At 70.8% G+C, this 115,343-nt stretch carries 92 protein-coding genes and 2 tRNA genes (1 of these 94 running past the window's edge); 43 read left to right on the top strand and 51 right to left on the bottom strand.

Annotation, left to right across the window (positions count from 1 at the left end; translation table 11 throughout):
* Positions 1–1,634, bottom strand: partial view of an aconitate hydratase gene (locus tag NMN56_RS13570; protein ID WP_274041178.1) — the 5' portion only. Its footprint begins 388 nt before the window's first position; 1,634 of the gene's 2,022 nt are visible here — the first part of the coding sequence; the start codon lies at positions 1,632–1,634; the stop codon falls past the left edge of the window.
* 344 nt (positions 1,635–1,978) lie between these two features.
* Here NMN56_RS13570 and NMN56_RS13565 point away from each other — a divergent pair, with 344 nt between their 5' ends.
* From NMN56_RS13565 to NMN56_RS13550, 4 genes are all read left to right on the top strand, one after another.
* Positions 1,979–2,410, top strand: coding sequence for a DUF2267 domain-containing protein (locus tag NMN56_RS13565; protein ID WP_274041177.1), 432 nt, complete (start codon positions 1,979–1,981; stop codon positions 2,408–2,410).
* A gap of 220 nt (positions 2,411–2,630) precedes the next feature.
* Positions 2,631–2,834, top strand: a complete 204-nt coding sequence (locus tag NMN56_RS13560; RefSeq protein WP_274041176.1) for a hypothetical protein — start codon at positions 2,631–2,633, stop codon at positions 2,832–2,834.
* Between the two features lie 343 nt (positions 2,835–3,177).
* A complete protein-coding gene (locus NMN56_RS13555) occupies positions 3,178–3,597 on the top strand; it encodes a MerR family transcriptional regulator (protein ID WP_274041175.1) in 420 nt (139 codons plus the stop codon).
* Between the two features lie 313 nt (positions 3,598–3,910).
* Positions 3,911–5,377, top strand: a complete 1,467-nt coding sequence (locus tag NMN56_RS13550) for an FG-GAP-like repeat-containing protein (protein WP_274041174.1) — start codon at positions 3,911–3,913, stop codon at positions 5,375–5,377.
* A 131-nt stretch (positions 5,378–5,508) separates the two neighbouring features.
* On the opposite strand, the gene NMN56_RS13545 is transcribed toward NMN56_RS13550, so the two are convergent.
* Together NMN56_RS13545 and NMN56_RS13540 are read right to left on the bottom strand one after the other, a co-directional pair.
* Positions 5,509–6,594, bottom strand: a complete 1,086-nt coding sequence (locus tag NMN56_RS13545) for a TolB-like translocation protein (RefSeq protein WP_274041173.1) — start codon at positions 6,592–6,594, stop codon at positions 5,509–5,511.
* 326 nt (positions 6,595–6,920) lie between these two features.
* Positions 6,921–6,994 (bottom strand) — tRNA-Pro (locus NMN56_RS13540).
* Between the two features lie 224 nt (positions 6,995–7,218).
* On the opposite strand from NMN56_RS13540, the gene NMN56_RS13535 reads away from it, so the two are divergent.
* Together NMN56_RS13535 and NMN56_RS13530 are read left to right on the top strand one after the other, a co-directional pair.
* On the top strand, positions 7,219–8,664 hold the full coding sequence (locus NMN56_RS13535) for an FAD-dependent oxidoreductase (protein ID WP_274041172.1): 1,446 nt from the start codon (positions 7,219–7,221) through the stop codon (positions 8,662–8,664).
* A gap of 470 nt (positions 8,665–9,134) precedes the next feature.
* Positions 9,135–10,235: a glycosyltransferase family 2 protein gene (locus tag NMN56_RS13530; protein WP_274041171.1), complete on the top strand. Its 1,101-nt coding sequence runs from the start codon at positions 9,135–9,137 to the stop codon at positions 10,233–10,235.
* Positions 10,236–10,270: 35 nt separating this feature from the next.
* Here the strand turns inward: NMN56_RS13530 and NMN56_RS13525 are convergent, their stop codons facing one another.
* The gene (locus tag NMN56_RS13525; protein WP_430542566.1) at positions 10,271–11,740 is read right to left on the bottom strand and encodes a lipase maturation factor family protein; all 1,470 of its coding nucleotides are present in this window, start codon (positions 11,738–11,740) and stop codon (positions 10,271–10,273) included.
* A gap of 101 nt (positions 11,741–11,841) precedes the next feature.
* Here NMN56_RS13525 and NMN56_RS13520 point away from each other — a divergent pair, with 101 nt between their 5' ends.
* The 4 genes from NMN56_RS13520 to NMN56_RS13505 all read left to right on the top strand — a co-directional run bounded on the left by NMN56_RS13520 (position 11,842) and on the right by NMN56_RS13505 (position 17,910).
* Positions 11,842–14,421, top strand: a complete 2,580-nt coding sequence (locus NMN56_RS13520; protein ID WP_274041170.1) for an excinuclease ABC subunit UvrA — start codon at positions 11,842–11,844, stop codon at positions 14,419–14,421.
* Positions 14,422–14,541: 120 nt separating this feature from the next.
* Positions 14,542–15,963 (top strand): FAD-dependent monooxygenase, encoded by a 1,422-nt coding sequence (locus NMN56_RS13515; protein ID WP_274041169.1) that lies wholly within the window; start codon positions 14,542–14,544, stop codon positions 15,961–15,963.
* A gap of 196 nt (positions 15,964–16,159) precedes the next feature.
* Positions 16,160–16,825, top strand: a complete 666-nt coding sequence (locus NMN56_RS13510; protein ID WP_274041168.1) for a response regulator — start codon at positions 16,160–16,162, stop codon at positions 16,823–16,825.
* A gap of 80 nt (positions 16,826–16,905) precedes the next feature.
* Positions 16,906–17,910, top strand: coding sequence for an MsnO8 family LLM class oxidoreductase (locus NMN56_RS13505; RefSeq protein WP_430542560.1), 1,005 nt, complete (start codon positions 16,906–16,908; stop codon positions 17,908–17,910).
* A 12-nt stretch (positions 17,911–17,922) separates the two neighbouring features.
* On the opposite strand, the gene NMN56_RS13500 is transcribed toward NMN56_RS13505, so the two are convergent.
* Complete coding sequence (locus NMN56_RS13500; RefSeq protein ID WP_274041167.1) at positions 17,923–19,395, bottom strand: acyl-CoA synthetase; 1,473 nt, start codon at positions 19,393–19,395, stop codon at positions 17,923–17,925.
* A gap of 197 nt (positions 19,396–19,592) precedes the next feature.
* On the opposite strand from NMN56_RS13500, the gene NMN56_RS13495 reads away from it, so the two are divergent.
* A complete protein-coding gene (locus tag NMN56_RS13495) occupies positions 19,593–20,480 on the top strand; it encodes a heparin lyase I family protein (protein ID WP_274041166.1) in 888 nt (295 codons plus the stop codon).
* A 202-nt stretch (positions 20,481–20,682) separates the two neighbouring features.
* Positions 20,683–21,771 carry a glycoside hydrolase family 5 protein gene (locus tag NMN56_RS13490; protein WP_274041165.1) on the top strand — a complete coding sequence of 363 codons (1,089 nt, stop codon included), beginning with the start codon at positions 20,683–20,685 and terminating at the stop codon, positions 21,769–21,771.
* A gap of 158 nt (positions 21,772–21,929) precedes the next feature.
* On the opposite strand, the gene NMN56_RS13485 is transcribed toward NMN56_RS13490, so the two are convergent.
* The 9 genes from NMN56_RS13485 to xylB all read right to left on the bottom strand — a co-directional run bounded on the left by NMN56_RS13485 (position 21,930) and on the right by xylB (position 37,018).
* Entirely contained in the window at positions 21,930–23,888 is a 1,959-nt protein-coding gene (locus NMN56_RS13485; protein WP_274041164.1) for an alpha-L-fucosidase, read from the bottom strand.
* A 107-nt stretch (positions 23,889–23,995) separates the two neighbouring features.
* The gene (locus NMN56_RS13480) at positions 23,996–26,359 is read right to left on the bottom strand and encodes a glycosyl hydrolase family 95 catalytic domain-containing protein (protein WP_347178591.1); all 2,364 of its coding nucleotides are present in this window, start codon (positions 26,357–26,359) and stop codon (positions 23,996–23,998) included.
* Positions 26,356–28,209: a hypothetical protein gene (locus NMN56_RS13475; protein ID WP_274041163.1), complete on the bottom strand. Its 1,854-nt coding sequence runs from the start codon at positions 28,207–28,209 to the stop codon at positions 26,356–26,358. The genes NMN56_RS13480 and NMN56_RS13475 overlap by 4 nt, the downstream gene beginning before the upstream one ends.
* Complete coding sequence (locus NMN56_RS13470) at positions 28,206–30,563, bottom strand: glycosyl hydrolase family 95 catalytic domain-containing protein (protein WP_274041162.1); 2,358 nt, start codon at positions 30,561–30,563, stop codon at positions 28,206–28,208. Before NMN56_RS13470 ends, NMN56_RS13475 begins: the two co-directional genes overlap by 4 nt.
* 205 nt (positions 30,564–30,768) lie before the next feature.
* On the bottom strand, positions 30,769–31,539 hold the full coding sequence (locus tag NMN56_RS13465; RefSeq protein ID WP_274041161.1) for a bestrophin-like domain: 771 nt from the start codon (positions 31,537–31,539) through the stop codon (positions 30,769–30,771).
* A gap of 422 nt (positions 31,540–31,961) precedes the next feature.
* A complete protein-coding gene (locus tag NMN56_RS13460) occupies positions 31,962–32,279 on the bottom strand; it encodes a hypothetical protein (protein ID WP_274041160.1) in 318 nt (105 codons plus the stop codon).
* Between the two features lie 961 nt (positions 32,280–33,240).
* A complete protein-coding gene (locus tag NMN56_RS13455) occupies positions 33,241–33,906 on the bottom strand; it encodes an N-acetylmuramoyl-L-alanine amidase (RefSeq protein WP_274041159.1) in 666 nt (221 codons plus the stop codon).
* A 172-nt stretch (positions 33,907–34,078) separates the two neighbouring features.
* Complete coding sequence (locus tag NMN56_RS13450; RefSeq protein WP_274041158.1) at positions 34,079–35,320, bottom strand: ROK family protein; 1,242 nt, start codon at positions 35,318–35,320, stop codon at positions 34,079–34,081.
* Positions 35,321–35,521: 201 nt separating this feature from the next.
* Entirely contained in the window at positions 35,522–37,018 is a 1,497-nt protein-coding gene (gene xylB / locus NMN56_RS13445) for a xylulokinase (protein WP_274041157.1), read from the bottom strand.
* Between the two features lie 120 nt (positions 37,019–37,138).
* Here xylB and xylA point away from each other — a divergent pair, with 120 nt between their 5' ends.
* Positions 37,139–38,305 (top strand): xylose isomerase, encoded by a 1,167-nt coding sequence (gene xylA / locus NMN56_RS13440; protein WP_274041156.1) that lies wholly within the window; start codon positions 37,139–37,141, stop codon positions 38,303–38,305.
* 131 nt (positions 38,306–38,436) lie between these two features.
* On the opposite strand, the gene NMN56_RS13435 is transcribed toward xylA, so the two are convergent.
* The 5 genes from NMN56_RS13435 to NMN56_RS13415 all read right to left on the bottom strand — a co-directional run bounded on the left by NMN56_RS13435 (position 38,437) and on the right by NMN56_RS13415 (position 42,817).
* Positions 38,437–39,471 carry a sigma-70 family RNA polymerase sigma factor gene (locus tag NMN56_RS13435; RefSeq protein ID WP_274041155.1) on the bottom strand — a complete coding sequence of 345 codons (1,035 nt, stop codon included), beginning with the start codon at positions 39,469–39,471 and terminating at the stop codon, positions 38,437–38,439.
* Between the two features lie 303 nt (positions 39,472–39,774).
* Positions 39,775–40,533 carry an amino acid ABC transporter ATP-binding protein gene (locus NMN56_RS13430; protein WP_274041527.1) on the bottom strand — a complete coding sequence of 253 codons (759 nt, stop codon included), beginning with the start codon at positions 40,531–40,533 and terminating at the stop codon, positions 39,775–39,777.
* 106 nt (positions 40,534–40,639) lie between these two features.
* Complete coding sequence (locus NMN56_RS13425) at positions 40,640–41,419, bottom strand: amino acid ABC transporter permease (RefSeq protein ID WP_274041154.1); 780 nt, start codon at positions 41,417–41,419, stop codon at positions 40,640–40,642.
* Positions 41,419–42,234: a basic amino acid ABC transporter substrate-binding protein gene (locus tag NMN56_RS13420; RefSeq protein WP_274041153.1), complete on the bottom strand. Its 816-nt coding sequence runs from the start codon at positions 42,232–42,234 to the stop codon at positions 41,419–41,421. The genes NMN56_RS13425 and NMN56_RS13420 overlap by 1 nt, the downstream gene beginning before the upstream one ends.
* An 85-nt stretch (positions 42,235–42,319) precedes the next feature.
* A complete protein-coding gene (locus NMN56_RS13415; RefSeq protein ID WP_274041152.1) occupies positions 42,320–42,817 on the bottom strand; it encodes an ATP-binding protein in 498 nt (165 codons plus the stop codon).
* A gap of 137 nt (positions 42,818–42,954) precedes the next feature.
* On the opposite strand from NMN56_RS13415, the gene NMN56_RS13410 reads away from it, so the two are divergent.
* From NMN56_RS13410 to NMN56_RS13400, 3 genes are all read left to right on the top strand, one after another.
* The gene (locus tag NMN56_RS13410; protein ID WP_274041151.1) at positions 42,955–43,827 is read left to right on the top strand and encodes a helix-turn-helix domain-containing protein; all 873 of its coding nucleotides are present in this window, start codon (positions 42,955–42,957) and stop codon (positions 43,825–43,827) included.
* A 3-nt stretch (positions 43,828–43,830) separates the two neighbouring features.
* Positions 43,831–44,067 carry a DUF397 domain-containing protein gene (locus NMN56_RS13405; protein WP_274041150.1) on the top strand — a complete coding sequence of 79 codons (237 nt, stop codon included), beginning with the start codon at positions 43,831–43,833 and terminating at the stop codon, positions 44,065–44,067.
* Between the two features lie 87 nt (positions 44,068–44,154).
* On the top strand, positions 44,155–44,976 hold the full coding sequence (locus tag NMN56_RS13400; RefSeq protein WP_430542565.1) for an SAM-dependent methyltransferase: 822 nt from the start codon (positions 44,155–44,157) through the stop codon (positions 44,974–44,976).
* Between the two features lie 111 nt (positions 44,977–45,087).
* Here NMN56_RS13400 and NMN56_RS13395 read toward each other — a convergent pair whose 3' ends face one another.
* Positions 45,088–48,120 (bottom strand): glycoside hydrolase family 2 TIM barrel-domain containing protein, encoded by a 3,033-nt coding sequence (locus NMN56_RS13395; RefSeq protein ID WP_274041148.1) that lies wholly within the window; start codon positions 48,118–48,120, stop codon positions 45,088–45,090.
* Between the two features lie 136 nt (positions 48,121–48,256).
* Here NMN56_RS13395 and NMN56_RS13390 point away from each other — a divergent pair, with 136 nt between their 5' ends.
* Positions 48,257–49,078: a hypothetical protein gene (locus NMN56_RS13390; protein WP_274041147.1), complete on the top strand. Its 822-nt coding sequence runs from the start codon at positions 48,257–48,259 to the stop codon at positions 49,076–49,078.
* Between the two features lie 293 nt (positions 49,079–49,371).
* Positions 49,372–50,175 (top strand): SGNH/GDSL hydrolase family protein, encoded by an 804-nt coding sequence (locus tag NMN56_RS13385; RefSeq protein ID WP_274041526.1) that lies wholly within the window; start codon positions 49,372–49,374, stop codon positions 50,173–50,175.
* 58 nt (positions 50,176–50,233) lie between these two features.
* Here NMN56_RS13385 and NMN56_RS13380 read toward each other — a convergent pair whose 3' ends face one another.
* Positions 50,234–51,622, bottom strand: coding sequence for an SWIM zinc finger family protein (locus NMN56_RS13380; RefSeq protein ID WP_274041146.1), 1,389 nt, complete (start codon positions 51,620–51,622; stop codon positions 50,234–50,236).
* On the bottom strand, positions 51,619–54,648 hold the full coding sequence (locus NMN56_RS13375; RefSeq protein ID WP_430542559.1) for a DEAD/DEAH box helicase: 3,030 nt from the start codon (positions 54,646–54,648) through the stop codon (positions 51,619–51,621). The genes NMN56_RS13380 and NMN56_RS13375 overlap by 4 nt, the downstream gene beginning before the upstream one ends.
* An 89-nt stretch (positions 54,649–54,737) precedes the next feature.
* On the opposite strand from NMN56_RS13375, the gene NMN56_RS13370 reads away from it, so the two are divergent.
* A complete protein-coding gene (locus NMN56_RS13370; RefSeq protein WP_274041144.1) occupies positions 54,738–54,920 on the top strand; it encodes a hypothetical protein in 183 nt (60 codons plus the stop codon).
* A gap of 34 nt (positions 54,921–54,954) precedes the next feature.
* Here NMN56_RS13370 and NMN56_RS13365 read toward each other — a convergent pair whose 3' ends face one another.
* Positions 54,955–55,758 (bottom strand): hypothetical protein, encoded by an 804-nt coding sequence (locus NMN56_RS13365; protein ID WP_274041142.1) that lies wholly within the window; start codon positions 55,756–55,758, stop codon positions 54,955–54,957.
* Between the two features lie 89 nt (positions 55,759–55,847).
* Between NMN56_RS13365 and NMN56_RS13360 the strand changes: the two genes are divergently transcribed.
* A complete protein-coding gene (locus NMN56_RS13360; RefSeq protein ID WP_274041141.1) occupies positions 55,848–56,780 on the top strand; it encodes an oxygenase MpaB family protein in 933 nt (310 codons plus the stop codon).
* Here NMN56_RS13360 and NMN56_RS13355 read toward each other — a convergent pair.
* On the bottom strand, positions 56,777–57,406 hold the full coding sequence (locus NMN56_RS13355) for a class I SAM-dependent methyltransferase (RefSeq protein ID WP_280842686.1): 630 nt from the start codon (positions 57,404–57,406) through the stop codon (positions 56,777–56,779). The two genes, NMN56_RS13360 and NMN56_RS13355, sit on opposite strands and share 4 nt — an antisense overlap.
* 254 nt (positions 57,407–57,660) lie before the next feature.
* Here NMN56_RS13355 and NMN56_RS13345 point away from each other — a divergent pair, with 254 nt between their 5' ends.
* The 3 genes from NMN56_RS13345 (at position 57,661) to NMN56_RS13335 (ending at position 59,517) form a co-directional block, all read left to right on the top strand.
* Positions 57,661–57,966 carry a hypothetical protein gene (locus NMN56_RS13345; RefSeq protein WP_274041139.1) on the top strand — a complete coding sequence of 102 codons (306 nt, stop codon included), beginning with the start codon at positions 57,661–57,663 and terminating at the stop codon, positions 57,964–57,966.
* Between the two features lie 92 nt (positions 57,967–58,058).
* Complete coding sequence (locus tag NMN56_RS13340; protein WP_274041138.1) at positions 58,059–58,451, top strand: roadblock/LC7 domain-containing protein; 393 nt, start codon at positions 58,059–58,061, stop codon at positions 58,449–58,451.
* Between the two features lie 133 nt (positions 58,452–58,584).
* The gene (locus NMN56_RS13335; RefSeq protein ID WP_274041137.1) at positions 58,585–59,517 is read left to right on the top strand and encodes a DUF6397 family protein; all 933 of its coding nucleotides are present in this window, start codon (positions 58,585–58,587) and stop codon (positions 59,515–59,517) included.
* A gap of 67 nt (positions 59,518–59,584) precedes the next feature.
* Here NMN56_RS13335 and tesB read toward each other — a convergent pair whose 3' ends face one another.
* Complete coding sequence (gene tesB / locus NMN56_RS13330; protein WP_274041136.1) at positions 59,585–60,505, bottom strand: acyl-CoA thioesterase II; 921 nt, start codon at positions 60,503–60,505, stop codon at positions 59,585–59,587.
* A 52-nt stretch (positions 60,506–60,557) separates the two neighbouring features.
* Positions 60,558–63,086 (bottom strand): DEAD/DEAH box helicase, encoded by a 2,529-nt coding sequence (locus NMN56_RS13325; RefSeq protein WP_274041135.1) that lies wholly within the window; start codon positions 63,084–63,086, stop codon positions 60,558–60,560.
* Between the two features lie 142 nt (positions 63,087–63,228).
* Between NMN56_RS13325 and NMN56_RS13320 the strand changes: the two genes are divergently transcribed.
* A complete protein-coding gene (locus NMN56_RS13320; RefSeq protein ID WP_274041134.1) occupies positions 63,229–64,026 on the top strand; it encodes a metal-dependent hydrolase in 798 nt (265 codons plus the stop codon).
* A 380-nt stretch (positions 64,027–64,406) separates the two neighbouring features.
* Here the strand turns inward: NMN56_RS13320 and NMN56_RS13315 are convergent, their stop codons facing one another.
* Positions 64,407–66,272 (bottom strand): ABC transporter ATP-binding protein, encoded by a 1,866-nt coding sequence (locus NMN56_RS13315; RefSeq protein WP_274041133.1) that lies wholly within the window; start codon positions 66,270–66,272, stop codon positions 64,407–64,409.
* Positions 66,269–68,416 (bottom strand): ABC transporter transmembrane domain-containing protein, encoded by a 2,148-nt coding sequence (locus NMN56_RS13310; protein ID WP_274041132.1) that lies wholly within the window; start codon positions 68,414–68,416, stop codon positions 66,269–66,271. The genes NMN56_RS13315 and NMN56_RS13310 overlap by 4 nt, the downstream gene beginning before the upstream one ends.
* A gap of 270 nt (positions 68,417–68,686) precedes the next feature.
* On the opposite strand from NMN56_RS13310, the gene NMN56_RS13305 reads away from it, so the two are divergent.
* Positions 68,687–69,382, top strand: coding sequence for a L,D-transpeptidase family protein (locus NMN56_RS13305; RefSeq protein ID WP_280842685.1), 696 nt, complete (start codon positions 68,687–68,689; stop codon positions 69,380–69,382).
* Positions 69,383–69,579: 197 nt separating this feature from the next.
* On the opposite strand, the gene NMN56_RS13300 is transcribed toward NMN56_RS13305, so the two are convergent.
* The gene (locus NMN56_RS13300; protein ID WP_274041130.1) at positions 69,580–70,986 is read right to left on the bottom strand and encodes a Gfo/Idh/MocA family protein; all 1,407 of its coding nucleotides are present in this window, start codon (positions 70,984–70,986) and stop codon (positions 69,580–69,582) included.
* A gap of 295 nt (positions 70,987–71,281) precedes the next feature.
* On the opposite strand from NMN56_RS13300, the gene NMN56_RS13295 reads away from it, so the two are divergent.
* Positions 71,282–72,646, top strand: a complete 1,365-nt coding sequence (locus NMN56_RS13295) for an alpha-amylase (protein WP_274041129.1) — start codon at positions 71,282–71,284, stop codon at positions 72,644–72,646.
* 215 nt (positions 72,647–72,861) lie between these two features.
* Here the strand turns inward: NMN56_RS13295 and NMN56_RS13290 are convergent, their stop codons facing one another.
* Positions 72,862–75,834 (bottom strand): FAD-binding and (Fe-S)-binding domain-containing protein, encoded by a 2,973-nt coding sequence (locus NMN56_RS13290; protein ID WP_274041128.1) that lies wholly within the window; start codon positions 75,832–75,834, stop codon positions 72,862–72,864.
* Positions 75,835–75,948: 114 nt separating this feature from the next.
* Positions 75,949–76,398 carry a MarR family winged helix-turn-helix transcriptional regulator gene (locus tag NMN56_RS13285; RefSeq protein WP_274041127.1) on the bottom strand — a complete coding sequence of 150 codons (450 nt, stop codon included), beginning with the start codon at positions 76,396–76,398 and terminating at the stop codon, positions 75,949–75,951.
* 115 nt (positions 76,399–76,513) lie between these two features.
* Here NMN56_RS13285 and NMN56_RS13280 point away from each other — a divergent pair, with 115 nt between their 5' ends.
* On the top strand, positions 76,514–78,331 hold the full coding sequence (locus tag NMN56_RS13280; RefSeq protein WP_274041126.1) for an ABC transporter ATP-binding protein: 1,818 nt from the start codon (positions 76,514–76,516) through the stop codon (positions 78,329–78,331).
* A 274-nt stretch (positions 78,332–78,605) separates the two neighbouring features.
* Positions 78,606–79,301: a nuclease-related domain-containing protein gene (locus NMN56_RS13275; RefSeq protein ID WP_274041125.1), complete on the top strand. Its 696-nt coding sequence runs from the start codon at positions 78,606–78,608 to the stop codon at positions 79,299–79,301.
* Between the two features lie 110 nt (positions 79,302–79,411).
* Here the strand turns inward: NMN56_RS13275 and NMN56_RS13270 are convergent, their stop codons facing one another.
* Both NMN56_RS13270 and NMN56_RS13265 read right to left on the bottom strand, forming a co-directional pair.
* The gene (locus tag NMN56_RS13270) at positions 79,412–79,783 is read right to left on the bottom strand and encodes a VOC family protein (RefSeq protein ID WP_274041124.1); all 372 of its coding nucleotides are present in this window, start codon (positions 79,781–79,783) and stop codon (positions 79,412–79,414) included.
* A 122-nt stretch (positions 79,784–79,905) separates the two neighbouring features.
* Positions 79,906–81,207 carry an exo-beta-N-acetylmuramidase NamZ family protein gene (locus tag NMN56_RS13265; RefSeq protein WP_274041123.1) on the bottom strand — a complete coding sequence of 434 codons (1,302 nt, stop codon included), beginning with the start codon at positions 81,205–81,207 and terminating at the stop codon, positions 79,906–79,908.
* A 122-nt stretch (positions 81,208–81,329) separates the two neighbouring features.
* Here NMN56_RS13265 and NMN56_RS13260 point away from each other — a divergent pair, with 122 nt between their 5' ends.
* Positions 81,330–81,842, top strand: a complete 513-nt coding sequence (locus NMN56_RS13260; protein ID WP_274041122.1) for an O-acetyl-ADP-ribose deacetylase — start codon at positions 81,330–81,332, stop codon at positions 81,840–81,842.
* A 113-nt stretch (positions 81,843–81,955) separates the two neighbouring features.
* Here the strand turns inward: NMN56_RS13260 and NMN56_RS13255 are convergent, their stop codons facing one another.
* Together NMN56_RS13255 and NMN56_RS13250 are read right to left on the bottom strand one after the other, a co-directional pair.
* Positions 81,956–83,134: a questin oxidase family protein gene (locus NMN56_RS13255; protein WP_274041121.1), complete on the bottom strand. Its 1,179-nt coding sequence runs from the start codon at positions 83,132–83,134 to the stop codon at positions 81,956–81,958.
* 71 nt (positions 83,135–83,205) lie between these two features.
* Positions 83,206–84,009, bottom strand: coding sequence for an ABC transporter ATP-binding protein (locus NMN56_RS13250; protein WP_274041120.1), 804 nt, complete (start codon positions 84,007–84,009; stop codon positions 83,206–83,208).
* A 369-nt stretch (positions 84,010–84,378) separates the two neighbouring features.
* Between NMN56_RS13250 and NMN56_RS13245 the strand changes: the two genes are divergently transcribed.
* Entirely contained in the window at positions 84,379–85,455 is a 1,077-nt protein-coding gene (locus tag NMN56_RS13245; RefSeq protein ID WP_347178590.1) for a LysR family transcriptional regulator, read from the top strand.
* 203 nt (positions 85,456–85,658) lie between these two features.
* On the opposite strand, the gene NMN56_RS13240 is transcribed toward NMN56_RS13245, so the two are convergent.
* From NMN56_RS13240 to NMN56_RS13225, 4 genes are all read right to left on the bottom strand, one after another.
* On the bottom strand, positions 85,659–86,522 hold the full coding sequence (locus NMN56_RS13240) for a lamin tail domain-containing protein (protein WP_274041118.1): 864 nt from the start codon (positions 86,520–86,522) through the stop codon (positions 85,659–85,661).
* 747 nt (positions 86,523–87,269) lie between these two features.
* The gene (locus NMN56_RS13235) at positions 87,270–87,764 is read right to left on the bottom strand and encodes a hypothetical protein (protein WP_274041116.1); all 495 of its coding nucleotides are present in this window, start codon (positions 87,762–87,764) and stop codon (positions 87,270–87,272) included.
* Positions 87,698–88,462 carry an MFS transporter gene (locus NMN56_RS13230; protein WP_274041115.1) on the bottom strand — a complete coding sequence of 255 codons (765 nt, stop codon included), beginning with the start codon at positions 88,460–88,462 and terminating at the stop codon, positions 87,698–87,700. The genes NMN56_RS13235 and NMN56_RS13230 overlap by 67 nt, the downstream gene beginning before the upstream one ends.
* A 576-nt stretch (positions 88,463–89,038) precedes the next feature.
* A complete protein-coding gene (locus NMN56_RS13225) occupies positions 89,039–89,671 on the bottom strand; it encodes a TetR/AcrR family transcriptional regulator (RefSeq protein ID WP_274041114.1) in 633 nt (210 codons plus the stop codon).
* Between the two features lie 147 nt (positions 89,672–89,818).
* Here NMN56_RS13225 and NMN56_RS13220 point away from each other — a divergent pair, with 147 nt between their 5' ends.
* The gene (locus NMN56_RS13220) at positions 89,819–90,553 is read left to right on the top strand and encodes an SDR family NAD(P)-dependent oxidoreductase (protein ID WP_274041113.1); all 735 of its coding nucleotides are present in this window, start codon (positions 89,819–89,821) and stop codon (positions 90,551–90,553) included.
* 61 nt (positions 90,554–90,614) lie between these two features.
* On the opposite strand, the gene NMN56_RS13215 is transcribed toward NMN56_RS13220, so the two are convergent.
* The 6 genes from NMN56_RS13215 to NMN56_RS13190 all read right to left on the bottom strand — a co-directional run bounded on the left by NMN56_RS13215 (position 90,615) and on the right by NMN56_RS13190 (position 96,168).
* On the bottom strand, positions 90,615–92,045 hold the full coding sequence (locus NMN56_RS13215; RefSeq protein ID WP_274041112.1) for an amidase: 1,431 nt from the start codon (positions 92,043–92,045) through the stop codon (positions 90,615–90,617).
* A gap of 172 nt (positions 92,046–92,217) precedes the next feature.
* Positions 92,218–92,916 carry a type 1 glutamine amidotransferase domain-containing protein gene (locus NMN56_RS13210; protein ID WP_274041111.1) on the bottom strand — a complete coding sequence of 233 codons (699 nt, stop codon included), beginning with the start codon at positions 92,914–92,916 and terminating at the stop codon, positions 92,218–92,220.
* 92 nt (positions 92,917–93,008) lie between these two features.
* Positions 93,009–93,596, bottom strand: coding sequence for a TetR/AcrR family transcriptional regulator (locus NMN56_RS13205; RefSeq protein ID WP_274041110.1), 588 nt, complete (start codon positions 93,594–93,596; stop codon positions 93,009–93,011).
* An 83-nt stretch (positions 93,597–93,679) separates the two neighbouring features.
* Positions 93,680–94,516, bottom strand: a complete 837-nt coding sequence (locus NMN56_RS13200) for an alpha/beta fold hydrolase (protein ID WP_274041109.1) — start codon at positions 94,514–94,516, stop codon at positions 93,680–93,682.
* A gap of 812 nt (positions 94,517–95,328) precedes the next feature.
* Positions 95,329–95,499, bottom strand: coding sequence for a hypothetical protein (locus tag NMN56_RS13195; RefSeq protein WP_274041108.1), 171 nt, complete (start codon positions 95,497–95,499; stop codon positions 95,329–95,331).
* Between the two features lie 462 nt (positions 95,500–95,961).
* Entirely contained in the window at positions 95,962–96,168 is a 207-nt protein-coding gene (locus tag NMN56_RS13190) for a hypothetical protein (RefSeq protein WP_274041107.1), read from the bottom strand.
* Between the two features lie 690 nt (positions 96,169–96,858).
* On the opposite strand from NMN56_RS13190, the gene NMN56_RS13185 reads away from it, so the two are divergent.
* The 6 genes from NMN56_RS13185 (at position 96,859) to NMN56_RS13160 (ending at position 102,572) form a co-directional block, all read left to right on the top strand.
* Entirely contained in the window at positions 96,859–97,530 is a 672-nt protein-coding gene (locus tag NMN56_RS13185) for an enoyl-CoA hydratase-related protein (protein WP_274041524.1), read from the top strand.
* A 310-nt stretch (positions 97,531–97,840) separates the two neighbouring features.
* Positions 97,841–98,044 carry a lasso RiPP family leader peptide-containing protein gene (locus NMN56_RS13180; protein ID WP_274041106.1) on the top strand — a complete coding sequence of 68 codons (204 nt, stop codon included), beginning with the start codon at positions 97,841–97,843 and terminating at the stop codon, positions 98,042–98,044.
* Positions 98,045–98,099: 55 nt separating this feature from the next.
* Complete coding sequence (locus tag NMN56_RS13175) at positions 98,100–99,980, top strand: asparagine synthase-related protein (protein WP_274041105.1); 1,881 nt, start codon at positions 98,100–98,102, stop codon at positions 99,978–99,980.
* Between the two features lie 14 nt (positions 99,981–99,994).
* Positions 99,995–100,336: a lasso peptide biosynthesis PqqD family chaperone gene (locus tag NMN56_RS13170; protein WP_274041104.1), complete on the top strand. Its 342-nt coding sequence runs from the start codon at positions 99,995–99,997 to the stop codon at positions 100,334–100,336.
* A complete protein-coding gene (locus tag NMN56_RS13165) occupies positions 100,333–100,764 on the top strand; it encodes a lasso peptide biosynthesis B2 protein (protein WP_274041103.1) in 432 nt (143 codons plus the stop codon). The genes NMN56_RS13170 and NMN56_RS13165 overlap by 4 nt, the downstream gene beginning before the upstream one ends.
* Before the next feature lie 65 nt (positions 100,765–100,829).
* On the top strand, positions 100,830–102,572 hold the full coding sequence (locus tag NMN56_RS13160; protein WP_274041102.1) for an ABC transporter ATP-binding protein: 1,743 nt from the start codon (positions 100,830–100,832) through the stop codon (positions 102,570–102,572).
* A 66-nt stretch (positions 102,573–102,638) separates the two neighbouring features.
* Here the strand turns inward: NMN56_RS13160 and NMN56_RS13155 are convergent, their stop codons facing one another.
* Entirely contained in the window at positions 102,639–102,872 is a 234-nt protein-coding gene (locus NMN56_RS13155; RefSeq protein ID WP_274041101.1) for a TetR/AcrR family transcriptional regulator, read from the bottom strand.
* Here NMN56_RS13155 and NMN56_RS13150 point away from each other — a divergent pair.
* Positions 102,861–103,559 (top strand): prolyl oligopeptidase family serine peptidase, encoded by a 699-nt coding sequence (locus NMN56_RS13150; RefSeq protein ID WP_274041100.1) that lies wholly within the window; start codon positions 102,861–102,863, stop codon positions 103,557–103,559. The genes NMN56_RS13155 and NMN56_RS13150 overlap by 12 nt on opposite strands.
* Positions 103,560–103,683: 124 nt before the next feature.
* Here the strand turns inward: NMN56_RS13150 and NMN56_RS13145 are convergent, their stop codons facing one another.
* Entirely contained in the window at positions 103,684–104,061 is a 378-nt protein-coding gene (locus NMN56_RS13145; protein ID WP_280842684.1) for a cupin domain-containing protein, read from the bottom strand.
* A 59-nt stretch (positions 104,062–104,120) separates the two neighbouring features.
* Between NMN56_RS13145 and NMN56_RS13140 the strand changes: the two genes are divergently transcribed.
* Together NMN56_RS13140 and NMN56_RS13135 are read left to right on the top strand one after the other, a co-directional pair.
* On the top strand, positions 104,121–104,591 hold the full coding sequence (locus NMN56_RS13140) for a MarR family winged helix-turn-helix transcriptional regulator (RefSeq protein ID WP_274041523.1): 471 nt from the start codon (positions 104,121–104,123) through the stop codon (positions 104,589–104,591).
* A 276-nt stretch (positions 104,592–104,867) separates the two neighbouring features.
* Positions 104,868–105,677 carry an SAM-dependent methyltransferase gene (locus NMN56_RS13135; protein ID WP_274041098.1) on the top strand — a complete coding sequence of 270 codons (810 nt, stop codon included), beginning with the start codon at positions 104,868–104,870 and terminating at the stop codon, positions 105,675–105,677.
* 330 nt (positions 105,678–106,007) lie between these two features.
* On the opposite strand, the gene NMN56_RS13130 is transcribed toward NMN56_RS13135, so the two are convergent.
* The 4 genes from NMN56_RS13130 to NMN56_RS13115 form a co-directional block, all read right to left on the bottom strand.
* Positions 106,008–108,344: a hypothetical protein gene (locus NMN56_RS13130; RefSeq protein ID WP_274041097.1), complete on the bottom strand. Its 2,337-nt coding sequence runs from the start codon at positions 108,342–108,344 to the stop codon at positions 106,008–106,010.
* Positions 108,345–108,347: 3 nt separating this feature from the next.
* Positions 108,348–108,419, bottom strand: a tRNA-Pro gene (locus NMN56_RS13125).
* Between the two features lie 337 nt (positions 108,420–108,756).
* Positions 108,757–109,971 carry an SGNH/GDSL hydrolase family protein gene (locus NMN56_RS13120; RefSeq protein ID WP_274041096.1) on the bottom strand — a complete coding sequence of 405 codons (1,215 nt, stop codon included), beginning with the start codon at positions 109,969–109,971 and terminating at the stop codon, positions 108,757–108,759.
* Between the two features lie 569 nt (positions 109,972–110,540).
* Entirely contained in the window at positions 110,541–111,695 is a 1,155-nt protein-coding gene (locus NMN56_RS13115; RefSeq protein ID WP_274041095.1) for an FAD-dependent oxidoreductase, read from the bottom strand.
* Between the two features lie 127 nt (positions 111,696–111,822).
* On the opposite strand from NMN56_RS13115, the gene NMN56_RS13110 reads away from it, so the two are divergent.
* From NMN56_RS13110 to NMN56_RS13100, 3 genes are all read left to right on the top strand, one after another.
* Entirely contained in the window at positions 111,823–112,521 is a 699-nt protein-coding gene (locus NMN56_RS13110; RefSeq protein WP_274041094.1) for a TetR/AcrR family transcriptional regulator, read from the top strand.
* A gap of 141 nt (positions 112,522–112,662) precedes the next feature.
* Positions 112,663–114,201 carry an FAD-dependent oxidoreductase gene (locus tag NMN56_RS13105; RefSeq protein ID WP_274041093.1) on the top strand — a complete coding sequence of 513 codons (1,539 nt, stop codon included), beginning with the start codon at positions 112,663–112,665 and terminating at the stop codon, positions 114,199–114,201.
* A gap of 299 nt (positions 114,202–114,500) precedes the next feature.
* A complete protein-coding gene (locus NMN56_RS13100) occupies positions 114,501–115,220 on the top strand; it encodes an SDR family oxidoreductase (protein WP_274041092.1) in 720 nt (239 codons plus the stop codon).
* Positions 115,221–115,343 lie beyond the last annotated feature (123 nt).

The raw sequence follows: 115,343 nt of genomic DNA, 5'->3' as shown, positions 1-115,343 counted from the left end.
CCCTGCCCGTAGTTGTGGCCGCCGACGACGAAGTGCGGCCCTTCGGTCTCCCGCGCCCGCCGCGGGTACTCCGGGTCGATGCGGGTGAACGTGAAGTCCGCCAGCTTCGGGATGTTCGACCTGTACGGCAGGGCACGCGCGCCGGCCGGTGAGATCTCGTCCGTCGACACGTCGTCACCGGTGCGCAGCAGCACCGGCCCCTCCAGCGTGTCAGGCAGCGGGTCGAGCCGGGGCAGCGCGGAGACGTTGGGGCCGCGGTCCAGCTCGACGGAGGCCGCCTCCTCGGGCGGCAGCGGGCCCTCCAGCATCGACACGTTGACGCTCGCCCGCTCCGGCAGCCGCAGCACCGGGGGTTCGGCATCGGCGTCCGCCGCCCAGTCGCGGGGGTCGGTGATGACCCCGGTCAGCGCGGAGGCGGTGGCGGTCTCCGGCGAGCAGAGCCACACCGCGTCGTCCTCCGTGCCCGACCGCCCGGGGAAGTTCCGCGGGAAGGTGCGCAGCGAGTTCCGTCCGGCGGCGGGAGCCTGGCCCATTCCGATGCATCCCAGGCAGCCGCTCTGGTGCAGCCTGGCACCCGCACCGATCAGGTCGAAGGTGCCGCCCGAGCGGGTGAGGTCCTGAAGGATCTCCCGCGAGGTCGGGTTGACGTCGAAGCTCACGCCCTCGGCGGTGCTGCGTCCGCGCACCATGGCCGCCGCGACGGCGAAGTCGCGCAGCCCAGGATTGGCGGACGAGCCGATCACCGCCTGGTGGACGGGAGCGCCGGCGGCCTCCCGTACGGTGACCACGTTGCCCGGCGAGGAGGGACGCGCGATCAGCGGCTCCAGGGAGCCGAGGTCGATCTCCTCCTCCACGTCGTACGCGGCGTCAGGTTCCGGGGCCAGCGCGACGAAGTCCTCCTCCCGGTCCTCGGCACGCAGGAAGTCGCGTACGGCGTCGTCGGCCGGGAACACGCTTGCGGTGGCGCCGAGTTCGGCCCCCATGTTCGCGATCACGTGCCGGTCCATCGCCGTGAGCGACTCCAGTCCCGGGCCGTGGTACTCAAGGATCCGGTTCACACCGCCCTTCACCCCGTGCCGCCGCAGCAGCTCCAGGATCACGTCCTTGGCACTCACCCACGCGGGCAGCCGGCCCGTCAGACGTACGCCCCAGATGTCCGGCATCCGCAGATACAGCGGCCGGCCCGCCATCGCCATCGCCACCTCAAGGCCGCCCACGCCGATCGCGAGCATGCCCAGCGAACCTGCGGCGCAGGTGTGCGAGTCGGAACCGGCGAGCGTCTTGCCCGGTACGCCGAAGCGCTGCATGTGCGTGGGGTGTGAGACGCCGTTGCCCGGCTTGGAGTACCAGACCCCGTACCGGCGGGCCGCCGACCGCAGGAAGTCGTGGTCCTCGGCGTTGCGCTCATCGGCCTGCAGGATGTTGTGGTCGACGTACTGCACGCTGACCTCGGTCCGTACGCGGTCCAGCCCGAGTCCCTCCAGCTCCTGCATCACCAGCGTGCCGGTGGCGTCCTGGGTGAGGGTCTGGTCGACCCGCAGCCCGATCTCCTCGCCCGCCTCGGGCCGCCCTTCCACCAGGTGCGCCTCGATCAGCTGCCGTGCCAGGCTTCCCTGTTTCCGCTTCCCGGTCATGCTGCTCCTCTCGACTGCCTCACCCTGCGCCTTCTCGGGCGGCGCCGAGCTGATGCCGACCGCGTGTTCCGGCAGCTTTCCCCACCCGGCCCAGGGGGTTCCCGGCTACCCGCCGAGGCCCTGGGCTGCACATGTCCCGGGCTGCACATGTCCCGGGCTGTACATGTCCTGGGCTGTGCATCCCGGGGACGCACCTGTCCCCGGGATGCACATGGGGCCGGCCGGTGCAGACTGGGAAGGGCCCCGGGCCGTCCCGGTGCCGTTCCCGTACGCGCCCGGCCGGCCCGGCCGACAGGCCGTCACCTGGACCTGTACGGAGACTTGAGCGGAGAGGCGGGTGCGCAGTGCGCTACACGGAGATTCTCGACCTGGTGCGGGACGAGGCGGGGCTGAGCGACCGGCAGTCGGCCGACGCGGTACTGAAGGCCACCTTGCGGACGCTCGCCGAGCGGATGCCGGACGCCACCGCCGAACACTTCGCGGCACAACTGCCCGATGAGGCCGCGGAGGAGATGGACAGGTCGACCCATCACACGGCCGACACCGAGGAGCGCGAGCGCGGCGAGAAGTTCGACCTGACGACCTTCGCAGGGCGTGTGGCATGGCGTTCACGGACCGACGAGGAGACGGCGCTCCGCCATGCAGCCGCGGTCTTCGAGGTACTCGACGACGCCGTGGCGCCCGAACTGATGGTCAAGCTCAGGGACGTACTCCCGGCCGACGTCGTCGAACTGCTGCCGATCGCCCGCGCGGAGCCGCCCGGGGAGGGAACGTAGGAGGGAACGCGGGGCGGAGTGCGGGGGACAGAGGACGCTGGGGACTGTGAAGCGGCAGGGCTGGAACGCAGGACGGTGAACAGCGGCGCACCGTGCCAGGACGCTGTTCAGGACGCGTCGGGACGCGTCAGCGCGTGCGGACCGTAACGGTATAAATCAGCGCTGAACGGCCCGTTTCGGACCTGATGCCCCGGGAACCCGGACCCGCGAGGTGATCGCCATGCCGGAACCCGGAAGCAAGAGCTACGACATCCAGCGCGCCCGCCGGCGCAAGGAGGCCAAGGACGACCTCGGCGAGTCCGGCCGGAGCGCCAACGAAGAGGCGAAGCAGGAACTCGAAGAGGATCCGCAGTGGAGGCCCTCCGGCCCCCGCACCGAGCGCGGCCGGGGCCCCAAGGGCGAGCGCGGCGAATCCGGAGGGTGACACAGGACCGGCCCCGCGCAGGCCGCCGACCACCTGCGCGCCCGGTGAGACCCCCGGGCGAGGGATGACCCTCGCGCACGGTGCAGGGGCCCGTGGCCTTCACGGCCGCGGGCCCCAGCAGCGCGACAGCGCTCGCGCGGCCAGGGGGAAGAAGGCGTCGAGCGCTGCGGCGAATCCGGTGGGCCGGAGAGCCGGGCGAGCCGGTGAATCCGGCGAAGGCGGCCTTGCGGCCGGCGGCGGTGAGTGGTTCACGGCTCTCGATGGCCAGGCGCCGGCGCATCCCGTACGCTGAAACCTGACGCGGACGTGAGATGTCGAGCCGAAGAGGGAAGTAGTTTCTGCCATGCGTATCGGAGAACTCGCCAGGCGCTCGGAAGTGAGCGTCCGTGCCCTGCGCTACTACGAGGAGCAGCAGCTTCTGGAGTCGGCACGGACATCCGGAGGCCAGCGGGACTACCCCGAAGGGGCCGTGGAGCGCGTGCGGCTCATCCAGCAGCTCTACGCCGCCGGCCTGCCGAGCAAGACCATCGTCGACCTCCTGCCCTGCGTCAGCACAGGGCTGGCGACCCAGGCCATGCTCAACCAGCTCAAGACCGAGCGCGACCGCATCGCGACACGTATCGACGAGCTGGGCCAGGCGAAGACCAAGCTCGACCGCGTGATCGGACAGGTCAAAGCGGCAGGCGTGGTCACCGAGGACCCGAGTGTGGTCACAGAGGGCGCCAGCACCGCGGAGGCGAGTACGGCCGCGGTCGGCGGTTGACCGTGCGGCGCCTGCCCCTGTAGGCCCACGCCGTGCACGCGTGCAACGGGACGGTACGGGTGCACAAGACGGCACGCGCGCACAGGACAACGGGCGCACAGGACAACGGACGGCGTGCTCCTGCCACCGTTCCTCGCAGCGGCACGTGAGGGCGCCTCGGGGCCACTGTTCGGGCCCGGTGGCGCTCGCGACGTCAGGAGCCTCGGGCACCAGGAACCCGGTGCCGATCATTGGCGAACGCCGTACAACCAGCTCCCCCCTTCGACGGTCACACCAGGCAACCGCGCGTCCCGTCGACCGAGTGGGAGCCCCTGTGCCACACAGCCGCCGCATCCTGACGTACGCCATCGCAGCCGCCGCGGCCACCGCCGGGTTCGTGCTCCCGTCCGGTGCCGCCGCTGCCGCACCCCGTACTGCCACAAGTGACTTCAACGGCGACGGCTACGCGGACCTCGCCGTCGGCGTCCCGGGCGGGACCGTCGGCGGCCAGGCCAAGGCCGGGTACGTGAACATCGTCCGGGGCGGTCCGAGGGGGGTCGGCGCTCACGGAAGCATCCGTGTCACCCAGGCCACTCCCGAGGTTCCCGGCACCCCGGAGGCAGGTGACCGCTTCGGCGCATCCGTGGCCCTGACCGACCTCAACGGCGACGGCATCGCGGAACTGCTCGTAGGTGTCCCCGGCGAGGACGTCACCGACCGCGGTGCGGACGCGGGCATGGTCATCGCCGTAGGCGGCTCGAAGAACGGGCCGGGACCGGCATCGACGGTCCTGACCGGGCCGTCGCCGTCGGCCGCCTACGGCCAGTCGGTCGCGGCGGCCGACCTGACGGGCGACGGCAACAAGGAGATCGTGATCGGCGGCAAGGACAAGGTCGTCGCTCGTGTCGCCCAGGGCGAAGACAGCATGGTCACCACCGTCGTCGCCGCCCCGATGGGAGGCCGTGCCCCCGTCCTGGCCACGGGCGACTTCGACAGCGACGGCCTGGCGGACCTGGCCGTGGCGTACTGGACAGCGGGCGACCCCAATACGCAGTCCCACGTGCGCCTGTGGAAGTGGGACGCCGACGGGTCAGCGATGGCCAACTTCTGGAACACGGACAACGCGGGCGTGACCGCTCTGGCCGCGGGCGACTTCGACGGCGACGGCCACGACGACCTGGCGCTCGGCGAATGCCGTGAGATCGCCGACGAGAACATCGACGACCCGTGCGGCCCCGAAGCACTCGCCAAGGGCGGCAGCATCCACACCCACTACGGAAGCCCGGCGCCAGGTTCGTTCGGCAGCCGCGCCCAGACCCTCAACCAGGACACGGCGGGCGTCCCGGGGGTGGCCGAGGCCGGGGACCGCTTCGGTTCCGCGCTCGCTGTCGCCGACATCAACCGTGACGGCCGCGACGACCTGGTCGCGGGCGCGTCCGGTGAGGCCATCGGAAGCAAAGCGGGGGCCGGCGCCGCCTGGCTGCTCCGCGGCGGCGCCCGGGGCCTGCTCGACGCGGGCGGCGCTGCCACGTCCGTCGCCTGGAACCAGGACACGCAGAGCGTCCCGGGCGTCGCCGAGGCGGGCGACACCTTCGGCGCCGCGGTCGCCACGGGCGACTACAACGCCGACGGTGTACCGGATGTCACGGTCGGGTCCCCCGGAGAGAACGCCTCCCTGGGCGCCGTATGGCTCCTCCCCAAGGGCTCGGCCGGCGGCTCGGCGGCCTTCTCCCCCCGCACGCTCGGCCTCCCGTACCTCTCCACGGCCCAGAAGTACGGCAAGCCGCTGAGCAGCCGCTGAGCCACCGCGCCGACGGTGCGCCCACCCCGGCCGCCGCCTCTCTGCCCGACCGGGAGAGCGCGGTGGCGGGGTGGCGGGGGCGGTCGGGGTTGCCGGGTGGTCGGCAGTCGGATGGTCGGCGGCCGGGGCGATCAGTAGAACCGGCGGACGAAGATGTCCGACTTGGCGTTGGTGTCGCCGGGCACGATGTCGTCGGCCGCCGACTGGAAGACCACGTCGCGCCCGTCGGCGCTGACCGCGTCGATACCGGCCGAGGCGGGCTGGTTCGCGACGGTCTCGTCGGTGCCCGTCCGCAGGTCACGCAGCGTGAGTGACGGTCCGTTCGCGTCGTGCGGTGCGTACAGCAGATAGCGGCCGGTGGGATCGATGGCCACGCCCCGCACGTCCGGTACCAGTTGGGCGGCGCCCGAGCTCACGTCGTGGACGTAGGTGTCGGGGCCCGAGAGGTAGACGACCTTGCTGCCGTTCTCACTGAGCTGGACGATCGCCGCCTCCTTGGACGGGCCCTCGATCGGGCCGGAGGTGGTGCCGCCGGTCCGGTCCCGCACGAAGACGTCCTTCGCCTTGCCGTCCTGGTAGGCGAGATAGCGGGCGTCGCCGCTGATGGACGGCCGGGACGGGTCGGTGTGGTCGAAGGCGGCGACGGTCTCGGTGGTGTTGGTGTCCCAGTCCTCGACCTGGACGCGCTGCCCGTACGTCTGTTGTCTGTAGGAGAGGCTGGCATGGGCGGCGGACTGGCCGTCCGCGCTCAGCGACGGCTGGTTGCAGGTGAAGAGCGCGCAGTTGCCTGATGCCGACCTTCCGGTGCTCACCTGGTAATGGCCGATCCGTACGTTGTTCATCCACTGATGCGGATAGGCGACGTACTCCCCATCGCCACTGATCACCGGAGGCTGGACCGGGGCCAGATACCCCAGCCGCGTGGTCTGGCTCGTCCGCTGGTCGCGGAGGTACACCTTGTCGCCCGCCGTCGGGGCGTCGGAGGTGAGGTTCTTCGCCGACGACGAGTAGACGATGCGGCGGCCGTTGGGCGTGATCGAGGCGCCGGCGGAGTTGTCGTCGGCCTGGGCGCCGTCCGCCGCGACACTGATCCTCTCGACACCGGCTCCGCTGTCGGCCACGGGCCCCGTCGCGGCCGTGGGCGCCGCCGAGGCGGCTCCGGGCAGCACCACCGTGACCGCGCAGACCACAACCGCAGCACTCAGGGCGGTCCGCACCCGTCTGATGCTGCTCCGGTTCGCGTTTCCCCTCATTTTCCCCCCAGGTAGGACACGGCCCCTCATCCGGTTCCCCACCGGGAGACCGGAATCATGCAACCGCGAGGACCCTGTGGGGTCAATGCGTCATACGGCGTATGGAGAGGCCGGGCAGGGACATCGGGCGGCGAGCAGGGGCACCGGGGAGACGACGGGGTGTCCGGCGAGTTCGGTGGAGTGGATGGTGCGGCGGGCCGGGCGGGTGCGACCGCAGAGGCTCGCGGACACCACGGGAAAGAGCCGCTTCAGCAAAAGCTGAAACGGCTCCTGACCTGCATTCTTTCCAGTCGGGACGGCGGGATTTGAACCCACGACCCCTTGACCCCCAGTCAAGTGCGCTACCAAACTGCGCCACGTCCCGGTGCCCGTCGGCTTTGGGGCTTTTGTGTCCCCTCGCCGCTCGCGCACAAAGAACAATACAGCACCTCAGGGAGTGCTCGCGCCCCCCTCCGCCGCCTGGGGTGCGACCTCGCCGGCAGGGTTTGGCGCAGGTGGGGGAGGGAACCCCGGCGGTCCTGTGGCGTACGGAGTTCGGAGTGCAGGCGGGGCCCGCGGCCCCGCCGCTCCCGGGAGGAGGAGTCGGCTGTGAGCCGGTCGCGCATCGTGATCGTCGGAGCGGGATTCGCCGGATACCAGGCGGCCCGTACCCTCTCGCGCCAGTTCCGTGGCGCGGCGGAGATCGTGCTGGTCAACCCCAACGACTACTTCCTCTACATGCCGCTGCTCCCCGAGGTCTCCTCGGGGATCCTGGAGCCCCGCCGCGTCTCCGTGTCCCTCGCGGGGACCCTGCCGCGGGTACGGCTCGTACTCGGCGAGGTCGACGGTGTGGACTTCGACAGGCGGCACATCCACTACGTGAACCCCGAGGGCCAGGGCGGCGAACTGCGCTACGACCGGCTCCTGTTGACCGTCGGCAGCGTGAACAAGCTCCTTCCGATCCCGGGAGTGGCCGAACACGCACACGGATTCCGGGGCATGCCGGAGGCCCTGTATCTGCGCGATCACGTGACGCGGCAGGTCGCGCTGGCCGCGTCGACCGACGACCCGGCGGAGGCGGAGGCGCGCTGCACCTTCGTCGTCGTCGGCGCCGGCTACACCGGCACCGAGGTCGCCGCACACGGAAAGCTGTTCACCGACTCGCTGGCCAGGCAGCACAACAGGCCCCCGCTCGGCGTGCCCGGCCTCCGCGACGACCGCCGTCCCCGCTGGATGCTCCTCGACATCGCGCCGCGGGTGCTCCCCGAACTGGACGAGCGGCTCTCCAGGACAGCGCACAGGGTGCTGCGTAAACGAGGGGTCGACGTACGTACGGAGATGTCCGTGAAGGAGGCGACCAAGGACGGAGTGCTGCTGGACGACGGAGAGTTCATCCCCACCCACTCGCTGATCTGGTGCGTGGGAGTGCGGCCCGACCCGCTCGTCGAGGACATCGGCCTGGAGACCGCGCGCGGCCGGCTCGTCGTCGACGAGTACCTGCGCGTGCCAGGACAACCGGACGTGATGGCCTGCGGCGACGCAGCCGCCGTACCGGACCTGACGCGGCCGGGCGAGTTCACGCCCATGACGGCGCAGCACGCGGTACGGCAGGGCAAGGTCGCGGCCCGCAACCTCGCGGCTTCCTACGGCTACGGCGCCCCGCGCGCCTACAAGCACCGTGACCTGGGCTTCATGGTCGACCTCGGCGGCGTCCAGGGCGCCGCGAACCCGCTGCACGTGCCGCTCTCGGGCCCCTTCGCCAATCTGGTGACGCGGGGCTACCACCTGGCCGCGATGCCGGGAAACCGTATCCGTGTGCTCGCCGACTGGGCCCTGGACGGCTTGCTGCCGAGGCAGGCGGTACAGCTGGGGCTCGTGAGGTCGTGGTCGGTGCCGCTGGAGTCCTCGTCACCGGAGACCGCCCGGGTCCCGGAGCCGGAGCCGCAGGCTGAGCCGGATTCGAAGTCCGAGCCGAAGTCCGAGCCGGATTCGAAGTCGAAGTCCGAGCCGGAATCGGCAGCGGCTTCGGAGCCGGCGTCCGAACCCGAGCGGTGACCGGTGAGCGATGGCCGCGTGACCGCGTGGTCGGGTGACCGGGTGACCAGTAGCGGTGACCGGGCGAGTGGTGAGCAGGGGAGAGGTGGGCGGGGGAGCGGTCGGTTGCGGGCGAGCGCCGAGGGCCCGAGGGCTGAGGGCTGGGGAGGGCCACCGAAGGGTGACGGAGTTGTCCACAACTCCCGCGTAATCCACAGAAAGTAAGACCTCGAAACACACCGTCACCGACCCCGGCTACCTTTCTCTCATCGGGCCCGGCGAAGACCAAGACCACCGGGCCTGACCGAACCGCACGAGGCGGACAACGCGACGCAGAGAAGGGACAGCCGCATGCACGGGGGACTGCCGGTCATCGGTATCAGCATGCTCGTCTACGCAAGTGTGGGAGCCGGCCTCCTGCTCAGAGGCGCACTGGTCAGGTGCCTGCCGGGTCACCGTGCGCAGTGCGGGCGACGGGGGAGGGGACGGACATGCGCGGCGTGACCGTGATCGTCCCGGCGCACAACGAGGAAGCGGGACTCCCCGCGACCCTGGAGTCCGTACGGGCCCAGACCGTGCCTCCGCGACAAGTGATCGTCGTGGACGACGCCTCCGACGACCGCACGGGCGACATCGCCCGTCACCACGGCGCCGAGGTCCTGCGCCCACCCGCCAATCTCGGCAGCAAGGCCAAGGCGCAGAACCACGCGCTTCCACACTGCAGCGCCGAACTGGTCCTGGCCGTCGACGCGGACACCGTCCTGGCCCCTGACTACATCGAACGCATGCTGCCCGCCTTCGACGATCCGAAGGTCGTCGTGGCCGCGGGAAACGTCCAGACACGCTTCACCCGCACCGTCTGGGAGCGCGGCAGGTCGGTGGAATACCTCTTCGGTTTTCACTGGCACAGGCCGATCCAGCAGGGCACCGACAGCCCCATGGTGTGCTCCGGATGCTGCTCCGTCTTCCGGCGGGAGGAGCTGCTCGCAGCGGGCGGATTTCCACAGCGCACCATCGTCGAGGACATGGATTACACCTGGTCACAGCAGGTTGCCGGGCGCCGCGCGCGGTATGTGGGCGACGCCGTCGCCTGGGCTGCCGACCCCGAGACGCTGCTCTATCTGCGCAAGCAGGTATGGCGTTGGATGGCCGGCTTCTGCCAGAACGTGCGGCTGCATGCGCGAGACCTCGTCGTCCGCAAACCGATACTCGCGCTGTGGGTGTTCCTCGCGATGGCCGAGATCCTTCTCGCGCCGCTGTGGTGGAGCGCGCCGCTGGTTCTCACCTTGGGGCTCGAACGCCCTGTCCTGCCGACCCTCGCCTGGTGGGTGGGTGCGGAACTGGCGCTCACCGTACCGCCGTTGGTGTACGCGGCACGCAGACGGGGCCTCTCCCTCCGCAGGGTGCTCGGCGACATCCCCTGCGTGTACCCGACCAAGCTCGTCAACCTCTGGTACGCGTGGAAAGCGGTCCTCGTGGAGCTGGTACTCGTACCGCTGCGTCTCTCGCGCGGACTGACCGTCTACGAGAAGGGGCGCGGCCCGGCACCGTCGCCCGTCCGGGGCGCCAAGACGATGGGCGCTCCCGCATAGCAGGCCGGGCGCCGGTCAGGGGAGCCCCCGCTGTCCTACGTGCCGGCGCCCGGCCGCCGTACCGCCCCGTCGCCGTCGCCCGCCACACGCACCGGCGGCAGGAACTCCCGTACCAGCGTGCGGTGCCACCACGCGCCCGTCTCCCGCCGCTCCTCCCTCGTGGTGAAGCGGTACCGGTACAGCAGCGCACGGATGTGGGTCGGTGGCGCGTCGGGGAAGGGGTTGTGGCGCAGCAAACGCAGGGTGGCGCGGTCGTTTTCCAGCAGCCGCTCGATGAACGGCTCGAACCAGCCGCGCGTATAGGCGGGCGAGAGCGCCGCGAACCACATCTGCCAGTCCAGACGGAGGTGATACGGAGCGAACTGGCGCGGGAGCCGCCGCACATCTGTCGGCTTTCCCTTGAACTCGTACTCCCGCCACACCGTGTCAGCGGTGACCCGTTCCTCGTCCGTGCCCTCCAGGACGATCTCCTGCCGGATCCGGGTCACGCTGCCGAACGCCCCGTAGGTGTTGACCAGATGGAGGGGGTCGAAGGAGCGGTTCATGGTCTGGCCCCGGCTGAGCATGTTGCGGACAGGCCAGTAGCTGAGCGTCAGAACCAGCACCGTCACCACGCACACGAGCACCGCGTACCAGGTCGGTGTGGCCGGGTAGGAGGGCGTTCCGGTCAGCGGCGAACTGTCCACGGCGGCAAGGGCGATGACGATGGTCAGCCAGTTGAGCCAGGCGAAGTTGCCCGACAGCACCAGCCAGAGCTGGGTGACGATGACGAGGCCCGCCGCGACCGTGGCGACGGGCTGAGGGAGGAGGAGCGCGAAGGGCACCACGAGCTGCGCCACATGGTTGGCCCCGACCTCGACCCGGTGCAGGCGCTTCGGCAACCGGTGGAAGTGCCAACTCAGCGGACCCGGCATCGGCTGTGTCTCGTGGTGGTAGTAGAGGCAGGTCAGCTCGCGCCAGCAGCGGTCCCCGCGCCACTTGATGAGGCCGGCGCCGAACTCCACACGGAACGTGAGCCAGCGCAGCAGCCACATCACCAGCACGGGAGGCGCCACCTCCGCGTTGCCCAGGAAGATCGCGAGGAAGCCTGCCTCCAGCAGCAGCGACTCCCACCCGAAGCTGTAGAAGACCTGACCCGCGTTCACGAACGAGAGGTAGAGGAGCCACAGCAGTGCCCACATCGCCATCGCCGCCCACAGCGGTACCGCGTCAGCGGCCCCCACCAGGATGGCTGCGGCCAGCACCGCCCCTGCCCACGCGCAGCCCGTGGTGAACGCGTCGCCGCAGCGCCAGTGGAACAGCCCCGGCGCGACCCGGAACGGGACACGCCGCAGGAACGTCCGCACCGGCAGCAGCCCACGGTCACCGAGCAGCGCCCGGAACTGGAACGCGGCGGACAGGAACGCGACGAGATAGATGCCGGCCAGTGCACGTTGCAGCACAAGTCGGCTCAGCCCGTAACCGGGCGCCGAGAACCAGGGCGTGAACCACTCCATGGCGGCCATGGGTACCACCACGAGGCCATGCTCACGCGCACTGGTGCCGTAGCGGGGGCTGAGACAGGACCCGTGAGGCACTGCCAGGAGGGCTGGCCGATCATGGAGGGATGAGCGACGACGGTTACGTACGGGTGCGGGGTGCCCGGGAGCACAATTTGCGGGGTATCGACGTGGACATTCCGCGGGACGCGCTGGTGGCGTTCACCGGGGTGTCCGGTTCGGGCAAGTCCTCGCTCGCCTTCGGGACGCTGTACGCGGAGGCGCAGCGACGGTACTTCGAGTCGGTGGCCCCGTACGCCAGGCGGCTGATCCACCAGGTGGGGGCGCCCAAGGTGGAGGAGGTCTCGGGGTTGCCGCCTGCTGTGGCGCTGGAGCAGCGGCGTTCGGCGCCTACGGGGCGTTCTTCGGTCGGTACGGTCACCACGCTGTCGAACTCGTTGCGCATGCTCTTCTCCCGGGCCGGCCGCTATCCGGAGGGTGCGCGGCAGCTGGATTCGGACGCGTTCTCACCGAACACGGCGGTCGGTGCCTGTCCTGAATGCCACGGTCTGGGGACGCTGCACAGCGTGACCGAGGAGTCGCTCGTTCCTGACCCGTCGCTGACGATCCGCGAGGGTGCGATCGCGGCCTGGCCGGGGGCGTGGCTGGGCAAGAACCTGCGCGATGTCACCGCCGCGCTCGGTTACGACCTCGACCGGCCCTGGCGGGAGCTGCCGCGTGAGGAGCGGGAGTGGTTGCTGTTCACGGACGAGCAGCCCGTCGTCACGGTGCATCCGGTGCGGGAGGCGGGTCGTATCCAGCGCCCGTACCAGGGCACGTACCAGAGCGCGAAGCGTTACGTACTGCACACGTTCGCCGACACGAAGAGCGCCACGATGCGGCAGCGGGTGCGGCGGTTCCTGGTGAGCGCCGACTGTCCGGTGTGCGGCGGGCGGCGGCTGCGGCCGGAGGCGCTGGCGGTGACGTTCGAGGGGCGGGACATCGCGGAGCTGGCGGCACTGCCGCTCGAACGGCTGGCTGAGGTGCTGCGGCCCAGCGCGGCGGGCGGTGAGGGCGAGGAGGCGGCCGAGGGCGGGATCCGCGAGAGTGTCGCGGCGACGCTCTCCCGCGACCTCGTCTCCCGTATCGAGGTCCTGACCGAGCTGGGCCTCGGCTATCTGAGTACGGACAGGCCGACGCCGACGCTGTCGGCGGGGGAACTGCAACGGCTGCGCCTGGCCACGCAGTTGCGTTCCGGGCTCTTCGGCGTCGTCTACGTGCTCGACGAGCCCTCGGCAGGGCTGCACCCGGCCGACACGGAGTCCCTGCTGACCGTGCTGGACCGGCTCAAGGGCGCGGGGAACTCGCTGTTCGTCGTCGAGCACGAGATGGCGGTGGTGCGCAGGGCCGACTGGATCGTGGACGTGGGTCCCCGGGCGGGCGAGCACGGGGGAGAGGTGCTCTACAGCGGACCCGTTGCCGGGCTGGCACAGGTCACGGGCTCGGCCACCCAGAGGTACCTGTTCCCGGGGAAAGGGGAGGCGGAGGGCCGGCACCACTACGAGGGCCGGGACCAGCAGGGTGAGCGGGGCCAGGACGGGGACGGGCGGGTGCCCAGGACGGCTGAGCGGTGGGTGTCGCTCTCCGGTGTCACCCGGCACAACCTCGATGACCTGGACGTCGACTTCCCGCTGGGCGTGTTCACGGCGGTCACGGGGGTGTCGGGCTCCGGCAAGTCGACCCTGGTCAGCCAGGTGCTGGCCGGGCTCGTCGCGGAACGTACGGGCGCGGGCGGGGGTACAGGCACGGGGACCCAAGGACGCGGCGAGGAGGACGAGGAGCCGGACGCCGTGGGGAACGGGGCCGGAGTGCGGGCGGGCGAGGGCGAGTCGGGGGTGGCCGAGGCCAAGGGGCTGGAGGCGGTCGACAGACTTGTCCGCGTCGACCAGAAGCCCATCGGGCGTACGCCGCGCTCCAACCTGGCCACGTACACCGGCCTGTTCGACGCCGTACGCAAGGTGTTCGCGGGGACCGAGGAGGCGAGGGCGCGCGGGTACGGTGCCGGGCGGTTCTCCTTCAACGTCGCCGAGGGCCGCTGCCCCACCTGCCAGGGCGAGGGCTACATCGCCGTCGAACTCCTCTTCCTGCCCGGCACGTACGCGCCCTGCACCGACTGCCACGGAGCCCGCTACAACCCGGAGACCTTGGAGATCACCTACCGGGGCGCGACCATCGCCGACGTGCTGGAGATGACGGTGGACCGCGCGGCGGAGTTCCTGACGGACGTTCCCGCCGCGGTACGGGGTCTTGAGGCGCTGCGGCGGGTGGGTCTGGGCTATCTGCGGCTGGGCCAGCCGGCGACGGAGCTGTCCGGCGGTGAGGCGCAGCGCATCAAGCTCGCCAGCGAACTCCAGCGCACCCGGCGCGGCCACACCCTGTACCTGCTCGACGAGCCCACGACCGGGCTGCATCCGGCCGACACGGAAGTGCTGCTGCGCCAGTTGCACGGGCTGGTCCAGGCAGGGCACACCGTCATCGTGGTCGAGCACGACCTCGCCGTCGTGGCAGGGGCCGACTGGGTCATCGACCTCGGCCCCGGGGGCGGCGACAGGGGCGGCCGGATCGTGGCATCCGGGACACCGGCCGAGGTGGCACGCTCCGGCGCCGGCGCCACGGCGCCCTACCTGCGCGCGGCTCTGGAGGAGTGAGAGCCCACCGGGCAACCCCGGGAGCCCTGTGGCCGTCCGTAAGGTGAGACATGTCCAGCAAGGTGAGACCGACACGTCCATGCGGTGACGCCGACGGGACGGAACGGACCGGGAGGCGAAATGACCCATGTCCTCATCGCCGGCGGCGGCATCGCGGGAGCCGTCACCGCGATGTCACTGCACAGGGCCGGAATCAGCTCGACCGTCTACGAGGCATACCCGTCAGGCGCCGACGACGTGGGGGCGTTTCTCGTCCTCTTCCACAACGGGCTGGAGGCGCTGCGCACCATCGGCGCACATCAGCCGGTGCTGGACGTGTCCTTCCCCGCGGAGCGCATCGAGACGCTCTCCCACACGGGCGACAGCCTCGGCACGCGGCCGGTCTCCGGCGGCGAAGCGGCTGAGGGAGCCGAGGGGGCTGCCGGCGGACGCAAGCTCCTCGGCCCGCGCACGCTGCGCCGCGCCACCCTCTACCGCGCGCTGCACGACGAGGCCGCGCGGCGGGGCATCACCATCGAGCACGGCAAGCGCCTGGTCGCGGCCGAAACGACCGAGGACGGGCGGGTGCGCGCACGCTTCGGCGACGGTACGGCCGCCGAGGGCGATCTGCTCGTCGGCGCCGACGGCCTCCACTCCATGACCCGTTCACTCATCGACCCCGACGCGCCGTCACCCCGTCACACCGGCCAGATCACCGTGTGCGGCTGGGCCGCGGGGATGCCGCCCGAAGCGGCGCCCGCGCAGGGTACCTACCGGATGATCCAGGGGAGGCGTGCCTTCCTCGGCTGCACAACGGCACCCGATGGGGAGGTCTGGTGGTTCGCCAACACCCCGGGGCCGGAACTCTCCAAGGACCGACTGGCGACGGACACGCCCGAGCGGAACGCGCGTTGGCGCGAGCACGTCGCGGCGCTCTTCGCCGAGGACGCCTCGCCCGCTGCCGACATCGTCCGTGCCACAGGGGACGGGATCTTCACCAGCAACGCCTATGACGTCGCCCGCACTCCCGTCTGGTCCCGGGGGCCCATGGTCGTTCTCGGGGACGCGGCGCACGCGGCAGCACCCAACGCGGCGCAGGGCGCCTCGATGGCGATCGAGGACAGCGTCGTGCTCGCGAAGTGCCTGCGCGATCTGCCGTCGCCCGGCGAGGCGTTCGCCGCGTACGAGGAGTTGCGGCGCGAGCGGGTCGAGGCCGTGGTCGAGCGCAGCGCCCGTATCAACGACAGGGCCGTCCCCAGCGCAGCGCGGGGACGGGGGAACAACCGTCCGCAGAGCGCGGACGGTTCGGCGGGTGCTGTCGGCTCGCCGGGTGATGAGGGCTCGGCAAGTGCTGACGGTTCGCCAGGTGCTGAGGGCTCGGTAGGTGCTGAGGGTTCGGCGGGCGCGGGTGGTTCGGCAGCGGCCGAGTCACTGGCACCCTCACGGAAGACCGAGGGCGTGCGGGTACCGGAGGGCGCGGACTGGCTGCTCCACTACCGCATCGACTGGGACACACCCGTCGCCTCTGCCTCCGCCTCCACCCCCACAGCCACCGGTTCCTGAGCGCCGGACCACCCGCCCAGCCCCTGGTTCGGAGCCCCTGGTCCGGAGCCCCTTCGGAGCCCCGAGCCCTGATCCCTTAGCGCCGAGCCCGAGTCCGGGCCCGAGCCCGCGTCTCCAGGCCCTGGTCTCAGGCCCCGAGGCGGGGTCCCGTGACCGTGGCCGGTCACCCGGTGCAGGGCCTGGTTACCGTAGGCGCATGACCATCCGTGTGCTCCTTGTCGACGACGACGCGCTTGTCCGTGCCGGGCTCCGGCTCATGCTCGACGGACTGGCCGACATCGAGATCGTCGGTGAGGCGGCCGACGGAGGGCAGGTGCCACCGCTCGTGGCCGAGCTGCGTCCGGATGTGATCCTCATGGACATCCGGATGCCGACCATGGACGGCCTGACGGCTACCGAGATGCTGCGGGCCAGGCCGGAGCCGCCCGAGGTCGTCGTGCTGACCACCTTCCACGCCGATACGCACGTACTGCGGGCGCTGCGTGCCGGCGCCGCCGGGTTCCTGCTGAAGGACACACCGCCCGCCGACATCGTCGCCGCCGTGCGCAAGGTGGCGGCCGGTGACCCGGTGCTCTCGCCGGCCGTCACCCGGCAGCTGATCCAGCATGTGACCCCGGCGGGCCGTGACGACCGGCGTACCCGTGCACGGGGGGTGCTCTCCGGCCTGGGGGAGCGGGAGCGTGAGGTCGCCCTGGCTGTCGGGCGCGGGCAGTCGAACGCCGAGATCGCGGCGGGGCTCTACATGAGCCTTCCGACGGTCAAGACGCATGTGTCGCGCATCCTCACGAAGCTCGGTCTCAACAACCGCGTACAGATCGCGCTGCTCGCGCACGATGCCGGACTGCTGGACGACGAAGCGTAGGCGCCGGCGGACGACGCGTAGGCGCTGGACGACGACGCGCAGGCCGGGAATCCTGAGCCCGCACAGGCGTTGGAACAAAGGTGATCTCACCAGCCGGATTCCCCGCACATCTTTCCGTCCTCGACCGCTCTCTCGCCCGTGAGGGCGAGCACCCCGGGCAGGCGTTGCGCGAGACGGTGCGCTTCGCGCGGGAGGTGGAGCAGCTCGGTTACCGGCGTTTCTGGGTCTCCGAGCACCACGCGGTCCCCGGCATCGCGGGCTCGGCCCCGACCGTGCTCGCAGCGGCCGTCGCCTCGGCCACCTCCCGTATCCGGGTGGGCACCGGAGGTGTGATGCTGCCGAACCACCAGCCGCTCGTGGTGGCCGAACAGTTCGGGGTCCTGGAGTCCCTCTTTCCCGACCGCATCGACATGGGTCTGGGGCGCTCGGTGGGCTTCACCGACGGTGTGCGCAAGGCGCTGCGCGTAGACAAGGACGCCGCCGAGGACTTCAGCGAGCAGATCACCGAGCTGCTCGGCTACTTCACCGGTACGGGACCCGTGCGGGCCCGCCCGGCGGACGGGCTGCGCGTACCCGCGTTCGTCCTGGCCGTCGGCGCGGGCGCGGGCATCGCGGCCGAGCACGGGCTTCCGCTGGTGATCGGCGCCTCGCGCGACGAGCGCCGTACGCGTGAGGCGGTCGACGGCTACCGCGAGGCGTTCGTGCCGGGCTCCGACGGGACGAAGCCCTATGTCGTCCTCGCGGTGAACGCGGCCGTGGCCGCCACCTCGGAGGCGGCGGAGCTGCTGCAGATCCCCGAGGCGTGGTCGACGGCGGTTTCCCGCACCCGTGGCTCGTTCGCACCGCTCGTTCCCAGCGGGGACGTCCTGGCGCGCGACATGACGGCGAAGGAGCGCGCCGCTTTCGAGGACGCGCGGGGGACTCAGCTGCACGGTACGGCGGGGGAGGTGACCGCAGCGCTCGCCGGGCTGGTCGAACGTACGGGCGCCGACGAGGTGTTGCTGACCCTCAACACCCATGACCCGGCCGACCGCCTCGACTCCTACCGCCGCCTCGCCCGTGCGGCCGGCCTCGCGGCGACCTGAGCCGGGGCCCTGTCAGCCCCCTTCGGGGAGGTCCCGCTTGAGGATCTTGCCCATGTCGTTACGGGGCAGCGCGTCAAGGTAGCGCACCACGCGCGGACGCTTGTGCGGGGCGAGCTGGCCGGCGACCATGTCGGCCAACTCGCGCTCGGCGGGCGGCGACTGAGGGTGGACGGGCACGATCCAGGCGACGACGCGTTCGCCGAGGTCGTCGTCGGGCTCGCCGGTGACGGCGACCTCGGCGACCATGGGATGCCCGAGGAGGACGTTCTCGATCTCCCCGGCGCCGATCTTGAAGCCGCCGCTCTTGATCAGGTCGGTGGCCCTGCGGCCGACGATACGGAAGGAGCCGCCGGTCGCCCGTGTCGCCATGTCGCCCGTACGGAACCAGCCGCCGTCGAACGCCTCGCTCGTGGCGTCGGGACGGTTGAGGTACTCGGTGAACAAGTTCGGGCCGCGCACCTGGAGTTCGCCGACCGTTTCGGTGTCCTCGGCCGCAACGCGCTCGCCGGTGTCGTCCATCAACCGGATGTCCACGTCACGCAGGGGCACGCCTACCGTGCCGGGCGGTGAGATGTCCTCGCCGTCCACGCGCACGCTGGTGTTCATCAGCGTCTCGGTCATGCCGTAGCGCTCGATGACGCGCTTGCCCGTCGCGGCCGTGAGGCGCTCGTGGTCGTGCGCGGGCAGCGCGGCCGAGCCGGACACCAGGACGCGCGCACCGGCCAGCGCGGCGACGAGGTCCGGGTCGCTCCCGCAGGCTTCGGCGAGCCGGTGGTACATCGTCGGCACCCCGAACAGCATCGTGCCGCCGCTGGACAGTTCGGCCGTCACACCCTCCGGGGTGAAGTGCCCCAGGTGGCGCAGCGTTCCGCCGCGCCGCAGCGGTCCGAGCAGGCCGAGTACCAGGCCGTGGACGTGGAAGAGGGGCAACGCGTGTACGAGCACGTCGTCGGCCGTCCATTGCCACGCGTCCTCCAGCGCGTCCAGGTTGCTGGAGATCGCCCGGCGCGAGAGGACGACGCCCTTGGGCGGGCCGGTCGTTCCCGAGGTGTAGACGATGAGCGCGGCGCTCCCCGCGTTCGGCTCCGGCGGCAGCCTCCAGGCGGAGCCCGGGTCGGCGCCCCCCTCGTCGTCCGTCAGGTCGGTCTCGATGCGGGGCAGTCCGGCGAGCGGTTCGGGGAGCGGGGCCCCGGGCTCGGCCAGCAACAGTGAGGGGCCGCTGTCGCCGATGATGTGCGCCAGCTCGCTCTCGCCGCTCTTCGGGTTCACCGGCACGGCGGGCACACCGGCCAGGAGCGCGGCGACCACGGCGACGGCCGTCTCGGGGCCGGAGGTCGCCCAGACGGCGACGCGTGAGGCCGGGTCGAGCCGCGCTGCCAGGCTGCTCGCCGCGGCGGCGAGCTGGTGATAACTCAGTGCTCGGTCGCCGAAGCGCAACGCGGTGTGCGAGGACGCCGTGTGCAACGCGGGGAAGAGCAGGGACACCCGGGACTCCTTTGTGATCTCTCGCCTCTGGGCCGCCAGCATCTCACCCGGTTCCCCCGGTTCGGGTAGGGAGGAGGCGAGGAGAAAGTAAGGAAAGTTTCCTGTTGCCCTTGACGGCAATAGGAAACAACCCTAACTTTCCCGCCACCCCCACCTCTTCTATGGGGTGTCATGTCCCCCACAATCGGAGATCCGAGATGCGAACGGACCCCAGGGCCACGGCCGCCGTGACCGGCACACCCCCACACCGCACGCCGCGCAGGCGCCGGAAGTCCCTGCTCCTGGCGGGAGTTGCCGCCACCACATCCCTCGCGGCGCTCGGCACCTGGAACGCCTCGGCCTCCCCCGAAAAGCCCGGACAGGAGTCGGCCGGTTCTTCCGGGATCCGGTCTCCACGGGCCCAGGCAGCGCAGTGGGAGGCCGATCCGGCGCGCGGTACCAAGGTGTTCGAGGGCGTGGAGACAAAGCCCGGCGAGATCAGCGTCGTCGACGATCCGGCGGGCCGTCACGGCAGGACGTACAAGCTCCACACCTCGGGCGAGAAGACCGACCCGGACGAACGCGTACGCGTCGAGACGCGTGGTCACCGCACACCGGACGGCGAACGGCTGCGCTTCCAGGAAGGCGACACCGTCCATGTCGGCTGGCGGTCCCTGTGGGACCCGCTGCCCACGGCCGGGAAGAACTGGGTCGCGCTCTGGCAGCTCAAGGACTACGGCAGCGGCGCCGCGACCCCACCGCTGTCCCTGCGGGCCCGGGGCAACGGCACCGTCGACCTCGAATACAGCGACCCGGACCTGAAGACCACCGAGCTGTGGAACACCGGCCTGAAGACCGGCCACTGGTACGACTTCGTCGTCGGCCTCACCATCTCCTCCGACCCGGACAAGGGCAAGGTCGAGTTCTGGGTCAACGGAGAGAAGCAGCAGCTCAAGGGCGCCAACTCGTTCAAGGGCGCGACCCTGCGCGCGGACTGGGTGACCGACAAGTGGGGCGTCTACCGCTCCGACGGTGTCAAGGGCCCCGCCACCGCGTACCTCAACAGCGCGAAGGTCGGCGGCAGTTACGACGACGTGGCGCCCTGAGCCACCGCACCGGATCGCATCCACCCGTACACCCCGCCCGTTCCCGACGCGTCCCAGCGGCCCGGTACGAACCCACATCTCCTGCCGGCGGCACACTCCCCACGCCCCCAGAGAAGCCCTCAAGAAGAACCCCACTGAGAAGAACCCCCACCGAGAAGACCCCCCACCGAGAAGACCCCCCACCGAGACAGGAGGCACCCCCATGCCGCGCTCCTCTCCCTCGCACGCTTTAACGCGCCGGCGTCTGCCCTGGGTCGTCCTCGCGGGCGCGCTCGCGGCGGCCCTGCTCCTGGTGCTCCAGCCGTACTTCACCGCCAGCGCGGGTGAGGGCGGCGGGGCGCGCGGACAGGCGGCCACCCCGGCCGCGCCCGCCGGGTCAGCCGTCGCGCGCAACGGCAAGCTCAAGGTCTGCGACGAACGGCTGTGCAACGAGGACGGGAAGGCCGTCCAGCTCCGGGGCATGAGCACACACGGAACGCAGTGGTACGCGCAGTGCGTGACCGACGGCTCCCTCGACGCGCTCGCACAGGACTGGGGCGCCGATGTGCTGCGGGTGTCCACCTATGTGCAGGAGGACGGCTACGAGACCGACCCGGAGAAGTTCACGAAACTCGCGCAGCGCATCGTGGACCAGGCCATCGAGCGCGGGATGTACGCCGTCATCGACTGGCACCAGCTCACCCCTGGCGACCCCAACGCCAACACGGAGCTGGCCAAGAAGTTCTTCACCGACATGGCGAAGAAGTACGCGGACCAGCCGAACGTCTTCTACGAGATCGCCAACGAACCCAACGGCGTCGAGTGGGCCGACATCAAGTCGTACGCGGAGGAGGTCATTCCCGTCATCCGGCGGCACGACCCCGACGGTGTCGCCCTCGTCGGCACCCGTGCCTGGTCCTCCTTCGGCGTCTCGGACGGCGCCGATGAGCGAGAGGTCGTCGAGAACCCCGTCGACGCCGGGAACATCATGTACACCTTCCACTTCTACGCCGCCTCGCACGGCGACGAGTACCTGCGGACGCTGTCCCGCGCGGCCGACGAACTGCCGGTATTCGTGACCGAGTTCGGTACCCAGAACTCGGCGGGCGAGGGAGCGAACGACTTCGCGATGTCGCAGAAGTACCTGGACCTGATGAAGGAGAAGAACATCTCCTGGACCAACTGGAACTACTCCGACGACGACCGCTCGGGCGCCGTCTTCAAGACGGGCACGTGCGACGGCGACGAGTGGACAGGGGCCGGCGTACTGAAGGAAGCCGGCGTCTGGATCCGCGAGCGCGTCAGGGGCTGACCGCTTGCGGCAGACCGTGCGGAACGGCGCCACTCGGGCACCGTTCCGCACGGCCCGGCTGCCACGGACACATTCACTGATCCCTCAGCCGCCAGCCGTCAGTGGCAAGTGGCCAGTTGTTAGCCGTCACGGGCGGGGCAGGGCCCCGCCGCCGGCCGTCAGTCCGCGTAGAGCTGAGAGCGCGGCACGATCTCCTGCTGCTGGTTCGGGCTCGACCACAGGAGCTTCATATGGGCCTCGCCGCCCTGCTCCCTGTGCTCGACCTTGATGTCGTACTTCTGGCCGCCCTTGAGCCGTATCCCGCCCTTGTCGACACGCGGGTCGTGCGGCACTCCGGAGTCGATGACGAGCTTCCCGTCGATCCACACCTTCGCCGTGTCGTCCGAGACGGTGGTGAAGGTGTACGTGTCCGAGTAGCGCGGCTGGAGGGAGCCCGTCCAGCGGGTGCTGAAGTGGTCGGCGCCTATGGAGCGCGCGGGAGAGCCGTCGAACCGCCAGGAGTTGTTGACCGCCGGATCCGTGCGGGTGACCTTGGGCTCTCCCTCGAAGGAGTCGTTGTCCCAGATCTGCGCCGTGAGGCCCTGGCCGCTGCCGCGCTTGCCCGTAGCGGACTTGACCGCCAGTTCGATGACCGTCGCGGTGTCGTTGACGGGGCCGCCGGACGGCGTGATGTCGAAGCCGTCACCTGACTTCTTCACGGTCACCTTCTGGTCGCTGCCCAGCACCCGTGCCCCGGTGATTTCGAACGGTGTCCTGGACTTCAGATGCAGCGGCGCACCGTCCTTGGGCCACCGCGTCACGGCGGCGTGCAGCTTCTTGGAGCCTTCGCGGGAGACCTCGCCCCACTCGGGGTCCTCGACCAGGCCGCTGTACCCGGCGCCGTAGACCGTCCTGCTCTGGTGGTGAGCGCGCAGCCAGTCACCCATGGCGCGCAGCCGTGTGACCGACTCCTGGGGGACACGGCCCTTGCTGTCAGGGCCGACGTTGAGCAAGTAGTTGCCACCTTTGCTCGCGGTGGCCAGGAGATTGCGCGTCAGCTCGGCGGCGGGCTTCCAGTCGTGGTCGTAACGCGCGTACCCCCAGTGCCCGTTGAGGGTCATGCAGCTCTCCCATGGCTGCCCGTCCACGGGGGCCTCGGGGATCTCCTGCTCCGGCGTGCCGAAGTCGCCGTCGGTGACGCGCCGCTTGCCCACCCTGTTGTTCACCAGGAGGCCCGGCTTGAGGCCCTTGACGTACGTCTCCAGCTCGGCGCCGTCCTTGGGGGACCAGCGGTTGACCGGGTTGTCGGCGTCCCATTCGCCGTCGAACCACAGCATGGCCGGGTCGTAGTTGTCGACCAGTTCCTTGAGCTGCGCGTACATGCGCTTCTTGTACTTCGGGAAGGTGGCGGGATCGGAGAAGTCCGGGTCGTGCCAGTCCCAGATCGAGTAGTAGAAGCCGAGCTTGATGCCCGCCTTGTCGGCCTCCTTCTTCAGCTCACGCATGATGTCGCGCCGCTTGTCGAAGGAGGAGTGGTCGCGCAGGTTCCACTTGTTGACCTTGGTGGGCCACATCGCGTAGCCGTCATGGTGCTTGGAGGTGATGACGATGTACCGCTGTCCCGCGTCCTTCGCGGCCTTGACCACGGCCTTCGCGTCGAAGTCCGCCGGGTTGAAGCCGGCGGCCTGCTTCTCGTACGCGTCCTTGGGAACGTCGCACTCGCGCATGATCCACTCGGCGTCACGGCAGACGGTGCCGTCCGGTCTCGTGTACTCGCCCTCCAGGTTGGAGTAGGCGCCGAAGTGGATGAACATCCCGAACCGGTCCTGCCGCCACCATTTTGTCCGGTCCGAGGTGAAGGCGTCATCCACGGCGTAGTTGGTCCCCGGGCCCCCGCCGGCCCGCTCGGCCACCTTGGCGCGGTCAGCGTTCCCGGCGTTCCCGGCGTTTCCGTCTCCGGTGCTCCCGGTGCTCCCGGTGCTCCCGGTGCTCCCGGCGTTCAGGGCTTCGCTCGCGTCCCCCGCGCGGGGCGCGGCGGGCTCGGCTGCTCCGGAGACCGAGGGCAAGGTGGCGGCCAGCATTCCGGCTCCCAGTAGAACGCCCAGCGTACGGGCGCGATTTCGTGCCGCACGGTGCATTGCGAACTCCTTTGTCGAATCTGTTCGGGCTTCGGCTTCGGGTTAGGGCTTCGGGTGAGGTGCGGTTGCGAGTGCATATGGGGGAGAGCGCGCCAATGTGCGGCCGGTCACGCGGGGAGCCCCCAGGGCGCCGCTTCTCCTGTCGGGGGAACATCGCGCGGGGCGACATCGGGCCTCTTCCCGTGCGCGACCACGAGCGCTGAGGCGCCGCGCTGCAGGTCGACGGCGATCCGCCCGTGCCCGCGCTCGCGTCGGGGCAGCGGACGTCCGCGCTCGTCCAGCACCTCGACGGAGCCCGGGATGCCGTGGTCGAGCACCAGGGGAGCGCCCGCCTCGCTGTGCACCCTGACCCAGCGCGTACGGCCGCCCGCGCGGTCCGCGTCGACCAGGAACCCGCCCTGCGCGCGCAGCGAGGCCACAGAGGCGTCAGGCCAGCGCTCGGAGACCGAAGGGAAGACCCGCACCACCCCGTCATGGCTCTGCACAGCCATGTCGAGCATCGACTGCGCCCCGGCCAGCGGGCTCTCCAGCGCGAGGTTCTTCCCCTCCCGGTACATCGTGTTGACCGTCATGCGGCAGTCGTCGACCGCGTTGAGGTCGGTGAAGAACGTCAGGAGATCGAGGGCCCGTTCGGGCTCGGCCATGGCCGAGTACATCGAGGAGCCCACGGCGAAGCTGTAGCCGTGCCAGCGCTCGCGCATGCTCACCCAGTGCGCCATGCTGCGCCGCATCACCTCACGGTCGCCCGCGCGCTCCCAGCTCGCCTCGCGCAGCGGATGCAGCCACAGCAGATGCGAGTGGTGCCGGTGCGAGCCGGCCAGCGGTACGGCAGCGCCGATTATGACGCCCTGCTCGGGATCGCGTGCGTACGGCGTCAGACGCCGGTGGATGTCACGCCACCGCTTCTCCCTCGGGTCAGGGGACCTCAGCAGCCTGGTGGACCCCAGGAGCGTGGCCACGGCCCACCGGATGAGCGACAGGTCGTAGGTGCAGTCCTCCGCGTCCGCGTACTCGGGCGAGCGGGTCTTCGGCAGGTGCAGCTTCCCGTCCCTCCCCTCGTGCAGGAAGAGCGAGTAGAAGTGCACGGCCTTGGCCAGAACGGGCACGAGCACGTCCCGCAGTACCCGCCGGTCGAGGGAGTGCCGGTAGCCGAGCCAGACGTGGTGCAGGCCCCAGATGAGATTGCCGAAGTTGTCGGTGATGCGGTCACTTCCCGGCACACCGACGTCGTGCGCACCCGGGCGCAGCTGCCAGTCGGAGGGATGGCCGAGCGCGTAGCCGTGCCCGTCCCTGTACTCCTCGGGGACCGACAGCGGCAAGTTGTCCTCGAAGCGGCGGAAAGCCCCCGTCACGGAGTCGAGTTCGGGATGGTTGGACCCGTGCACCGGTGCCATGCCGATCTGCACGTTCAGGTTCCACCACAGCGCCGGCCAGTTGTTGCCCACTTCCGGGAACCACGCGCCCCACTCGGAGATCGCGGGCCCGTCGGCGCGGGTGGCGCAGGCGAGCTTGTAGAGCTGGATCACGTAGAAGCGCTGCACCCTCTTGTCGGGCACCGACAGAAAGCTGCGCCTGTAGTACGCGTGCCACCACTCCCGGTGCCGCGACACCGGTTCCTCGGGAGGCCGGGCCAGCGTGCGCCGTACGGCGCCGACCGCCGCACGCGTCGCGTCGGCCACCTTGCCGGGGAAGCGGTAGACCAGATGCGCGGCCAGCAGCCGCCCTGTGCCCGCCCTCTGCTCCGCCCACGCCGTCGTCCAGCCGCCGCCCGCGAGCAGCGGCTGCTCGCAGAACTCGACGCCGCCCGAAGAGGCCGTGCGCGGCGGGTCGTTGGGCCTGTAGTCCGCCGGTTTGCCGCTCGTGCGCGTGGTGCCGGCCTCCAGCCAGGTGAACGACCAGGCGGCTCCCTCCTCACCGCCGCTCGGGGACGTGGACACCAGTAGCGTGTCGATGTCGGTACGCACGAGCGCCCGGAGGGCGACGCTGCCCCGTGTGGTGGTGACCGTGCCGCGCAATTCCGCTTGCCACAGGTCGAGCGTCCAGTCCACCCCGCTGACCTCGCCCTCCAGGGTGAGCGTGAGGTACCCGACGGGGAGCCGCGAATAGCCGGTCCCGGCCCGCCACTGGCCGCGCTGGTCCTGGACCCGGGTGTGGCTGAGCATCACCTTGAGCGTGCGGGCGCTCTCACCCGCGTACACCTGGCACCCCAGCCCCCCGTTCCCCAGGAACGGCGCCTCCTGCCAGCCGCGCGGCAGACGGTGCCACCGCATCGCCGCGTCCCGCACGTACGCGCGGCACACGTCCCCGGCGTTCCCGGCGCCGTCCGTGCCGTCCGTGCCGTCGGGTGAAGCCCCTGGGGCGGAGGCCCAGGCCGTACGCGACGCCGCCGTCCAGGCACCACCTGTGCCCAGCGCGACGGTCGCACCGGCGGCCGAGCCCAGTACGCGCCGTCGCGTCACCTGGCCGCTCACCGCGCCAGTACCTTCCTGTAGCGGTCGACGGACGGACCGATGCCGTGGTCGGGATCGGCCTCGTAGACGCCGTCGGCGTCCTTCTTGCCGAAGCTGTACGGCTGGTACAGCGACGCACACGCCTCGTGCCGCTCGGCCAGGCGCCGCCACTCCCGCCACGTCCGGTCGTAGGCCCCTATGTGCCGCGCCATCGTGTCCCGTTCATACGTCCCCGAACGGTCGCCCATGAAGCCGCGCAGCATCACCTGCCATCCATGGTCGATGACGGAGTACAGGCACTGCCCGTAGCGTGCCGAGACGCGCAGATACTCACGGTCCTCCCGGTCGCGCAGCGGAATCCGGTCGGCCAGCCGTGTGACGCGCCGCCAGATGTCCGCGGCGCGTGCCTTCTCGGCGAGCGCGCCGTCGACGAGCCCGTCGTCCACGAACCTGCCGAAGTCGCCCGTGAGGTCCTTGTCCGAGCCGCCGAGGAACTGATCCCGTGTCCAGGTCAGGGCACGTACACGGAAGCGCGCGCCGTAGTGGCCCCGTAGCGTTCCCGCCGCGGACAGCAGGGCCAGTTCGCGGAAGCGGCCCGCGTCCTCGCCACGCAGCCCCGCACGCCGCGCGTACTCCGCGAAGGCGCCCTCCTCGCCGCGCCCCGTTCCCCGGGTCCAGCGGGCCATGACCCACATGTTCAGGTCGCACCACAGCTCGTTGGTCAGGTACGGGCCGCGCCAGCCGCCGCCGCGCGACCACGTCCACACCCCGGCGAGCTGGGAGGAACCGACCAGATCGGCGAGGCCGCGGGGGCTTCCGTCGTGCGGGTACTCCTCGAAGCCGTTGACGACGCCGTCGGCTATGTAGTCGGGGCACGCGCCCTTGGCCTCGTACTCGCGCTGGCACTGCACCTCGACGATCTGCCGGTGGCGGCCGATGCCGAGCGTCGGATTGAACGGGACGGTGCGCCAGAAGTCCGAGGCGGTGTGCTTGATGGCGAACAGCAGCTTCTCGTGCGGCTCTATGCGATCCGTTACGTCCCTGTAGTACGCCGGATTGTCGCGCAGGCCGCCGTCCGAACCGGTGTTCCAGGTGCGGTAGAAGAGCCGCTTGTCCGCGCGGACGCACACTTCTTCCCGCAGCAGGTCCAGGAGCACACCGTGACTGGACCTTCCCTCGGTGACCGGGTTGTTGCCCGTGTGGAACGGAACGTTCTGCAAATAGGTCTCACCGGTGCGGATGACCAGTCCGTCGATGCCGGGGAAGCGCCTGAACAACTCGCGCAGCATCAGCCGGTGGATCTCCACGGTGCGCGGCCTGTGCAGGCTGATCCGGCCCTCGGTGTCCAGGATCTCCTCGCCGTACAGCTCCACCAGGCGCTTGGGCAGCACGATGATGTCGGTGAAGAAGTAGCAGGCGATCCCTGCGGCGTGCGCCCGCCTGATGTGCGCCTCCACACGCAGCGCGTTGTCCTCCACCCACGCGCGGCCCTCCGAACCCGCCGGGAAGATCCGCTCGTCGACGGACTCGAACGTCAGCGCCGTGTGCGGGGGCCTGAACTCGTTGATGACCTGCCCGTCGTAGTCGTAGGAGGCCAGCACACGCGGGTCGTTGTAGCGGCTCTCGGTCATGGGCTCGCCCGGATTCGCGTGCACCATGTCCAGCAGGAACGGCAGCCTGCGCCCCTCACCGGAGCCGCCGCGACCACCAGGGCCGCCGCTACCACCATGGCCGCCGGGATCGCCTGCGCCGTCCGCGAGCGCGGGCCGCGCACCCAGCGCGAGGAGGGCCCCGGCACCCGCCGCGGCCCCGAGTACGGTCCGCCTGTCCGTGTGAGGCCCACTCATGACGTCCGCGCGGTTTCCGCTCATGACGGCAACCCCCACTTCGGCGCCTCGGCGTTCGGCCGGACGGGACCGACCCGCATGTCCGGCCGCTCACCCCTGACCGTGAGCACCGCCTCCTGGCCCGCGCGCAGCGCGATCCGGACGGTTCCCTCGCCCTCCTGCCCGTACGGCAGCGGGCGGCCCCGCGTGTCCCGTACCTCGACGGCGCCGGGCAGCGAGTGGCGCACGACGCAGGGTGCTCCCGCCTCGCTGCGCAGCCGCACCCAGCGTGTGCGCCCGCCCTTCCGTACGGCGCTCAGCAGGAACGCGCCCTGCGTACGGAAGTCGTGCAGTGTCACATCCCGCCACTTCTCCGGAACCGCGGGGAAGACCCGCACGGTGCCGCCCCAGCTCTGGCAGAGCATGTCGTGCAGCGACTGCGCCGCCGACAGCGGCGTCTCGATGACCGGGCCCGACTCCTTGTACATGGTGTTGGGCCGGATGAACCGCTCCATCAGCTCGCCCAGATACGCGAGCGCCTTGTCACCCCGCCCCATCTGCGCCGACATGGAGGCGGCCCCGGTGAACGTGTAGCCCTGGAGTGCGCCCTCGAAGCCGACCCAGTGCTCCAGCGACGTCTCGATGACCTCCCGGTGTTCCGGCTGCTCCCAGGTGACCTCGTGGAGCGGATAGACCGCGAGCAGGTGCGAGTAGTGCCGGTGCGACTGTGCGAAGGGCACACCCGCCGCGATCATGTACCCGTTCTCGTCGCGCGGATACGGCGTCAGCCGCCTCAGCACCTCGCGCCAGCGCGGAGCCAGTGCGTCGTCCACATCGAGGACCTGCGCCGAGTCCAGCAGTGTGCGGCAGCCCCAGCGCAGCAGCATCAGGTCGTAGTTGCAGTCGGGGCCCGACTCCGGGTACTCGGGCGAGTACGTCAGCGGCAGATGGAGGCGGCCGTCGGAACCTGGCTCCAGGAAGTGCAGGTAGTAGCTGACCGCCCGGCGCAGCAACGGGAAGAGGGTCTCACGCAGGATGCTCTCGTCCATCGTGTGCCGGTAGCTGAGCCACACGTTGTGCAGCGCCCAGGTGAGGTTGCCAACCTCGGGAGTGGGCTGCGCCTGGCCCGGGATGCCCACGCCGTATCCGCCGTTGACCGCGTCGGCGCCGCCCCGCAGCCGTGCGTCCGTGGTGCGCGGGACGCCGGCCGAGTCCTTGCGGTACGGCGGGGCGAGCGCGGCGGAGAGCTGGTCGCGGTGCTCGCCCAACGCGCGGGTGACGGCGTCCAGTTCGAGGTGGTTGGAGCCGTGGACGAGCCAGTACTCCAGTTGCACGTTGAGGTTCCACCACGTCGCCGGCCATGGCGTGGGCTCCAGCCATGGGCCGCAGGTGGCCATCACAGGCGCGTCGGCACGCGCGGCAGAGGCCGCCTTGTAGAGCTGGATCCAGTAGAAGCGCTGAAGCCGGGCGTCCGGTACCGACAGAAAACTCTTGCGGTAGTAGGCATGCCACCAGTCCCGGTGCGTGGCCGCGAGCGCGTCGTAGGAGCGCGCCGAGGCCGACCGCAGCGCCTTCAGGGCTGCCTCACGTGCCCCGTCGGAGGGGTGCGAGTGCGCGACGGTGACGTACAGGGTGCGTGTCTCCGCACGCCCCCTGGCCTCGCGCCACGCCGTTGTGTGCTGCCCACCGGCGTGCAGGGGCTGCACGGCGGCCTTGGCCCCGCTGTGCTCCTCGGTGCGCGCGGGCGGGTTGGCGGTGTAGCCCTGGGGCGGTTCCTTGAACTCCGCGCGGGGACTGACCGCTTCGGCCGGATGGAACGTCCAGGTGAAGTCCCGCTCACCCGTGCTGGGGCTGATCTCGACAGCGAGCACGGAACGGGAGTTGTGCACGAGCGCCCGCAGAGTGAGCCGACCGACCGTGGTGGTGACGGTGCCGGTCAGCTCAGCGCCGTGGAGATCGAGGCGCCAGTCGATCCCGGTGATCTTCCCGGCGGGCTCCAGCGTGAAATGGCCGATCGGCAGCCGGGCGAGGCCGAAGAGGGAACCGAACTCCGGTCGGTGGTCCTGCACTTCGCTGTGCTGCACGGTGACGCGCACGGCCCGGTCCCCGGAGCCTGGCTCGGCGTAGAACGTGTTGCCCAGCCGGGCGTTGCCCAGGAACGGGCCCTCGTACCAGGCGCTCGGCATCCGCCGCCACACCAGGTCGGCGTCCCGCAGGACGCTCCGCCAGATCCCGGGGTCCGGTTTCCCCGGGTGCGCGGCGGCGCCGGGGGTGTCAGCGTGGGCGGGCGAGGGGAGCAGGCCCGCCGTGCCCGCGGCTCCGGCCGCTGTGGCGGTCGCGGCGGCTGCCGTGCCGAGTACGGCTCTTCGTGACGGCGGGGAGAGGGGATGGCTCGGCATGTGGCCTCCAGTCACGTATGCGCCGGTGGTTCGTGTCCGTGAATCCACCACGCATAGTGCAGCCGCCTCAGCCGGAGCGGAAGCCCTCTCGCACCACAAACATCGGACGTCAATGCAGAGCAGACCCCCGGAAGTTGGACCTCCGGGGGCTGAACTGCAGGATTCCTCGGACCTAAGCGGATGGGTGCAAGGAAGGCACCCATCCTCATCCCGAGGAGCGGGCCGCCTGCGGGAACTGCGTGGTGAACGCCTCCGTCGCATCCTGAAGGCCCCGCGCGAACGGCGCGTCGAAGTGCCACACCAAGAACAGCAGGAACGCGATCAGCGCGCTGAACAGCCCCGCCAGCACCAGTTCTCTGCCCGAGCGCTGGATCTGGAGCGCGAAGAGCATCCCCACCGAAACCGCGGCCCCGGCGAGCAGCCCGAACCACACCACGCCCGGCATCGTCGGCTCGGCGCTCGAACCCCGCTCGGTACGCGCCGCGTCTGCCTCGGCGACCTGGTCGACCACCGCCTGGTGGGACTGCGCCTGCAGCGATGTGGACGGCTCATAGGCCATCACGTCGGCACGCAGCTTCCCCAGCAGCCGCGCATGGTCGGACAGTGCGCCCTGTTCGACCATGCGCGGCCACTCCTTGGTCACCGTGTAGCGCACGTACGCGTTCACGTCGTCGCGTACCCGCTCGCGCTCCTCGGCGGGATAGGCGCGGACACGCTCACTCACCTCGTGCAGCGCCTGCGCCTCCTGCGTGACGGCGGCATCGGCGGCGTTCCGCGCCTCCCACACCCCCGCGATGGCGAGACCGAGCACGATCGCGTAGACCACCCCGATCATCATCGTCATGTACTCGATCACGTCCGGAGTTTCGGACGGATCATCCTGGTCTCCCACCCGCCGCTGTCTGAGGAGAACGACCCCCAGGACCACACCGCAGGTCAGAACCGTAAGAACAGCGAGAATCAACCACTCCGGCACGTGCCCCTCCAGACCGCTCCCGCACCCACGACGGCCTGGGAGGCCCGCTGGGGGAGATATGGGGACCCGCAGGAGTCACACCCGGGTCGTCTTCGCTTCTCCCACCGTCGGACGCGGTCTCGCCGTGCCGTCCTCGCCCAGCAACTGTTTCCGACCGGGCCGCAGTTGGGAGAACCTTTCCCCTGTTCATCGCCGGAACGGGTGGATTCCGGGCTCTGGCAGTGTCCTGACGCGCGACACGTGGAAGAGGCGCGGTCCCGGAGGGGGACCGGCCGGAGAGACCCTGTTCCGCGGAGGCCCGCACGACGACGCCAACGGCTTCCCCATGGACGGCAACGGCTCCCCCGCAAGCGCCGCGCGGACCGGGGGGAAGCCGGGACGTGCGACGGATGAACGGCGGGGCGCGCAGGGCTCCGGCCTGGTCAGCCGCCCGTGCCCCCGGCCGAACCGGCCCCCGAGGGATCGGCGGAAGCGCCGGCCCGCGCCTGCCCGGAGGCACTGCTACGGGGTCGCAGGGCGGCGGCTGCGAGTACGGCGGGGGCGATGACCAGCAGCGTGCGGGTCACCATCGACAGGTCACCGTCCGGCTGTTGCCGCTCCGGTGCCGCGTGTGCGGGGACGGCGATGTCGCTGCGCGGAGGCGCTGGCGAGGGTGACGGCCGCTCCCGCTCGGGCGCGAGCGAAGGCCGCTCGCTCGGCCCGGGAGCCGGGTGCCGTACGGGCACCACGGGAGCGGGCACGGGGGAAGCCGGTGCACCGGACGGAGGGCGGGGCCGGGGCTTCGGTACCGACGGGGGTTCAGGGGTGGGGGGCGCCGGCGTCGGCCTCGGCGCGGGCGCCGCGGTGGGCGTGGGTGTGGGCGACGGATGCGGCGGGGGAGGGCTGAATGTCGGGTCTGGAGGGGGCTGCGGCGGCGGAGAGCACCGCCCCTGACCCGCCGTCAGCTCGATCCGGCCACCCTGGCCCGTCTGGACCGTGAGGGACGCTCCCCGGCAGTCCTCGTGCCGACCGGAGACCATCTCGACGTTTGTGCCGTCCTTATGGACGGCCATGCCCGCGCCGCCATGGGGGCCTACCGCGCTGCTGCCCGGCATCCCCGCGCCGACCGTGCCGGGGCCCTGTGCCCCCGCTGCGGCCGGGAGTTCGCCGCCCGCAGGCTGCCCGGAGCCCCGGCCCGGCCGCTGCCCGCCGGCCGGTCCGCCTTCTGCTGTCGCGTTCGCCGGTTCGCCTTCTGCTGTCCGCCCCGCAGGTCCCACACGTCCGCCCTGCGGGGTTGCCTCCGCCGGTCTGCGGGCGGGGGCCGCCGCCGTAACCCCCGTCGACGTACCCGGCGTGGCGGCTGCCAGCGCGATCCGGGCGCGCTGAGGCGCCGTCCGGGAGGAGCCGGCGGGCTCCGACGACGTGGAGACCATGGAGCATGCGAATCCCAGCGAGGCGCAGGCCACGGCCGCCGCCGTTGGCCGCTGCCATCGATACCGTCCCGTCACACGCCGAGCATGGGGCCGCCCGGGGGACAGGAAGAAGGCTTCTGGCCGGTAGTCACACGATGGGCTGAAGTGGCGCTCCACGCCCGGCGGTTCGCGGCATGACAGCGCATGTGAGCCACCGCCGCCCACACGGGCGGGCGGTGGCTGCCGCTGTACTGCATGCGTCCGTTGCACCAAGCGTCACTACATGTGTCGCGTTGTCGCGTGCGTCGCGCTATTGGCCGTTGACCAGCTTGAGGTAGCGGGCCCAGTCCCAGTGAGGCCCGGGGTCCGTGTGGTCGGCGCCCGGGACCTCGTTGTGGCCGATGATGTGAGCCCGGTCCTTGGGGATGCCGTGGCGGTCGCAGACATTGGCGGTGAGCGCTGCGGAAGCCTCGTACATCGCGTCCGTGAACCACTTGCCGGGCTCGTCGATCCAGCCCTCGTGCTCGATGCCGACGCTACGGGTGTTGTAGTCCCAGTTGCCCGCGTGCCAGGCGACGTCCTTCTCGCGCACCATCTGCGCCGCGTGGCCGTCGGCCGAGCGCAGCACGTAGTGGGCGGAGACCTTTTTGGCGGGGTTCTGGAAGATGGCGAGCGCGTCGGCGTACGTCGTCTGTGTGACGTGGATGACCACGTACTCGACGGGGTACTGCGAAGGCCGGTTGGCCACCGTGTAGTTGGAGCCGGCGGCGGGGACCCACTCGGCCTGCGGATAGTCCACGTCTCTGGACCGGGCGGCCGACCGGGTGCTCGCTGCGGCGGAGCCCGCGGTGAACAGCGAGGCACCCGCGAAGCCCGCCGCGAGGGCGAGGCCGCCGGCGCCGCGCAGCAGCGCACGGCGCGAGGGTGCGTGGGGGTTGCGCTGTGTCCGTGCGAGGCGCTCTCGTGCTGGATCCATCGTGTCTCCCGGTGGGGGGAAGGGAAGAACGGAATGGCAATGGGGGCACGTGCATGCCAAGTTGACGCGCGTTGATGGTCGCATTCCCACAAGGGGCTGCCAAGGTCCGCAGTGCGGTGCCATTGGGCAGACCACTGAGCGTGTGACCGGCGCGGGGGCGCCGCAGGCCCGTTCAGGCGCGCGGCTGTGCGTGGGCCAGCGGGTCGTCGAGAACCGCCCGTACGGCGCAGTGCGCGGCGCCCATCAGGGGGCCCTCGGCCCCCAGCTCCGAGACGAGCAGCTTGGGCAGTGTCCCCGGTGCGGCGACCCTGCTGCGCAGTTCGTTCTCAAGGGTGGGCAGCAGCCAGCGTGCGAACCGGGCCAGTACGCCGCCGAGCACCACGGCGCCGGGGTCGAGCAGGTTGACGGCGCCTGCCAGCGCGACACCGAGCGCTTCCCCGGCGCCGTCCAGCGCGCGCAGCGCGCCCCGGTCTCCGGCCTCGGCGCGGGCCGCGAGCAGGGTGAGCGCACCTTCCCTGGGCCCTTCGGTGCCGATGCCCGCGGCCCGCAGGACCGCCTTCTCACCCGCGTACTGCTCCAGGCATCCGCGCCCGCCGCAGGCGCACACGGGTCCCTCAGGGCGCACGGGCACATGGCCCAGTTCCCCCGCGAACCCCCTTGTGCCGCGCAGCGGTTCACCGTCGAACACGACGGCGCCGCCGATCCCCACCTCGGCCGAGACGTGCACGAAGTCCCCGGGCATCCGGCCCCCGTCCAGCCACACTTCGGCGAGCGCCGCCAGGTTGGCCTCGTTGTCGACGGTGACGGCGAAGGGGGACGCCGCCGTGCCGGAGGCGGGCTGTGGGGGAGCGGCGTGCCGGGCGAGCGGGGTCGCGATGTCCGTGTCGTGCCAGCCCAGGTTGGGCGCCCGTACGACCCGCGACGTCCCGCGCGAGACCAGCCCCGGCACGGCGACCGTCAGACCGGCGGGGCGCAGCCCCGCGCCACGTACCTCGTCGGCCACCGTGTCCACGAGTGCGCCCAGCCGGTCGAGCACCACGGCGGGTTCGCTGCCGCGGCCCTCGTACTCGACGCGGGTACGGGCACGGACCCGCCCGCCCAGATCGACCGCACACACGGCGAGATGGTCCACCCCGATCTCGGCCCCCAGCCCGCACGGCCCCCTGTCGGACGGTTCGAGCACCGTGCCCGGGCGACCCGGTCCGCCGCCGGGGAGCGCGGGTCCACGCTCGGTCAGCAGACCGGCGCGCAGCAGCTCGTCAACGAGCGTGGAGACGGCGGCCCGGGTGAGCCCCAAGGACGCCGCGACGGACGCCCGCGAGGAGGACGAGTCCCGCTCGGCGACCGCGTACAGCACACGCGAGAGATTGCGCGTGCGTATCTCCCGTTGGGAACCGGGAGCGGGGGCAGCCATGGTGCGCGGCTCCTTCTGGGGGAACGGGCCTGTAGGGAACGGTCTCCAACGGTGGCCGGGGGAGCTGTGGTCAGCGGGTCCGGCGGTTGTCGGAGCCTGCGGTCAGGGATGGTGCAGGGGCAATCGGACGCTTTCAGGGGCCAAGGGGCCAAGGGGCCAAGGGGCCAAGGGGCCAAGGGGCCAAGGGGCCGCGAGAGGCCGTCAGAGGCGTTCCGGGCTGCGGTTCAGCAGCGTGTCCGCGTCGCCGAGCACCTCCGAGAGACGGGTCAGCGCCGCGTCGTCCCGTTCCACGGGCGCGTAGGAGTCACCGGCCGCCGTGTTCCAGCGCCGCGCGACCGCCGCGGGGTCCTCACCCAGGAGCAGTCCCGCCGCCTGGGCCGCGGCGCCCAGCGCCACCAACTCCTCGGCGCGCGGCACATGGACGGCCCGCCCCGACAGCCGCCGTACGGTCTCACGCCAGGCCGTTCCCTTGGCGCCGCCCCCGATCAGGGTCAGCGGCGCCTCCGTTCCGCCTCCGGCCTGCGCACCTCCCGTCTGCGTACCTCCGGCTTCCGCGCCCTGGGGCTCCTCGCCCAGCACGCGGTCCAGCGCGCGCAGCAGCGCGAACACGGCGCCGTCGTAGGAGGCTTGCAGCACCTGGCCGCCGGTGGTGGAGTGCTGAAGGCCCGTCAGCAGGCCCCTCGCGTAGGGCAGGTTCGGGGTGCGCTCGCCGTCCAGGAAGGGCAGTGCTGTGACTCCGCCGTCCAGCTCGACGTCCTCCCGGTCGCGGGAGAGGAGCGCCGCCATCCGGTCGACCGCGAGTGTGCAGTTGAGCGTGCACGCCAGCGGCAGCCAGTCGGTGCGCGCGTCGGCGAAGCCGGAGACGGTACCCGTGGGGTCCTGCGGGCGGCGGGTCGAGACGGTGTAGACCGTTCCGGAGGTTCCGAGGCTGAGCACGGGCTGCCCGGGGCGCAGACCGAGCCCGAGAGCAGCCGCCATGTTGTCGCCCGTTCCGGTGGCGACGAGGGTACCGGGCGTCAGAAAGCCGTCGCTGGTCCCGCGTACCGTTCCCGCGGCCTCGCCGGGCTCCAGTACGTGCGGCAGCGTCTCGGAGCGCAGCCCTGCCAGGCCCAGGATCTCCTCGTCGTAGGTCTGCGTCGACGACGCCCACCAGCCGGTACCTGACGCATCGCCCCTGTCCGTGGTCGCGCGCCCCGTGAGCCTCTCCGTCAGGTAGTCGTGGGGCAGCCTGACGGCGGCCGTCGACTTCGCGGCATCCGGCTCGTTCTCGCACAGCCAGGCCCACTTGGTGACGGTGAAGGCGGGGGCCGGCACGCTGCCGACGCGCTCGGCCCACCTCCCGGGCCCGCCCAGCGCGGCCACCAGCCGGTCGCGCTGCGGCGCGGACCGTACGTCGTTCCACAGCAGCGCGGGGCGCACGGGGCGGCCGTCGCCGTCGAGCGTCACCAGTCCGTGCTGCTGGCCGGCGACGGAGACGGCAGCCGCCTCACCGGCAGCGCGCCCGCACCGTGCGACGGCCTCCTGGAGCGCCCGCCACCACTCCTCGGGGTCGGATTCGCGGCCGGTGCCGGTGGTCACCGTGTGCGGCGCCTGTCCACTGGCGACCACCTCGCCCGTCGAGGCGTCCACCACGAGTGCCTTGGTGGACTGGGTGGAGCTGTCGACCCCGATGACGAGAGGCCCTTCCGGTGCGCTCATGGGTGCGGTCCCTTCCCACGCTGCGGATGCTGCGCGCATACTAATTTGTCAACGGCCATGACGAATACCCTCGCGTCCGTCCGCACCCGTTGCGGCGCCGCGCGGGAGAGGAGCGGCACCATGAGCTATCAGCCGACGCCGGCGGACAGGTTCACCTTCGGACTGTGGACCGTCGGCTGGCAGGGGCGGGACCCGTTCGGCGACGCGACCCGCGCGGCGCTGGACCCTGTCGACTCCGTGCACCGGTTGTCCGAACTGGGCGCCTACGGTGTGACGTTCCACGACGACGACCTCATCCCCTCCGACGCGTCCGGAGCCGAACGCGAGGCGCGCGTCAAGCGGTTCCGGCACGCGCTGGACGCCACGGGGATGACCGTACCGATGGCCACGACCAATCTGTTCACGCATCCCGTCTTCAAGGACGGCGCCTTCACCGCGAACGACCGCGACGTACGCCGTTACGCCCTGCGCAAGACCATGCGCAACATCGACCTCGCCGCCGAACTGGGCGCGCGTATCTACGTCGCGTGGGGTGGCAGGGAGGGCGCCGAATCCGGTGCGGCCAAGGATGTACGGGCCGCGCTCGACCGGATGAAAGAGGCGTTCGACCTGCTGGGCGAGTATGTGACCGAGCAGGGCTACCCGATGCGTTTCGCGCTGGAGCCGAAGCCCAACGAGCCGCGCGGTGACATCTTCCTGCCCACCGTGGGGCATGCGCTGGCCTTCATCGAACGGCTGGAGCGCCCCGAGCTGTTCGGCGTCAACCCGGAGGTCGGGCACGAGCAGATGGCCGGCCTCAACTTCCCGCACGGCATCGCGCAGGCCCTGTGGTCGGGAAAGCTCTTCCACCTCGACCTCAACGGCCAGTCCGGCATCAAGTACGACCAGGACCTGCGCTTCGGCGCCGGCGACCTGCGTGCGGCCTTCTGGCTGGTCGACCTGCTGGAGAGCGCCGGATACGACGGGCCGCGGCACTTCGACTTCAAACCGCCGCGCACCGAGGACATGGACGGGGTCTGGGCATCAGCGGCCGGCTGCATGCGCAACTACCTGATCCTGCGCGAACGCGCAGCCGCCTTCCGCTCCGACCCGGCCGTCAGGGACGCGCTCCGCGCCTCCAGGCTGCACGAGCTGGCGCAGCCGACGCTCGGCCAGGACGAGACACCCTCGGTGCTGCTGGCGGATCGCGCGGCCTACGAGGACTTCGATGTCGAGGCGGCTGCAGCGCGCGGCATGGCCTTCGAACACCTCGACCAGCTCGCCATGGACCACCTGCTGGGTGTGTGAACCACCGGCCCTGAGCTGAACGGCGCCGCCCGGACGTGATGAACGGCGCTGGCTGAACAGAACGGCCGCCGCTCGGACGAACGGCGGGGCCGGGCGCACCAGATGTGTGCGCCCGGCCCCGCCGGCGAGACTCAGCGCTTTGCTTCCTCGCGTGTGACCTCGTCCGGCAGACCGAACTTCTCGAAGAGGGAGGGCGCGAAGAAGGCGCCCACATGGGCGACCCGGCCCTCGCGGAGGGTGAGGACCTGGAGGTGGAACGGCCGGTAGACGCCGTCCTCCTGAAGGTTGTAGAGCCCGAAGGCGGGCTGGCCGTTTGCCGACGTGGGCAGCATGAGGCCCTGGTCGGGGCCGATGGGGCACTGGGTACTGATGAGCCGCACCACGTCCTCCACACCGCGGAACCACTGCGGGAACGGGGGCATCTCCCAGACGATGTCCTCATTGAACAGGTCCACGATCGCCGAGACGTCGGACTTCTCGAACGCCGCCGCGTACCGGTCCAGCAACTCGCGCATGGCGGGCTTGGTGGGCTCGGTCAGCTCCTCCTCCACAGGCGCCACCTCCTCCAGCTGTGTGCGGGCCCGCTGGAGGGCGCTGTTCACGCTCGCGGTCGTGGTGTCCAGCAGCTCAGCGACCTCTGCTGCCCGCCACTTGAGCACGTCGCGCAGCAGCAGGACGACCCGCTGCCGTGCGGGCAGATGCTGGAGCGCCGCCACGAGCGCGAGCCGCATGGACGAGCGGCTCACCACCACGGACGCCGGGTCGGAAGGAAGCCCGCCGCTGAACATCGCGTCCGGTATCGGCTCCAGCCACGGCACCTCGGGCGACTCGGACACGGAGCGCTCCGGATCGCTCGGCGCCCCGAGGCCGGAGGGCATGGGGCGGCGGCCCCGCTGCTCGATCGCCGTGAGGCAGGCGTTGGTCGCGATGCGGTAGAGCCACGTCCGCAGCGAGGACCGGCCCTCGAACTTGTCCCCGGCCTTCCAGGCGCGCAGATATGTGTCCTGGACCAGGTCCTCGGCGTCGTGCACCGAACCGAGCATGCGATAGCAGTGCGCCAGCAGCTCCTTGCGGTACGGCTTCGCCTGCTCCAGCAGATCCTCGGCCGTGCCGCCGCCCGCTGGAGGAGTCACGGGGACGGACTCGGTAGGTGGCCTCTCTGCCATCATCCTTGCCTTTCGTGATGCACCGGTCACCGATGACCGCGCTGATGCGATGAGACGTCGTTGATGCGATGAGACGTCAATGTAGAGGGCGGGTCTGACACTCGCCCCGGACGTGGGAAAACGGTGCGGGACGGCGGCCCGGCGGGTCCGCTCCGGCGCTGTCCAGTCTGCTCCCTCCGGCCCGGCGAAGGAGCGGTTTCCCCCACGACGCAGTGCTTCGCGCTCCCTTCGCACCCCCTCGCCACCGGAGCGGAGCGATGCGGAACCGCGCCCGCCCGCTCCGGCGATCGCCTGGCGCCGCCGCTACCCGGGTTCCTGCTCCAGTACGTCGGCCGCCGCCGGGTCCAGCACACGGGCCAGGAACGCACGCGTCCGCGCCTGCTGCGGCTCCCCGACGACCTGTTCGGGAGGCCCCTCCTCGACGATGGCACCGGCGTCCATGAACACGACCCGGTCGGCGACCTCCCGCGCGAAGCTCATCTCGTGCGTCACGACGAGCATGGTCATCCCTTCCTGCGCGAGCCGGCGCATCACCGCCAGTACGTCCCCCACCAGCTCCGGGTCGAGGGCGGAGGTCGGTTCGTCGAAGAGCATCAACTCCGGGCCCATCGACAGCGCCCGTGCGATGGCCACCCGCTGCTGCTGCCCGCCGGAGAGCTGCGCCGGGTAGCTGGACTCCTTGTCGGTCAGGCCGACCCGCCGCAGATTGCCGCGGGCCACCTCCTCGGCCTCCGCGCGGCCCCGCCCCAGCACCCGCCGCTGCGGGAGGGTGAGGTTGCCGAGCGTGGTCAGGTGCGGGAAGAGGTTGAACGCCTGGAAGACCATGCCGATGCGCCGCCGCACCCGGTCGATGTCCACCTCCGGGTCGGTGACTTCGAAGCCGGCGACCCGCACCGTTCCCGACGTCGGCTCCTCCAGCAGGTTCACGCAGCGCAGCAGCGTGGACTTGCCCGATCCCGAGGGCCCGATGACGCAGACGACCTCGCCGCCGCGCACCGTGATGTCGATCCCCTTGAGCACCTCAAGGTCCCCGAAGGACTTGTGCAGTCCGGTCACCTCGATCGCGGCCGACGTGCCTGCCCCGTGCTCCGGGACGCCGCCGTCGCCGCGTCTGCCGCCGTCCTCCGGGGCGCCTCCGCCGTCGTTCTCGTTCCGATTCACCGCGCGCTCACCTCGCCCTCGCCGTACGGGCCTCCAGGCGCCGCACCAGGTGTCCCAGGGGCAGCGTGAGGGCCAGGTAGAACAGTCCCGCGATCAGGATGGGGGTCAGGCTGTGGTGCTGGTTGAGCGCGTCCCTGCCGAACTTGGTCAGTTCGTACTGGTCCATCGACAGCCCCAGCAGATAGACCAGGGAGGAGTCCTTGGTCAGCAGGATCAGCTCGTTCGCCAGCGGCGGCAGCACGATACGGAACGCCTGTGGGATGACGATGGAGACCATCGCGCGCGACTGCGACATCCCCAGCGAACGTGCCGCCTCCGTCTGCCCTTTGGGCACCGCCTGGATCCCCGCCCGGATCGTCTCCGCCATGTAGGCGGCACCGACCAGGCCGAGAGCCAGCATCACGGTCACGTACTGGTTGATGGACACCTGGAAGGCGAGCGGTACACCGAAGCCGAGCGCGATGAACACCAGTAGTGCGGGGATACCGCGGAAGAACTCGATGTACCCGACCGCGAGCCAGCGGTACGGCGGTACCCGGGAGAGCCGCATCAGTGCCAGCAGCAGTCCCAGCGCCAGACCGAAACCGAAACCGATCATGGTGTAGACAACGGTGTTGACCAGCGCCGTGACGACGACCTCGGGAAACTGGGCCCTGGCGACGCCGAGGTCGAAGAACGCACGGCGCAGCTCGCCCCAGTCCGCGGCGAGAGCGAAGGCGAGCACCGCCGCCACGAGAACCCCGTACTGCACGGTGCGTATGAGCCGGGTACGGTTCCGGCGGCGCATCACTTCTTGGGCTCCGTGCCGAACCACTTCTTGTAGAGCTTGTCGTAACGGCCGTCCGCCTTGGCCTTCTTCAGCGTCTTGTCGATCTGCTTGCGCAGCGCGTCGTTGCCCTTGCGGACACCGATGCCGTACTGCTCCCCGGTGTCGAACTCCGCGGTGACCTTGGTGTCGCGGTTCTTCTTGACGTAGTCGTAGAGCACACCGTTGTCGTTGATGCCCGCGTCGACCTGCCCCGTCTTGACGGCGGTCAGCAGCAGCGCGAGGTCCTCGAACTGGCGGGTCCTGACGCCTTTGCCGCGCTTCTTGGCGTACTCCTCACCCGTGGTGGACTGCTGGACACCCAGCGTCTTGCCCTTGAGGTCCTTGAGGGAGTCGTAGCGCTCGCCCTTCTTGACCAGCAGGGCCTGGGTGGCCTCGAAGTAGGAGGCGGAGAAGTCGAGGTTCTTGGCACGCACCGGGGTGACGGTCATGCCGGCGGCAGCCAGATCGCACTTCCCCGCGTTCAGGTCCTCGCCGGACTGGATGCCCTCGAAGGGCGTGTCCACGATCTCCTGGGTGACGTCGAGATCCTTCGCGACCAGGTCGACCAGGTCGACGTCGAAACCGACGACCTTCTTGCCGTCCCTGAACTGGAAGGGCGCGTAGGGAAGGTGGGTGCAGGTCTTGAGTTTCCCGGAGGAGACGAGTTCGACCTCGCCGTTCCCTCCACCGGAGGTCTTGGTGCTGGAACAGGCTGTGAGAGTGGCGAGCAGCGCGGCCGATGCCAGTGCCGCTGTCAGCGGCTGCCAGGGCTTACGCGTGGATCGTGCGGACACAGCGCCTCCGAAAAGGGATGGGCGGGCAAAAGAGTCCGATCAGACCGGTAAGTGCCGTGCATCCTGCCATTGGCGCCGGGCGATGTCAGCCGTACGTTCTCTGGCATTCCAGCTCGGCCCACACCGCGTGCCCCGTGTTCTCTTCGGGTCCGCCTCTGCGCGCCGCGCGTATGCCCCAATCGTCCGCGAGGACGCTCACCAGGAGCAGCCCCCGCCCGCTCTCCCCGTCGCTGTCACCTACTGGTGTGCTGTCGGCGCAGTCGGCGCGTATCCGCTCCGAGCCGCTGCCTTCGTCGGCCACTTCGAGCCGCAGGCGCACACCTATGACCCATAGCTCGCAACTCACCTTCTCGCTGTCCGTGTGCCGCACCGCGTTGGTGAACAGCTCGGACATCAGCAACTGCGCGTCGGCGCATGCCTCGTCGTCGACGTACCACTCGCGCAGTCTGTCGAGGACGCGCGAGCGTGCCACGGCCACGGAGGTGTCCCGGGCCGGGAGATGGAAGGCGTCCCGCAAGGGACGCGTCGTCAGAGCGCCATCGAGCCGGTGGTCAGAGGGCAGGGCGTCATGGGGGGAAGCCACAGCCCCACTATGCGGTTCGTCACTCGCGTATGGCAAGGATCAGTCTGTGAATTGCAGAACCGCGAATGACAGGGTGTGCGTCTGGACACTGCCATGCCAAACTGCCCGTGCATCACACCAGTTGGAGGGGAGCGACAGTGGCGGACACGCGGACGGGCGGTGGGGCCCCCACCGTGCTGCGCATGGTGCTCGGCAAAAGGTTGCAGCATCTGCGCGAGAGGGCGGGGGTGACCTACGAGCAGGCCGCCAGGGCTCTCGACGTCACGCATGCCACGGTCCGCAGGATGGAGAAGGCCGAGGTCGGCCTGAAGGTCCCCTACGTGGAAAAGCTGCTGCGCACCTATGGCGTCGGTGAGCCGGACGAGATCGAGGGCTTCGTCTCCCTCGCCCGCGAGGCGAACCAGCCCGGCTGGTGGCACAGGTACCGCGACGTGCTGCCCGAGTGGTTCAGCGTCTTCGTGAGCCTGGAGAGCGAATCGGACGTCATCCGCGCCTACGAGCCGCACTATGTGCCCGGCCTGCTCCAGACCGAGAGCTACGCGCGGGCCGTACTGCGTGCCGGGATGCCCCACGCGCCCGAGGGCGAGATCAAACGGGGCGTCGCGCTGCGCATGGAGCGCCAGGCGGTCCTCTTCAGGGACGAGAATCCGCCCATGCTGTGGGCCGTCATCGACGAGACCGTGCTGCGGCGCAACATCGGCGGGGCCGAGGTCATGCGTGAGCAGGTGGACGAGCTCATCAAGGCCACCGAACGCTCCAACGTCCGGCTCCAGATCATGCCGTACAGCGCGGGGCCTCATCCCGCCATGTACGGGCCGTTCCACCTCTTCCGGTTCCCGCTCGAAGAACTCCCGGACGTCGTCTGCGCCGAGAGCCTGGTAGGCGCGGTCTACTTCGACCAGCGCGACGACGTCTCGGGGTTCCTGGAGGCGCTGGACCGGATGTGCGCCCAGGCCGTGCCGCTGGCACGGACCAGGGCGGTCCTCAGTGCACTGCGCAAGGAGATCTGAACCATGGGTCGTATCTACAACGGGATGCCCGCCAAACATCTGGGCAGCGAGGGCTGGCACAAGCCCTGGAGCGGCGGCAACGGCGGCAGCTGCGTGGAAGCCCTCAAGCTCGCCGACGGGCGGGTGGCACTGCGCCAGTCGACCGACCCGGACGGCCCGGCCCTCATCTGCAGCCACCGGGACATCTCCGTGTTCATACGGGGCGCGAAGGCGGGCCAGGCCGACTTCCTGGTCGCCTGACGGCCCGGAGGCCGGACCCACGGGGGGACAGCGGGGGAGCAAGACCTGTGGCCGCGTACGACCGACGTGGTCACTCAGCACGACGAGTTGGAGAAGAGCGTGTCCGAGGCCGGCTTCACACCCGAGCAGATAGACACCACGACGCCGCATCCCGCCCGGATGTACGACTACTACCTGGGCGGCAGGGACAACTACGAGGCGGACCGTGAAGCGGCCGAACGCGTACTGGGCGTCCTGCCGGACATCCGCGTGACCGCCCGCAGCAACCGTGACTTCCTGCACCGCGCGGTGCGCGCCGCCATGGACAGCGGTGTGCGTCAGGTCATCGACATCGGCACTGGCATCCCCACCTCGCCCAACACCCACGAGGTGGCGCGCCAGATCGCCCCCGACGTCCGTGTCGCCTATGTCGACAACGACCCCATCGTCGCCACGTACGCGGACGCCAAGCTGACCAACTCGGGCAACGCCGGTTTCGTCCTCGCCGATGTGCGGGAGCCCGGCACGGTCCTGGACCACCCGGTGATCCAGCGGACCATCGACTTCGACCAACCCGTCGCGCTGATGCTCGTCGCCGTCCTGCACTTCATCACCGACGCCGAGGACGCCACGGGCGTCGTCGGCGCGCTCACCGAGCGCCTGCCCGCCGGCAGCCACCTCATCCTGAGCCACGCCACGGCGGACTTCCACGAGAGCAGGGGCTTCGAGCAGGCCGCGAAGGTCTACAACGAGGAGTCGACCTCCCGTGCGCAGTGGCGCGGCAAGGAGGAGATCATGACCTTCTTCAAGGGCTTCGAACTGCTGGAGCCCGGCCTGGTGCAGCTCCCCCTGTGGCGGCCCGAAGGCCCCGTGCCCGAAGGCGAGGAGCTGAGCCACCACATGGGGTACGGCGGCGTCGGCGTCAAGTGAGGCGTGGGCGGGCCGCCCGTGCACACGGACGGCCCGCTTCTTCGCCACCCCGCAAGGCGGCGTCTGCGCAGCCTCGTAAGGCCGCCGCTTCTCCTCCATAAGGCCGGCGTTTCACCTCCGGGAGGCACCCGGGGCCGGCCCGCTGCGTGCCGCTACGGGGCGGAAGACGAACGAGAACCGCGCGGGACCCACCGTGAGCTGGTGCCGGGGCAGTACCCCGGGGCCGCAGGACTGCGAGCCGATGCCCTGCATCCCGTGGTCGAGATGGACCCACACGGTGTCGCCCGGCACCAGGTCCGTGGTGTGCCGCGCGGCGTCCAGCTGTTCGCTGGTCCACCGCCGCGCGGTGAACCAGCAGCGCGCCGCGTCCGCCTCGGCCCGCAGCCCCGCGCCTCCGGGACCCTCCCTCAGCTCTGCCCAACGCACATCGGCGCGGGCGCCGTTCTCCTGTGGACGCACATAGGGCGTCTGCATGGCGTCGACCGTGCTGTGCCACAGGCCGGTACGGGACGCCTCCCGCGTGTCCGGATACGCCTCACCAGGCCCGCCGCCGAACCATGTGGCGTGGCCGTACGTGGCGGGCAGGCCCAGACGGACGCCCAGCCGGGGCAACGGCACCTCCCAGTGCCCCTCGGGCTCGACGGAGACCTCCAGCCGCAGCGCGTCCCCTGACGCCGTCCAGCGGTAGACCGTGCGCAGTGCCAGCGCCGAAGCGGCGGGCGCGACCCGTGTGCTGACGACCAACGTGTCGCCCTCGCGCTCGACCGTGTCGGTCCTGTGGCGCATCCGGTGCAGTCCTGTTTCCCGCCACAGAGGGCCAAGCCGGGGAGCGGGCTGCCAGGGCGCGCCGTCGTCGTTGTCGGTCGTGGCACGCCACACGTCCAGGCGGGGCCCGCCGAGGGCGAGCCCGCCCAGCCTCAGCAGCTGGCCCGTGCGGGCCGCGAACACCCCCGTGCCGAGCCGGACGGTGCCCTCCTGCCCGCTCTCCTCGCCGGGGCGCAGCGCGGTGGGCGGCGCCGGGTACAGCGGCTCGTCGTCCGGCTGCTGCGGCACGGCGGGCAGCTGCCCCCAGGCGACCGTGTGCCCGCTTCCGGCCCAGTCGGTGTCCTGGGCGAGTACAGCGCTGACCGTCCACCACGCCTCGCCCGCGCGTGCGTGCTCCGGGGGCGTGGGCAGGACGAGTTCGGCCGACTCACCCGGGAGCACCGGCTCTTCGGGCAGCGGCAGCATGCCGCCGCTGACCCGGGCGCCCTCGGCCTCGTAGGACCAGGCGAAGGCGAGAGCGGAGAGGTCGGCGAAGTCGTACCCGTTGGTGACGCGCACCGTTCCCGGCGCCCGGCCAGGCCCGATCCTGACGGGTTCGATCACCTTCTTGTACTCGGTCAGCCCGGGCGAGGGTGTGCGGTCGGGGAAGACCAGGCCGTCGCAGACGAAGTTGCCGTCGTGCAGCTCCTCGCCGAAGTCCCCGCCGTAGGCGAACCACAGGCGCCCGTCCTGGGTGCGCCGCGAGAGACCGTGGTCGATCCACTCCCACACGAAGCCGCCCTGGCAGCGCTCGTACTTCTCGAAGAGCCGCTGGTAGTCCGCGAGCCCGCCGGGGCCGTTGCCCATGGCGTGCGCGTACTCGCACAGCAGGAACGGGAGCGAGCGGCGTCGCGCGTCCTGCTCCGGCTCGCCCGTAGCCGGCTCCTCGCGCCGCCCGATCAGCTCCACTTCGTCGTGGGACGCGTACATGCGCGAGTGGAAGTCGCTGTCCGGGTACGCGGGATCGTTCTCGTAGTGCAGCGGCCGTGACGGGTCGCGCTCGCGGATCCAGCGGGCCATGGCGCGCAGACCGGCGCCGGACCCGCACTCGTTGCCGAGTGACCAGACGACCACCGAGGCGTGGTTCTTGTCGCGCTCCACCATGCGCGCCGCGCGGTCGAGGAGCGCGGGTGTCCACCTCTCGTCGTCCACCGGGTTCTGTACGCCGTGGAGGGCCTGGAAGCCGTGCGTCTCCAGGTCGCACTCGTCGACCACCCACAGGCCCAGCTCGTCGCACAGGTCCAGGAAGGCGGGGTGGGGCGGGTAGTGGCTCGTGCGTACGGCGTTGATGTTGTGCCGCTTCATCAGCACCAGGTCGTACCGCATGGTGGCCGCGTCCACGGCCCGGCCGGTGTCGGGATGGAACTCGTGCCGGTTGACGCCGCGCAGCAGTACGGGCGTGCCGTTGACCTTGAACAGCCCGTCCTCGACGACGGCGGTACGGAAACCGATGCGCAGGGGCACGCGCTCGCCCGCGGTGACCAGTTCGGCGTCGTACAGGTGCGGGACCTCGGCGCTCCAGGGCGTCACCGGCACGGTCGCGCTCCGGCCGGTCGCCAGGTCAAGACCCAGCTCGGGAACAGTGACCCTGCCGGGCGGGTCACTGTCCACGCGGAGGGTGCCGCGCCCCGTGGTGTGGTCGTAGCCGGCGTGCACGTAGTGGTCGACGACCGCTCCGGGCGGCCGGTGCAGCAGTGTGACGTCGCGGAAGATGCCGGGCAGCCACCACTGGTCCTGGTCCTCCAGGTAGCTGCCTGCCGACCACTGGTGCACACGGACCGCCAGTACATTGCCGTGCGGGCCCAGCAGCGCCCCCACCGGGAACTCGTGCGGCAGCCGCGAGCCCTGGAAGGTGCCGAGTTCGTGTCCGTTCATCCAGACCCGGGCGCAGGACTCCACGCCTTCGAAGCGCAACAGGGTCTCGCCCTCGTCCCCTCCCGTGGCGTACGGGGTCCAGTCGCCGGGGAGGTCGAAGACGTACCGGTGGTCGCCGGTGGGGTTCTCCGCCGGAACGTGCGGAGGGTCGACGGGAAAGGGATAGCGCACGTTCGTGTACGCGGGCGTGCCGTACCCGTGCAGCGCCCAATGGGAGGGCACGGGGAGTTCGGCCCACCGGGAGTCGTCGAAGCCTGGTCCGGCGAACTCCTCACCGTGGTGGTCAGCCGCGGGGGAGAGCCGGAATCTCCAGTTGCTCCCGCTCAGGCTCAGGCGGCGCGCGTCGGAGCCGGGTATCCAGGCACGTGGCGGCAGCGAGCCGGTACCGGGGGAGACGTCCTCGTAGTAGGGCGTTGGCGGGGGCGCGGGGGAGAGAGGCGGGCCGCCGGTGCGGGAAATGCTCATGCGTCTCCTCGGTCTCATCGGTTGCTGCTTGTCTGCCACCATCCGGCACCCCGGCATGCCTGAGGCACCGGTACGGGCAGGTCCCTGCAGGGGATCAAACTGCGGACTGTGAGGGCGACATGACACAGTGGCCACCATGACGATGCCGCCTCCGCCGAGCCACCCGCCGTCGTCCGGCCCACCACCGGCGCAGCCTCCCGGTGGATTCGGACAGCCTCCTGGTGGGTTCGGGCAGCCGCCCGCCGGTGGTGGCTTCGGGCCTCCCGGCTCCGGTGGTCTCGGTCCGCCGGCGCCGGGCGGGTGGCCTCCTCCGCCGCCTCCGGGACGGGGCAGGGGCAAGCTGGTCGCCGGGATCGTGGCGGCGGCCGTGGTGGCGCTCGCACTGATCACGGCGGGGATCGTGTTCCTGACCGGCGGCGACGGCGGCACGGGCAAGAGCGCCGACGGGAAACCCGGCGGCCCCAGCTCCTCCGGCAGGCCCACACCGTCGCAGGAGGAGAGCGAGGGTGCGCCCTCGGCGGAGCCTGACGACGGCGGCGCCGCAACGGACTTCCCCACTCCTGGCCCGAGCGGCGGCCTGCCCTCGGGCGAGCCGTCCGGGGGCACCGGCGACCTCGCGCTGCCGTCTTTCATGCTCAAGGCCGGGGACTGCTACGACCGTTCGGACAAGGGGCAGGGCTCGGTCGAGACCCGCGACTGCGACAGCGCGCACGACGCCGAGGTCGTCAGCCGTAAGAAGATCACCGGCGACTACGGCTCGGACGACGCGGTCCGACGCAAGGCCGACTCCCTGTGCCGGGACACGCTGAAGAACAAGGCGAGGCAGCAGCCGCGCGGAACGGTGGGCGGCACGCTCATCTCGTACCCGAAGGCGCGGGGCATGAACGCGGGCATCGACCATGTGACGTGCAGTCTGACAGCGGGGCAGGGCAAGAAGCTCCACAAGCCACTGGTGTGAACCGGCCCGCCTGGTCGCCCCGTTGGTGAGCCGGAGCACTCACCGTCGGTGAACGGCGCGCGTGTTCATCTCGAACAACAGGCGCGGCGCGGTTCCCAGGAAGCTACGCGTGTAGGGATCTTCCGAGTGCGGAAGATCCCTTGCGGCACCCCCCGTTTCGGAATCCATGTCAACGGCGTGATTTACGCGCGTAGTTGTGAACCCTGAGATTTGGCATGGACACATCTTTGACGGGGTAAGTTGCCGCGACTGATGTGTCAGGTGTTCCTTCCATGCCACCCATGAGAGGTTCCATGAAGCTGCGCAGATGGGCGTCCACGGCCACAGCCGTCGTCGCCCTCCTCGGACTGTCGACCCTCGGCGCCTCCTCGGCCACCGCCGAAGAGGCAGCCCCCACCGGCTATGTCGCCCTCGGCGACTCCTACTCCTCGGGCGTCGGCGCCGGGGACTACGACTCGGGAAGTGGCAACTGCAAGCGGAGCGCCAACGCGTATCCCAAGCTGTGGAGCGGTGCCAACTCCCCCTCCTCCTTCGACTTCACGGCCTGCTCCGGCGCACGCACGGGCGACGTGCTCTCAGGACAGCTCGGCCCGCTCAAAGACTCCACAGGGCTCGTCAGCATCACGATCGGCGGCAACGACGCGGGCTTCGCCGACGCCATGACGACCTGTGTGCTCCAGGGCGAGAGCGCTTGCTTGAAGAGGATCAAGCAAGCGCGCGACTACATAGCGGGCACGCTCCCGGGCAAGCTCGACCCTGTGTACGACGCCATCCGGGACAAGGCTCCCTCGGCGAAGGTCGTCGTGCTCGGCTACCCGAACATGTACAAGCTCAAGGGCGCCTGCAACGTCGGCCTCAGTGAGAAGTCACGCGCGGCCATCAACTCCGCCGCAGCCGACCTCAACGATGTCACCGCCAAGCGCGCGGCCGACCACGGCTTCAGCTTCGGTGACGTACGCCCGACCTTCAGCGGTCACGAGATCTGTTCGGGCAGCTCCTGGCTGCACAGCGTCACCTTCCCGGTGGGTGACTCGTACCACCCGACGGCCGCGGGGCAGTCCGGTGGCTACCTCCCGGTGCTGGACGGCCTGGCCTGACCCGCGCCGCCGCCGGTGTGCCCGCCCAACCGGGCTGCGGCACACCGGCGTTCACCGTTCAGCCTTCCTGGCCGGCGTCCCTCCGCGCCCCGGCGCCGACGGCCTCGGCAGAGTCCTCGGCGGGGTCCTCGCCCCCGGTCATGGCCACGGCCAGGGCTGCCGCCGGATCGCGCTCCGGGCCGCCGGCGGGCCACCAGACGCGTGCCTTCCTCAGGTACGGCCACCACTGTCCGTCCGGCCCGTAGCGCACCTGCGCGTCCGTGCCTGCCGCCGTCCAGCGGGCGCCCGTAGCACGCAACCGGGGGCGTGAGCCGTCCTCCGCAGGCCACGCAGCGGCCAGTTGGTCACGGGCGCGCGCCAGTGCCCCGGGGGGTGGCGACCAGCCCTCGTCCAGTACGCTCAGCGCCTCCCGGCCCCCGAACCCCCAGGCGCACACGGCCACTTCGAGCTCCCGCTCCGTACGGCCGCAGCCGCCCGCCAGCCGGGCCGAGACGGTGCGCCCAGGAAGCGCCGAGGCAAGCCGTACCGCGTCCTCCCACTCCGTGAGCGGGGCCGGGACGGCGCGCGAAGCGTGTCCTGGCGAAAGGGCTTCACCGAGGGCACGCCGGGCCCGTGAGGCCGCGTCAGCGGCCACGAACGTGAGCCCGTCGATGTCCAGGCCGGGAGCGGGGGAGGTGCCGCCGTCGAGCGCGGCGATCTCCGCCGGCTCCCGCGGCGGAAGCGGCCTGTCCGGCAGCGAGGGCAGCACAGCACCCAGCGCGAACGCCTCCTGCGCCGCCACCCCCTCGGGGCCGTCGTCGCGGCCCGCCGTCCCCGAGCCCCCGTCGCCCTCGGCCGCCCGCGCCGCGCTGCGCTCCTGGAGCGCTTCGAGCAGCTCGCGCTCGCCCCTGCCGCGCATCAGGAAGAGCACGAAGGGGTCCTCGTCCAGCAGCCGCGCCATCTGGTAGCTCAGCGCCGTGGTGTGCGGACAGTGGTCCCACGCTCCGCAGGCGCACTCCGGGTCCAGATCGCCGATGCCCGGCAGCAGTTCCAGACCGACGTCGGCCGCGTCCTCCACCAGGCGTGGCGGCATGTCGCGGTCCAGTAGCGCCGCGATATGGCCCGCCTCGTCGACGACCATCTCCAGCATCCGGTCCCATTCGTCGTCGTCCAGCTCGCGCAGCAGCACGTCCGCGCGGTACGTCGTCCTGTCGGGATCGTGCACAACGGCCGTGATCCGGCCGGGACGGACGGACACGGCGCCCACGGCACCCTGACGCGCGTACTTCCTGCCCTGCTTGAGCTGTCCGCCGTCGAGCGCCGTGTCTTCGAGCGCCTGGAGCCAGGTGCGCCCCCACCACGTACGGGCGAAACCGCGGCCCTGTGCGGCCGGGAGTGCGGCGAAGACCCGCTCCGGGGTGCGGGTGCTGCTCTCCTCGGCGGCCCCGTGCGCCCTGTCCTCGCTCAACGCTCCACCTTCCGCAGCTCCACCAGTTCGGCCAGTTCGGTGTCGGACAGCTCGGTCAGCGCTGCCTCGCCCGAGCCGAGTACCGCATCGGCGAGCGCCTTCTTACGGCGCAGCATTCCGGCGATACGGTCCTCGATCGTGCCCTCGGCGATGAGCCGGTGCACCTGCACGGGCAGGGTCTGCCCGATGCGGTACGCGCGGTCGGTCGCCTGGGCCTCGACCGCCGGGTTCCACCACCTGTCGTAGTGGATGACGTGGCTCGCGCGGGTCAGGTTGAGGCCCGTGCCCGCGGCCTTGAGGGAGAGCAGGAAGACGGGAGCCGCGCCCTCCTGGAACCGGCGCACCATCTCTTCACGGCGCGCTACGGGTGTGCCGCCGTGCAGGAACTGCGTGGCCACACCCCTGTTGTCCAGATGGCGTTCCATAAGGCGTGCCATCTGGACGTACTGCGTGAAGACCAGCACGCCGGCGTCCTCGGCCAGCAGCGTGTCCAGTAGTTCGTCGAGAAGCTCCAGCTTCCCCGAGCGCCCTGGAAGCCTGCCGCCGTCCTCCTTGAGGTACTGCGCCGGATGGTTGCAGATCTGCTTGAGCGAGGTGAGCAGTTTGACGACGAGCCCGCGCCGCGCGAAGCCGTCCGTTCCGCGCAGCTCCTGCAGGCTCTCGCGCACCACCGCCTCGTAGAGCCCCGCCTGTTCGGGTGTCAGCGACACCGCGCGATCGGTCTCGGTCTTGGGCGGCAGCTCAGGCGCGATGCCCGGGTCCGTCTTGTGGCGCCGCAGCAGGAACGGCCTCACGAGGCGGGCGAGTTGCTCTGCCGCCAGCGGGTCGCCGTCCTCGGCCGCGTCGGCGTAGCGCCTTCGGAACGTGCCCAGGCGGCCCAGCAGTCCGGGCGTCGTCCAGTCCAGTACCGCCCACAGCTCGGAGAGATTGTTCTCCACAGGAGTGCCGGTCAGCGCGACGCGTGCCCGCGCGGGCAGGGTGCGCAGGGCCCGGGCCGTCGCGGCGAAGGGGTTCTTCACATGCTGTGCCTCGTCCGCGACGACCAAGCCCCAGGGGGAGCCGGCGCCGAGCCGTTCCGCGTCCAGCCGCATCGTGCCGTAGGTGGTCAGTACGAACTCACCCTCGCCCAGCTCCTCCAGGCTCCTCGCGCCTCCGTGGAACCGCCGTACGGGGGTCCCCGGCGCGAACCGCTCGATCTCACGCTGCCAGTTGCCCATCAGTGAGGCGGGGCAGACGACCAGGGTCGGCCCCGCGGTGGCCGGCTGCCGCTGGCGGCGCAGGTGGAGCGCGATCAGCGTGATGGTCTTGCCCAGTCCCATGTCGTCCGCGAGGCAGCCGCCGAGTCCGAGAGATGTCATGCGGTGCAGCCAGTCCAGGCCCCGCAGCTGGTAGTCCCTGAGCGTGGCCTTCAGCTCAGGTGGCGGCGGCAGGGGCGGCTCGTCCCGGCGTTCTGGGTCGGCCAGCCGCTCTCTGAGCGCCTCCAGCCACCCGGTAGCGCGCACCTCCACGCGCTCGCCGTCCTGTTCCGCCGTCCCCGTGAGGACGGCGCCGAGCGCGTCGAGCGTGCCGACCTTGCGGTCCTGCCGCTGCCGCGCCCTGCGGATCTCGCCGGGGTCGATGAGCACCCATTGGTCGCGCAGCCGCACCAGCGGGCGGCCGGACTCGGCCAGCCGGTCCAGTTCGGCGCGGGTGACCTCATGGTCGCCAACGGCGAACCGCCAGTCGAAGCTGAGCAGCGCGTCGGGGGAGAGGGCGGAGGGCAGCCCCGTGCCCGCAGGACCGGTGCCCTGGCCGCCCCCGGTGCCTTGCTCCGCGCCGCCGTCATCGCCTCCAGGGCCGATCACGGCCCGCGCGGTCAGCGACCGCGCGAACTCGCGCGGCCAGTGCACCTGGACGCCCGCAGCCGCCAGGGCGCGCGGCACAGCGGAGCCGAGCAGTTCGGCGATCTCCTCGTCGGCCAGCTCGATGGCATCCGGCACAGCTGCCGACAGCAGCGGGGTGAGCGCGTCCCAGGCAGCCGCAGCCCTGCGCAGGGTGAGCAGCGCTTCCGTACGCACTCTCGGGCCGAGGCGTTCACTCAGTGGCGAGGCTCCCGACCACACCTCGGCGGCGTCGGCGACCAGGGTGGCGTCGGCGAGTGCGTGGAGCTGGGGCACGCCGCGGAACCGGACGGCCGGCTCGCCCTCCGCCTCGCCGCCCCGCCCGGTGCGCTCCAGACCGGAGACCTCGATACGGAGCGACAGCCGGATCCCGGCGTCCTGCCCCGCCGCCACCTCGGCGGCCCATTCGCGCAGTTCGGGGATGCGCAGGGGTTCCCGTGAGACGAAGGCGGGCCCGCCCGCCGCGAGCGGCGCCGCCGGAGTGCGGGGCAGGGAGTCGGCCACGGCGTCCATGAAGGCCCGCAGCAGCGGTTCGGGAGCGGGCATCCGGAGCGGGTCCTGGCCGGGCAGCGGTACGGCGTGCGCGTACGGCGGCATCGCGGCGGCGAGCCGCGCGGTGTGTTCGCTGTCCTCCGTGTCGAACGGCCCGAGCCGCCACGCGTCGTGTCCCTCCGGGCTCAGCCCTGGCAGCAGCTTGCCCCGTGCGGCCAGCCCCAGAGCGTGCAGCGCGACGGCGCCCCAGTAGGCCGCGGCCGTGCCGGAGCCGGCCGCGTGCGCCCGGGTCAGCACCGGGAGCGCTTCTGTCACGGACAGTGCCAGTGCGTGCACCGTATGCGTGTCCACGGCGCCGTCCTCGTCGGGCAGTACGACGGTCAGCGGTACGGCGTCACCGGGACAGCCGCCCGTTCCCTCACCTCCGTCGTCCCACAGGGGCGTGCCGTCGGGGAGCCAGAACGCCACCCGTGATCCGCGCGGCGGGTCCGAGGGGAGAAACACAGCTGCGCAGCCGCTGAGCTGCGATGTTCCGAAGGGCGTTACCACGGTCTCTGCCACAGTGCTGACGCATTCCTCAAACTTGACTAGCGGGAGGGGGTCGCCGAGAGTACCCCACACGTGGAGGCGGCTGGAAACGCGTATGGAACCCATCCGGCTCCGATGGCGTTCAATGGAGTGAGTGGCAGGCGCCGCTGTACCGGATAAGCGGCGAGCGCCGTCGCATCGGAGGAGGGATCGAGATGACCAACCGAGGCAAGATCGCCGTCGGCGGAGTGGCCGTCGGGCTGCTGCTGTGGTGGCTGACGTCGTTCTGGATCGCGGTGCTGGTGATCGTCGGTGTGCCGGCAGTCGCCTACCTGACGCTGGACCCCTCGCAGCGCCGCAGGCTCCGCAGGGTCGGCCGTAAGGAGCTGGGCCGCTAGCGCGGCAGGCGGTCCGGGCAACGCCACACGCCCGTCAGGCAGCAGGCCGGACCGCGATGCCGTCGAGGGCCGCGAGCAGTTCGGGCAGCTCGCGGCCACGCCCGACGGGGCGTACCTCACCCGGCGCCTCGTCCAGGAGCACGAACGCGATGTCGTCCGTGCGCGCCACCACGCTCCAGCCCGGCCCGTCGGCGCGCAGCGTCCGCGCCTCGCCCGAAGCGAAGGCCGAACGTATCCGTCCGGGCGGCGGCGGGGACTCCACATACGCCTGTACCTCCTCCAGGACACGCCGCACGCCGCTGTCCGGCTCCTCACCGGCGTCCACGAACTCCACGCCGTCTTCCACCTGTTCACGCCACTGCGCCCACTGGAGCGCGATCTCGTCGGCCCCGAGCCTGCGTTGCGGCGGCCCCCACTGCGAGGTGTCCGGCGGGACGAGCGGGGGCACTCCGCCGTCCAGCTCCGGATCGGGCGCCGGGTCGTGCGGTGCGGGCACACCGGGCGCCGAGACGGCCAGCGCGAGTGGCCACCCCGGCAGTACGGCGACGACCGAACTCCCGTCGGGTGACAGGTCGTACTCCATGCCGCAGTCCCACGCGGCCACCGCGCATGCCACGAGTGTCACGTCCTCGGTCACCACGGTCCACCGCGCGCCTTCCCCGTCCTGCCCCAGCACCAGGCCGTAGCCCTCGGCGTAGGGCTCAAGGCCGAGCACCGCGCACGCCGCCGGGTAGTCGTCGCCGAGCACACTGGGGAACTGAGCGGGCGTCAACAGCACGGCCGTCAGTACGTAAAGTGCGTCCCCGTCCAGTGCGTTCTGCTCTTCGGCAGCCACCATCAAGCCCCTCCTTCGGACCGGATCCCGGTGACCATAGCTTCTAGAGTGGATCCACAACAGACACGGGCAGTGACAGGAGGCGACGCCACGTGCGGCGTTACGACCGGCTCAAGCACATCCTGCGACTCGACCCCGAAAAGGACTCCCACGAGATCTACCGACTGATCGCGGCCTACGAGTTCCCCTGGGACATCGCCCGGGCACTCGAACTCGCCCTCTACCGCACCTATGCCGTGCCCAGCATCGGCCGGCTGCTGGCCGAGACGGCCGAACTGACCGACCGTACGCAGAGGCGCTACGACGACACCTCGCTCCTGCTGGACGCGGTTGTCGAGCACGGCTTCGACAGTGTGAACGGGCGCACCGCGATCCGGCGCATCAACCAGATGCACCGCACCTACGACATCTCCAACGACGACATGCGCTACGTGCTGTGCACCTTCGTGGTGACGCCCAAGCGCTGGCTCGACGCGTTCGGCTGGCGCCGCCTCACTCCGCACGAGCTGCGCGCCACGGCGCACTACTACAGCACCCTGGGGCGGCACATGGGCATCCAGGACGTGCCCGTCGGCTACGCCGAGTTCGAGAAGTACCTGAACGACTACGAGGACGCCAACTACGGCTGGGACGAGGGTGCGCGGAAGGTCTCCGACTCCACCCTCGACCTGATGGCCTCCTGGTACCCGGCGCCCCTCGCCCCCGCGGTGCGCACCGCCAGCAAGGCACTGCTGGACGACTCGCTGCTGCGCGCCTTCCGCTACGCCCGACCCAGCCCCACGACGCGGCGCCTGGTGCGCGGCGCGCTGCGGCTGCGGGGCAGGGGCGTACGGCTGCTGCCGCCGCGCGACCGCCCGCACTTCGGGCGGCAGAACCGCGAGATCAAGAGCTATCCCGGCTACCCCGTGGGCTACCAGGTGGCCGACCTCGGCGCCTTCGGGGGCGGGACCGGCCAGGGGAAGTCCGCCTGCCCGGTGCCGCACGCGGCCAAGGGGCAGTCCGCCATCGAGGAGAAGCGCCCCTAGGCAGGGTCGCCCCCGGTCGGCTCACCGGCCCTGATCCGTACGGCCAGCGCGAGATACCGGTTGTCCTCGTCCACGTAGGAGTCCAGCCGCCAGCCCGTCGCGGCCAGCAGCGGCTGGAGCCGGCGCTCGGCCCGTACGTCGTCCGAGGTCACCTGCCGTCCCTGGCGCGCGGCCAGCGCCGCGCGCCCGAGGGGGTGGAAGAGGGCGAGCACGCCGCCGGCACGTACGGTGCGGGCGAGTTCGCGCAGCCCGATCTCCGGGCCTGGCAGGTGTGAGATGAGTCCGGCGCCGAACACCGCGTCCAGGGCGCCGTCCCGCAGCGGCAGCCGGGCGGCGTCGGCGCAGAGCAACCAGGCGGCTCCGTCCCGCCCCTTGAGCACGGCCTGCTCCAGCATGGCCGGTGTCAGATCGGCGCCCAGTACCGTGCCCGACGGTCCCACGGCGTCCCGCAGGGGAGGCAGTGCCCTACCGGTTCCGCACCCCCCGTCCAGGACCGTGGCGCCCGGGCGCAGACCGAGCGCGGCGACAGCGGAGGCGTACGCCGGGCCGTCGTCGGGGAACTTCGCGTCCCACCGCGCCGCGCGCTCCGTGAAGAACTCCTGGACTGCGGCCCGTCCTTCAGCCATGTCATGTGTCATACGCCCATCATCGTGCCCCGGCCACTCACATACGGAGCAGGACCGGTCGTTGCCGTTCGCGGAGTCGGCGAATTGCGACGCTTCCGCAAGGCGTTCGGCGTGAGCCTCACCCGAACCAGGGCCCTTCCGATGGGTCCTGCTGGGGGATCTGTGCCGTCGGGGCCACCTGCGCGTCCAGCGCCCCGCGTCTCCCACGCCGCTGTCCCGGGAGGGCGCCGCCGGAGTCCTCGGCGAGGTGATCGATGGCCTCCGCGCCCTGTGAACGCCCCCTCGAACTGGAACTGTGCTTTCCGGCCGTTGACTACTTCGAGCGCCTCGGCGTTCCCTTCCTTGTCGTCGTCAACTGCTTCTCCCGCACCCGCTCCCACACCACGCGCGAGATCGCGCGAGCGCTCGGTCTGGAGCCCAGGGTTCCGGTCACGCTCCTCGATGCACGGGACCGCGACGTGGGCAAGGAAGCGCTGGTCCGGCTGATCGAGTACGTGGCCGGACGCCACCGCACCGCGCTCCTGGGCGAGATGGCAGTGACGGATGCGACAGGGATATAACCTCGCGCGCCCAAAGAGGACGTAGTGGTTGCTCACCGTGCTGTCGTGGGTAAGGGTGGCACGGCAGATGCTGAGGAAAAGGGGGCAGCGGGGTGGCACTGAATACGGGACTCGACTGGTTGTTGGACGACCTCACGAAGCGGATCTCGTCTGTCCGGCACGCGCTGGTGCTCTCCAACGACGGACTCGTCACGGGCAGCAGCCATGAACTCGACCGGGAGGACGCCGAGCATCTGGCGGCCGTCTCCTCCGGGCTGCACAGCCTAGCCAAAGGGTCAGGCCAGCACTTCAGGGCGGGACGCGTACGACAGACCATGATCGAGTTCGATGAGGGGGTGCTCTTCGTGACGGCCGCGGGTGACGGCAGCTGCCTGTGTGTCCTGGCGGGGGCGGAGGCGGACATCGGCCAGGTCGCCTACGAGATGACGCTGTTGGTCAACCGTGTCGGCGAGCACCTGGGCGTCGCCATGCGAAACAGTCGCTGAGCCGCCGCACCGCTCCTCACCGAAAGCCTCTGACCTGCATGTCCGCGGAGTTATCCACAGGCTCCGCGAGAAAATCGCGAGCGCGTTATCGTCTTCACGCAACGTAGTTGAACGACAGCGGGGGGATGACCGCATGCGAAGCAGGACGACCAACGGCCAAGGAGCGGAGACCCGCTCCACGAACATGGCACTGCGCACGGCGGCCGGGGAACTGGGCCTGTGGCCCAGGGAACTTGAGCTTGCCGTGCACACGGAGGAGGTACGCACTGTGCCGGGGGTCCCCGGAGGACCTCGCCGGGTGACGCGCGAGGAGATCGAGAGGGTCAAGAGCGCGGAGGGCTTTCCGGAGCTCCTGCGCGAGCGGTTGCGGCTGGTCGGCGCGAGCGAGGGGGCGACGCTGATGGGCATCAGCCTCTCGCGCTTCGCCCGTCTCGCCAGGACAGGGCACTTCAGCCCGGTGAGGTTCTACGTCAATCGCTACCGCACCGTTGTCTGGCTCTATCTCGCCCACGAACTACGGGAGTTCGTGGACAGCAGCCCTGAGCTGCTGAAAGAACGCATGCCGCGCGAGAGGCGTGAGGCACTGAAAGCGGGTCTCGACGAGCGGGGAAGGCGCTGGCGCAGCAGGCGGGTGCGCCAGTTGGAGACCGAGGCGGGCGGCCCCTGGGAACTGGCGGCGGCCAGGGCGTCTGTGCTCGATGACGACGCGCTCGCCGAGGCCGTTCCGGCCGCCGACGAGCAGGCCCGGCTCAGGGCGCTGATGCCGGCGCTCGCGGAAGAGCGCAGGGAACCGGAGGCGATGAACGACGCGCTGGAGTCGCTCCGCGTCGCAGACAGCGAAGAGGAGGTCCGGACCTACCAGTTGTCACTGCACACGGCCCTGGAGGAGGCGCGTTCCTCCGCGCCCTTGGCGTCCCACCCCGCCACCCCAGCGCCGGAGGCCGATCCGGCCCGTCCGGGCCCGGACACCCCGCACCTTGTGCCGGGCCCGCCGGCGACCGTGCCCCGGCGGCGATGGTCCCTGCGCAGCCGAAGGACCAAGACCGCCACCGGCCCCGCCCAATGACGGTCAGCGCCGCCACGGGCCCGGCCGTGAGCGTCATGTATCCGGGGGAGTGGGGCACGCGCAGAGGTCAGCCGGACGGTGGCGTCTCGTTCGGTTCCTGCCGGCGCGGCGGGCGGTTGGACTCGTGCGGCCGGAAGAGCCCCTCCTGCATCACGGAGACGATCAAATGCCCAGCACGGTCATAGATCTGGCCACGGGCGAGCCCGCGGGCGCCCGTCGCCATCGGTGACTCCTGCTCGTACAGAAACCACTCATCGGCGCGGAACGGTCTGTGGAACCACATCGCGTGGTCCAGTGAGGCCGTGTCGAAGGCCCGCGCTCCCCACAGCGGCTCGACCGGGAGACGTACGGCGTCGAGCAGCGTCATGTCGCTGGCGTAGGTCAGTGCGCAGGTGTGCACGAGGGGATCGTCGCCCAGCGAACCGATCGCGCGCATCCACACGCTGCTGCGCGGCTCGACGCCCTCCAGCTCGGCGGTGCTCCAGCGCAGCCGCTCCACATAGCGAAGGTCGAACGCCTGACGGCGTGCCATCCGCTCGAAGGGCTCCGGCAGGGAGCCGAGGTGCTCGCGGATCTCGTCGGCGAGCTTCGGCAGGCTCTCCGGATCCGGCACGTCCGGCATGGGGAGCTGATGCTCGAAACCGGTCTCGGGAAGATGGAAGGAGGCAGTCAGATTGAAGATGGTCCTGCCGCGCTGGACGGCGATCACCCGGCGGGTGGTGAAGGAACGCCCGTCCCTTACTCTCTCGACCTGGTACACGATCGGCACCCCGGGAATGCCGGGACGCAGAAAGTACGCGTGCAGGGAGTGCACGGGCCGCTGCTGCTCGACGGTGCGGCCCGCCGCGACCAGCGCCTGCCCCGCGACCTGCCCTCCGAAGACCCGCTGGAGGGATTCATGGGGGCTCTGGCCCCGGAAGATGTTGAGGTCGATCTCTTCCAGGTCCAACAGGTCGACGAGGCGTTCCGCAGGGCTGGGCCCGGTCATGTGGTCTGTTCCTCTCTCGCGTCCGGCGCGACCCTCACGCCCGGCGCCGTGCTCACATCGGGCCCACGGCGGTCACCTTGACCACGGCGCGTCCCTCCTCGTCCGAGGCGATGAGGTCGACCTCGGCCGAGATACCCCAGTCATGATCTCCGCGGGGGTCGGCGAAAGTCTGCCGGACGCGCCACAGCCGGTCCTCCGGGACCTCCTCGATGCGCAGCAGACGCGGGCCCCTGGCGTCGGGCCCGGTGCCCAGCTCCTCGTACTCCTCCCAGTAGGAGTCCATCGCCGTAGCCCAGGCGTCCGCGTCCCAGCCCGACTCGCCGTCCATCTGGCCGAGTTCGTCGACCTTGTCGAGCGCGGCCAGCTCCACCCTGCGGAACATCGCGTTGCGCACGAGGACGCGGAAGGCGCGCGGGTTGGCGGTCACGGGCTTGACCTGGTCGGCCCGTTCCTGGGCCTCCTCGGCGGTCTCGTCCGCCGGGTTGGCGAGCTGCTCCCACTCGTCCAGGAGGCTGGAGTCGACCTGCCTGACCATCTCGCCCAGCCACTCGATGATGTCCTGGAAGTCCTCCGACTTGAGGTCGTCGGGGACGGTGTGCTCCAGGGCCTTGTAGGCGCTCGCCAGGTAGCGCAGCACGATGCCCTCGGTGCGGGCGAGCTCGTAGAAGGAGACGAACTCCGTGAAGGTCATCGCCCGTTCGTACATGTCACGGATGACCGACTTGGGGGAGAGCGGGTGGTCGCCGACCCAGGGGTGGGACTTGCGGTAGAGGCCGTAGGCGTGGAAGAGGAGCTCCTCCAGCGGCTGGGGGTAGCTGATGTCCATCAGCCGTTCCATCCGGTCCTCGTACTCGATCCCGTCGGCCTTCATCTGCGCAACGGCCTCGCCCTTGGCCTTGTTCATCTGCGCGGCGAGGATCTGACGCGGGTCGTCCAGTGTCGACTCGACGACGGAGACCATGTCCAGGGCGTAGGAGGGCGACTCCGGATCCAGCAGCTCGAAGGCGGCGAGCGCGAATGTCGAGAGCGGCTGGTTGAGGGCGAAGTCCTGCTGGAGGTCCACCGTCAGCCTGATGGTCCGGCCTTCCTCGTCCGGCTCGTTCAGTGCCTCGACGATCCCGCCGTCCAGCAGCGAACGGTAGATCGCGATGGCGCGGCGGATGTGCCGCAGCTGGGAGCGCCGGTCCTCGTGGTTGTCCTCCAGCAGCCGGCGCATCTGCGCGAACGCGTCACCGGGGCGGGCGATCACCGACAGCAGCATCGCGTGGGTCACCCGGAAACGGGAGTTGAGCGGCTCGGGCTCGGAGGCGATCAGCTTCTCGAAGGTCTGCTGGCTCCAGTTGACGAACCCCTCGGGTGCCTTCTTGCGCACGACCTTGCGGCGCTTCTTCGGGTCCTCGCCGGCCTTCGCCAGCGCCTTCTCGTTCTCCACCACGTGCTCGGGAGCCTGTGCGACGACGAAGCCCGAGGTGTCGAAGCCCGCGCGCCCGGCACGGCCGGCGATCTGGTGGAACTCGCGGGCGCGCAGCGTGCGTACGCGGTTGCCGTCGTACTTGCTGAGAGCGGTGAACAGGACCGTGCGGATGGGCACGTTGACGCCCACACCGAGCGTGTCCGTTCCGCAGATGACCTTCAGCAGTCCCGCCTGCGCCAGCCGTTCCACCAGCCGCCGGTACTTCGGCAGCATCCCCGCGTGGTGCACCCCGATGCCGTGCCGCACGTAGCGCGAGAGGTTGCGGCCGAACTTCGTGGTGAAGCGGAAGTTGCCGATGACCTTGGCGATCTCGTCCTTCTCGGCCCGGGTCGACATGTTGATACTCATCAGTGCCTGTGCCCGTTCCACGGCCTGTGCCTGGGTGAAGTGGACGATGTAGACCGGCGACTGATGGGTCTCCAGCAGCTCCGTCAGCGTCTCCGTGAGCGAGGTGGTGCGGTACTCGTAGGAGAGCGGCACCGGCCGCGTCGTCGAACGCACCACCGTCGTCGGGCGGCCCGTACGCCGCTTCAGGTCCTCCTCGAACCGCGAGACATCACCCAGCGTCGCGGACATCAGGATGAACTGCGCCCGCGGGAGCTCCAGCAGCGGAATCTGCCAGGCCCAGCCCCGGTCGGGCTCGGCGTAGAAGTGGAACTCGTCCATCACCACCTGACCGACATCGGCGTCGGCGCCGTCGCGCAGCGCGATGGAGGCCAGCACCTCCGCCGTGCAGCAGATGACGGGAGCGTCGGCGTTGACGGAGGCGTCGCCGGTGAGCATGCCGACGTTGTCCGTGCCGAACAGCTTGCACAGGTCGAAGAACTTCTCCGAGACCAGGGCCTTGATGGGTGCCGTGTAGAAGGTGACCTTGTCCTGTGCGAGTGCCGTGTAGTGGGCGCCGGCGGCGACCAGGCTCTTGCCGGAACCCGTCGGTGTCGAGAGGATCACGTTCGCACCGGAGACCACCTCGATCAGCGCCTCCTCCTGGGCGGGATACAGCGAGATACCCCGCTCTTCCGCCCAGCCCGAGAAGGACTCGAAGAGGGCATCGGGATCGGCGTCGCTCGGCATCTGATCGATAAGGGTGGCTGTCACGCCCCCCATACTGCCCTCTGCTGTCTCCGATCACGGAACCGGTGGGCTTCCAGTGATCATCTGACGCTACGCTGTGTCGCCGACCAGGCGTCAGAACCGGAGGGACTCCGGACGGCGGGCACGCAACACCAAGAACAGAGGCGGGATACGCATGATGGGACCGGCGCACTCGCTGTCGGGGGCCGCAGCCTGGTTGGGGGTGGGAGCCGCAGCCGCGGCGATGGACCACCCCATGCCATGGCCTGTGGTCGTCGTCGGCGCACTGATCTGCGCGGGAGCCGCCCTGGCACCGGACCTCGACCAGAAGTCCGCGACCATTTCCCGCGCCTTCGGACCCCTCTCCCATGCGTTGTGCGGAGTGATCGACAAACTGTCCACCGCCGTCTACAACGGGACCCGCTCCCAGGGGGAACGCCGCCGCGCCGGTGGCCACCGCACGCTCACCCACACTTGGCCCTGGGCACTGTTCATAGGCGCGGGCTTCTCCGCAGCAGCCGTGATGTGGGACCGCTGGGCGGTCCTCGTCATCCTCTTCATCCATATGGTGCTTGCCGTCGAGGGCCTGCTGTGGCGGATGGCGCGGGTCTCCAGCGACGTCCTGGTGTGGCTGCTGGGTGCCACCAGCGCCTGGATGCTCGCGGGGATCATGGACAAGCCGGGCAATGGCGCGCACTGGCTGTTCACCGGAGAAGGGCAGGAGTACCTCTGGCTGGGGCTGCCGATCGTGCTGGGCGCGATGGTGCACAACATCGGGGACTCCCTCACCGTCTCGGGCTGCCCCGTCCTGTGGCCGATTCCGATCGCGGGCAATCGCTGGTACCCGCTGGGCACCCCCCGCTTCATGAGGTTCCGCGCGGGTGCCTGGGTGGAGCACAAGATACTGATGCCCGCCTTCATGGTGCTCAGCGGTGCGGGCAGCCTTGTCGCGCTGGGCATCGTAGGAGGCTGACGGACCCGCTTCCGCGCGATGTCGGCTGTGCCTGCCTCCCGCGCGGCGCTGCCCTCATGCCGCTTCCGTGCGGTGCCCTCTGTGCCGTGCTCCCGTGTGGCGCCCTCCCCGTCCGGTTGCCGCGCGCCGCCGTCCCCCTCTCGTTTCCGCGAGACGCCGTCCGCACCTCGCCGCCCCGCGACGCCGCCCACCCCCGGCTCTCACGCGCAGCCGTTCCGGCCCGGGGGTCGGCTCCTGCCTCCGCCCTCCCACCGCGACGCGGAGCCCGTCCCGGCCAACGGGCTCTCCCGGGGTCCCACCCCGGCCGCCCGGGACCGCATCCCGACCCCGGCCGCCCCGGGCCCCAACTCGATCACCCGGGGCCCCACTCGGGCCCGCTCTCACCCGTGCCAGGAGCGCCACAGCGCGGCGTACGGCCCTCCTGCGGACACCAGGGCGTCGTGGCTGCCCAGTTCGCTGATCCGGCCGTCCTCCACGACCGCGATCACGTCCGCGTCGTGCGCGGTGTGCAGTCGGTGGGCTATGGCCACCACGGTGCGGCCGTCGAGCACGTGTGCCAGCGACCGTTCCAGGTGCCGCGCGGCGCGCGGGTCCAGCAGGGAGGTTGCCTCGTCCAGCACCAGCGTGTGGGGATCGGCGAGCACGAGCCGTGCCAGTGCGATCTGCTGTGCCTGTGCCGGGGTGACGGTGACGCCGCCGGATCCGACTTCGCAGTCCAGGCCGTCATCCAGCGCCGTGGCCCAGCCGTCGGCGTCCACGGCGCCCAGTGCCGCCCACAGTTCGGCGTCCGCGGCTTCGGGGCGGGCGAGCAGCAGGTTGTCGCGCAGGGAGCCGACGAAGACGTGATGCTCCTGGTTGACCAGAGCCACATGGCGGCGGACCTCCTCGGCCGGCATGTCCGTCAGCTCGGCTCCGCCCAGTGTGACCTCGCCGCGCCGCGGCCCGTAGACCCCGGCGAGCAGCCGTCCGAGCGTGGACTTGCCCGCGCCCGAAGGGCCCACCAACGCCACCCGCGTGCCGGGCGGAACCTCCAGGGTCACGCCGTGCAGTACGTCGACGCCGTCGTGGTAGCCGAAGCGCACGTCGGTGGCGCGCACCTCCTGCCCGTCGGGCGTGACGGCGCTGTCACCGTTGTCAGGCTCGATCTCGCGCACTCCCACCAGCCGGGCCAGCGAGACCTGAGCGACCTGCAACTCGTCGTACCAGCGCAGGATCAGCTCCACGGGCTCGATCAGCATCTGTGCGAGCAGCGCACCTGTGGTCAGCTGGCCGACGCTGATCCATCCCTGGAGCACGAAGATCCCGCCGAGGATCAGCACTCCGCCGAGGACCAGCATGTTGCTGAGGTTGATGACGGGGAAGAGCACGGTACGCAGCCACAGCGTCCTGCGCTCCCACGCGGTCCACTCGGCGATCCGCCGCTCGGACAGCGCGATCCTGCGGGCGCCCAGCCGGTGGGCTTCCACAGTCCTGCCGGAGTCCACGGTCTCCGCGAGCGCGGCGGCCACCGCCGCGTAGCCGGCGGCCTCGGCGCGGTAGGAGCGCGGCGCCCGGCGGAAGTACCAGCGACAGCCCGGCACCAGCACAGGCAGCGTCAGCAGCACGGCCAGTGCCAGGGGCGGTGCGGTGAAACCGAGAGCTGCCAGCAGCAGCACCATCCATACGACGGCGATGGCGAGTTGAGGAACCGCCCGGCGCATCGCGTCGCCCAGCCTGTCGATGTCGGTGGTGATCCGCGACAGCAGGTCGCCCGTCCCGGCGCGCTCCAGGACTCCGGGCGGGAGCTGGACGGAACGTACGAGGAAGTCTTCGCGCAGGTCGGCCAGCATCTCCTCGCCGAGTACGGAGCCGCGCAGCCGCACCTGCTGTGTGAAGACGGTCTGGATGACGAGCGCGGCGGTGAACAGTGCGACGACGCGGCCCAGATGGAGATCGCGTTCCCCGTCCGCGAGTCCGTCCACGACCCCGCCCAGCAGCTGCGGGCCGGCCATCGAGGCGACAACGGCGACGGTGTTCACGGCGATGAGCAGGATGAACGTACGCCGGTGCCGCCGCAGCAGCTCGCGCACATAGGAGCGGACTGTCGTCGGGGAGCCGACCGGGAGGATCGTGACGTCCTCGGGAGCGGAGGGGTCGTACGCGGGCGGCGGCACACCGAACTCCTTGGCGCGGGGCGCCTTCCGGGGCCGCTCACGGGCGGTCTCCACGCTCTCTTCACGTATGGACTCTGCGGTGTCCAGGGTCATGCTGACTTGGCTCCCTCGGTCTTGGCGGTCCGCGTGAGGGCGCCGCCCGGCGGGCCGGCGGGCTCGGGTTCCGGTTCGGGTTCGGGTTCGGGTTCGCGTGTGACGACGGCGCGGTACGCCGCGTCGGTACGGACGAGTTCGCGGTGTGTGCCTTCGGCCGAAGCGGTTCCGTCGTGTACGAACACCACGCGGTCGGCGCGGTCCAGCAGGAGAGGGCTGGAGGAGAAGACGACGGTGGTCCGCCCCTGTCTGAGCTGCCGCAGGGAACGCGCGATACGGGCCTCGGTGTGCGAGTCGACGGCGGAGGTGGGCTCGTCCAGCACCAGCACGTCCGGGTCGGTGATCAGCGACCGCGCGAGGGCGAGCCGCTGCCGTTGCCCGCCCGACAGCGACCGGCCCCGCTCGGTCAGCCGTGCCCGCATCGGATCGCCCTCCGCGTCGGGGCTGCCCTGCACCAGTGCGGTCAGCACGTCGGAGCAGTGCGCCGCCTCCAGCGCCTGGTGGACGCCGACAGCGCCGGACGAGGGCACGTCGAGCAACTCGGCGAGCGTGCCCGAGAGCAGCATGGGGTCCTTGTCCTGGACGAGCACCGCGGTACGGGCCGCCTCCAGTGGCATCGCGTCGAGCGGTACACCGTCGAGGACGGCGGACCGGTGACCGGCGTGCCCCGGGGCCGAGCCCGTGCCCGTGCCGATGCCCGCTTCACGGGGTGGACCTGCCTCGCCCTGGGCCTCCACTTCGCCCACGACCGTTTCGCCCACGACCGTGTCCTGGCGCCTGGTTCCGCCCTCAACGGGCTCGTCCTGACCGGCCTCATCCTCACCGGGCTCGTCCACGGGGTGCCCGCCCAACCGTTCCGCGAGCCGTCCCGCCTCGTCGGGGTCCCCGCACACCACGGCGGTGAGCTGTCCCGCCGCCGCGTGCAGTCCGCTGACGGGGTCGTAGAGCCCGGCTGTATCCGCGGCATCCCCCGCATCCCCGGCATCCGGGACGCAGACAGAGCCGGAAGGGGGCGGGACGGGCGAGGCGCCCCCGGCCACCCTGTCCACCCCGGCCACCCTGTCCACCCCGGCCACCCTGTCCACCCCGGCCACCCCGGTCGCCCCAGGGCCAGGGGATGCCCCGGCGCCCGCCTCCGCACTCTCGCTCGACCGGTGCAGCGAGAGCACGCGGGCAGCGCGTGCGGCCGAGGGGCGGGAGAAGGAGTAGGACATGGCGAACTCGCCGAACAGCCGCAGCGGGAACAGCAGGAACGTCATGGCGCCGTAGGCCATGACGAGTTCACCCGCCGTGATGCGCCCGTCCAGGGCGAGCCCTGTGCCGTACCACACGACACCGACCAACAGGAGCCCAGGAATGGCCACTTGTACGGCCTCGATGAGCGCCCACATTCGCGCGGTGCGCACCGCGGCCCTGCGTACCTCCTGGGACACCCGGCGGTAGCGGGAGAGGAACAGTTCCTCGCCGCCGATGCCGCGCAGCACGCGCAGACCGGCCACGGTGTCGGCGGCCAGCTCCGTGGCTCTGCCCGCGCGCTCGCGCTGGAAGTCAGCGCGCCGGGTCGCGCGGGGCAGCAGCGGCAGCACGGTCAGGGCCAGGGCGAGCATGCCCGCGCAGGCGAGCAGCCCGATTTGCGGTTCGTAGACGACCAGGGCCGCGCACACGGCGAGGGTGGTGAGCAGGGCGGCGCTGAAGCGCGAGACGGCCTCGACGCACCATCCGATGCGTTCGATGTCGCCCGTGGAGACGGCCACGACCTCACCCGCCGCGACCCTTCGGGTCAGGGTGGAGCCCAGCGCCGCGGCACGCCGCGCGAGGAGTTGCTGGACGCGGGCCGCTGCCGTGATCCAGTTGGTGACGGCCACGCGGTGCAGCATCGTGTCGCCGAGGGCGACGGTGAGGGTGACTACGGTCATCACGGCGCCGGCCACGGCGAGCCGTTCGCCGGAGCGGTCGACGGCGGCCTCCACCGCGAGGCCCGCCACCACGGGGAAGAGCGCGATGGAGGCCAGGTGCAGCACGCCCCAGGCGAGGGCCTTGAGCTGGCCGCCCAGCTGGTTGCGGCCGAGCCATACCAAAAGGCGGAAGCCGGAACGGACGTCGGGGACGCCCGGGTCGGCGTAGGGGAGATCGCGAATCTGCATGAGTTTCCAGAGGAGTTCGTACGGGCCGACCGGTGCCGTGAAAGGCTCGCTTCACCGCATGCCGAATATCAACGGGTTTTCCCGGCGTCCGGCTCGCTTCAGGCCAGTGCGACCATGGAGGACATGCGCATACCTGGGGCAGGACGTACACCGGAGAGGGCGGCGGCACGGGCGGTCGACGCCGCGGGCCCGCACGATGCGGCGACCGTGCGGCCGAGAGCACATGCGAAGGGCAAGGCGGCCCTTGTCGCGGCAGTCGGGGGTACTGCGATGGCGGTCCTCCTCAGCGGCTGCGGCGGTGACACCGAAGCCGGGGGAGGGGACGGAGGGAACGGGAAGGCCGCCGCACCCTCGGCCAAGGCCGACCGTGCGCAGGACCCCACCAGAATTCCGGATGTGGGCGACAGGTTTCAGAAGAAGATTCCCGCCAAGAGCACCCAGGTCGTCGCCGTTGAGGGGAAGGACAAGGACTCGGCGGACGCGACGCTGCGCCTTTACACACGCCAGAAGCAGGGCGGCAAGTGGAAGCAGGAGCACACCTGGCAGGCGCACAACGGCAAGAAGGGCTGGTCCGCCAACCACCACGAGGGCGACAAGCGCAGCCCCGTCGGCGTCTTCAGCCTCTCTGACGCGGGCGGCGTGCTCGCCGACCCCGGCTCCAAGCTGCCCTATGCGCACACCCCGGCGTTCACCCCGCCGACGTACTGGCCGAAGAAGACGCGGCACGACTTCGACCACGTCATCGCCGTGGACTACAACCGCGTCAAGGGCACAACCCCCCTCGACCCGACCCGCCCGCAGGGGAAGGCCAAGGGGGGCAGCATCTGGCTGCACATGGATCATGGCGACGGCACCTCGGGCTGTGTGAGCATCTCCAAGTCCGGTATGGAGACGCTGCTGCGCACCCTCGACCCGGACCGGAGCCCGGTCGTGGTGATGGGGGACAAGCGGTCACTCGCCGGCTGAACCGGGCCCAGGTCCCAAGCCCCAGGTCCCAGGGCCCGAGTCCCGAGTCCCAAGTCCCGGGGCCCGAGTTCTACGCCCCGAGGGCCCGAGGGGCCGAGTCCTGCGGCCACTCCTACGACCAGCTCCCACTCCCGCGCCCCGCTCTCACGGCCTCCGCCAGGCAACCGGCGCCCGATCCCTGAACGAAGCGCGTACGGCTACCCCTTGGGCTTCTCGGAGTCGATACCGGTGCGCTCCTTCTTCCACAGCCCCCGGGTGAAGTCGGGGATCTCCTGCGGCATGCCCTTCGCCTTGATGGAGGCGTGGCTCAGCGGCACGGGAGAGGTCCAGGTGGCCGCGTCGTACACGTCGAAGTCGGGGACGAGTCCGAGGCGCATGCACTGTACGAGGCGGAAGAGCATGATGTAGTCCATGCCGCCGTGGCCGCCGGGCGGGTTGGCGTGTTCCTTCCACAGCCAGTGGTCGAAGTCCTTGTACTTGCCGAAGTCGCCCCACTCGTGACCGGACATGTCCGGCTCCAGATAGATCCGGGGCGGGTAGTCCTCGAACACGCCCTTCGTGCCGGCGAGGAGGTTGAGGCGGTCATAGGGGTGCGGGTTGGAGACGTTGTGCTCCAGCCGGATCACGCGGCCCTTGGCGGTCTGGACGAGACTGATCGACATGTCGCTTTCGACGTAGGTCTCCTTCCAGCTCTCGTGGTCCGGCGGCATGTGCTGCTTGCGGTAGGCGGCCAGGCCGAGGGAGGGCGTACCGAAGGTGCTGATGCGCACGGCGCGGTCGCCGCGGTTGACGTCCATGTAGTTGGAGGCCGGACCGAAGCCGTGGTTGGGGTAGAGGTCGCCCTTGAGGCGGGTGTGCCAGCGACGGCGCCAGGGACCCTCGTAGTAGTCGGGGTCGAACATCAGCTCGCGCAGATCGTGGATGTAGGCGCCCGCGCTGTGCAGCAGGTCGCCGAAGAGTCCCTCGTGTGCCATGCGCAGCACGCGCATCTCGTTCTGCCCGTAGGCGCAGTTCTCCAGCTGCATGCAGTGCTTGCGGTGCCGCTCGGAGAGGTCGACCAGCTCCCACAGTTCCTTCAGGTCCAGCGCGATGGGGCACTCCACGCCCACGTGCTTGCCGCCCTTGAGCGCGGCCTTGGCCATGGGGAAGTGCCACTCCCACGGCGTCGCGACATAGACGAAGTCCAGGTCGCCGCGTCTGCACAGCTTCTCGAAGTCGTGCTCGCCCTTGGTGTAGAGGGCGGGCGCCGGCTGGCCCGCGTCGGTGACCTTCTTCGCCGCGCGCTCGGTCTTCTCGCGCACCGTGTCGCACAGCGCGGTGACACGTACGCCCTTCAGTGCGAGGAACAGGTCGATCATGCTGCCGCCGCGCTGGCCCAGGCCGACGATGCCGACCCGGATGGTGCTGCGGCCCTCGAACGGGACGCCGATCATGGTCTCGCCCTGGCGTGGAGGCGCGGCGGGTGCCTGTGCTTCCCCGGCGTCCGCCGCGGCTCCGGGCGCGGCGTCCGCTGTTCCGGTGCCGAGCGCGCCGATGCCCAGTCCCGCTCCCGCGGCACCGGCCGTTCTGATCACCGAACGGCGGCTGAATCCTTGGTCGTTCATAGGGCCTCCCGGCAGGTCGCTGCGTGACGGATGCGTGAACTCCGTTCAGGACACTGGTGGTTGAGACCAGTGGTGCGCAAGAGGACGGGCTTGGACTCTCCTTGCCCGTAGATGGACTTCCTTGCGGGAGCGGGCAGCAAGATATTGCAGCAACAGCTGGAAATGCTTGCGGCAACTCTTGACGTGCCCACGCCGCAAGCGGCAGGCTCCGAGCCGTCACCCCCCACGGCGGCCCAGGCGCGTGGCTGCCTTCCCGGGCACCCCCTCGTGCCCGCATGACGAAGGAGCCGCAACGATGAGAAAACGCCTGCTCGGGGCGAGCACGGCCGGAGTTCTGGCGGCCGGCGGTCTGATAGCGGTCGCCCCCTGGCAGTCCCAGGCCGTGCCTCCCGGCGAGAAGACGGTCACCGCGACGATGTTCGAGCGGCCGTTCACCTCGGTCGCCAAGGAGTGCACCGACACGCTCGGACCGGCCGGTTACGGCTATGTCGAGGTCTCACCCGCGACCGAGCACATCCAGGGCGACCAGTGGTGGACCTCCTACCAGCCCGTCAGCTACAAGATCGCGGGCCGGCTCGGTGACCGTACCGACTTCGCGAACATGGTCGGCGCGTGCGACAAGGCGGGTGTCAAGGTGATCGCCGACGCCGTCGTCAACCACATGTCCTCCGGCTCGGGCACCGGAACCGGCGGCACGCGGTACACCAAGTACGGCTACCCCGGCACCTACGAGGACGCCGACTTCCACACCTGCCGCGAGAACATCAAGGACTACACCAACCGCGAGAACGTCCAGAACTGCGAACTCGTGGGTCTGGCCGACCTCGACACCGGCAGCGACAAGGTCCGCACCGCCATCGCCGGATACCTCGACGACCTGCGCTCGATGGGCGTCGCGGGCTTCCGCATCGACGCGGCCAAGCACATGGCCGCAGCCGACGTGGAGGCCATCAAGTCCACGATGCGGCAGGACCCCGGCTTCTGGGTCAGCGAGGTCATCCACGGCGCGGGCGAAGCCGTACAGCCCGAGGAGTACACCGGCGTCGGCGACGTGGACGAGTTCCGCTATGGAGCCCACATCAAGAGTGCCTTCCAGGGCGGTGACCTGGGCTCTCTCCAGGGCATCGGCGACGGAAAGCTCGACGGCGGCCCCGCGCGCACGTTCGTCGACAACTGGGACACCGAACGCAACGGCTCCACCCTCACCTACAAGGACGGCCCGGCCCACACGCTCGCCAACGTCTTCCTCCTGGCCCATCCCTACGGCTCACCGAACGTCTACTCCGGCTACGAGTTCAGCGACCACGACGCGGGCCCGCCCGGCGGCGACAGCGGCTGGACCAACACCCACGCCCGGCCGGAGATCACCGGCATGGTCGGGTTCCGCAACACCGTCGGTGCGGCGGAGCTGAAGGACTGGTGGTCGGAGGGCCAGGCGCTCGCCTTCAGCCGCGGCGACAAGGGCTTCGTCGCCCTCAACAACGGTGACGGCGAGCTGAACAGGAGCTTGAAGACCTCGCTGCCGGCGGGCACGTACTGCAACGTCGCCTCCGGGCTGGGAAACTGCGCCGAGAAGGTCCAGGTCGATGACGGCGGGACGGTCCAGCTCAAGTTGCCCGCGCACGCGGCCGTCGCCCTCCACACCGGCGCGACCGGATAGCCACGCACCGCAGGCGTGCGGGGGAGACCCCGCACGCCATACGGGGGCAACCGGCGCGGGCGGGTCCGTAACTCCCCGTCCCCGCATGCCCACGCGCGCGTCCCGCATGCCTTACGTGGGCGACGGCCTCGCCGTCCCCGCCGCCTGGGGCCCGTGTCCGGGCCCGGCGCCGCGCCCGCTCCGGGGCCGTGTCCTGGCCCGCACCGGTCCCCCTGTCACCTCGGCCGGGTGGCGCGCTCCAGTTCTTGGATGACCGAGTGGTAACCCCTGTTGCCCGTAGCGTGATTGAGCCCGATCTCGCAGGTGCGGTTGGCCGACAGATACGTGTCGTAGGAGCGCGCCGTCACCTCGGCGGCTTCCCGCGCGGTCGCCGAAGCCGTCAACTCCTCGTGCAGCAGCCCGCGGTCGCCCGCGAAGGCACAGCAGCCGGCGTCGAGCGGCACCACGACTTCCTCGGCGCATGCCTCGGCGACGGTGCGCAGTTCGGCCTCGTCGTCCAGGTGCCGCATGGAGCAGGTCGGGTGCAGTACGGCGGAGCCGGTGCGCTGCTCGATCGTCAGCCGGGGCAGCAGCTCCTCCGCCGCCCACACCAGGGAGTCGAGGATCCTCAGCTGGTCGTGCAGCTTGCGGTTGGCGGGCGTCAGATACGGCACGACCTCTTCGGCGATGCCCAGCGTGCACGAGGACGCGTCCACGACCAGGGGAAGTTCGCCGCCGTCGGTCCACCGCCAGGCGGCCTCCACCATCCGGTTGGCCATCAGTGTGTTGCCCGACTCGTAGCCCTTGGAGTGCCAGATCGTCGCGCAGCAGGTGCCGGTGACATCCTCGGGGATCCATACGGGTCGGCCGGCACGCGCCGAGACGATGATCATGGCCTCGGGCAGGGACAGCCCGTCGTAGCCCTTCGGGTCGCCGAAGATGCGGTTGACACAGGCCGGGTAGTAGACGGCTGCCGCGCTCGCTCTGTTCGTCGCGGGCAGCCGCTTGGCAGCGGGTCCAGGGACCTCCGGCAGCCACTCGGGCACCAGGTCGGGGCTCACGGCCTTGCGTGCCTTGTCCGTCAGGGAGTTCAGCAGCCGGTCGCCCAGGTCGCCGCCGCGTCCGCGCAGCCGTCCGCGCAGTTGGTCGGCCGCCGCGACGGCCAGCCGCGCTGAGCGCTCGACCCGCCCGAAGTGCCGGGCTGTCCGCTCGGCGTTGCGCTCCTCGCGTGCCGAGTGCCGCGCGTGCCGGAAGTCCTTCATCAGGGCGCCGGTGTCGATGCCCACGGGGCAGTCCAGCTTGCAGGTCGAGTCGCCCGCGCAGGTGTCGACGGCGTCGTACCCGTAGGAGTCGAGAAGGCTGTCGTTGACCGGTGAGCCGGGCGCCTGCCGCAGCATCTCGCGGCGCAGCACGATGCGCTGGCGCGGTGTGGTCGTCAGGTCCTCGCTCGGGCAGGTCGGTTCGCAGAAGCCGCACTCGATGCACGGGTCGGCCAGTGCCTCGACGCTCGGGATCGACTTCAGGCCGCGCAGATGCGCCCGCGGGTCGCGGTCCAGCAGCACACCGGGCGCCAGGACCCCGGCGGGGTCAACGATCCGCTTGACGCGCCACATCAGATCGGTTGCCCTGGCGCCCCACTCCAGTTCCAGGAACGGCGCGATGTTCCGCCCGGTGGCGTGCTCCGCCTTGAGGGAGCCGTCGAACCGCTCGACGGTCATCCGGCAGAACGCGTCCATGAAGGCGGCGTACCGCTCCACGTCGTCCGGGGCGGCGGCGTCGAAGGCCAACAGGAAGTGCAGGTTCCCGTGCGCGGCGTGCCCCGCGACAGCGGCGTCGAATCCGTGCCTCTCCTGCAGCTCCAGCAGCGCCTCGCACGCCTCCGCCAGCCGCGAGGGCGGTACGGCGAAGTCCTCGGTGATCAGGGTCGTTCCGGAGGGGCGCGATCCGCCGACGGCGGTCACGAACGCCTTGCGGGCCTTCCAGTAGGACGCGATCGTCCCCGGGTCGCGGGTCAGCTCGTTGGTCACCGAGGGCACCGGAGCGATCAGCTCCAGGCCGGACAGCACCTCCCGCGCCTCGCGTTCGCGCTCCTCACGCGTCGCGTCGTCGGGGGAGCGGAACTCCACCAGGAGCGCCGTGGTCTCCCTCGGCAGCTCGGCCCAGTCCTGCGGCACCCCGGCGACGCTGACCGAGGCACGCAGGGTGTTGCCGTCCATCAGCTCGACGGCCATCGCCCCGGCCTCGTTGAACCGTGGCACAGCGGCGGCGGCGGCCGACAGCGTCGGGAAGAAGAACAGGCCCGTCGAGGTGCGGCGCAGCAGGGGCAGGGTGTCGAAGACGACCTCGGCCAGGAAGCCGAGCGTGCCCTGCGAGCCCACCATCAGCCCGCGCAGGATCTCCACCGGTGTCCCGCCGTCGAGGAAGGCGTCCAGGCGGTAACCGTTGGTGTTCTTCAGCTCGTACTTCGCACGGATACGGGCGACAAGGCCGGCGTCCGCCTCGATCTCCGCCTTGAGGGCCATCAGGCCCTCGCACAGCTCGGGCTCGGCGCTCGCCAGCTTCTCGTCGGCGTCCGGCGCTGCGGTGTCCACGACGGTGCCGCTGGGGAGCACGGCGGTGAGCGAGGCCACGGTGCGGTAGGAGTTGCGGGTGGTGCCCGCTGTCATGCCCGAGGCGTTGTTGGCGACGACGCCACCGACGGTGCACGCGATGGCGCTGGCCGGGTCGGGTCCGAGCAGCCTGCCGTACGGCGCCAGCGACGCGTTCGCCCTGAACACGGTGGTCCCCGGCTGGATGCGGGCACGCGCTCCTTCCCCGTCCAGCACCTCGACGCCCGCCCAGTGACGGCGTACGTCCACGAGGATGTCCTCGCCCTGCGCCTGCCCGTTCAGCGAGGTACCGGCGGCGCGGAAGACGACATCGCGGCCGTGCTCGCGGGCGTAGGACAGTACGGCGGAGATGTCGTGCACGTCCTCGGCGAGCACCACGACCTGCGGCACGAAGCGGTACGGACTGGCGTCGGAGGCGTAGCGCACCAGGTCGGAGACCTTCCAGAGCACCTTGTCCGCACCCAGTAGCCGCTCCAGGTCACCGCGCAGCGGCTGCGCCGTGCCGCCCGCGCGGGAGTCGGCCACGCGGTCCGCCGCAGGGGAGTGCCCGGCTTCTGGCTGCGGACGCAGAGCGCCGGACTTGGGTTCGAGCAGCGGCATGGCATCTCCAAGGCGCGGAGGGGAGTGAGTGGAGGGCGGGGGCGAGGGGCGGAACCGGGTGTGAGGCAGACGAGCGAGCAGGTGCGAAGCACATGCTAGTTCGGGCCTCCGACATCAGCCCGGGCGGCCGTGTTCCACATCGAGCAGGGTCAGCAGCCTGCTCAGCTCTTCGCGCTGGTCCCCGGAGAGCGGGGCCAGCAGCTCCTCGGCGGCGGTCCTGCGTGCCTGCCGCAGCTCCTTGAGCGCGTGCGTGCCGCCCTCCGTCAGCTCGATACGGATCACGCGGCGGTTCGCCGTGTCCGGCGCGCGCCGCACCAGGCCGCGTTCCTCCAGCGCGTCGATCAGACTCGTCACCTGGCGGGGCACGACGCCCAGCCGTTCGGCGAGGTCCGCCATGCGCAGCGGCTCCTCACTGTGCGCGACCGTGCGCAGCGTCCGGGCCTGGGCGGGGGTGACGCCGACCGGCGCGAAGCTGTGCCGGTGGGCGTGGTTCAGCCGCCGGGTGAGGCGAAGTAGCTGGTCAGCGAGGTTTCCGGCGGACTCGTCAGCGGGGTGGAGCACCATGGCCGCAGACTACCAGGACTAAGTTCATTGTGAGTATAGGTAACGATGAACTATGCTCCATGAAGCATTGCGACCGTACCGGGCAGCACCGCCCCACACCCCCGCGAGGAGACCCTTGCCCCATGACGCCACCGGCTGGACGCCCGCGCCCAAGGGCGATCTGAGCACCGAACAGCCGGCCCAGGTCCGCCGGATCCTCCGCCTCTTCCGCCCCTACCGCGGGCGCCTCTCCCTCGTCGGCATGCTGGTCGCCGCTTCGTCCCTGGTCTCCGTCGCCTCCCCGTTCCTGCTGCGCGAGATCCTCGACGTCGCCATCCCCGACCAGCGCACCGGCCTGCTCAGCCTCCTCGCGCTCGGCATGATCGCGACAGCCGTGATGACGAGCGTCTTCGGAGTACTCCAGACCCTCATCAGCACCACCGTCGGCCAGCGCGTCATGCACGACCTGCGTACCGGCGTCTACGCCAAGCTGCAGCGGATGCCGCTCGCCTTCTTCACCCGCACCCGCACGGGCGAGGTCCAGTCCCGCATCGCCAACGACATCGGCGGCATGCAGGCCACCGTCACCTCGACCGCCACCTCGCTGGTCTCCAACCTCACCAGCGTCATCGCCACCGTCGTCGCCATGCTCGCCCTGGACTGGCGGCTGACCATCACCTCCCTGATCCTGCTGCCCTTCTTCGTGTGGGTGAGCCGCCGCGTCGGCCGCGAGCGCAAACACATCACCACCGAGCGGCAGAAACAGATGGCCTCCATGTCCGCCATCGTCACCGAGTCGCTCTCCGTCAGCGGCATCCTCCTGGGCCGCACCATGGGCCGCTCCGACTCTCTGACCCGCGACTTCGCCACCGAGTCCGAACGCCTCGTCGACCTGGAGATCCGCTCCAACATGGCCGGCCGCTGGCGCATGTCGACCATCGGCATCGTCATGGCCGCCATCCCCGCGCTGCTCTACTGGACAGCCGGAATGCTCGTCGACCTCGGAGGGCCCGCCTTCTCCATCGGCACCCTGGTCGCCTTCGTCACCCTCCAGCAGGGCCTGCTGCGCCCCACCGTCTCCCTGCTCACCACAGGCGTCGAGATGCAGACCTCGCTCGCTCTCTTCCAGCGCATCTTCGAATACCTCGACCTGCCGGTGGACATCACCGAACCCGACCACCCCGTAGCGCTCCCCACCGTGCGCGGTGAGGTCCGCTTCGAACACGTCGACTTCTCCTACGACCCCGCCGAACCCAACGGCACGCTCCATGGAATCGACCTCACCGTTCCCGCCGGAACGAGCCTCGCCGTCGTAGGAGCCACGGGATCAGGCAAGAGCACCCTCAGCTACCTCGTGCCGCGCCTGTACGACGTGACAGCCGGACGCGTCACGCTCGACGGGACCGACGTACGCGACCTGGACTTCGACACCCTCGCCCGGGGCATCGGCGTCGTCTCCCAGGAGACCTACCTCTTCCACGCCACCGTCGCCGACAACCTGCGCTTCGCACGCCCCGACGCCACAGGTGAAGAGATCCGCGAAGCCGCGCGGGCGGCCCAGATCCACGACCAGATCGCCGCGCTGCCCCAGGGGTACGACACTCTCGTCGGCGAACGCGGCTACCGCTTCTCCGGCGGCGAGAAGCAGCGCCTCGCCCTCGCCCGCACCATCCTGCGCGACCCGCCCGTCCTCATCCTCGACGAGGCCACCAGCGCCCTGGACACCCGCACCGAACGCGCCGTCCAGGAAGCCATCGACGCGCTCTCCGCCGGACGCACCACGCTCACCATCGCCCACCGCCTGTCCACCGTCCGCGACGCCGACCAGATCGTCGTCCTGGACGCGGGACGCATAGCCGAACGCGGCACCCATGACGAACTCCTCGCCGCAGACGGCCGGTACGCGGCGCTCGTACGCCGCGACGCACAGACAGCCGACGCCGCCGTCGGCTGACACGGCACGCCCCCGCACTCCGGCCGGGCGCGGGGGCCCGCCCGTACGCACACACCACACGGGACCCGCCCCCGGTGCACATGTGCGCACCACATGGGGCCCGGTACACGTCACATGGCAGCGCTCGCACCCGGTAAGCGCCCATAGGACATGCCACTTACGTCACTGCCGTCGCAGTCCGCGTCACGCGCTCGACCTCGCACCCGCTCTGACGGATCCTTGGGTGAGGCATCGGAAGCGCCGGAGAAGGGCACGAGCACCGGGGGGTGGCGACATGGACAAGTACGGCAGCGCTCACGAATGGCCCCACGACAGTGGCCCGCTGTGGCTCCACCCCGACGACGATCTCGCCCCCAACCGCCCCGGCGAGGACGTACACGCCAAGCTCGCCTCCCTGGAGCCCCGCGAACGCGACCCCGGACCGCTGCGCACCGCCCTCGCCCGCGTGGCCCGCCGGCCCCGCGCCGCCGCCGCATGGCGCGAGCAGCTCACGGGACAGCAGCGCGTGGGCGACATCCTCGAAGAGCTGACAGGCACCGGATGGCGCCTTCTGCACTCCCTCCCCCTGCCCTCCCACACGGTCATCGCCCACCTGCTCATCGGCCCCGGCGGAGTCTTCACCGTCCGCACAGAACACCACAGGCGCGCCCGCGTACGTGTCGGGCCCGACGCCGCCCAGCTGGGACGGCGTCGCGGCAGCGTGCCCTGCGTACGTCTCGCCAGGCGTGAGGCCCTGGCCGCCTCGCTCGCACTCGAACGCCGCTGCGGATTCGCCGTCACGGCACAGCCCGTCCTCGTCTTCGTGGCGGCCCGCGCCCTCACCTGCACCGACCCCTCCGGCACGGTGCTGGTGCTCAGGGAAGGGGAGATCGCCGACCGGCTCGGCCGTACCGGTGGCGTGTGGAAACCGGCCGAGATCGAGACCGTCTACGCCCTCGCCCGCGACCGCCGCACCTGGACCCGACTCTGACCGGGCACATCCTCTGACCCCAGGCATACCCCCGGCGCATCCGTGACCAGGCGCGGGGCCCCCGCCTCCACCCCCCGTCCCCGCCAGGCGGCCGGGCCGGCCGGAAGGTCCTAGCGGCGCACGACCCGGGGCTTGGGGTCGAAGACGCAGAACTTGTTGCCCTCCGGGTCCTCCAGGATGTCCCAGCCGATCTCCTTGTCCCGCCTGCGCACCAACCTCGCCCCCAGCGCCAGGAGTTCCTCCGTGTCACCGAAGACGTCCAGGTGCATCCTGCTGCCCTCACTGGGCTCGGACACAGGGTTCAGCCAGATCAGCGGACCCGAACCCTCCGGGTCGTAGATCGGCACCGGCCACTCCCGCGGCTGCTCCGTGTACCCGGCGGGTGGCTCACGCCGTACGTACCCCAGCGCCGAGCACCACCAGTCCGCCAGCGACTGGTGGTCGGCGGCCTCCAGGGCCAGATCCTTGAATCGTGCTGCCATGAGCCGAGCGTACGGCCGCCGGACGGCGCACGCCCCCGAGCGGGCGGCAGAACGGGCTCACATCAGCCGCTCCGCAGACGAGCGCGTCACCCGTAGTGCGCAGCCCGCCTGTAGTGCGCAGCTCACCTGTAGAGCAGATACGGGCGGCGTGCCCGCTCGAAGTCCCGCACCTCCGAGCGCCAGGCGGCCGTGATCTCGCGTACGTCCTTGCCCGCGTCGACCATCTCCCGCAGCCGGGGGGAGCCCGACAGCTTGTCGATCCAGAACGGACGCTTCGGATCCGCGTCCTTGCGCCATTCGAAGGCGTCGTACTTCCTTGCTTCCACCAGCATCGCCACCGCCGTCGGCACCGCCTCGTAGCGGCCCGGGTCCGTCACCAGAAGCTGTACGCCCGCGCAGGTCTTGCCCTCGTGCTTGCTGAAGGTGGGCACGAAATAGCCCTCGCGGAAGCGCACTCCCGGAAGCCGCAGCGCGTTGAGGCGGTCACTGAAGTGGTAGTCCAGATAGGGCGCCCCCACGAACTGGAACGGCTGCGTCGTACCCCGCCCCTCCGACAGGTTCGTGCCCTCGAAGTACCCGGTACCCGCATAGGCCGAGGCGGTGTCGGCCGTCGGCATGTTCGGCGAGGGCGGCACCCAGGGAAGCCCGGTGTCCTGCGCCGTGGAACGCGGCTCCCAGCCCCGCACCCGTACGACCTCCAGCTTCACCTTGCCGCCGTCGCCCTCCCGCGGCAGCAGCTCACCGTTGAAGTAGCGCGCCAGCTCCCCGACGGTCATCCCGTGCTGCTGGATGATCGGCTTGAGACCGACACCCGAAGCGAACTCCGGTGTCAGCAACGGCCCGTCCGCCCTCCGGCCGATCGGGTTCGGCCGGTCCAGCACCACGAAGGAGGCACCGATCGTCCTGGCCGCCACCATCGCGTGGTACATCGTCCAGATGTAGGTGTAGAAGCGCACGCCCACGTCCTGGATGTCGAAGACGATCGTGTCGGCGCCCGACTTGCGGAACAGCCCCGCCATCTTCGCCGCGTCGGCCCCGTACGCGTCGTACACCGTCAGGCCCGTACGCGGATCCTTGAACTCCGGCTCGGACTCGCCCGCTTGAGCGCTGCCGCGGAAGCCGTGCTCCGGCCCGAAGACCCCGGCGATTCTCAGCTCCTCGTGCGCGGCCATCGAGTCCACCACATGGCTCGCGTCCCGCAGAACACCCGTCGGATTGCTCACCACACCGACCTCGCGGCCCCGCAGCATCCGCCACCCCTGCGCAGCCGCCGCGTCGGCCCCCGGAGTGACACCGTGCCCGGAACCACCCGGTCCGGCCGGTCCGGGCGGCGCGGCGGCAGCGGTACGCGCGAACAGCGGTGAAGCGAGCGCGGCAGCCGTTCCGCCGGCCACGAGCGAACGACGGGAGGGTGCACTGGTCATGACGGACCGTCCTTCCGAGGGGCTGGTGGGGCAAGCTAATACGAAGGTGACACCGCCGACCAGGGTCCGCACACGGGGTAACCCGCGTGCGCTCGGCCACGCACCGGGCGATGATGGGCGCCATGGCAGGACCGAACCTCACCCTTGTCCAGGGCGACATCACCGAACAGGACGTCGACGCCGTCGTGAACGCCGCCAACTCCTCGCTGCTGGGCGGCGGCGGAGTCGACGGCGCGATCCACCGCAAGGGCGGGTCCGACATCCTCGCCGAGTGCCGCAGGCTCCGCGCCTCGCACTACGGGAAGGGCCTCCCCACAGGACAGGCCGTCGCCACCACGGCCGGCCGGCTGCCGGCACGCTGGGTCATCCACACCGTCGGCCCGGTATGGGGCCGCGAGGAGGACCGCTCGGAACTGCTCGCCTCCTGCCACCGCGAATCCCTGCGCGCCGCACGCGAACTCGGCGCCCGTACGGTCGCGTTCCCCGCCATCTCCACCGGCGTCTACCGCTGGCCGCTGGAGGACGCCGCACGCATCGCGGTCACCACACTCCGCGAAGAGGGCGAGGGCTTCGCCGAGCTGCGGTTCGTGCTCTTCGACAAGCGCGCCTACGACACCTTCTCCGCCGCGCTCTGACGTGCGCACCGGCACCGGTACGTCGGCAACCCGGCACCGGCACACGTCGGCACCGGCACACCGGCACGCCTCACACAGGCACCTCGGAGGGGGACCGGCAGGACAGCGGGCGCTCAGAACAACGGCTCGATCAGCTCGACCGCACTCAGCGCCGCGGCCACAGCGACGGCGTCATCCCCGGGCGCCCACAGCGCCACGTCCCACGCCGTGTCCGCCAGCTTGATGGCGTGTTCGTCCCCGTGCGCAGCCGCCCGCGCGAACGCCTCCCGCGCCGTGAGCCCACCGGACGCCGACGCGACCCCTCCCTCCCCGGGGCCGTAGGAGGCGGTGACGGCGGCGCTCGCCGCCCACGCCGCGTCCACGCTCGGGGCCCACAGTTCCGAGGGCAGCGCCGGCAGTGTCCGCAGTACGGCGTTGGGCGCCGTGGCCGCGTGCACGAGCATCACGGGCTCCCCGTGCGCGTGGGTGGCGTACCGGTGGGTCGCGACCCGCACCAGCTCCACCAGCACCTCACGCGCGGCCTCGGCAGGCGACACGCCTTCCGTACCGGCAGGGCCCGCACCGCTCGCCGCACCGGACCTGCCTTCCGAACCGGGCACACCCTCCGAACCGAGCGCACCCTCCCCACCAAGCGCACCCTCCGCACCGAACGGGACCCGAACGGGTCGGTCGGGCAGCGCGGTGATGCGGGCGAGCCTCTCCTGGATGCCGCCGCTCCGGTCGGCCACCAGGGGTACCGCCTCCAGTGCCGCGCCCGCCGTCGTGGGCGCGGGCAGCCGCCCGATCCCGGTGAGCACGTGGTGGCGGGCCGCCCAGTAGCCCAGCGCGTGCGCCAGCTCCGTCCGGCGCGGCTCCGTGTCACCGCCCTCGCTCAGCAGCGTGCGCACCGCGTGCCCCGTCCGGATCACCGGATGGGTGGCGGCGCCCGAGATTCCCGGCAGCAGCCGTGGCCACCACTCGGCCAGCACCGCACGCCACGGGTGTTCCGCGATCCGCAGCGCGAAGTACCGGGTCCAGTCGGCCAGCCGGCGCGGATCGCCCAGCGCCTCCCGCCAGTTGGCGTCCGTCACGGGCGACTCGTGCCCGGGCATGTCCTCCAGCTTGTCGCGGTAACGGTCGATCCACCGGTGCACGGCGGGCGCCTCGCCATGCCGCACCAGTGCCTCGACGGCCATCGGCGCATGGTTGGAGAGCCAGCCCATCCGCTCGGGTCCGCTCGCGTGCAGCCGCACCAGCGCCTCGTCGAGAGTTCCCGTCGTATCGCCGTTCCCGCCTGTCACCCGCGTGTCCATGGCGCCGACGCTACGCCCGCGCCCGCAGGCCCGTAACGGACGCGGGTCCCGCTCTCCCGCCTTCCTCGGTCCTAGGACCTGCGGCCCGAGCGTGCCAGCCAACGGCCCTCCTGCGAGGTCACCTCGATCGGCCGCCCAAAACAGCGCGTCATCGCCTCACCGGTCAGCACCTCGGCCACGGGCCCGGCCGCCTGCGTCCTGCCCTCCCGCAGCAGCAGCGCATGGCTGGTGCTGGGCGGCAGCTCCTCCAGGTGGTGGGTGACCGTGACGGTCGCGAGCCCGGGGCGGTCAGCGGCGAGCCTGCGCAGCGCGTCGATGAGGTCCTCGCGCGAGGGCAGGTCCAGCGCGTTGAACGGCTCGTCGAGCAGCAGCAGCGACGGTGAGGGCATCAGCGCCCGTGCGATCAGCACCCGGGCACGCTGTCCGCCCGAGCACACACCGAACGGGCGGTCGGCCAGCTCCTTGCACTCAAGCTCCGACAGCAGCGCGTACGCCTGCTCGCGGGTCGCCTCGTCGTACTTCTTCCACAGCGGCTGGACCGTCCCCGTCGCACCCGTCAGCACCACCGTGTGCGCCGTCGCGTCCTGCGGGACCCGCTGCGAGGTGGACACATGACCGATGTGGGCGCGCAACTCCCGTACGTCGACCCGGCCCAGCCGGTTGCCCAGCACCTCCACGCTCCCCGTCGTGGGGTGCATCGTCGCGCCCAGCAGCTTCAGCAGCGTCGTCTTGCCCGCGCCGTTCGCACCGAGCAGCGCCCAGTGCTCGCCGGCCCGTACCGACCAGTCGATCCCGTCGAGGATGACCTGGTCGGAGGTCATACGCCGGACACTGACGTCCTCGATCGCGGCGACCTGACGGGGCGGAGTGAGCATGCGGGCCTCCCGGCACGGACTGCGGGCGTGGCAGGCGGACCGCGCGGGCCCGCTCCTGCCCGCCATGGGGCGTTACGTATGAGTTGTACGCTGCACCCACTTGCCGGGAGACGTCGGCACCGTCCGCGATACGGACAGCGGAGCGGCCCCGGCCGTAGGAGCGAGGGGGCCTTCTCGCCGTGGCCCGCAGCCGGCACCTTCCATGGTCGAGCTGCGACGAACCAGGCGTTCCTGTAAAGAAACTGAAGAACATTCGCCCTGAACTCGCGGGAACTTTGCGGGAGTTAGGCTTCTCGGTCCGAACATGACCGAAGTGGAGAGTGGGAAGGGTTTATGTCCCTGCCTGGCACCGTCGATTACCCCCCTGGCTTGCTGGACACCACGATGGACCAGCTCCGCACGCTGCTCGCCGTCCACGAGGAGGGCACAGCGCTGGCCGCTGCCCGGCTCCTGGGGCGCGAGCAGTCCAGCGTCCAGAAGCAGATCGACACGCTGAACCGGAAACTGGGGGAGCACTGCGGCGAGCCGCTGCTCCGTAAACGGGGGAGGGGCGAACGAGTCCAGTTCACCGCCACGGGAGAGGCACTGGCCCGGCTCGCCCGCGGCACCCTCGACGAGTGGCGCGGAAGTCTGGACAGTGCGAGACGCCGCAGCGGCCGGACCCTCATGGTCGGCTCGACCCGCTACACGCTCGGCTATCTCCTGGACGCCGTCGAGCAGGTCAACGACCGTCTCGCGCGGGACGACGTCGAGCTGAGGATCGCGCACGTGCGCAGCGGAAGCCTGCTGGAGAAGCTCCGCTCCCGTGAACTCGACCTGGTCTGCGGCAGCGTCCTCACCTCGGCGTCCGCGGGGGCCGCCGAGAACGAGGCACGCTTCGAGGGCTACGAGGTCATGGAGTGGCGGCGCAGCGGCCTCTCGCTGGTCACCAACGAACCGGCCTCACAGCTGCCCGGCGACACCGCCGGCGTCCGCGCGCTGGCGACCATGCCCCTGGTGGTCTCGGCCGACGGCATCATCCCCGACTTCCTGCGCGGCTGGTTCGGCGCGGACTACCGCCGCCGGATGCGCATCGCCGCGGAGATCGACTCGGCACACTACGGCTTCGAACTCCTCAGCTCCGGCGTCCTGTACGGCAGCATGCTGGTCACCCAGGGCATAGGCGAGGCCATCGCCGAAGGCAGGCTCCCCGAGGCCAGAGGTCTGCGCACCCTGCGCCTGGTCGAGGACATGGGCCCGTCCCTGCGCGTCCTGGTGGGCGCCTTCCGCCGCCGGGACCCGGGAGCCGGCGGCCCGGGACATCCGGTGAGCCTCGTATGGGAGGCGCTGCTGCGGCGCAACGCGGGAGCAGGCACGTACGCGGGCACGGGAGACCCGCGTACGGCCGGGAAGCGCCCGTCACTGGCCGGCTCGGCGAGCCGGCCGAGCGTAGGAGCGGCACACTGAACGCCTGCTGCGGGCCCGGCCCCTCCTGACGGCGTACCAGGAAGGCCCGTCTCCTGACGGCGTACCGGGAGGGCCCGCCGGTCCTCGCTCCCGGAGCGAACGAGGTGTTCCCCGGCCCTCGCACGGGGCCGGGGAACACACCAACAGCCCGGGCTCAGCGGCTGATCACCGCGCTGTGGCTGGTGCGGGCGTGCTGTGACTGATCACGGCGTCGCGGCTGCCGAGCCGTAACGGTGCTCGGACACGAGGTTTCCGTCCGTGTCGCGCAGCTTGGCGGCGTCGCCCTTGTCGTTCCAGATGGGGCGCCCGCTGCCGTAGGAGAAGCCGCCCCACTCGGGGTGGTTCTGGTTGGTGTAGATCCGGATGCGCTGCCCCGGCTGCAGCACGGTGCCGGCGGGGAAGGTGAAGTCCTGCCCCGCGTCGTCGGCGCCGAGCACCCAGCCGGAGATGTCGGCGGGCGCTGTGCCCCGGTTGACGACCTCCACGTACTCGTCGGCCTGCGTACGCTTGACCTCGCCCTTGAACCGCACATTCGCGATGCGCACGTCCGGACGGCCGATGCGGGCGAGCACGGCGACCAGGTCGGCGCTGTTGGCCCCGTTCTCCGGGCTGATGAACCGGGTGACGATCTGCCCGCCCATCTTGAACCCGGTGATCACGACCGCGTACTCGGTGCCGTCGATGATCACCGTCTCCGGGGAGACCCGGGTGGGCAGGTCGACGATGTCCTCGGGGCTGGGCCCGACATTGGGCGTCTCGTTGTGGTGGAAGCGGAAGCTGAAGTCGTGTGGAACCTGGTCCTCGAACAGGACGCGCACCGCGAGGTCGACATCGAACTCGCTCTGCGGCATCCCCTGGATCGGGAAGTTCTGGTGAGTGAAGGTGCCTAGCGTGAACTCGGTACCGTCCAGCAGCACTTCGGCCGTTCCCCCGGCGAACAGATACCCGCTCTTCCCCGCACCTCCGGCGGGCACACCCCACTTGACGTTGTCGGTGTTGAGCCCTTCGAGGCTGGGCGGAGTCACGCTGATGGCGGGCCAGGTGCCGGACGTGTCGACTTTGGACATCGCCGATCCCCTTCTCCCTGATCGAGTGGCCCGGCAGGTCAGCCGGGCAACGCAAACGTAGAGTCACCAACGTTGCTATGTAAGTGAAGTGCCCTTATTTCCGAAGAAGTTACGAGCAACGGTGTATGACGCCACCCCCTCCACGCTGAGCCCACAGCCCCCTCCACACGGGGCCACCCCGTCGACCGGACTGAGGAAAGCTGGTCGGGACGGATCATCGCGTGTGCCGGCCGGCGGCCCGGACAGGTGTGCGCGCCGTCGGCCTGGCCTTCTCAGGTGAGGCCGCGCAGCGCTTCGTCGTCCGTGCTGCCGGGCTGGGGAAGTACACGTACAGGACGTGGCCCTCAGGGCCGGTGAGCGCGAACGCCGCGAGGCCACGCTCGCGGCGTCAGGGCGTCATCACGGCGACCGCGTCCGCAGACGTCACCGACGAGAAGGCCCTCACCGCTGCGCTCGGCGCACTGCGCGAGCGGCTCGGTCCCATCGCGGCGGTGCTGTTCAGTCCACGGCCGAGCCTCGGGTGGATCAAGCCCGTTCTCGCCACCGCGCCGTCGGACATCGGGAGCGCACTGGCACGGAGCGTCGTGGCAGGTCGTCGGCCCCCGTCGGCCCCGGCGTCAGGCACGAACCGCACGAGGTGGCCCAGGAACTCTGGCGGCTGCACACCACACACGACCAGCCACTGCTCGTCCTGCGGTGACACCGAGAACCGGCCGAGTAGTGACGCCTGACGACACCGGGGTGCTGTTACGGCTTTTCGGCCACGGCTTCGGGTTCGGGTTCGGGTTCGCGCTCGGGTTCTGTGAACGGGATGTCGCGCATGCCGCGCAACGGTGAGAAGAACAGCCACAGTCCCGCGCAGCAGCCGCCGGCGACGGCGATCCACAACGTGGTCTGGACGCCGAAGGCGGTGGCGAGCCCGCCGCCGGCCAGACCGCCGAGCGGCAGCGTGCCCCAGGTGATCCAGCGAGCGGCAGCGCTGACCCACCAACCGTGCCCGGCCAGCGGGATGAGCAGACCGGGCAGCGACAGCACGGTCATCGACATCCAACTGATCCGCGCCGAGCCGAACTTACGGGCGAGGTACTTTGCCGCCACGCCGCCCGCTACCCCACCGACGGCCCCCAGTGCCAGCAGCAGCCCGACCAGGCCCGGCTGTAGATGCAGCGTGCGGATCAGGGAAAGAGTGCCGAGGGTCTCCACCATGATGACGAAGAAGTTGGCGGTGCCGTTGAACGCCACCGAGTTGCGCAGGATCGGATCGCGGAAGATGTAATCGAGGCCCTCACGGATCTGCGACCGCAGCGTGGGACGCTGGTCGGCTTTCGGTCGGGGACGGCGCGGCTCACGGGTACGGATCGCCGACAACGAGCCCGCCGACAACGCGAAGGAATCGCGTCGGCGGCCATCGCCCCCGCGGCGCCCACCAGCGTCACCAGCCCCGCGCCCGTACTGGGCCCGGCGATCTGCGCGACCGACCGGGAGGCGGCGAGCTTGCCGTTGCCGTCCATGAGCTGGTCGCGGGGAAGGACCGCCGGCAGATATGCCTGGTAGGCGACTGAGAAGAATACGGAGAGCACGCTGGAGACCAGTGCGACAACATAGAGTTGAGCGAGCGTCAGCGCTCCGACGGCGTGTGCCAGCGGCACCGAGCCGATCACCACGAACAGCGCGAGGTCGCCCCCGATCATCAGCCGGCGCTTGGCGATCCGGTCCACTATGGCCCCGGCCGGCAGCGCCACCAGGAGAAACGCACTTGTCTCCGCCGCCGCCAATAGGCCGACCTGGAAGGCGGAGGCTTCCAACAACACGACGGTGACCAACGGCAGAGCGAGAATGGTGATGTGCGTCCCCATCTCGCTGACCGTCTGGCTGCCCCATAACAGCAGAAATTCGCGACTGTGCCAGATCGAGGAACGCTTTCTACCGTCATCGGCCATTCATCAGACAGCGTCAGCACCCCCAACCTAAGTCCATGCCACCCTCAGCCACAGACATCGCCGAAATCCCGTCAGCGGTGGCGCCGCTTCTCGTCCTGCGTGAGTCCGGCCCCGGGCGGCCCGTTGTGACGGCCCGGCCGGCGGCGGCGAGGATGCGCTGTCGGGTCAGCTCGCCGGGGCAGAGGCAGACCATGTGCCGCAAGCCCCCCTGCGGGACCAGGGGTTGTTCATACCGTGGCTGGGGCGCTGAGGGGATGTTCTCGGGTTCATCCCCAGCGATTTGTTCTCGGAAGTCTGCGCCAGAGAGGGCGCCGATTTCCCCTGCGACCGCTGGTCTCGCGCCGTCAGGTCCGCGCGCCGGGCGAGCCGGTCGAACAGCCCCCTTGACCCCGGAGTACGTCATCGCCCGCCCGAGCGGCTCGCCGATCCTCATGCCGGTGCACCGCAGCAGGAGCACCAGGAAGCGGTCCCGCGCGTACCGGGTCGCGTCGATCAGGCGGGCGATCTGCTCGACCGTCAGCCACTCGGTCCCCGGGTCGACGCCCCGGTGAAGACAAGGGGCGTCCGCCCGACCCGTTACGGCGTGCCGGCGAGCTTGCCCATCACGTCGTACATCTGCTGCGGGGTCAACGGGGCGACGGAGAGCGGGGCTTGCGCTGGTTCCGTGTGGAGTCCTTCGAGCAGGAAGGCGACCTGGCGCCGCCAGGCGTCGGGCGCGGTGTCAGCGACCGCGCGAGCGAGCAGAGCATTGGTGCCGAAGAAGACCAGGAGGTCCTCGCCGGTGAAGTCCTGGCGGATGGCACCGGCCTGCTGGGCCCGCTCGATGATCCGTGTGGCGGCGTTCTGCGTCCGGCCGCAGATGGCCATCAGGCACTCGGCAGCCGGAAAGCGTCCGCTGACGACGTCGGCGACCGCGGGATCCGTGGCCTGCAGTTCACAGACCTTCTCGATGTAGTACGCGAACCCCTCCCCGGCCTTCTCGAAGGACAGCGCGTGCTCGGCGGCCTCGTCGAGACGGTCGGCTGCCAGCCCGGTCACCACTTCGTCGATGAGCGCCTCGCGGGTGCCGAAGAGGTTGTAGAGCGTGCCGTGGCTCACACCGGCCCGGCGGGCGATCTCCTTCAGGGGCACCTTGAGGCCGCGCTCCTGGAAGAGCTCGGCGGCGGCTGCCCGCAGTTTCTCCGCGTTCCGTTGCGCGTCGGCCCGCATCCGGTCGTTCCTCCTGGTCGTGGCATTGCGGCCCCCATCGTCGCATTCCCCGGCAGCCTAAGTTGACCCTTGGGTCACCTTAGGTGTTACCGTCGGCGGGAAGTTGACCCCCGGGTCAAGAATACTGCTACGGCAAGGAGCAGCCGCATGTGCAAAGTGATCGCCGTTTTCGGTGCCGGTACAGGTCTGGGTGTGTCCGTGGCCCGCCGCTTCGGACGCGAAGGTTTCCGGGTCGCGCTGGTGGCCCGCCGCAAGGACCGGCTGGACGCCCTCGTCGAGGTGCTCGCCGGCGAAGGCATCGAGGCGGTCGCGTTCTCCGCCGATCTCTCCAAGCCGGCCGAGGTGCCCGCTCTCGTCGGGGCGATCCGTGACCGCTTCGGCCGGATCGACGTGGTCGAGTACGGGCCGATCAGCGGCGAACAGGGCTTCACCCCCGCCGCCGAGCTGGACGCGGCCACTTTGCAGGACCTGTCTCCGATCCTGCTGTTCACCCCTGTCGAGGTGGTCCGGGCCGTGCTGCCGGAGTGGACCGAGCGCGGCGAGGGCGCCTTCCTGCTGGCCCAGGGCTACTCGGCGGCGCAGCCGATGCCCCACCTCAGCGGCCTGGGCCCGGTGATGGCCGCCACCCGCAACTACCTGTACTCCCTCAACGCCGAGCTGGCTGACTCGGGTATCTACGTCGGCGCCCTGACCATCGCGTCCCTGATCGCCCGCAGTGAGGTGTCCGCCGCGGCCCAGGCCGCCTTCGAGTCGGCCGACGGACCGCAGTTCCCCGTAGCCGACCCGGACGACCTCGCGGAGGACTACTGGAACATGTACACCAAGCGCGACCGCGTCGAGCAGTTCCATCCCGAGCCACTGACTCCGCAGGCGGCGGCGTAGCGCCGACGGGCACGAACGGCCCTCCGCCGCCGCCCACTTCGGGGACGACCGCGCCACCGCGTCAGCCGAGGCCGGGGCCGCGGCCGGGTGCGGGACCGGCCGTTTCCAGGGCGCTCCCGAGGCGGAGGACGGTCGCTTCGTCGTACCAGCGGGAGACGAGTTGCACGCCGACCGGCAGACCGCCGCTCGTGGTCCCGAACGGCAGGGCCAGTGCGGGCAGGCCGGTGAGGTTGAAGGGAACGGTCGCCCGCATGATCCCGCGTGCGGGGACAGTCACACCACCGGCCTCGAACTCCCTTCTGGCGTGCGGCGGAGCGGGAACCGGACACACCGGGCACAGCAGCGCGTCGTAGCGCGTGAAGTACTCGGCGAACATGCGGCTGAGCTCTTCGACCTGCTGCTGCGCCGCGACGTAGTCGGCCAGATCCGTCTCCGGCGCGGCGAGCGTCCGCCGCACGACGCTGCCCAGCTCCGATGTGCGCCCGCCGGCGGCCTCGCTGAAGTACGGCGCGATCTCGGCGGCGAACAGCACCGCGCTCAGTTCGGTCGCGTCGACGCTCTCAAGGCCGGCGGGCGCGGCCGGTTCCACGGCGCAGCCGAGGTCACGCAGCGCATCGGCAGCAGCCGCCACGGTGGCGGCAACCTCGCTGTCCACCGGGCCGAAGGCGGGCTCACCGGCCCAGCCGACCCGCAGTCCGGCGAGCTGCTTGGGCCCGTCGGCCGCGGCCGGAAAAGAGGGCGGGACGGGCAGCGCGTGCCGGACGTACCCGTCGGCGCCGTCGGGACCCGCGAGAACCCCGAACGCTGCCGCGATGTCCCGCACGCTGCGCGCCATGGGACCCACATGCCAGTACCGGCGGGGCACCTCGGGCCAGTGGCCGGTGACGGGAATCCGGCCCCGGGTCGCCTTCAGCGCGACGATGCCCGTGTTGTGGGCCGGGCCCCGCACCGAGATGGCCACGTCACTTCCCAGCCCGAGCGGCGACATCCCCGCGGCGATGGCGGCCGACTCACCGCCGCTCGACCCGCCCGGAGTCCGCTCGCCGTCCCAGGGGTTGCGGGTCCTGCCGACGAGCGGGTTGTCCGTCTCGGTCCAGTAGGAGAACTCCGGCAGATTCGTCTTGGCCAGCGGAATGCCCCCGGCAGCCCGGAGCCGGGCCACCGCGGTCGCGTCGGCATCCGCGACATGGTCCCTGAACAGCCGCGAACCACGTGTGCTCACCACACCGGCCACATCGAGCGAGTCCTTGACCGTGAAGGGCACACCGTGAAAAGGACCGACAGCCGCACCGGCGGCCAGTGCCTGATCCGCCGCTTCCGCCATGGCGAGCGCCTGGTCGGCGAGCACCGTCACCGTGGCGTTGATCTGCGGCTCTACGGCCTCGATCCGGTCCAGGTGCGCGCGTGCCACCTCGACGGCCGACACCTGCCGGTTGCTGATCAACTCCGCCAGCCCGGTCGCGTCCCGCCGGTGAAGCTCGCTCTCGACCATCGTTCCTCCTTGTACTGCACGCCTGTTGAGCCGCGTGGCCATCCAGGCCGGCCACGCCTGTCCGGGGAAGGGGCAAGGGGCGCCGCACCGGCGCGACCCGCCGTGCCGGAGCCGTGCAGTCATCCGGCCCGGCGGGTCGCTCACGCGTGTGCGCGCACCGCCACGCAGTCGCTCACGCGCGGGTCTTACCGGCCTCGGTGACGAGCGTGAGGAGGGCATCGGCTGCATGGCCCGAGGAGGCGGGATTCTGGCCGGTGATGAGCAGCCCGTCGGTGAGGACGTACGGCTGCCAGTCACCCGCCTTGGAGTAGTCGCCGCCGAGCCGCTTCAGCTCGTCCTCGACGAGGAAGGGGACGACCTCGGTCAGACCGACGGCGGCCTCCTCGGAGTTGGTGAAGCCGGTGACCTTCCTGCCCCGGACAAGAGGGGCGCCGTCGGGATCGGTGGCGTGGCGCAGGACCCCGGGGGCGTGACAGACCAGGGCGAGCGGCTTGCCGGCACGCAACGTGGTCTCGATGAGCCGGATCGAGGCCCGGTCCTCGGCGAGGTCCCACAGCGGGCCGTGCCCACCGGAGTAGAAGACGGTGTCGAAGTCGTCGGTGGACAGGGAATCGAGGCGGACGGTACGGGCCAGCTCTGCGGTGGCTTCCGGGTCGGCCTCGAAGCGGCGGGTCTCGTCGGTCTGGAAGCTGGGCTCGTTGCTCTTGGGGTCCAGCGGCGCCCGCCCGCCGCCGGGGGAGGCGAGCACGATCTCGGCGCCCGCGTCCTTGAAGCGGTAGTAGGGGGCGGCGAGTTCCTCCAGCCAGAAGCCGGTCTTCCGACCGGTGTTACCGAGCTGGTCGTGCGAGGTGAGGACGATGAGGACCTTCATAATGACTCCTGTTGAGTAGCCCGGTCGTCTCGGGGGACGGCGACACCGGTTGGGCGGTACCGGGCCGTGCGCGGTGGGGTTAGGTCCAGGGGTCAGAGGTGCAGGAGTTGGCGGGTGGCTTCCATGGTGTTGTCGAAGGGGGTGGGTTCGCGGTGGATCTTGGCCATGACGCTGGCGCCGAGCCACATGGTGTAGAGGGCCTGGGCTGTCGCGCGGGTGTCGCCGGTGGTGGTCAGTGAGCCGTCCTGGCTGCCGTTGTGGAGGATGCGTTCGAGGCGGTCGATGATCGCGGTGGTGCCGTCCTTGAGGGCGAGGCGCATGGGTTCTGAGAGGTCGGAGACTTCTGCGCCGAGTTTGACCGCGAGGCATTTGCCCTGGCAGCCGTCGGCGCTCTGGCTTTCTTGCCAGTGGTGCAGGTAGTTCAGCAGTCGCTCGGCCGGGGTCAGGTCGGGCTCGGCGAAGATGCGGTCCATGTCGGTGGTTTGCTCGGCGAAGTAGGTGTTCAGCAGGGCTTCGCCGAAGGCGTCCTTGGAGCCGAAGTAGTGGTAGAAGGAGCCTTTGGGTACGCCGGCTTCGGTGAGGACTTCGTTGATGCCGACGGCGGCGAAGCCCTTGTGGGCCATGATCTGCTGGGCGGCGTCGAGGATGCGCAGGCGGGTGTCGCTCTGGGTGGCTGGCATGACTGCCACCCTACCTTTCAACTAGACCGGTCGTCTCTGGGTTGGCGGGGTGGTGGTCCGCTGCCCCTCCGGGTGGGTGGGTGTCACTTCTTGAGGAAGTCCAGCAGGATTTCGTTGACTTCGGCGGTGTGGGTGGTGAGGAGGCCGTGGGGTGCGCCGTCGATTTCCTCGTAGCGGGCGGTGGGCAGGGCTTTGGTGAAGCGGCGTGCGGTGGCGTCGATGGGCAGGGTGCGGTCGGCGGTGCCGTGCACGATGAGGGTGGGTACGTCGATGCGGGGGATGTCGGCGCGGAAGTCGGTGGGCCAGGTCAGGGGTGCGGCGGCCGAGGCGGTCGGTCCGGCGCCGGCTGCCACGTTCCAGGCGTTGCGTACGGTTTCCTCGCTGACGCGGGTGCCGAGGTTCTCGTCGAGGTTGTAGAAGTCGTTGTAGAAGCCGGTGAAGAAGGCGTAGCGGTCTTTCTTGACCGCTTCGGAGACGCCTTCGAAGAAGGAGAGGGGTGCTGCGCCGTCGGGGTTGTCGTCGGTGATGGCCAGGTACGGCTCCAGTGAGGCGAGGAAGACGGCCTTGGTGACCCGGGCTGAGCCGTATGTGGACAGGTAGCGGGCGACCTCGCCGGTTCCCATGGAGAAGCCGGCCAGGACCGTGTCGTGCAGGTCCAGGGTTTCCATGAGGGTGTTCAGGTCGGCGGCGAAGGTGTCGTAGTCGTAACCGGTGCCCGGCTGGCTGGACTTGCCGAAGCCGCGCCGGTCGTAGGTGATCACCCGGTGGCCCGCGTCGAGGAGGGCCGGGATCTGGCCCTCCCAGGAGTTGCCGTCCAGCGGGTAGCCGTGGATCAGGACGACCGGCTGTCCTGTCCCCTTGTCCTCGTAGTGCAGTTCGATGTCGGTGCTGTTCTCCGTGCCGGCCTTGATGCGTCCCATGGTCCTGGTCCTTCCGGGGAGTTGGCGGTGTGCCGTTCCGATGTCCATGACTATACGACTGGTCTACTCGACCGTCAACCAGCTGAAGCGGCCCGGCATTCGCTCAGGCCGGCACAGCGGAACCGGTTCGGTGGCGGGGGAGCCCCCTCGCGGCTGTCGGAGGGAGCTGGTCGCCACGCCTGCGGGGAGGCGGACGGCCGGCCAACTACGCGCGGGAGCAGGGGACTTGGGGGAACGCATCGGTATCGAGGCTGCCGTGTGCTGCCGTGGCCGGCGAGGGCATCGCACAGATGATCCCGTGTGCCGTCGCCGATGGGGGAGCGGAAGGCGGTGTGCCGGTGGGACCGGGCCCGCCACCGGCTCGATCCGCCCGACCTGCTCGATCCGCCCGACCTGCTCGGTCCGCCCGACCGGTTTGATCCGCGCGATCTCCGCCCGACCTGCTCGATCCGGCGGGCTGAACGTGCAGGCCGGGTGGCCCTGTTCGACGATCACGGAGCGAGAGAGGGTCTCCAGCGGTGCCCATGCCCGGGTCGTCCGCCTCAAGTCCGGGCGGTGCCGAAGGCCGAAGGGTCCGCCGCCGTGGAGAGACGCGGGGCGAGGGGGTCTCTGAGGTGGGAAGGCGAGATCGTCGTCGACCGCTCTGCCTTCAGCGGCGCCACCTCGAAACCGGTGCCGACTCCCACTGCGCGGCACACGCTCGCGCGAAAGCCGGGTGGACCGGGGGCAGTTGAGGGGAGCTGGTCGGTGGTCCGGCGCTGCTACATGGTCAGGGGGGCCACCAACGAAGGTGGCCCCCCTGAAAGCACAGGTCAGCGCTTCGGCGGCTTGACCAATCCCTTCTTGACCAGCCGGTCACAGCGCCACTTCCGGTGTGACGGGCTCTTCCACTTCTTCGCCGTGGCCTTGAGGCAGGCCGCGTACGAGTACGGGGGACCCTTGGGGGTGACGGTGGGGGCGGCCTGGGCGGTTACAGCCGACATACTGAGCCCACCGGCAGCCACTGCCATGGCCAGGGCAATACTCATGCGACGCACAGAGTTCTCCTCTTCTCGTGCCGGAGCGGAACGCTCCGGAGACCGACGCTGTCTTGCCGCAGCTCAGCCGCTGAACAAGACCAGCAATCACTCAACGAGCGAGGCCATCAACAGGAATTCGCCCATCCGCATTGCCTCGCTGACCGCGCCCGAGCCGGCTCCGCCCACTGCACAGCTACGGCCGAAGGTTCGGTAACGGCCGGGTGGTTGGCCGCCCATCGGGTCGTGGATGCGCGGCGGGTCATGGATGTGCGGCGGGCCATCCGGTGCGCGGCGGCCTCGTCCGGTGCGGTTGCCCGGTCCGAGTGCGGACGGGCCACGTGCCTCGTCGGCGGACCGCCCCTGCAAGTGGGCGAGGGGGCGCCGTATCCGGCGTCGTGCACCGTCGGGGCCCCGGTGCCTCTCGCGTCACCGGCGGGCGGCGACGAGCCGTTCGACGGCCCAGTGCAGCCGGACGCCGGTGACGGCGGCCGGTGCGGCGCCGGCCTCCATGCGGACGGCCCTCGCGGCGCGGCGGTGCTTCCGCTTGCGGGCCGGCGTAGCCGCTGTCGGCGGGGAGGGTGACGCCGATGGCGAAGCCCGCTCCGGCCGTACGACCACACGCGGCCTGGTCATCTCTTGGCGGCGTCAAGGCGGTTCGGCTTGCCACAGCGGCCCCTGCCGCGTACGGGCCTGCGGCGTGAACCGTGTGGGCGTCGGCGTTGTGATGTGGGTTCAACCGCCGCACCGGCCCCGCGATGCGAGCCGGGCACGCAGGGGATTCCCTTCAGTTGCCCCTCTTGCGTGTCCTCTGCCGCACCTCATAAGTTACTGGCAGGTAGTCCGATCGCGGGCCGCGTCGCCGTCGGGAAGGGGTGGGCGAGTGAGTCCGCGCAACAGCGACAGCCGTGACCGGTGCTCCTGCGTGCTGCCGCGTCAGTACGGAGCGAGCGCGTCCGAAGTCCCCCGGTTCCTCGCCCACGACGTAGCCCTGCGCGGCCCCGTGCCACCGCCGTTCCGGCGGGCGGACGCACTCCGCCACGCAGCGGCGGTGCTGATGGGGACCGCCGCCGCGGCCTGCTCGACGCCGTTACGCAGGCCGATGAACCGAGGGAGGCCATCGACGCGTTCTTCGGCGCTGTGGCGCGACCGGCGGTTCGCGGAGAGCCGCCTTCGCGACGCCGCCCGACCGTGGCGGTGGCCGCCGAGACCCACGAACCACTCCCGTACTACGCCCCGCACAACCACTCGGGGCCAACCCCGGGCCTGGCCGTAACCGGCAGCCGTCTTGCAGCCGTTGTGCCCACCCAGCTTGAAGGAGTCACCATGCCCTCGCTCGACCGTCAGGACAACGTCTTCGTCCTCGACCTCGGAGACGGAGAGAACCGCTTCCACCCCGACTGGCTCACTGCCGTTGGCTCCGCGCTCGATGAGGTGGAGAAGGCGGAAGGGCCCCGCGCCCTGGTCACGGCCGCCACCGGCAAGTTCTACTCCAACGGGCTCGACCTGGACTGGCTGTTCGCCCACGCCGACCAGCACCAGGACTATGTCGTCACCGTCCACGAGCTGTTGGCGCGGATGCTGTCGCTGCCGGTCATCACGGTGGCCGCACTGCAGGGGCATACCTTCGCCGCGGGCGCGATGTTCTCCCTCGCCCACGACTTCCGCGTCATGCGTGCCGACCGCGGCTACTGGTGCCTGCCCGAAGCGGACATCAACATCCCCTTCACCCCCGGCATGTCCGCCCTCATCCAGTCCCGGCTGGCGCCGCGGACCGCGCACGAGGCCATGGTCACCGCTCGCCGCTACGGCGGTGTCGACGCCGCGGCAGCCGGCATCGTCGACCAGGCGGTCACCGAGGACGCCGTGCGCTCCACCGCGAGGGAGATCGCCCAGGCTCAGGTGAACAAGGCCGGCGACACCGCCGGCACGATCAAGGCCCGCATGTACGCCCCGGCCCTGGCCACGCTGCGCGACGTCACCAACCCACTCGGCTGACCAGCCACCACCGACACGCCAACCCCGTGCCCCGGGCGCCTTCATGCCGGGCACGGGCGGTCGCCCCAACTGCCCGACGCAGCGATCAGCGCCCGGCTGCCGTCGCGCGGAGCGTCACCGTGACGAGGGCTGTCGGCGACCGGACAAACGGCTGTTCGGTCCGAGGGGGAAGCAGGGCGGAGTGGGTGCCGTCTCAACCCACAGGCGGGCGCGGCACCGTAGTTCGCGCGGTTGCTGTCCCGGCGTAGGGAAACCACTCGTTGGTGCGGTGTGCCGGTGATATCAGCAGGTACTTATTTGACTGCCGAGAGTGAGTGCTCACGGTGTCACCCCTTACCTGCTGGAGGCAGAGATGCAGCACGAGGACGAGAAAGCCCGCGTGGAGGAGACGGTAGCGGAGCCGGTGACCAGGTCGTACGAGCCGCCGATCGTGGCGGAGGCCGGTGCCTTCGCCGAGGTGACTCATGGCGGCAGCGGCAAGTACAGGGAAGCCGGGGTCGGCCGCTTCCTGTGAGAGGCGCTCCGCGCTGACCTGACCGCCCGCACCATCCACCCTTCGTGAGGACGCCGTGTACTGGTTCGTCGCCCTGCCGGACTGCCCTGTGTCCCGGCCGATCCTGGAGGAACTGGGGGGCAGCGGTGTGCTGATCGCCGACCATGCCTCGGGCCGCCCATGGCTCGCGGGCCGGCTTCCGGCCACCTGGGTGCGGATCCACACGGAAGGTGCCGTGCGGCTCGCGGTTCTGGGCCGGACAGCGGAGGTCAACGTCTGTGCCCCTGGGGCCATGCGCGCCAGGGGCACAGACGCCCGGGAAGACGACTCGGCACCGCTGCTGTCAGCTCTCGGACGGATCCGTGACCTGCCGGACCTCAACGACCTCGATGCGCTTGCCGCTTCGGCGCGCGGCAGCTGCCATATGGTGCTCTCCGCGCACGGCAAGAGCCGGGCACAGGGAACCGCGTCGGGGCTGCGCAGGCTTTACCGGGCCCGGCATCACGGCGTGACCGTCCTCGCCGACCGTGCCGATGTGCTGGCGCGCCTCACCGGGGCCTCTGTGGAAACGCGGGCACTGGCCGCGCAGTTGCTCGTGGCAGGGCCCCCTTCCCCGTTGGACGAGCTGTCGTGCTGGACAGGGATCGAGGCGGTGCCGAGCGGCAGCGCTGTCACCGTCGATCACCAGGGTGATCAGCGTCTGCGTTCCTGGTGGCAACTACCGGCAGCCGAAGCCCCTTTGAAGCAGGGGTCACTCACGGTGGCCGAAGCGCTCTCCGCGGCGGTCGACGACCGCGTGCGCGCCGAGAGATACCAGGAACGCACTCTTGGCTGTGACCTGTCCGGTGGCCTCGATTCCACGTCCCTCGCCTTTCTCGCCGCCCCGTCCTGCCCCCTCGCGACGTTGACCGTCCAGTACACCGACGCCGCCAATGACGATCCCCTCTGGGCCGCTCGCGCCCGGCAACTCCTGCCCTCCGTCGGCACGGAGGGGCCGTCGCTCTTCCTGGCGGGCGGCCACGTGCCCGCCCAGTACGCCGCCGCCGGCTCCGCTCCGTCCCCGACCGACGCACCCTCTCCATTGCTGCGCGGCAGGGCCGTCCTGGACGCCGGCGCAGCCGAGTACACCCGGCACGGCATCAGCCTGCACCTGGCGGGGCATGGCGGAGACGAAGTGCTCCAGGCCACCCCCGGCTACCTGCACGGCCTTGTGCGCCGCCAACCGGCCCAGGCCGTGCGGCACATGCGCGGCCATCGCGCGCGCCGGCACTGGTCACTCGGCTCCACGCTGCGGGCTCTCACCGACAGCCGACCGTACGGGAGGTGGCTCGCCGACGAGGCCCGGCTGCTGCGGGCCCCGGAACGGGCCAGCGCGCCGTTCGGCTGGGGAGAGCCCGTGCGGTTGCCGCCCTGGGCAGGACCGGAGGCCGAAACCCTCGTCGCCGGCCTGCTGAACGAAGCCGCTGACAGCAACCAGCCGCTCAGCGCCGACCGGGGACAGCATCACAGCCTGCATCGCGTCCGCTCGGCAGCGCAGATCTACCGGCTCATGCGCCAGGAACTGCACACCCCATGGGTCGCTCTGCCGTTCCTGGACGACCGGGTGGTCGAAGCGTGCCTGGCGGTGCGCCCGAGTCACCGCGGCACCCCGTACGCCTACAAACAGCTGCTCACCACCGCCATGCGAAGCACCGTTCCGGGTGAACTGTTGGCCAGGACGACCAAGGGGAGCACGGACACCGACTTCTACGACGGCCTCCGCGCCCACCGCGGCGCACTTGCCGCCCTCGTGGACCGGTCAGAACTGGCCGCGCGCGGGCTGATCGAACCGGCCGCCCTGCGCCGCGCGTTGCTCGTTCCGGCGCCGCACACCTCCACAGCCCTGGAGGACACCCTCGCCTGCGAACACTGGTTGCTGCACTGCGTCCCGGAGCCACTGTCCACCGACCTGTCCTAGACCGAGGAATACGCGTGACCGTACGACTGAAGCCGCACGTCTCCACCGCCGTCACCGACAACGGCATGGCCCTGCTGGACGAGACGACGGGCAGGTACTTCGAACTCAACGGCACAGGGGCGACCGTACTGACAGCTCTGCTGGACGGTGCCCGTCCCCAGGAACTCGCCCGGCGCCTCTCCGAAGGGACGACGGACGCCGACGCCGAGCGCGCCGGCGCGGACATCGCCGCTTTCGTGACGTGCCTTACGCGGCAAGGGCTGGTCCAGGCCGTTGCGGAAGCGGCGCACGAGACGGGCACCGCCGCTGCCGGCCACGGGCAGAACGCCCGCGCGATCCGGGGAGGCGCGGCATGAGCGTCAACACCGCGCTGCCCACGGGGACCAGGCCCGCTCTCTGGCGCAGGCCGCCGATCCGGGTCGCCATCACCCTCGCCTGGCTGCTGGCGAAGCAGCCGCCGCGCCGCATCCGCGCCGTGCTCACCTGGGTCAGCCGCGGTGCCCGCACCGCTACGTTCGCCGAGGTACGCCGGGCCCGTGCGGGTGTGGTCGCGCTCAGCGTGTCCTGCGCGGGTGAAGGGTGTCTGCAACGTTCCCTCGCCACCGCGCTGCTGTGCCGGATGCGTGGCAGCTGGCCCATCTGGTGCACCGGAGTGCGCACCCAGCCGTTCGCCGCACATGCCTGGGTGGAGGCCGAAGGGCGGCCTGTGGACGAGCCGTATCCGGCAGACCACTACCGGGCCATCATGACTGTCGGACCCCGCGCCCCGCGGACCAGGCCGTGAGCGGTGCCGTACCCGGGAAGTGTTCAGGCTCCGACCACGCGTGGAGACTCCGCTTCCTGGTCCGGTTGACCCGTGGCCACCGCAGGGTCCTCGCCCTGTGCGTTCTCCTGACGCTCTGTGCTCTGGCCCTCGGCCTGGCCCAGCCGCTGCTGGTGAGCCACGCGGTCGATGCGGCCGGGCGCCACGGTCCGCCCCCGTGGCGCGACGCCGGGGCGCTGGCCGCACTCGTCACGGCCCAGGCAGTGATGCAGGCTGCCGGCAGCTATGTGCTCGGGCGGACCGGCGAGAACATCGTCCTGGGGCTGCGGACCACGCTCATCGGCCACCTTCTGCGGCTGCCGGCCTGCGACTACCAGCGTCACCGCCTGGGGGATCTGCTCTCCCGCGCGAGCACCGACACCGCGGCCCTGCGCACCGCCCTTGCCACAGGTTGTACCGACGCGGTGACGGGAGTCATCGGCCTGTTGGGCACCCTCACGCTGATGGCATGGCTCGATCTGTGGCTGCTGGCGACCGCGGCGGCTGTCGTCGCGGTGCTCGCCCTCACGGTGCTGCCTGCTCTGCACCTCATGCGCCCGGCCGCCGAGACCAACCAGCGGGTGCTCGGTCAGATGAGCGCGGAACTGGAACGCGCGCTCAGCGCGATCCGCACGGTGCGCATGAGCGGTGCCACCCAGCGAGAGACCGACCGCATCACCTCTCACGCGCGCCAAGCACGCGCCGCCGGGCTCCGGATCGCGCGGCTGAACGCGGTTCTCATGCCGGCCAGTGAACTCGCCCTCCACGCGGCACTGACCGCAACGGTCGTGGTCGGTGCCGTGCGCAGCGCGCAGGGCACCGCCTCGATCGCTGACCTGGCAGCCTTCCTGCTCTACCTCAACTATCTCTCCGTCCCCCTCACCGCCCTCGTCAGCGCCGCCGCCCTGTTGCAGCAGGCCAGCGGCGCCGCCGGCCGCATCGCCGAAACCCTCGCCCAACCGCAGGAAGCCAACAGCAGCCGCGAGACGCAGCCGGCACAAGCCGCCGCCGTGCCCGGCACGCCCGCGCTGGAGTTCCGCGACGTCTGGTACGGCCACGACCGGAATCACTCCGTACTACGGGGAGCAAGCTTCCAGTTGCCGCCGCGCGGAGTCACCACACTGCTCGGCGACTCCGGCTCCGGCAAGACAACCGTGCTGAACCTCGCCGCCCGCCTCCACACACCGGACAGCGGACGCATCCTCTTCCAGGGCACCGACGTCGCACAGTTGCCCATGGCCGACTACCGACGCATGGTCGGCCTCGTGGAACAGCACAGCCCCCTTCTGCACGGCTCCGTCCGCGACAACCTCGCCTACGCCGCGCCCGAGGCCACCGACGACGACCTGTGGAACGTCCTCGAACTCACCGGCCTGGCAACCCACATCCGCACACTGCCCGATGGCCTGCACACCATGGTCGGTGAACACGGCACCGCGCTCTCAGGAGGCCAACGCCAGCGCATCGCCATCGCCCGAGCTCTCGCGGCACGCCCCGTGCTCGTCCTCCTCGATGAGCCGACCGCCCACTTGGACCCCGCCGCGGAGGGGTCCGTACTCGCTGCCCTTCAGCACATCGGGCAGCACTGCGCACTACTGGTGGTCACACACCGCGAAACCACCATGAGGCGTGCCGCATCCCGTCTCTTGCTCGACAACGGAGTCATGCGCGCCTCATGCGCGGGGCCTCGTACGGGGCAGCTGCCCGTGCGGGAAGATGCCGGGGGAGTCGCACCTGCTCCCTGTCAGGGCGGCCTGGCGAAACGCGCGAACGGCTCCGGTCACCGGTAGCGGGCTGCCCAACTGGACCTGCCCGCCGACGCATCATCTCCGCGACCGCCGCCCGGGCTTGGGTGGTCAACTGCCTGTCGTCTGCCCGCCCCCGTGCAGCAGGGCCGCTACGCCCCTGCGGAAGTCCGCGCGCACATCGTCCTGGTCTGCCGATGCCAGGACGGGCGTGCCGATGACCGAGCGCAGGACCTCGATTCCGACGATCCATGCGGTCAGCAACTCCGCGCGCACTGCGGGATCGTCGCCGGGCAGGTGCGCAGCGAAGTCGCCGGTGAACTGGGAGCGCAGGTGTTCGCGCAATTCCCCGGCCCCTTGGCCGCGTTCGTCGCCTCGGGCGGGGCACTGGTCATCTCTCACCAGCGAGGAGGCAGCGATCTGGGATCGGACTGGGCCGACGCCGGGCGGGGAAGCCAGAAGCAGAACAGTTACGACGACCTCTACGCCATCGCCGAACACCTCCTCACCACGGACCTCACCAGCACCGACCGCCTCGCCGTCACCGGCTGGGGCAACGGCGGCATCATGGCGGGCGCGGCCTTCGCCCAGCGCCCGGACCTGTGGGCAGCCGTCGTGGCGCAGTGCCCCATCCTCGACCTGGTCGGCAGCCACCGTGATCCGTACGGCAAATTCGCCATCTCCTATGAGTTCGCCGGCTTCGACACCCCTGACGAAGTCCGCCGTCTGGCAGGAACGTCGCCGTATCAACTGGTCGATGACAACACCCCTTACCCCTGGTTCTACGTCCACGCCGGAGCCATCGACTCCGCGTGTCCCCCCGGCCAGACCCGCAAGGCCGTCGCCCGCATCCAGGCCGCGGTCGGCCCCGATACCCCGGCTCTCCTCCGTATCTGGGACGGAGTTGGACACGGCATGGCCTCCAGCCGCTCCGAAGCGGTCCTCCACACCACCTACTGGCTGAGCTTCCTCATGAAGCGCTTTCGTATGACCCCCGCTACCAATATGACCCCCGCCACCCACCCGATGTGACAGGCCGCCGCTGAAAATGTGCCAACGGGAGCCGGTGCTGCGAGGCCGCGCCCCGTACGGGCTCTTCTGTGGCAGCGGTCCGGCCCGGCCCAGCCCACCGCGTCAGAACGGCCCCCGAACCGCCCTATACGGTCCAGGCGGGCACCGTCTTGCCGGTGCCGTTCGGTGTGGAAGCGCTCGCGCCGGGGGAGGCGGCGACAATCGCGGCGAAGCCTGCCTCGGGGGCGGCGGATATGCGCCGCGGTACTGCGGCGGGAAGGACGACCGTGTCGCCCGGCGCCACGGTGAACTTCTCACCGTCCAGCTCAACGGTCGCGCCGCCGTCCACCACCGTCCACACCTGCTCGGCATCGAAGGCGTGGAGAGGGCCCGTGGCGCCGGGCTGCATGTCGACGCGCCACAGGGCGTGTTGGGCTCCGCCCAGTGTCGGCGAGGCAAGCGTGGTCATGACGGCGTTAGGGGTCTCGGTCCGGCGGCTCTCGGCATGGCGGATGACAGGCATCGTGGGAACCTTTAAACTCGACAACATGGTTGTCGAGATAGTGAACTTGGTTGTCGATCGTGTCAAGTGACCCCCCTGGCTTCGAGCTGCCGCTGCGACTGTTCCTTGCCTTCCGCGTCCTCGTCGATGACCTCCACGACGAACTCGCGCGCCAAGGACACCCGGATGTCCGCCCTATGCACGGCTTCGTCTTCCAGGCGATCGGACCGGACGGCACCACCGCCGCGGATCTTGGCCGTCGGCTCGGAGTCTCCAAACAGGCGGCCGGCAAGACGATCGATTCGCTTGAGCGGCTTGGGTACGTGGAACGCGGGACGGATCCGCGCGACGCACGGCGCAAGACCGTGCGACTCACCGACCGCGGCATCGACTGCCTGGCCTTGTCGGCACGCATCTTCGACCGTCTCCGGGCCGACTGGGCCCAGACTCTCGGTGGAGACCGCCTCCGCGCGCTGGAAGCCGACCTGCGCAGCGTGACACCGGCAGAGCCGTTCCTGCTCGACGCACCTGGCTGGTTCGGCAACTCGTAGCCGCGGGCCCGCGGGCCCTCCGCCCGGAAGTCACCTCGCCCAGCGGCGACCGCGTGCCCAACAGCCCAGCCGAGCAACGACGCAGGAACAGACACAAGCGGCGGGCTCGTACAACTCCGGGACACACTCGGACAGTTGGGGTAGTGGTCAAGTCCCGTCCGGGACTGTGTGGTGGTGTGCGACGGGGCACGGTGAGTGGCCGGTTGGCGCTACGTTGGCGGTACACGCTGACAGCTGACGGAATGCCTCTACACAGGCCGGCGAGGAGTGCACGTGATGACGGACAGTACGGGGCAGCAGCACCCGCCGAAGATCGATACCACGGTTCCGCATTCCGCGCGTATCTGGAATTACCTCCTCGGCGGCAAGGACCACTACGACGTCGACCGTGCAGCCGGTGACAAGGTCTGCGAGGTCTTCCCCGGCATGGTCGACATCACCCGCCACTCGCGCGCCTTCACCGGACGTGTCGTCAGGTACCTCGCTGGCGAGGCGGGTATCGACCAGTTCCTCGACATCGGCACAGGGCTGCCGACCGTCGACAACACCCACGAGCTCGCCCAGCGTATGAACCCCGCCGCGCGGATCGTCTACGTCGACAACGACCCGTTGGTCCTCGCGCACGCCGAGGCGCTGCTCACCAGTACCCCTGAGGGCGTCACCAGTTACCTGCACGCCGATGTGCGGGACCCGGAGGGCATCGTCGCCGCGGCCGGCGAGCCCCTTGAGCTGGGGCGGCCTGTCGGGTTGATGCTGATGGGCATCCTGGGACTGGTCGACGACTACGAGCAGGCGCGCGCGGTGACGGCGCGGCTGCTGGACGCGCTGCCGGCCGGCAGCTATCTCGCGCTCAACGACGGCAGTACCACCGACCCGGCCTACCTGGAGGCCATCGCGCGCTTCAACTCCGGCAGCGGCGCCGTGCCCTACACCCCGCGCACGCCCGGGGAGATCGAAGGGTTCTTCGAGGGCCTGGAGCTGCTGGAGCCCGGCGTCGTCTCCTGCCCCCGATGGCGTCCGGAAGCGCTGCCCTTCGGTGAACCTCCGCAGATCGCCGTGCACGGCGGCCTCGCCCGCAAGCCCTGACCGCCATACGGCCCGCAAGCCCTGACCGCCTCATACGGGGTGCGCCTTCCCTGGGCGTCACGGATCGCCCGGACGCCGCCCCTCTCGTGGCCCCCGCCCTCACAGCTCTTTGCCCTGCGCCCCCTGGCCTCCGGCCGCGTCCTGTGCGGCCCAGGCCGCGCCGGTACGGGAGTTCATGATCCGGAACCGGCTTTCTTCGCGCGCATGGAGCGGGGCGTGGTGCTGCTGGGGCTGGGCCTGCTGCTCGTCGCGGCACGTTGTCCGGTCTCCGTGTCGCCTCCGGGGCGCCGGTATGCGTGAGTGGTGCGGGGGTCGGTTATCGGGCGTCGGTTATCGGGCTTCGCGGAGCCAGTGGTGTCCGGTCGTCCAGCCGAGGAGGCGGCGCCCGCCGCCGGATTCGACGGGGTCGCCGGCTGCGGCCCGGTGCAGGCCGGTGAGCGCGGGGGCCAGGCGGGCGGCGGTGTGCGCGGGGTAGCGGGCGGTCTCTTCGGGGAGTCCGGTGAGGAAATGGGCCTGTTCTGCCGGGGTGCAGAGCGAGAGGTGGAAGAGCATGTGGCGCCACGCGTACGCCGCGTCCTTGATCGTGGACAGCGGGCGCGGGTTGCCGTGCACGCGGGCCGTCAGTCGGCAGACGGTGGCGAAGGAGCGCCGGGCCAGGTCGGCCCAGCCTGGCGCGGGGGCGATACCGACCCCGGCGGCCAGGGACGCGAGGTTGTGCGTGGTGAGGATCTGGGCCTGCTCGATGATCTTCCCGTTGGCCGCCACCGACCAGGAACCGCCCCCGGACTCGCCGGCCCGCTCGGCGCACAGCCTCGCGAACCCGGGGGAGGTGCGGGCCCGGTGCGGCCCGTTCAGCGATGCGGCGGCCTCCCTGATCGCGAGGTCACGGACAGCGGCGTAGTCGATGTCGTAGTAGTGCTCGTAGAGGGTCCCGCGGAGAAGTTCCGCTGCGACGCGCGCCGCCGCGAGGTACGCCGGGGTGAAGGTGCCCATGAAGATGTCGGCGGCCAGCTCCGCGACGAGCGGCGCCCCGGACTCGGACTGCCGTGCGAGCACGCCGAGTTCCCGGATGAGCGGGTTGGGCAGCAGCGTGCCGGGGAACGCCTGTACGGCTAGCTCGCCGAGCTGGTGCAGTGCGGCTCTGGCCGGCTCCCGGCCCTCCCCGTCGGCGCGGTACGGGCGCACCGCTGCTACCCACGGCAGTTCCTCGGGCCGTATCTGCTGCGCGAGGTCGAGCAGGAGCAGCGAGCGGCGGTTGCGGAAGGCGCGGTAGTTCGCGGCCATCAGGGTGCGCAGCGCCTCGTCCGGGTAGACCTGCGCGCTGGTCGAGGCGACCAGCTGCGGTACGAGTTCGGCCAGCACCTCGGCCGAGGGCACCACGCCGCGCTCCACGAGAGTGCCGAGCGGGGCGCTCAGCGCGTTCTCGACGACCCGCCGCACCGCCGCGGGGACGGCCGAGCCGGACGGCAGTCCGCTCGTGCGGGCCTCGTCCGCCGAGACGGCGGAGACCAGCGGCGCCACCTCGCCCGCGCCCGTCTCCTGGGGCAGAACCGAGAGCCGTCGCAGGACGAGCTGGGCGTAGGCGTGATGCGAGGGGCGGGCCGCCTGCGCGGCCTGACCCGCGCGCAGCGCCGTGTGCGCCTCGGAACCCGGCATGCCGCGCCGCCGCACCATCGACTCCACCGCGTGCCGCAGCAGTCCGAGCCGCCGCGCGTCCAAGGGGCGCCCGGCGACGCTCTCCTCCAGCGCGCCGAGCAGGATGCCGAGGTTCTGCTTCGGGTCGCTGTGCTTGGTGCAGCGGGTGTGCAGGGCGGCCAACTCCTGGTAACGGCCCAGCAGTTCGGCGCCGCGCGCGTGCCAGGCACGGTCGGGAACGTCTGCCCGTACGCGGTCGCCCGCAGGGGCGGTCTTCAGCCAGTGGGCGAGCAACTCGTCGCCGAACGGCTGCCAGACCGTGAGGGCTTCGCGCTGCGTCTCGACAGCGGCCTTGGGCCGCTTCACGGCCAGCTTCCCGCTCGCCTCCCCGACCGTGCGCCGGTGGACGGCGCGGACATCCGGTGCGGGCAGCGCCGAGGGGCGCGGGGTGAAGCGCAGCCGCGCCGCGAACGGCTCCAGCTCGTCCAGCAGCTCCAGCGCAGCCGCCACATCGCCGGTACGGATCAGCCACGCCACGGTCAGCAGCGCGGCCTCCTCGGGCACGCGGATCTCGTAACGGCCGCTGTCGAGCAGTCCGTACAGGTGCGCCAGCCCCGGTTCGGTGAGGCAGTACGCGAACAGCGCGGCGCGTTCGGCGGGCAACCCCGCGGCAGAGGCGGCGGCCGTCTCGTACGGCTGGAGCGGACCCTCCGCGCTCGCGGCCGATGTGGCGAAGCCGCCCCGTACGACCTCCGGCGTCACCCAGGCAGGCAGCCCGTCCACCGGCGTACGCGAACCGATGGCCAGCCGGCCGTCCGCCATACCCGCGAGCACAGCCCGCCAGCGCCCGGCTTTGCTCTCGGCCCGGCGCCGGGCCGCGGCGTCCTCGTGGGCCAGCGCGGTGTGCAGGGCGCGGGCCAGCTGGAGCCGCGGGTAGTTCGCCGGGACGGAGCCTGGGACCGCGACGGGGTCGCGGGGCCCGGAGTGCCCGTCGGGAAGGGTGGGAGGCTGCTGCTCAGCGTCGTCGTTCATATGCCGACGTGGCAGGTTCTGCCCCTGCGCCCTCCGGGTCCCGAGCCCGGTGCTCTGCTGCTGAGCTACACGCCGCTGGGGCCGACCCTAATCACCCACCCGGCGCCCGCACCAGGCATTTCCCGGGTGCTCGGTGATGCTGCGGTGCATCGCATGGACCCCGGTCCGGCGGTCAGGGCAGGTCACCGAGTGTCCGTCACCGGTCGCGCGTCCCTCGGGGGGCGTTCATCCCACCGGCGGCGGCAGCGGCGGCCCGGCACACCACCGGGCCCGTGCTGCGCCGTGCCGTGCTCAGGCGTTGGCCCTGCGGTCGCGGATCGTGCTGGAGTGCGCCGAGGAGCACTCCAGCACGGAGACGTCCCGTCGGCTGGGTGTCGCTGCGGACACGGTTCGCGCCTGGGCGGCGGTCCGGTCAGTCGAAGAGGGTGAGGTCGATGGATTCCGCGAGCAACTTGTAGCCCGTGTCGTTGCCGTGGAGGTGATCGCCCGCGTGCAAGTCGTCGCGGATCCGGGTGGGGTCGGCGGGGTCGCGCCAGATGGCGTCGAAGTCCAGCACGCCGTCGAAGGCGCCGCTCGTGCGGATCCATGAGTTGATCTGCTCGCGCGCGTTGTCGCCCTCGGGCGAGTACATGTCCGAGCCGCCGTATGGAGCGATGGTCGCGGCGTATGCCTTCACGCCGTGGGCATGGGCTCGGGCCACCAGTTGGAGGTGGGCTGCGGTGATGTCGTCAGGCGTGACGGGTGCGCCGGGGAACATGTCGAGGAAACCCGCGGTCTCCTCGTTGCGCGGCGCGAAGGAGAAGACGAGGTCGTTGCCCACCGCGAGCACGACGTGGCCGAGACCTGGTGTGGCGAGGATGTCGCGGTCGAAGCGGGCGAGGGCTGCCGTGCCGATGCCGTCGGCGAGTATGCGGTTGCCGCCGATTCCCTGGTTGACCACGTAGCGTGTTTGGCCGGCGCGGGCGCCCAGGCGCTCGGCGAGTACGTCGGTCCAGCGGCGATCCGCGCCGGGGGTGGAGCCGATGCCGTCGACGCGGGAGTCCCCGAGGACGGCGATGGCCTTCGCCGGTGTGTGGGGCAGCACTTCCACGGCCGAGATCAGGGCTTGCGTCGGCAATGCGGTGGCACTCTCAGGCAGTGTCGCGAGCGTGGTCGCGTCGCCGGGGAGGATCCAGCCGAGCGCGTGGAAGGTTCCGTGGCAGGTGCAGGTCTCGACGCGATCGGGCAGGTAGAGGCTGAGCGTCACATGGGAGAGTCCAGCAACGCGCAGATCGACCGGGTCGCTGAGGATCGGCGCGCCCGCCGGCACAGTGGCGGTCGGCCTGCCGCTGAAGGTCAGTTCACGGTCGCTTCCGCTCCGGATGTCACCGCCGGACTCCGTGATTCCCACTCGGGCGGCGCCGATGGTGAGCGGCGCGGTCCCGTATTCGTTGCTGATGCGGAGGCGGACGCTGTGTCCGCCTCCGCTGATGCGGACGACTTGCCGCAACGTCGCGTCCTTGAAGGGTTCGACGGCCATGACGGAGTTGTCCGGTGCCTGCGGCGAGGCGCCCCAGGTGCGAACCCATGCGAACGAAGCCGCTCCGGTTCCCTCGGAGGGGGAGGAGTGGGTGGCGCTTTCGGCCATGACGGTGATCCTTTCGCTTGCTGGTACCGCGGTTGGTGTCCGAAGGGGTGGATGGTCGAAGGGGCTCGCCACGTGCCGCGGGCGCTGATCACCCTGGTGTGGTGGTCGTGGTCCTGTCGGCGGTCGACGCTGGAGGGCTGGAGGGCTGGAGGGCTGGAGGGCTGGGGCTGGTTGCGGCGGGAGCCGGGGCCGGTTGACTCGCGCGTGTTCGGTTGTGCCGTCGACGTCGCTCCCGGGGGCCCAGTGCGACGTCGTTGCCGCCGGGGATGTCGCCCAACGGCGGCTGCACAACGGGCGCGGCTGCGCGAGGGGCGGCTGCACAACACCGCGACCGGGCAACGGCCTCGCTCTCCGGAATTCCTGCGGGGGCCGGTCCGGCCGGTCCTGGCCGAGGTGTCCCGTAACTGCACGTCGAACCGTGGCCCGTGGAAGTAGCGCGGCCACGGGGCCTGTTGAGGGGGGAGGGAGGGCTGGCTGGCAAGCCGCATGAGGCATCGGGACGAAGCCGCATGAGGCATCGGGACGAAACCGCCTCGTCGTCCAGGCGGTGCGTCAGGTCGTCAGTGCGGTCAGGCGGAGTCCTTCGCGGCCTGCTCAGTGGTCACGCTGATTTCGTGGCTCTGGGCCAGTAGGTCTTCGGGGTTGATGTCGCCGAGCGTCTCCTCAAGGTGCATGGCCGTCTCGTCGTCCGCCCGGCTCATGCGGGCGAACATGGCCTGCTCGTACGCGGCGAGGGCGGCCTCGAAGTCGTCGGGGTGGGTGGCGAGGGCTTCGCCGAGTTCGGCGCCGTCGCACATGGCCCAGTTGGCCCCTTCGCCGTTCGGGGCGAGCAGGTGGGCGGCGTCGCCGACCAGGGTCACTCCGGGGACCCGGTCCCACCGGTGCCCCTGAGGCAGTGAGTAGTGCGGGCGCAGGACGGGCGGGGTGTCGGTGTCGCTGATCAGTGCGGTGAGTTCGGGCGCCCAGCCGTCGAACTCCGCCGCGACGTGCGTGGCCGCCGCGGCCGGATCGGAGAAGTCGATTCCGTCGAACCACTCCAGCGACCTGGTGAGCGATACGTACGCGTGCAGGGTGCCGTTCCGTTCGCGGTGAGCGGTGATCGCCTGGTCCGGTGCGAGGGCGAGCATCGAACCGCCGCCGACCGTCTCCGCGACGGCCGGGTGCCGCGTGTCGGCGTCGAACAGGTAGGTCTCGACGAACGACGTGCCGGCGTACTCGGGTATCGAGGCTGACAGCAGCGGGCGCACCCGTGACCAGGCGCCGTCGGCGCCGACCAGCACACTTGTGGTGAGGGTGCCGCCGTCCGCGAAGGTCACCTTGTGACGGCCGCCGCCGAGGCCGTGGGCGCCGGTGACCCGGCGGCCCCACCGGACGGTGCCTTGCGGGAGCGCGTTGAGCAGCATCCGCCGCAGGTCCGCGCGCTGCGCCTCCGGACGGCCGCCCGTACCGTCGTCGCCCTTCTCGAACAGAACGCCGCCGTCCTGCCCCAGTGCGCGTATCGCCTGGCGGCCCTCCAGGACGATGGCGCGGAAGGCTTCCGTCAGACCGGCGGCCTCAAGGGCGAGCTGCCCGTTGTAGTCGTGGATGTCGAGCATTCCGCCCTGCGCCCGCGCTTTGGGTGAGGCATCCGCCTCGTAGACCTCGCTCGGGATGCCGTGCATGTGCAGGACGCGGGCCAGCGTGAGCCCGCCGAGTCCGGCGCCAATGATCGTGACCGGCTTCATATGGCCCCTCCGTTCTCCAGGTCGGCGCTGCCGACACCTTTGGTGCGCTGCTCCAAGGTGGGACGCTACGCCATTTTGGTCCAGTGCACCAATTTGGTTCCTCGCTCCAATGTGACACCATCGAGGCATGGCAACGCGAGCGCGCCGGTCACAGCGGCGCAACCAGGTGCTCTCCCGGGAGCAGATCACCGAGACCGCCATCGAGCTGCTCGATACGGGCGGCGAGGGCGCGCTGACGGTCCGCGCGCTGACCGAGCGGCTGGCCACCGGGTCAGGGGCGATCTACTACCGCGTGGGCACCAGGGACGAGCTGCTGGACACGGCGACGGAAACCGTCATCGCCGCGGCTTTGGCGACCGAGCCCGCCCGAGCTGCCGCCACGCCCGAGGATGAGATCCGCGTCGTCGCACTGGCCCTGTTCGACGCGATCGCCGAACACCAGTGGCTCGCCACGCGCCTGACCCTGCAGATCAACCGGAACCCGGTCGGTCCGGTGACGGTGGGGATCTTCGAGCGGATCGGCCGACAGGTGGGCGCCCTGGGGGTGCCGCAGGCCGCCTGGTTCGACGCGACCTCGGCGCTGGTGCATTACATCCTCGGCGCCGTCAGCCAGAACGCCCGCATCGACGGGGACACCTCAGGAGTCGGGGCCGATACGGACCGCGAGGAGTTCTTCGGCGCGGCGTCGACGGCATGGCAGGAACTCGACCCGGACGACTACCCGTTCATGCACGCCATCGTCGGCCAGATGCGGGAGCACGACGATCGCGAGCAGTTCCTCACCGGCATCGGCTTTGTCCTGGACGGCATTACCAACCTGCGCTGACTCGCCGGATCCGGTGGGGCCGGTGGAGTCCGGTGGGGACCGGTGGGCTCCGGTGGGATTCGACCGCGTTCGACCGCGTCCGACCGCGTCCGACCGGGTCCGACCGTGTTCATCGCGAGGATTCTTCTCGAAGGAGCTGCCATGCATGACGTAGTGATCGCGGGCGCCGGCCCTGTGGGTCTGTTCCTGGCCGATGAGCTTGCCCTGTCCGGCTGTTCTGTCCTGGTGCTTGAGCGGGACCAGGAACCCGACTCGCGTGTGAAGGCGCTCCCGCTCGGGCTGCGGGGCCTGACCGCCGGTTCGGCCGAGGCGTTCTACCGCCGCGGACTGCTGGAAGCGATGGTGAAGGCTTCGGATGTGCCCGCGGAGAAGGTCGGCGCGGACCCCGAAGCGATCGAGCCGCCGGCTCCTCGTGACGTGAGCCATTTCGCGGGCATCTCGCTCGACGCGGCCGACATCGACCCAGCCGCCCTTGCGTTCCGGCTGCCGAGCCCAGCGATGAACGGCTTCATGACGAGTCTCGAAGCGGTCGGGCAGGTGCTGTCCGAGCGGGCCGCCGCGCTCGGCGTGGAGATCGTCCGGGGCGTTCCCGTCGCGGAAGTGACGCAGAACGACGGGGCAGTTGTCGTGACGGCGGGCGGGCGTGAGTACCAGGCGCGCTGGTTCGTCGGATGCGACGGCGGGCGCAGCGCGGTACGCGAGCTGGTGGACTTCGGCTTCGTCGGCACCGAGCCGCTGTTCACCGGCTACGTCGCGGTGGTCACCTTCGCCGATCCGCAGCTGCTGCCGCTGGGTTTCCACCTGACGCCGACCGGCATGTATCTGCGTACGCCCTTGGAAGGGCACCTGGGCATGATGGATTTCGACGACGGCACGTTCGACCGTTCGCAGCCGCTGACCCGCGAGCATCTTCAGACGGTACTGCGCCGCGTCTCCGGTACCGACGTGACGCTGAGCGAGGTCCATCTGGCCTCCAGCTTCACCGACCGCGCGATGCAGGTGACGACCTACCGCAGGGGCCGCGTGCTGCTCGCCGGCGACGCCGCGCACATCCACTCCCCGCTGGGCGGCCAGGGGCTCAACCTCGGCATCGGCGACGCGGTGAACCTTGGGTGGAAGCTCGCGGCGACCGTGCACGGGCACGCGCCGGACGGCCTGCTCGACACCTACACGAGCGAGCGCCACCCCGTCGGCGCCTCGGTGCTCGACTGGTCGCGGGCCCAGGTGGCGACCATGCGGCCGGGCTCGCACGCCCCCGCGCTGCGTCAGTTGGTCCGCGACCTGATGAGCACCCGTGACGGGACGACCCACGTCCACCGGAAGACATCGGGACTGTTCAACCGCTACGACCTGGGCAGCGAGCAGCCGCTCGTCGGCCGGACGGCCCCGGACTTCCACTTCGAGGACGGCACCCGCCTCGGCGACCTTCTGCGGGAAGGACACGGCGTCGCACTCGACTTCAGCACCGGTCAGTGCCTGCGCGACGCGGCGGCGGGCTGGAAGAGCCGCGTACGGTACGCGAGCGGCCCCGTGCGGAACGACCTCGGATTCAGCGCCCTCCTCATCCGGCCCGATGCCATCGTGGCCTGGGCGGACGACCGCGACCCCGGCGACCACAACCCCGATCCTGGGTCCTTCCAGCAGGCCGCGACCCGCTGGTTCGGCCACCGGGAAATCTGAACCGCGCAGGCCGCGTTGGTGTGCACGTCGTACAGGCCGCACAGGCCGTGGAGTTCGTACAGGCCGTGGAGTCCGTGCCGTTCGCGGGCGCGAGAGGGCCGCGTGGGATGGCCATTGAAGGCCCCGGCAGGAGGCGTCGGCAGGTGTCGGAGTGGGTGCGGTCGGCCAAGGAACCGCGGGCGCTGCCGACCGTTCACCCGACCGTGGGGAGAATGGGCCGGATCTCTCCGGGGAGCGGTGGTCAGGCCGCACCCGCACACCAGGGCCGGGCGCACGGCCGAAGGAGCAACAGGAGCGGTATGAGCGACACGAACGAGGTACTGGTCACCGGCGCCAGCAAGGGCATCGGCCTGGCGGTGTCCCAGCGGCTCGCGAAGGCGGGGTACGGGGTCGTCGGGGTGGCCAGGAGCGAGCCCGAGGGCGGGTTCCCCGGTACGTTCCTGCGGTGCGACCTTTCCGATGTCGGGGACACCGCTCGCATGCTGGGCGAGGTGACCCGGGAGCGTACGGTCTGCCGGGTCGTGAACAACGCGGGTATCGCGCAGCCCCAGTCACTCGAAGACCTCGACCTGGCGACTCTGGGACAGGTGGTGGACCTGAACCTGCGCGCGTCGGTGCAGATCGTCCAGGCCCTCGTGCCGGGTATGCGCGCGGCGGGTTTCGGCAGGATCGTCAACGTCACCTCACGGGCGACGTACGGTGCCAAGGACCGTACGTCCTACGCGGCGGCCAAGAGCGCGCTGGTGGGCTGCACCCGTTCCTGGGCGCTGGAACTCGCTCCTGACGGCATCACCTCCAACGCCGTCTCGCCGGGCCCCACCGCCACCGAACTGTTCCGCCGCGCGCGGCCCGTCGGCAGCGAGGACGAGCGCAAGGCCCTCGACTCGATCCCGCTGGGGCGCCTGGGTACACCCGAAGACGTGGCCGCGGCCATCGGGTTCCTGCTGTCCGAGGACGCCGGATTCATCACCGGCCATGTCCTCGACGTCGACGGGGGCAGCAGCCTCGGCGGGCGCTAGGGCTTGTATTTGGTCGTGATCAATGTGCGGGATTCGCCCTCCTGGCGAGGGCGGCTCCGGTAGTCAGGGATGTATGACGCGTGCGCAACTGAGCGATGAGGAGTGGGAGTACGTCGAGCCGTA

This window comes from Streptomyces iconiensis, from assembly GCF_028657195.3.
GTDB classification, from domain to species: domain Bacteria; phylum Actinomycetota; class Actinomycetes; order Streptomycetales; family Streptomycetaceae; genus Streptomyces; species Streptomyces iconiensis.
The sequence above is the reverse complement of the archived record's forward strand: the minus strand, read 5'-3'. Positions and strand labels throughout refer to the sequence as shown.

Excerpts from the sequence above, each read along its gene's own strand:
- NMN56_RS13510 (WP_274041168.1), top strand. The coding sequence starts at position 16,160 with ATGACCATCCGTGTGCTCCTTGTCGACGACGACGCGCTTGTCCGTGCC.
- tesB (WP_274041136.1), bottom strand. The coding sequence starts at position 60,505 with ATGACCGGGCCCAGCCCTGCGGAACGCCTCGTCGACCTGTTGGACCTG.
- NMN56_RS13195 (WP_274041108.1), bottom strand. The coding sequence starts at position 95,499 with ATGTCGGCTGTAACCGCCCAGGCCGCCCCCACCGTCACCCCCAAGGGT.
- NMN56_RS13105 (WP_274041093.1), top strand. The coding sequence starts at position 112,663 with ATGCATGACGTAGTGATCGCGGGCGCCGGCCCTGTGGGTCTGTTCCTG.
- NMN56_RS13290 (WP_274041128.1), bottom strand. The coding sequence starts at position 75,834 with ATGCCGCTGCTCGAACCCAAGTCCGGCGCTCTGCGTCCGCAGCCAGAA.
- NMN56_RS13260 (WP_274041122.1), top strand. The coding sequence starts at position 81,330 with ATGGCAGGACCGAACCTCACCCTTGTCCAGGGCGACATCACCGAACAG.
- NMN56_RS13110 (WP_274041094.1), top strand. The coding sequence starts at position 111,823 with ATGGCAACGCGAGCGCGCCGGTCACAGCGGCGCAACCAGGTGCTCTCC.
- NMN56_RS13225 (WP_274041114.1), bottom strand. The coding sequence starts at position 89,671 with ATGCGGGCCGACGCGCAACGGAACGCGGAGAAACTGCGGGCAGCCGCC.
- NMN56_RS13485 (WP_274041164.1), bottom strand. The coding sequence starts at position 23,888 with ATGCACCGTGCGGCACGAAATCGCGCCCGTACGCTGGGCGTTCTACTG.
- NMN56_RS13220 (WP_274041113.1), top strand. The coding sequence starts at position 89,819 with ATGTGCAAAGTGATCGCCGTTTTCGGTGCCGGTACAGGTCTGGGTGTG.
- NMN56_RS13405 (WP_274041150.1), top strand. The coding sequence starts at position 43,831 with ATGGGTCGTATCTACAACGGGATGCCCGCCAAACATCTGGGCAGCGAG.
- NMN56_RS13395 (WP_274041148.1), bottom strand. The coding sequence starts at position 48,120 with ATGAGCATTTCCCGCACCGGCGGCCCGCCTCTCTCCCCCGCGCCCCCG.
- NMN56_RS13185 (WP_274041524.1), top strand. The coding sequence starts at position 96,859 with ATGCCCTCGCTCGACCGTCAGGACAACGTCTTCGTCCTCGACCTCGGA.
- NMN56_RS13425 (WP_274041154.1), bottom strand. The coding sequence starts at position 41,419 with ATGCGCCGCCGGAACCGTACCCGGCTCATACGCACCGTGCAGTACGGG.
- NMN56_RS13320 (WP_274041134.1), top strand. The coding sequence starts at position 63,229 with ATGATGGGACCGGCGCACTCGCTGTCGGGGGCCGCAGCCTGGTTGGGG.
- NMN56_RS13475 (WP_274041163.1), bottom strand. The coding sequence starts at position 28,209 with ATGAGCGGAAACCGCGCGGACGTCATGAGTGGGCCTCACACGGACAGG.
- NMN56_RS13250 (WP_274041120.1), bottom strand. The coding sequence starts at position 84,009 with ATGCTCACTCCGCCCCGTCAGGTCGCCGCGATCGAGGACGTCAGTGTC.
- NMN56_RS13390 (WP_274041147.1), top strand. The coding sequence starts at position 48,257 with ATGACGATGCCGCCTCCGCCGAGCCACCCGCCGTCGTCCGGCCCACCA.
- NMN56_RS13115 (WP_274041095.1), bottom strand. The coding sequence starts at position 111,695 with ATGAAGCCGGTCACGATCATTGGCGCCGGACTCGGCGGGCTCACGCTG.
- NMN56_RS13100 (WP_274041092.1), top strand. The coding sequence starts at position 114,501 with ATGAGCGACACGAACGAGGTACTGGTCACCGGCGCCAGCAAGGGCATC.
- NMN56_RS13450 (WP_274041158.1), bottom strand. The coding sequence starts at position 35,320 with ATGGCTGCCCCCGCTCCCGGTTCCCAACGGGAGATACGCACGCGCAAT.
- NMN56_RS13560 (WP_274041176.1), top strand. The coding sequence starts at position 2,631 with ATGCCGGAACCCGGAAGCAAGAGCTACGACATCCAGCGCGCCCGCCGG.
- NMN56_RS13210 (WP_274041111.1), bottom strand. The coding sequence starts at position 92,916 with ATGAAGGTCCTCATCGTCCTCACCTCGCACGACCAGCTCGGTAACACC.
- NMN56_RS13265 (WP_274041123.1), bottom strand. The coding sequence starts at position 81,207 with ATGACCAGTGCACCCTCCCGTCGTTCGCTCGTGGCCGGCGGAACGGCT.
- NMN56_RS13335 (WP_274041137.1), top strand. The coding sequence starts at position 58,585 with ATGCGAAGCAGGACGACCAACGGCCAAGGAGCGGAGACCCGCTCCACG.
- NMN56_RS13470 (WP_274041162.1), bottom strand. The coding sequence starts at position 30,563 with ATGCCGAGCCATCCCCTCTCCCCGCCGTCACGAAGAGCCGTACTCGGC.
- NMN56_RS13240 (WP_274041118.1), bottom strand. The coding sequence starts at position 86,522 with ATGTCCAAAGTCGACACGTCCGGCACCTGGCCCGCCATCAGCGTGACT.
- NMN56_RS13325 (WP_274041135.1), bottom strand. The coding sequence starts at position 63,086 with ATGGGGGGCGTGACAGCCACCCTTATCGATCAGATGCCGAGCGACGCC.
- NMN56_RS13365 (WP_274041142.1), bottom strand. The coding sequence starts at position 55,758 with ATGGTGGCTGCCGAAGAGCAGAACGCACTGGACGGGGACGCACTTTAC.
- NMN56_RS13255 (WP_274041121.1), bottom strand. The coding sequence starts at position 83,134 with ATGGACACGCGGGTGACAGGCGGGAACGGCGATACGACGGGAACTCTC.
- NMN56_RS13120 (WP_274041096.1), bottom strand. The coding sequence starts at position 109,971 with ATGGCCGAAAGCGCCACCCACTCCTCCCCCTCCGAGGGAACCGGAGCG.
- NMN56_RS13305 (WP_280842685.1), top strand. The coding sequence starts at position 68,687 with ATGGCGGTCCTCCTCAGCGGCTGCGGCGGTGACACCGAAGCCGGGGGA.
- NMN56_RS13385 (WP_274041526.1), top strand. The coding sequence starts at position 49,372 with ATGAAGCTGCGCAGATGGGCGTCCACGGCCACAGCCGTCGTCGCCCTC.
- xylA (WP_274041156.1), top strand. The coding sequence starts at position 37,139 with ATGAGCTATCAGCCGACGCCGGCGGACAGGTTCACCTTCGGACTGTGG.
- NMN56_RS13310 (WP_274041132.1), bottom strand. The coding sequence starts at position 68,416 with ATGCAGATTCGCGATCTCCCCTACGCCGACCCGGGCGTCCCCGACGTC.
- NMN56_RS13145 (WP_280842684.1), bottom strand. The coding sequence starts at position 104,061 with ATGCCTGTCATCCGCCATGCCGAGAGCCGCCGGACCGAGACCCCTAAC.
- NMN56_RS13200 (WP_274041109.1), bottom strand. The coding sequence starts at position 94,516 with ATGGGACGCATCAAGGCCGGCACGGAGAACAGCACCGACATCGAACTG.
- NMN56_RS13355 (WP_280842686.1), bottom strand. The coding sequence starts at position 57,406 with ATGGCTGAAGGACGGGCCGCAGTCCAGGAGTTCTTCACGGAGCGCGCG.
- NMN56_RS13515 (WP_274041169.1), top strand. The coding sequence starts at position 14,542 with ATGACCCATGTCCTCATCGCCGGCGGCGGCATCGCGGGAGCCGTCACC.
- NMN56_RS13135 (WP_274041098.1), top strand. The coding sequence starts at position 104,868 with ATGACGGACAGTACGGGGCAGCAGCACCCGCCGAAGATCGATACCACG.
- NMN56_RS13165 (WP_274041103.1), top strand. The coding sequence starts at position 100,333 with ATGAGCGTCAACACCGCGCTGCCCACGGGGACCAGGCCCGCTCTCTGG.
- NMN56_RS13315 (WP_274041133.1), bottom strand. The coding sequence starts at position 66,272 with ATGACCCTGGACACCGCAGAGTCCATACGTGAAGAGAGCGTGGAGACC.
- NMN56_RS13520 (WP_274041170.1), top strand. The coding sequence starts at position 11,842 with ATGAGCGACGACGGTTACGTACGGGTGCGGGGTGCCCGGGAGCACAAT.
- NMN56_RS13295 (WP_274041129.1), top strand. The coding sequence starts at position 71,282 with ATGAGAAAACGCCTGCTCGGGGCGAGCACGGCCGGAGTTCTGGCGGCC.
- NMN56_RS13300 (WP_274041130.1), bottom strand. The coding sequence starts at position 70,986 with ATGAACGACCAAGGATTCAGCCGCCGTTCGGTGATCAGAACGGCCGGT.
- NMN56_RS13555 (WP_274041175.1), top strand. The coding sequence starts at position 3,178 with ATGCGTATCGGAGAACTCGCCAGGCGCTCGGAAGTGAGCGTCCGTGCC.
- NMN56_RS13230 (WP_274041115.1), bottom strand. The coding sequence starts at position 88,462 with ATGGCCGATGACGGTAGAAAGCGTTCCTCGATCTGGCACAGTCGCGAA.
- NMN56_RS13530 (WP_274041171.1), top strand. The coding sequence starts at position 9,135 with ATGCGCGGCGTGACCGTGATCGTCCCGGCGCACAACGAGGAAGCGGGA.
- NMN56_RS13215 (WP_274041112.1), bottom strand. The coding sequence starts at position 92,045 with ATGGTCGAGAGCGAGCTTCACCGGCGGGACGCGACCGGGCTGGCGGAG.
- NMN56_RS13205 (WP_274041110.1), bottom strand. The coding sequence starts at position 93,596 with ATGCCAGCCACCCAGAGCGACACCCGCCTGCGCATCCTCGACGCCGCC.
- NMN56_RS13375 (WP_430542559.1), bottom strand. The coding sequence starts at position 54,648 with ATGGGTTCCATACGCGTTTCCAGCCGCCTCCACGTGTGGGGTACTCTC.
- NMN56_RS13435 (WP_274041155.1), bottom strand. The coding sequence starts at position 39,471 with ATGGCAGAGAGGCCACCTACCGAGTCCGTCCCCGTGACTCCTCCAGCG.
- NMN56_RS13270 (WP_274041124.1), bottom strand. The coding sequence starts at position 79,783 with ATGGCAGCACGATTCAAGGATCTGGCCCTGGAGGCCGCCGACCACCAG.
- NMN56_RS13275 (WP_274041125.1), top strand. The coding sequence starts at position 78,606 with ATGGACAAGTACGGCAGCGCTCACGAATGGCCCCACGACAGTGGCCCG.
- NMN56_RS13370 (WP_274041144.1), top strand. The coding sequence starts at position 54,738 with ATGACCAACCGAGGCAAGATCGCCGTCGGCGGAGTGGCCGTCGGGCTG.
- NMN56_RS13285 (WP_274041127.1), bottom strand. The coding sequence starts at position 76,398 with ATGGTGCTCCACCCCGCTGACGAGTCCGCCGGAAACCTCGCTGACCAG.
- NMN56_RS13525 (WP_430542566.1), bottom strand. The coding sequence starts at position 11,740 with ATGGCCGCCATGGAGTGGTTCACGCCCTGGTTCTCGGCGCCCGGTTAC.
- NMN56_RS13190 (WP_274041107.1), bottom strand. The coding sequence starts at position 96,168 with ATGACCAGGCCGCGTGTGGTCGTACGGCCGGAGCGGGCTTCGCCATCG.
- xylB (WP_274041157.1), bottom strand. The coding sequence starts at position 37,018 with ATGAGCGCACCGGAAGGGCCTCTCGTCATCGGGGTCGACAGCTCCACC.
- NMN56_RS13490 (WP_274041165.1), top strand. The coding sequence starts at position 20,683 with ATGCCGCGCTCCTCTCCCTCGCACGCTTTAACGCGCCGGCGTCTGCCC.
- NMN56_RS13130 (WP_274041097.1), bottom strand. The coding sequence starts at position 108,344 with ATGAACGACGACGCTGAGCAGCAGCCTCCCACCCTTCCCGACGGGCAC.
- NMN56_RS13455 (WP_274041159.1), bottom strand. The coding sequence starts at position 33,906 with ATGGATCCAGCACGAGAGCGCCTCGCACGGACACAGCGCAACCCCCAC.
- NMN56_RS13495 (WP_274041166.1), top strand. The coding sequence starts at position 19,593 with ATGCGAACGGACCCCAGGGCCACGGCCGCCGTGACCGGCACACCCCCA.
- NMN56_RS13345 (WP_274041139.1), top strand. The coding sequence starts at position 57,661 with ATGGCCTCCGCGCCCTGTGAACGCCCCCTCGAACTGGAACTGTGCTTT.